Source organism: Streptomyces sp. ME02-8801-2C (genome assembly GCF_033793965.1).
GTDB lineage: Bacteria > Actinomycetota > Actinomycetes > Streptomycetales > Streptomycetaceae > Streptomyces.
The window spans coordinates 173,015-288,357 of record NZ_JARAXP010000004.1 but is presented as its reverse complement, the minus strand read 5'-3'; the positions used below and the strand labels follow the sequence as shown (position 1 = coordinate 288,357).

Here is a 115,343-nt window from a genome sequence, read left to right as displayed (position 1 = left end):
GGGCGGACGTCAGAAGTGACGTGCCGAGCGCCGCCAGCAGGAACAGGGGAAGCGCGAGAAGGACGTACGGCTTACGGCGCATCGGGAGCAACATGGGTGCGGACCCCCACGGACGAGGTAGGTGGCGGGCGGGTGCGCGCCCGGCCACCGGATGACGAACAGCCGTTCAGATAAGGCTTGTTGGGTGTACGTCGGTCAGGAGAGGGTGAGGGTGAGTACGCCGGAGTACGAGCCCGGCGGGGTGAACGCCGGTACGTCCAGCGAGAGTCCGGCGTCGACGGTGAACTCGCCGCCGGTGAACGTTCCGTCGGGTGCGGAGGCCAGGGTGGCTCCCGTACTGCCCACGGGACCGGGCGAACCGGGCCGGCAGGTGCTGGGACTTCCGGGCTTGGTGGCGCAGGCCGGGGTCCAACTGAGCTTGTCGGCACCGATCTTGGCGCCGGGTCCGGTGAAGTCGGTGACCTTGCCGGTCAGGGACCAGCCCGCGGGACCGCCGCGGAAGTCCTTGACGGTCACCGTCTGCAGCGGGGCCGTGGAGGGGCCGCCCTTGCCGAAGTCGACGGTCGAAAGCTGGACGGAGTCCCCGGCCTGGGTCATGGACAGGTCACCGGCCTTGACGGTGGTGGTGAGCTTCTGGCTGTTGTCGGGAATGGGCGTGTCGTCGATGACGACGTAGGCGGCCGGACCCGCGCCCTTGGTGTCGCTCCAGGCGCTGCCCTCGTACGCCACGACCCCGGTCGTCGTCTTGTCGTTGACGGCGAGGGTGCCGCTGAAGGCGCCCTGGGAGTCGGCGGTCGCGGTCGCGGTGTCGGCGGTCTGGGCGGACCCGGACCGGCCGGCGAGCGTGACCGTGGCGCCCGGCGTGAAGTGGGCGCCGTTCACGGTGACCCCGGCCCCGGGTGCGCCGGAGGCCGAACCCAGGGTGATGGCACGGGTGTTGGTCTGGGTCCCGTCCGTGGCCGTGACCGTCTCGGAGACGGGTGCGGGCGGGGTGATGACCGTGCAGGGCGTGTCCAGCTCAAGGATGTAACTGGTGTGGATGTTGTAGTCGCTGGGCGACAGCGTGATCGCGCCGGGCGCGGTGACCGTGAAGGTGCCGGTCATCGAGAAGCCCGGGAAGGCGCCCTTGCCGGGCACGGGGTCGTTCTTCTTGGGCCCCGCGACGGTGATGTCGCCGGTCTGCGCCCCGCCGAGGGTGACCTTTCCGGTGGGAGTCATGATGTCGGCGGGCAGTGCGAGATCGGTGGGGTTGCTGGCGGCCGGCTTCTGCACCGCGTACGTCACGGTGACGGTGTCGCCGACCTTGGGTGAGGTGTTGTCCACCGTGATCTGTGCGGTGGTGGTGCCTTCGATCGGCGGGAGGCCCGCGATCGGTGGCGGTACGCAGCGCGTGGCGAAGTCCACGGGAACGGACGCCGTGGCGGCTGCTCCGGCCGGGACGGCCAGCGCACCGCCCGCGGTGACCGCGAGTGCGGTCGCCCCGAGCAGTGCGGCAAGGCGTCGTCGTCTTCGGCCGGTCGAACCCATGGATGCCGTGTTGGCCATGGTTGCCCCCTCTGAGGGATGCGGGCGCAGCGGCTCGTCTGCGCCGACAGGGGGCCATTGATGTGCAGGTTGTGTGAGAAGTCAATGCCATCTCGCCGATTAACCGGCAAGCCGGGAAAGTGAACTGACGGAGCATCAGTTCCAGTCGCAGTTCTTGTCGGTTCCCGGCTTCCCAGTCGGAAACGGCCGGTGTCGCCGCGAAGCGAGCGACACCGGCCGCTGTCGAGCAGGTGCGGGCAGGTGCGCCCTCGCTAGAAGACGAACGGCCCCGGTGACTGGTTTCCGGTCGGCGTACACGTCACGGTGATGCCGAAGAGCACCATCTTGAGAGTGCCGCCGCCCGCCTCCAGGCTGTCACCCGGGGCGACGGTGCCGTTCAGTGGGCCGACGGTGACCAGGCCACCGGTGGGCGTGGCCGGGTTCTTGTTGCCGGTGAAGGTGACGAGGCCACCGCCGGCCTTCGCCAGGGTCAGCGTGGTGGCGATCGAGTCGGCGGCGAGCGGGAGCGGGGCCGCGATGTTGGAGCTGACGGTGATCGTGGCCGAGGTGCCGTTCTGCGTGACGGTGAGGACCGTCGAACCGCCGCCGAACACACCGCAGTTGTAGGAGATCGTCGCGGAGGGTGGGGTGACCGCCGCGGCGGCCGGCGCGAAGGCCAGACCGGTGAGGGCGAGCGAGCCCGCCGCGAGTACCGCACCGATACCGGTCCGCCTGCGCGCGGGCGGACGTACTGTCTTGCTGGTCATCGATCGGATTCCCTTCCCTGGTACGGGAATTGCCATGTGGGGAATTGCGATGTGGGGGGTACGACGGCCGGGTGCGGTCAGCCGCGGGGCGGGTGCGGGGCGCCGCGCGGGGGAATCTGACGGTCCGTCGGAAGAGCGTGCTCCATTGACGCGTGGGTTGCTCGCGATTGCAAGACAAGCTCTGCGGGTTCTTTCGGACGCCGCGAAAGTGGCCGGAAGTCCTACCCTCGGCCGGTCCCCGCGCCCCGCCTCACCCGGCGGACACCGTCGCCCGCACGACACCGTCCGGGCCGGCCCGGTGCACCGGGGTCGCGGGCCCGCCCAGATCCCGTACGGCCGCCAGGTCCTCCGCCGGCACCTCCTCGGCACCCGTCACGACGGCCGCCGCCTCCAGCGAACGCGCCCCCGACGCCACGGCCATGGCGACCGCTGTCCGCAGCGCGCTCAGTTTCAGCGAGTCCAGGTCGACCGTGCCGGCGACATACGTACGGCCGGTCTCGTCCCGTACGGCCGCCCCCTCGGGGACGCCGTTGCGAGCGCGGGCGGAGCGGGCGAGGGTGACGATCTTGCGGTCCTCGGAGTCGAGGTCGAGCGCGTTGCTGTCGGTCATGCCATGAGCATACTTACGCGGTTTGTCCCCTGCTGAGGCCGACTGGGGCTTCATGACACAAGGAAGTCACACAAGAACAGGTATCAGGTACGGGCGATCAGGGCATGACCCAGGAACCGCGAGCCATGAGGAGGCGTTATGAACCGCCAGACCCGCATCCGCGTCATCCGCCGGCCCAGCGCCCCCTCCCCCCGCGACCTCCCCATCGACCGCAGGACACCCTCGGGCCGCATCCTGCCGTACTAGGACCGATGCCGCGCCTCGCCCCGGACACGACCGCGCCCCCGGGCTTCCGTACAGGACGGAGGCCCCGGGGGCGCGGGGGTTCGGGCGGCGTGAGCCGGTCAGCAGCGGGGGATGCCGGGGGCCGGGTCCGCACCGACATTGACGTTGCCGCCCCACACCCACACGTTGATGAGCTCCCAGCCGCCATGGACGACGCCGCGATACCAGACGTCGGTGGTGTATCCGCCCACGGTGACTCGTTCGCCGGGGGACCAGCAATCGATGTAGGCCTTGCTCACCTTCGTGGTGGTGCCGACGAGTATCTCCTGGGTGGAGGGACCACTGCGCAGGTTGCTGCGCGCCTGCACGGTCGTCGCGGTGGGGGAGGCGGAGGGCGCGGCCTCCGCGGTCCCGGCGGCGCCGAGCAGGGAGAAAGCCGCGCCGAGCGCGAGGCCGACGGCGGACGCGCGTCGCTTGGACATGGATGTACTCCTCGGGTCGCGGCGGTTCGGTTCGCTTCGGAATCAGCAGGGGTTGATGCCGGGCGCCGGGTCGGCACCGACGTTGACGTTGCCGCCCCACATCCACACGTTGGAGAAGATCTGGCCGAGGTCGTAGTCGATGACGGTGCCGCGGTACCAGACGTCGGTCCCGTAGTTGCCGACCTTCACGTACTGGCCGTACTTGAAGCACTCGACGCCGGCCTCCAACTCCTGCGGCGTGGTGTACCAGATCCGGCTGCTCGTGTTGGGGGCGTCGCGCAGGTTGCTGCGCGCCTGCACGGTCGTCGCGGTGGGGGAAGCGGAGGGCGCGGCCTCCGCGACCCCGGCGGCGCCGAGCAGGGAGGCGGCCACGCCGAAGACGAGCCCGGCCACCGCGGTCGACACACTTCGCCTGGTCATAGGTGTACTCCCCGGTTCGGATCGGTTCGGAATCAGCACGGGGGGATGCCGGGGGCCGGGTCGGCGCCGACGTTCACGTTGCCGCCCCACACCCACGGGTCGTAGTACCAGGTCGGCGGGTTCGTGCCCCGGTCGTCGACGTGGCCGTAGTACCAGACGTCGGTGCCGTAGTTGCCGACCTGCACGTACTGGGCGTGCTTGAAGCACTTGATGTGCATCTCGGCCTGGCTCGTGGTGGTGCCCCGGATACGGCTGTTGGTGCTGGGTTCCGTCCGGAGGTTGCTGTTGGGCTGCACGGTGGCGGAAGTCTGTGCGGCGGCGTGCGCGGTGCCCGCCGTGCCGAGGAGGGTGAGGGCCGCGCCGAGCGCCAGCCCCGTCGCCGCCAGTCTGGTGGAGGTCTTCGCCATTGTTTCCCCTTGGCCGTGGATGATTCCTGTTCGGCTCTGTGACGGAAGGGGATGCGTGCTCGTATGACGGTGTCGCGGACCGGTCCGCGTTTTTTCCCGGCGCGCGTCCTACAACTCCGGGAGTTCCCGCGCCTCGCGGCTGCCGAGTCGGCGGAAGACGCCGTAGGCCTCCTCTTCGAGTTCGCGCCCCGCCGCGCTCTCGCCCCTGGCCAGCGCGGCGCGGGACAGGTCCCGCAGGGTGCGGGCGCGCCACAGGGGCAGCTCCAGCTTGTCCCACAGGCCGAGCGCCTGACGCAGGGTCTCGGTCGCCGTCTCCCAGTCGGACGCGGCGAGGTACCACTCGCCGATGGTGCGCAGGACGAGGGCCTCGCCGAACATGTCCTGGCGTTCACGGGTGATTTCCAGACACCGGTCGAGCCGCTGCCGGGCCTCGGCCATCCGGCCCTGCCGGAACTCGACCTTGGCCAGGGACTGGCTCGCGTACATCACGCCGAAGGCGTCGTCCGTCTCCTCGAAGAGGTCGAGGGACTGCCGCAGCAGCGGCTCCGCGCTCGACAGGTCGCCCCGGGCCCGGTGGCACAGGCCCAGTGAGCGCAGGGCGAGCGCCTCGCCGTGCCGGTCCCAGACGGTCACGTACAGGCGGTGCGCGCGGGACAGGGCCTCCCACGCCTCGTCGTCGCGGCCCTGTTCCCGGTGGACCGATCCGATGCCGTACAGCACATGGGCCATGGACGCGATGTCCTCCGGCTCCCGGTACAGGTCGAGGGCCGAGGTCAGCAGGGTCAGTGCCTCGTCGAAGCGGGCCTGTTCGCGGCGGGCCGCGCCCATGCCGGCCAACGCGTCGGCACGGCCGCTGCGTACGGACAGCTCCTCGAACAGGCCCAGCGCCGCCGCGAAGAACGCGTGCGCCTCGTCGAAGCGGTCCTGCTCCAGGCGGAGTTGGCCTAGACCGTGCAGCAGCCGGGCCTCGCCCTCGACGTCCCCGCCACGGCGTACGGCCTCCAGGGCCACGTCGTGGGAGCGGGACCAGGCGTCGAACTGGTTGTAGAGGGCCGCGGAGGCGGCCATGAGGGTGGCGGCGAGTTCGCGGGCCGCGTCGAACATGCCGTACTCGGCGCAGTGGGCGACCGCGGCCAGCAGGCACCGCTGCTCGGCGGCGAACCACGCGGCCGGCTCACCTGTCAGGCCCGCTGACGAATCCGTCAGCGGGTCCGTGAGCGAGGTCGACAGGGAGGTTGTCAGGGAGTTCGCCGGCGAGGTCGTCGGCGATGTGGGCCCGCCCGCGACAGCCGCCGGCTCGCCCGTCGTGGTGACCGGGAGGAGGCGCGACGCGCCGCCCGGTCCGTGGGCCGCCGCGCTGCGTGCCATGCCCAGCCAGCGGTCGACCAGCCGTCGGACCGCCGTCTCCCGTTCCTGCCGGGCATCGTCGGCCAGACAGCGTTCCCGGGCGTACTCGCGCGCCAGGTCGTGGATGCGGTAGCGCGTCCTGCCCGTCTCGTCGGTGCGGACGACCTCCACGAAGTGGCAGTCCACGAGTTGTTCGACCGCGTCGTCCGCGTCGTCCTCGTCGACGTCGAGGAGCGGCCCGGCGACCCAGGCGGCGAAGTCGGGCAGATCCATCAGGGCCAGTCGGCGCAGGGCGCGCTGCTCCTGCGGGTCCAGGTCCGCGTAGCCGAGTCCGAGGCTCGCGCGCACCTCCAGGTCGCCCGCCTGCAGTTCGTCCAGGCGGCGGCGCTCGTCCCGCAGGCGTGACGCGAGCCGTGCCGGCGTCCAGTGGGGGCGGGCGGCGAGCCGGACGCCCGCGATACGGACGGCGAGCGGGAGCCGGCCGCACAGCGCGACGATCTCGGCGGCCCGGTCGGGTTCCAGAGCGGGCCGGGTCGGGCCGGCCACCCGGGCCAGCAGATCCAGTGCCTCCGGCTCGGAGGGCACACCCAGGTCGAGGTGGGCGGCGCCCTCCAGCGCGACGAGCCGACGGCGGCCGGTGATCAGCACGGCCGAGCCGCCGCCGGGCGGGAGCAGCGGGCGCAGCAGGGCTTCGCTGACGGCGTTGTCGAGGATGAGCAGGACCCGGCGGCGCGCGATGTGCGTGCGATACAGGCCGAGGAGGTCCTCCTCGTCGCGCGCCGGGGTCTCGGGGTCCACCCCGAGGGCGCGCAGCAGCCGGGCCAGGGCGTCCACGGTCCGTACCGGTTCGGAGTCCGAGGCGCGCAGGTCGACGAAGAGCTGCCCGTCGGGGAAGAGCGCGGCGGTGCGGTGGCCCACATGGACGGCCAGGGCAGTCTTGCCGGTGCCCGAGCGGCCGGAGATCACCCCGATGGGCGGCGCGGTGCGCAGGGGGTTGCGCACCTCCTCCAGGAGAGCGGTCGCCCAGGCGATCTGTTCGGTCCGGCCTATGAAGTCGGCCACGTCGGGCGGGAGTTGGGAGGGCGCCGGACGACCTGATCCATCGCGGGGCTGCGAGAAGTGGGGTTGCTCGAGGTGGGGTTGTTCGAAACGGCCGCGGGGCGCCGGTGCGTCGTCGCCGGGGTGCGGCGGAGCCGCCGCCTCCGCCTGTGCGGGCACCTTCGCCGGGGGCGTGGCCCTTGGGCGGGCCGGCGCTCCCAGCATCGTCGTGTCCCCCCGGAGCAGGGCCTGGTGGAGCGCGCGCAGTTCGGGGCCGGGGTCCACGCCGAGCTCCGTACCGAGCAGCCGGCGGCCCTCGTCGTAGCAGCGCAGCGCGTCGGGCATCCGGCCGGCGCGGAACAGGGCGGTCATCAGCTGGCCGCGCGGACGCTCCCTGAGGGGGTGGGCGGCGACGTGTGCGACGAGTTCGGCGACGAGATCCGTACGACGGTCCAGGTCCAGCTCGGCGGAGAAGCGGAACTCCTTCGCCTCGAGCCGGAGCTCCGTCAGGCGCATGGCCTCGACGCGGGCGAAGGACTGCCCGAGCCCTTCCAGGGCGTCCTGGCCACGCCACAGGCGGGACGCGGCCTGCAGGGTCTCGACGGCTTCCTCGGCCCGCCCGTCGAGTGCCGCGTTCCGACCGGCGGCGAACGCCTCCTCGAAGCGCCGGGCGTCCACGGCGGTGTGGGGGAACTCGGCGACATAGCCGGGCGAGCGGGTGCGGATGGCGTCGCCGCCCTCCGTACCGGCCAGGGCCCGGCGCAGTCCGGACACATGCGAGGCGACGAGCGCCCGCGCGGTGGCGGGGGGCTCTTCCTCCCAGGTCAGATCGACCAACCGCTCGGCGGACAGCACCTCACCGAGATGGACGACGAGAGCCGCGAGTATCGCCGTCGGTTTGGCGCCGTTCAGCGGAACGCGATGTCCCCCGCTCGAGACTTCGACCGGCCCAAGAAGGCGAACGTCCAACGTGTCCCCCGATTTAACGTGCAGTCGGGGACAACATACCGGCACCCACCGACAGGCATGCCTCACACCGGACTGCCCTTTTTTCGCGGCAGACCGGTAAGGAGTGCGGGTGGCCTGAAATCACTGGGTTTCCGGTGAGAATTCCTCCCATTCCGAAGAAAAGACTGTCCGGCTTTCGACTGAGGGACGGAAGGGGACGCCCTTCCGTATGAGCGGCCCCGCCATTGGCCCCGCCCTACAGCTCTGCACCAGGCGTTGCAGGCGTCCTGCAGAGGATCTGCATCGTTCCTGAATGACGCTCCTCCACGCTGTGAAGCGTGACGGACATCATCCTGCTCTCGGATCCCCGGGTCGCCACCACGCGTGTCACCGAGAACGGTGAACTCCTCGCAGACGCAAGGGAGTTCACCGCACTGCGGGTCGACACGCGGAAGGCCGACCACGACGGCTCGTACGCCCACCTCAGGGCCGACGTACTGCGCCGGCTGCTGCTCGCGCAGGCCGCGTTGCCCTCGGGCATCCGCCTGCTGATGGTGGAGGGCTTCCGGCCCCCCGCGCTGCAGCGCCACTACTTCGACACGTACGCGGCGACGCTGCGCACGGCCCACCCCGACGCCGGGCCCGACCGGATCCGCGAGCTGGCCAGCGCGTACATCTCGCCCCCGGAGGTCGCCCCGCACGTCAGCGGGGGCGCGGTGGACCTGACGCTGTGCACCGAGGACGGCAGGGAGCTGTCCCTCGGTACGGAGGTCAACGCCACGCCCGAGGAGAGCGAGGGCGGCTGCCGCACCGCCGCGGCCAACATCGACGCCGAGGCCCGGGCCAACCGGGCGGTACTGGGCCGGGCGATGACGGCGGCAGGGTTCGTCAACTACCCGACCGAGTGGTGGCACTGGTCGTACGGCGACCGGTACTGGGCGCTGCTGACCGGGGCGCCGACCGCCAAGTACGGCCCCGCCTCCCTGAAGCAGCCACTACCCCGCAGCACGGCAGCACCGCAGACCTAGAAGACACCGAAGGCACCGAAGACACCGAAAACGCCGGCCCGACCTCAGTCTGAGACCGACAGACCCCGGGGGAAACACCGTGGAGAACACCTGCATAGCGACGACGCCGACCACGTCGTCCATGACCGCCCACCTCACGACGAAGAGCGCGACGACAAGCGCCGCGACGACGGACCCGACGACCATCACCGACCACATGACGGCCGCCGAGTTCGACGAGGCGTTCACCGCCGCGATGCCGAAACTGCGGCGCCGGCTGCTGGCCATGACCGGCAATCCGCACGACGCCGACGACCTGCTGCAGGAGACGTACCTGAGACTCTCCCGCCGGGCGCGGGCCCGCACACTGGCTCGTCAACAGCAGCCGTACGCCTACACCTGCGCGGCGGCGCTGAACCTGCTGCGGGACCTGTACCGGCACCCCTCGCGCCAGGAGCGTTGCACGGACCTCCTGCCGGAGGGGAGCTGGGACGGCGGTTTCGCGAGGAGGGAGGCCGAGACGGTGACGACCGCGCTGCTGCGCGGGCTGTCCCCCAAGGAGGCGGCTGCCGTGATCCTCGTCGACATCGAGGGCCTGACCCACGACATGGCGGGGGAACGGCTCGGCGCACACCGAGGCACGGTGCAGCGCAACCGAATGCGCGGCCTCGCCAAGATCCGCTCCGCACTCGACGCGTAGGAACCGGCGTCAGCCGCGACGCACGCGCGACCACGACCACGACGTTGGGCAGCCCGACCACCTGCCTGACACCAGCACGGACCCGCGCTCATCCGTACAACAACTTGCGCAGCACATCAGGGGGAACCACATGCGCCGCACCGACCTCAACCGCACACTCGCGACAGCAGGCGGACTGCTGCTCGCCACCACCTTGGCCTGTACCGGTACGGCGATGGCCGCCGCGTCGCCGCTCCCCGCGAAGGCCGTGGCCGCCGCCGACTGCCGGCCCCTGGCGAACGCGTCCGCCCAGGCACAGGCGATCGTCAACGCCGCGTGCTCGCAGCTCGGGGTGCCCTACTCGTGGGGCGGCGGCTCCATCCACGGCCCGACGTACGGCCAGGACTACCCCGGCGGCGGTCCCGGCGCCCACGACAGCCAGGTCAAGGGCTTCGACTGCTCGCACCTCGTGCAGTACGCGGCCTGGCAGGGAGCCGGCATCGCCCTGCCCGAGGGGTCCTGGAACCAGGCCAAGTGGAACGGCGCCACCGCCCGGTTCACCCGCGACCAGGGGCTCGGTCCGCTGCAGCCGGGCGACCTGCTGCTGTGGGGATCCAACCCGGCCGACCTCGGCAGCGTCCACCACATCGCGATCTACCTCGGCGGCGGCAAGATGGTCGAGGCCCGGGAGTCCGGGACGGTCGTGATGGTCAGCGACGTACGGCTGAACTCCGAGTACGCGGGCGCCCTGCGCATCGCCGGCGCCGAGCAGCCGCCCGCCGGCACCAAGCGGTTCATGACCTGGGGCACCGGTGTGGGCCTGCGTCCGGATCCCGGCACCCAGAGGCCGCCCGTGACCCGGCTGCCCGGCCCCACGGCGGTGGACGTGCAGTGCCAGGTGCACGCGGAGATGGTCACCGCCGAGGGCTACGCCAACGACGCCTGGTCGTACCTGCCGAAGTACAAGGCGTGGATCTCGAACATCTACATCCAGGACCCGGCCGCCTGGCTGCCCGGCGTCCCCAACTGCTGACCAGCCGGCAAGCCCTACCGAACCCATAACCAGTAACCAATAACCCGTAACCAGCTATTCACGGAGGAGAGTTCGCCATGCGCGTGCTCAATCGCACCAAGTCCATCGGCATGCTCGTCGCCACCGTCGTCGCGACCGGCCTGATCCCGCTCGCGGCCGGCCAGGCCGACGCCGCCCCCACCGCGGTCGCCGCCGCCGGTTCCTGCCCGGCCGCCGGCACAGTGACCCAGGGGTGGCACTCCGGTCACGACGGCGTCGACATCGGCAACAGCCGCGGTACGGCGATCTACGCCACCGGGGCGGGCACCGTCATCGCCTCCGGCCCCGCCCAGGGCTACGGCCAGTGGATCCGCATCAAGCACGACGACGGCTCCATCACCGAGTACGGCCACATGTACGAGCGTCTGGTCTTCGTGAACGATCGGGTGAACGCTGGTCAGCACATCGCGCGCATGGGCTCCGAGGGCGACTCCGACGGCGTCCACCTGCACCTCAGGACGTACGCATCGTCGTCCGCCAGCCGCGGCATGAACCCTGTCGACTACCTGGCGGCGCGCGGTGTGAGCCTGCCGTGCACCCCGGGCGGCGGCGGTGGAACGCCCACGCCCGGGACCAACTTCACCACCTGGGGCACCTCGGTCCGGGTGCGCGCCGACGCGCGGCTGAACGCGGCGGTCGTGCGCACGCTGACCGGGCCGACGGCGGTCCACGTGGAGTGCCAGAAGCACGGCGACACGGTCAACGCCGAGGGTTACACCAACGACGCCTGGTCCAAGATCCCGGCACTGGGCGGCTTCGTCAGCAACATCTACATCGACCACCCCGCCGCCTGGCTGCCGGGTGTGCCCGAATGCTGACCGTCGCCCGCGCCGGTACGACGGGTCTCGCAGCGGTCGCTCTGGCCGCCGCGATGCTCCTCTCCCCCGGCCTCACCTCGTCCGCGCGGGCCGCCGACTCGGCGCCCTGCACCCCCGACCGGAACTACCCGGGAACCTTCCTGTGCCCGATCTGGGGATCGAACGTCAACCTGCGCTCGGCCCCCGAACCGCAGGCCCCGGTCATCGCGACGGCACCCGACGGCGGCTTCCTGAGGGTGCTGTGCCAGGTCAAGGGCGGCCGTGCGACGTACAACGGCTACTGGCACACCTGGTGGGTCAAGACCCAGGCGATGGGCATGGCCCCGTCCGCGTACATGAGCGAGATCTTCCTCGCCGGAGGCGGCAACGACGAGCCGGACTCGGGACTGCCGAACTGCTGAACAACCGCTGAACCACGACCCCGCGCCAACCGGATGCCCCCGGGATCACCACAGATCCCGGGGGCATCCGGCGTCCGGGGCCGGCCCGGCCTTCCGGACCGGGTTCTCATACGGCACGGCACCTGACGCCGTCCTTCGTGTGGTGCGAGTGACCCACCTCCGCCACCACCACCCGCACCACAACCTGCACCTGTCCTGTCCCCTACCGATCCGAGGATGACCATGATGACCTTGAGCAGCGCACGGGGCGGGGCCGTCGTCCGGTCCGCCCGGCGTGGCGCGGTGCGGGCGGGCCTGCTGGCCGCCGCCCTCGCCGCGCTCGTATCCACCACCGCGACCGCCGCCCCCGCGGCACTCGCCGAGGCCCCCGACCCGCGCCCGGCGGCGGTCCAGGCCGACGTGCCGGCCGGGGTGACGGCGGGCGTCGCCGTGTTCGACCGCCAGACCGGGACGTTCACCGAACAGCTCAACACCGCCGGGCAGTTCCGTTCGGCGTCCGTGGTGAAACTGCTGATCGCCCTGGACGTGCTCTGGAACCGCAGCCCCGACGCCCTGCCGGCCCCCGACCGGGCCCGGATCGACACCATGCTGCGCGGCAGCGACGACACGGCCGCGAGCACGTTCTGGTCGAACAACGGCTCGGGGGCGATCGTCGACCGGATGGTCACGCGCCTCGGCCTCACGGACACCCTCCGCCCGCCGTCGACCCAGCCCGGCTACTGGGGCTACACGGCTCTCTCGGCCCGTGACACCGTGAAGATCTACCGCCATCTGCTGGACTCCGCCCCGGCGGCGACACGCGACTACCTCCTCGGCAACCTGCGTCAGTCCACCCGCTGCGCCACCGACGGCTACGACCAGCACTTCGGCATCGCCGGCTCCTTCAACCGCCCCTGGGCCGTCAAGCAGGGCTGGTCGGGCTTCAGTTCCGGAGGCTGCACGGCCACGACCCCGACCGCGACCGCGGCGGCGGCAGCGAAAGAACCGACAGCGACGGCCGCTCGGACAGCGGCCGGCGCCGACGCCGTGGACCTCGCCCGTCCGGCCCTGCACACGACGGGTGTGGTGGGCGCGGGCGACCGTTCCATCGTGGCGGTCTTCACCCTGCACCCCAGCGGTACGTCCTACGGCAAGGCCTACACGGACATCGGCCGGCTGACCCGCTCGCTGAACGTCCCCGGCGCCACCCGCCCGGCCGGCACCTGGATCGGCACCTGGGGCAGCGGCGTCCGGGTCCGCGCCCAGGCGACGACCGCCTCCGGCACGCTCACCACACTGCCCGCCGGCGTCGAGGTCCTGGTCGACTGCCAGAAGCGCGGCCAGCAGGTCAGCGAGCCGCCCTACGTCAACGACTGGTGGGCCCATCTGCCGCAGTACGGCGGCCACATGACCAACATCTATCTCAGCGTCCCGGAGAACCAGGTACCAGGGGTACCGGTCTGCTGACCGGTCCGCGGGCCGCTCCGCTGACCGCTCAGGGCCGGTCGAGCCGCAACCGCTCCGCACGCGGCAGACCGGCCACCACCAGGTCGTACGAGTCCTCGATCAGCTCCCGTACGAGCTGATCGGGCAACTCCCCGTCCACCGTCACCGTGTTCCAGTGCCGTTTGTTCATGTGGTACCCGGGGCTGATCAGCCCCGGGTGGTCGGCGCGCAGCCGGATCGCGTCCTCCGGGGCGCACTTCAGGTTGACCTTCAGTGGCAGGTTGTCCGTCCAGGACAGGGCGAACATCTTGCCCAGCACCTTGAAGACCGAGATCTCCGGGCTGAACGGGAAGTCCTCGACAGCGGCGTTGAAGGAGAGACAGAAGGCGCGCAGCTCCTGCGGGGTCACGCCTCGCTCCCCTCCTTCTCCTCCGCCGAGGCCCCGGCGGGGTCGGTCGGCTCCACCAGCACCGTCACGATCTTGTTCCGGCGCCCGGCCGCGGCCTCCGCCGTGAGCCGCAGTTCGCGTCCGTCGGGCAGCTCGACGGTCGCCGAGGCCCCGGCGATCGGTACGCGGCCCAGGGCCTTCGCGAGCAGCCCGCCCACCGTCTCCACGTCCTCGTCGTCGTACTCCTCGAGGCCGTACAGCTCGCCGAGGTCGGTGATGTCCAGGCGGGCGGTGACGCGGTGCCGCTCGTCGCCGAGCTCCTCCACGGGCGGGAGTTCACGGTCGTACTCGTCGGTGATCTCGCCGACGATCTCCTCGAGGATGTCCTCGATGGTCACGATGCCGGCCGTGCCGCCGTACTCGTCGATGACGACGGCGACGTGGTTGCGGTCGCGCTGCATCTCGCGGAGCAGGTCACCGGCGTTCTTCGTGTCGGGTACGAAGGCGGCGGCCCGCATCGCGGTCGACACCAGCTCGCTCTCCGCGTCCCGGCTGATGTGCGTCTTGCGGACGAGGTCCTTCAGATACACGATCCCGACGATGTCGTCCTCGCTCTCCCCGGTGACCGGGATGCGCGAGAACCCGGAGCGCAGCGCGAGGGTCAGCGCCTGCCGGATCGTCTTGTACCGCTCGATGACCACCAGGTCCGTACGCGGGACCATGACCTCCCGTACGAGGGTGTCGCCCAGCTCGAAGACGGAGTGCACCATACGGCGCTCGTCGTCCTCGATCAGGGACTCCTTCTCGGCCAGGTCGACCAGCGCGCGCAGCTCCGCCTCGGAGGCGAACGGGCCGCGCCGGAAGCCCTTTCCGGGCGTGAGGGCGTTGCCGATGAGGATGAGGAGGGAGGGAATCGGCCCCATGATCCGGGCCAGCGGCAGCAGGACGTACGCGGCTGCCGTGGCCGTGTTCAGGGGGTGCTGACGCCCGATGGTCCGCGGCGAGACCCCCACCGCGACGTACGAGACGAGCACCATCACGCCGATGGCGACGGCGAGAGCCTGCCAGGTCCTGTCGAACTCCTGGAGGCAGGCGTATGTGACGAGCGCGGCGGCGGCCATCTCGCAGGCCACGCGCACCAGCAGCGCCACGTTGAGATAGCGGGTCGGGTCGGCGGCGACCTGCGCGAGTTTGGCGCTGCCGCGCCGGCCACCGCGTACCGCTTCCTCGGCACGGAAGCTGGAGACTCGCGCGATGCCCGCCTCCGCGCAGGCGGCGAGCCAGGCGACGACGACCAGCGCTATGGCACCGGTGACGAGTTGGGGATTCATGACACCGTCGGGGCGGGCGACGGACCTGTCATCCCCTGCTCGCCGCGCCAGCCGTCGACGATGGCGGCCTGGAGGCCGAACATCTCGGCCTTCTCGTCCGGCTCCTCGTGGTCGTAGCCGAGGAGGTGCAGCACGCCGTGGACGGTGAGGAGTTGGAGCTCCTCGTCCATGGAGTGCTGCGTCTCGGCCTCCTTGCCCTGCTTCTCGGCGACCTCGGGGCAGAGCACGATGTCACCGAGAAGCCCCTGCGGCGGCTCGGCGTCGTCCTTCGACGGCGGACGCAGCTCGTCCATCGGGAAGGACATGACGTCGGTCGGACCGGGCAGGTCCATCCACTGGATGTGCAGTTGTTCCATGGCGTCGGCGTCCACGACGATCACCGAGAGTTCGGAGAGCGGGTGGATGCGCATCCGCGCGAGCGCGTAGCGGGCGATGTCGAGGATCGCCTGCTCGTCGACCTCGGTTCCGGACTCGTTGTTGACGTCGATCGACATGGTGCTGGTCTGTCTACTTCCGTTTGTTGCGGCTGTCCCGGACGCCCTTGTGGGTGCCGTTCTCCGTACCGTTCTCGCTGTCGTACTTCTCGTACGCGTCGACGATACGGCCGACCAGCTTGTGCCGGACGACATCCTGGGACGTGAGCCGCGAGAAGTGGACGTCGTCGAGGCCCTCGAGGATGTCCTGCACCTGCCGCAGGCCCGACTTGGTCCCGGACGGGAGGTCGACCTGCGTCACGTCACCCGTGATCACGATCTTCGAGTCGAAGCCGAGCCGGGTGAGGAACATCTTCATCTGCTCGGGCGAGGTGTTCTGTGCCTCGTCGAGAATGATGAAGGCGTCGTTGAGAGTCCGGCCCCTCATGTACGCCAGCGGCGCGACCTCGATCGTCCCGGAAGCCATGAGCTTCGGGATCGAGTCCGGGTCCAGCATGTCGTGCAGCGCGTCGTACAGCGGGCGCAGATACGGGTCGATCTTCTCGTAGAGCGTGCCGGGCAGGAAGCCCAGCCGCTCTCCCGCCTCCACCGCGGGGCGGGTCAGGATGATCCGGTTGACCTGCTTGGACTGCAGCGCCTGCACGGCCTTCGCCATGGCGAGGTACGTCTTGCCCGTGCCCGCCGGGCCGATGCCGAAGACGATGGTGTGCTTGTCGATGGCGTCGACGTAGCGCTTCTGGTTGAGGGTCTTGGGACGGATCGTGCGGCCCCGCGAGGACAGGATGTTCTGGGTGAGGACCTCGGCCGGGGTCTCCAGGCCGTCACCCTCCCCGTTCCCGCTCGCTCTGAGCATGGCGATCGAGCGTTCCACTGCGTCCTCCGTCATCGGCTGTCCGGTGCGGAGCACCAGCATCATCTCGTCGAACAGCCGCTGGACGAGGGCGACGTCGCCCGCTTCGCCAACGGCGTTGACTTCATTGCCCCGGACATGGATGTCGACCGCCGGGAAGGCCCTTTCGATCACGCGCAGGAGGGCGTCTCCCGAACCCAGCAGGGTCACCATGGGGTGGGCGGCCGGGACGGTGAACTGCGCTCGCGCCTGCCCCCGCGCGGGGGTCTGAGCTGTGGGTGTCTGAGTCATGGGCCGGCTCTGTAGGCCTGCACGACCTCCTCGATGAGGCTCGCTTACCACGTGGGTAGCCTTCCGCTCCCAGAGTACGTCGGTGCACTGACAACGCCGTAGGGCTTTTCGCTCACGGTCCGGTGTACGTAGGCCGTTGCCCGCGTGTCCGCGCTCAGGCCGATCTGCCGAAACCGATCGTCGGGACGGCCCGTCGCAGCGGCCAGGGGCGCGGTCGGGCGCTCTGGGGCACCAGGTCGGTGAGGAACGCGTACCGCCGCAGGGCCGCCGGGTCCTGCCGCTCGTACGACTGGATCTCGCGCCACCAGGCGCCGACCTCGGACCAGCCGGGGGCGGAGAGGGAACCGCCGAAGTCCTGCACGGAGAGCGCGGCGGTGAGCCCGGCGAAGGCGAGGCGGTCGGCGAGCGGCCAGTCGGCGAGGGTGCCGGTGACGAAGCCCGCGACGAAGACATCGCCGGCGCCCGTCGGGTCGAGGGCCTCGACGGCGATGGCGGGCACCTCGGCCGTCTCCCCGGTCCGCCCGTCCACCGCGTAAGCGCCCTCGGCACCGAGGGTGACGACGGCGAGCGGAACGTGCTCGGTGAGGGCGCGGGCGGCCTTGCGGGGGCAGTCGGTGCGGGTGTAGCGCATGGCCTCCTCCGCGTTGGGCAGGAAGGCCTCGCAGTGCTCCAGGTCGGCGAGGCCCGCGAGATCCCAGCGCCCGGTGTCGTCCCAGCCGACGTCGCCGAAGATCCTGGTGCCCTTGCGGGCGGCCTGGGCGATCCAGGGGGCGCGGACCCCCGGGGTGAGGGAGGCGACGGCGGCCCGGGCGTGCGGCGGGCACTCCGGGGCGGGCTCCTCGGGGGGCGGCTCGTGACCGTGCGAAACCATCGTGCGCTCGCCCTCGTACGCCATGGAGACGGTGACCGGGGAGTGCCAGCCGGGGACCGTGCGTGACGTGGACAGGTCGATGTGCTCGCCCTGCTCGAGGGCGTCCCAGCAGTACTCCCCGTAGTGGTCGTCGCCGAAGGCGGCGGCGAGGGAGGTCCTGAGGCCGAGCCGGGCGAGGGCGGTGGCCATGTTGGCGACCCCACCGGGGCTGGACCCCATCCCGCGCGCCCAGGACTCGGTGCCGCGCACGGGGGCGGAGTCGAGCCCGGTGAAGATGATGTCGAGGAAGACGGTCCCCGTCAGATAGACGTCCCACGGGGGTTCGCCGGGCGTGCGCAGCGCGGCCAGGGGATCGACCTGGGCCTGACGGTAGGACGATCCCTCTCCGGTGGACGCGGTGGACGCGATCACGGTGCGCTCCCTGACGACGGACCCGATGACGGACCCTGATGACGGACAGTGCGGATCAGGCCAGTCTGCACCACGCCACTGACACCGGCCCGCCCCTACGGCCCCGGGAGCCGCACGTGGCGCCCGGCGAGGCCGGTCAGCCCCCGAACTCGTACGCCTCCACCTCGGCGAGATACCGCGCCCGCCGTTCCTCGTCATCCTCCAGGAACGACGCCAGGAACGAGTTCCGCGCAAGCTCCCGCAACCGCTCCTCACCGAGCCCCAGGGCCTCCCGCACGGCCCCGAAGTTGTCACCGACGTATCCGCCGAAGTAGGCGGGGTCGTCGGAGTTGACGGTGCAGAGGAGACCGGCGTCGAGCATCGCGGGCAGCGGATGCTCGGCCAGGACATCAACGGCCCGCAGCCGCACATTGGACAGCGGACACAGCGTCAACGGCACCCGCTCCCGCACAAGCCGCGACACCAGCTCCGGGTCCTCCATGCAACGCAGCCCGTGGTCGATCCGCTCGACACCAAGCACGTCGAGGGCCTCGGAGATGTACTCGGGCGGCCCCTCCTCCCCCGCGTGCGCCACCCGGCGCAGCCCCAGCGCGGCGGCGGCCTCGTAGACCTCGCGGAACTTCACCGGCGGATGCCCGACCTCGGCGGAGTCGAGCCCGATGCCGATGATCCGATGCAGATAGGGCTTGGCAGCCTCCAGCGTCTCCATCGCGGACGCGGCGGACTGGTCACGCAGGAAGCACATGATCAGCCGAGTGGAGATGCCATGGGCCGCCTCACTCTCCCCCAGCGCCCGCCACAGCCCCTCGACGACCGTCCCCATCTCCACACCGCGCGCGATGTGCGCCTGCGGATCGAAGAAGATCTCCGCGTGCCGCACCCCCTGCGCGGCGGCCCGCGCGAGATAGGCGTTGGCGAGATCCTCGAAGTCCTGCTCGGTACGCAGAACGGCCATGAGCTCGTAGTACAGGTTCAGAAAGGACTGGAGGTCGTCGAAGTCGTACGCCTTGCGCAGTTCTTCGCTGTCGCCGTAGGGCAGCACGACGCCGTTGCGCGCGGCGAGTGCGAAGGCCAGCTCGGGTTCGAGGGTGCCTTCGATGTGGAGGTGCAGTTCAGCTGTGGGGAGGGACATCAAAGAATCGTACGACCGGTTTACCGCCGTTTCGGAACCGGAACCCGCAGCAGGTCATAGGCGACGGTCAGCTCACCCTCGTACCCGGCGGCCCGCGCCTGCCGCTCGAACTCGTCGGGGTCGGAGTAGCGCTGGCTGAAGTGGGTGAGGACGAGATGCCGAACACCGGCGTCCCGGGCGACTGCGCCCGCCTGACCGGCGGTCAGGTGCCCGTGATCGGCGGCGAGTTCCTGATCCTCATCGAGGAAGGTCGACTCGATGACGAGCATGTCCACACCCTCGGCCAACTCGTACACCCCGTCGCACAACCGGGTGTCCATGACGAACGCGAACCGCTGTCCGCGCCGCAACTCACTGACGTCGTCGAGGGTGACGGACCCGAGGGAACCCTCCCGCTGAAGGCGCCCCACGTCGGGCCCCTTGATCCCGTGCTCGGCGAGCAGCTCGGGCAGCATACGGCGCCCGTCGGGCTCGACGAGGAGATAGCCGTACGACTCGACGGGGTGGGAGAGCCTGCGGGCTTCGAGCCGATAACCGCCGGCGTCGGCCAGCACCCCGCCCTCCCCCGCCACCGGCACTTGACTGATCTGGACGGTCTCGCGATAGGCGGTGGCGTACCGCAGCCGGTCGAAGAACTTCTGCCCGGAGCGCGGGTAGTGCGCGGTGATCTCGTGCGGGACCCGGTCGAGATTGATGCGCTGGATGACTCCGGCGAGCCCGAGCGAGTGGTCACCGTGGAAGTGTGTGACGCAGAGCCGGTTGAGGTCATGTGCGGCGACCCCGGCGCGCAGCATCTGGCGCTGTGTGCCCTCGCCGGGATCGAAGAGGATGCCCTCGCCGTCCCAGCGGAGCAGGTAGCCGTTGTGGTTGCGGTGCCGGGTGGGTACCTGGCTGGCGGTGCCGAGGACCACCAGTTCACGTGCGGACATGGCGTGTTATCCGGGCGGCCAGTGCAGTCCGCGCCCGCCGAGGAGGTGCGCGTGGGCGTGGAAGACGGTCTGGCCGGCGCCGCTGCCCGTGTTGAAGACGATGCGGTAGCTGTCCAGCTTCTCCTCGGCGGCGATCTCACCGGCGTCGCGCAGCACATCGGCGGTGACACCGGGTTCGGCGGCGGCGAGGGAGGCGGCGTCGGGGTGGTGGACCTTGGGGATGACGAGGATGTGCGTCGGTGCCTGGGGGTTGATGTCCCGGAAGGCGAGGGTGGTGTCGGTCTCCCGGACGATGGTCGCCGGAATGTGCTTCCCGACGATCTTGCAGAACAGACAGTCGTCCTGCGGTGCCCCTGCCATGTGGTGTCTCCTCACCGATGACCGACGGTTGATCGCGTACGTGGGCATCGTATCGAGCTGTTTTCGCCCCCGCCGCCCCTACCCATTCCCATCCCTGGGGGCTGCCGCCCCCAGACCCCCGCTTTCGCGCTGAACGCGCTCGTCCTCAAACGCCGGACGGGCTGAAAGATCAAGCCCCGGCCGTCATCATTCAGCCCCTCCGGCGTTTGAGGAGTGGGGGTTCGGGGGCAGCGCCCCCGAGAAGGATGGGACGGGTAGGGGCGGCGGGGGCGAGGAAACTACACCTCCGGCAGCTCGGGCGCCGTCCTCGCCGGCCGCTCCTCCAGCGACGCCAGCGCCAACCGGATCGCCTCGTCCAGCTGGACGTCACGCCCCGCCGCATAGTCCTGCGGAGTCTGTACGACCTCCACATCCGGATCGACCCCGTGGTTCTCGACGCCCCACCCGTAACCCTCCAGCCAGAACGCGTACTTGGGCTGAGTGACCCGCGTCCCGTCGACCAGCCCGTAGCGGTTGTCAATGCCGATGACCCCGCCCCACGTCCGCGTACCGACCACCGGCCCGATCCCCAGCGCCTTGATCGCCGCGTTCACGATGTCCCCGTCCGACCCCGAGAACTCGTTGGCGACGGCGACGACGGGCCCGCGCGGCGCGTCCTCCGGGTAGCTGTACGGGCGCAGCCCGCGCGGCAGGTTCCAGCCGACGATCCGCCGCGCCAGCTTCTCGACGATCAGCTGCGACGTGTGCCCGCCCCGGTTCTCGCGGACGTCGACGACGAGCCCCTCCTTCGCGACCTCGACCCGCAGATCGCGGTGGATCTGGGCCCAGCCGGGCGCCTGCATGTCGGGCACATGGAGATAGCCGAGCCGGCCGCCGGACTTCTCGGTGACGTACGCGCGCCGGTCGTTGACCCATGCGTGGTAGCGCAGCGGTTCCTCGTCCGCGAGGGGTACGACGACCACGTGGCGCGGGTCGCCGCCGCCGGACGGCGAGATGGTCAGCTCGATGGGCTTGCCCGCCGTACCGACGAGCAGCGGCCCGGGCCCGGTCACCGGGTCGACGGGCCGGCCGGCGACGGCGACGATCGCGTCCCCGGGGCGCACCGCGACGCCGGGTGCGGCGAGCGGGGAGACACCGTCGGGGTCGGAGGTCTCGGCGGGCAGGATGCGGTCGATGCGCCAGAGCGGGGTGTCCTGGGGGCCGTCCTCGTGTCGGGAGATGTCGGCGCCGAGCAGGCCCTGCCGCTCGCCGCCGCCGTATCCGCCGCGCGGGGTGACGTACGCGTGCGAGGTGCCCAGCTCGCCATGGACCTCCCAGAGAAGGTCGACGAGGTCGTCATGGGTGGCGACGCGGTCGAGGAGGGGCCGGTAGCGGTCCAGGACGCCGTCCCAGTCGGTGCCGCCCATGTCCGCGCGCCAGAAGTTGTCGCGCATGATGCGACCGTTCTCGTCGTACATCTGCCGCCATTCGGCGGCCGGGTCGACGCTCTGCCGGACGCGGGAGAGGTCGACGGTGATGTTCGAGTCGCTCTCGTCGTCGTTCGAGGCACGCCGGTCGCTGGGTACGACCTTCAGCTTGCCGTCGGTCCACAGCAGGACACGTTTGCCGTCGCCGCTGACGGCGAAGTGGTCGGCGTCCCCGGCGAGGTGTTCGATGCGCTTCTGGGCTAGGTCGTACCGCTCCAGCTCGGTCTTGGGGTCGGGGTCGTCGGGGGTGGCCCGGGAGGAGCCGAGGACTCCGCGTACGGGGTGGCGCAGCCACAGCAGGCCGTCCTTGGCGGCGCGCAGGTTGGAGTAGCGGGCGGCCTCGACGGGGAACGGCACGATGCGGTCGGCGAGCCCGTCGAGGTCGATACGGGTGGTGGGGGCGCCCTCGCTGTCCGGGGTCTCGTCCTTGTCCGGCGCCTCGAAGGGCCGCCCGTGCCGCTGCGGCCCGAAGGGCGAGGGCGTGGTCGCGGCGAGAGGGATGAGGTGCGGACGGGAGCCGCCGACGAACGCGAGATCGAACACGTGCTCGTCGTAGACGGGGTCGAAGGACCGTGCCGACAGGAAGACGAGATGCTTGCCGTCGACGGTGAAGGCGGGCGAGTAGTCCCGGAAGCGGAGCGGGGTCGCCTCGGTCACCGACAGGTCGGTGGTGTTGGCGAGCTTGAGCTGACGCAGCGGGTCAGGACCCGGGTGGGACCAGGCGAGCCACGCGGAGTCGGGTGAGAAGACGAGCCCGGACACATTGCCGTCGCCACTGCGGTCGACCTCGCGCACCTCGCCCGACTCCCGCTCGACGAGCAGCACACGCCCGTCGTGGGAGGCGACGGCGACCCGGCTGCCGTCGGGCGCCACGGCGAGGCCGAGGACACGGCCGAGCTGTCCGGCGGCGAGCCGGCGCGGCGGGGCCCCCGGTGCGGTGCCGGTCGCGGGGGCGAACTCCAGTGCGTCGTCGCCCTCCGCGTCCGTCACCCACACGGCCCACTCCTCGCCGTCCGCGCGGAAGGCGCGGGGCAGCCGGGCCCGTACGCCGTGCCCGGAGGCGAGGACGCGGGCGGGGCCGGAGCGGTGGGTGACCCAGTGCACCGAGCCGCGCACCCCGATGGCGCTGCCGCGTCCGGTGTGGTCGGGCGCTCCGGAGCTGAACCACCGGGAGGCGCTCACGGGATGGGGCTGGAGGTCGACGCGCTGGCCGCCGAGCCGGATGTCGAGGAGTCGCGGCTCGGCCCCGTCCAGGTCGTCGAGGAGCCACAGCCGGCCGGCGGAGGAGTACACGACACGGCTGCCGTCGCTCGCGGCATGCCGGGCGTAGAAACCGTCGAGCGGGGTGTGCCGTCGCAGGTCGGAGCCATCGGCGAGGGAGGAGTACAGCGCCCCGACACCTTCGTGGTCGGAGAGGAAGGCGATGCGCTCCCCCACCCACACCGGGTACTCGAGGTTCCCGTCCAGCTCGGCGTGCAGCCGTACGAACTCGCCGGCGCCCTCCCGGTCGATCCACAACTTGCCCGCCGTACCGCCCCGGTAGCGCTTCCACCAGGCGGCCTCACGACCCATGGGAGCGGAGAGGAGAACGGTCGCCGGGCCGCCCTGGACGACATCGCCGACGGGCCCGTACGGCAGGACGGTCCCCGGGCCGCCGTCGAGCGGGACGGCGCGGGCCCAGGAGCGGCGCAGACTGGCCTGGCCCTGCGTGCTGATGGCGAGGACCCGCCCGTCGGGGGTCCAGCCGCGCACCTGGGTCTTCCAACTGCCCCAGTGGGTGAGCCGCTTGGCGGGTCCGCCGTCGATCGGGGCGACATGGACCTCGGGGGCGCCGTCGCGCGTGGACGTCCAGGCGAGGCGGGTGCCGTCCGGGGAGAAACGGGGATGGTTCACCGGTACGTTGTCGGCGCTGACGCGCCAGGCCCGGCCGCCGTCGAGCGGGGCGACCCAGACGTCGTCCTCGGCGGTGAAGGCGACCGAGTCGCCGTGCAGATGCGGAAACCGGAGATACGCAGGCGAAGAGGGCTGAGTCACCCGATCACCCTAAGCAGCGAGCACGTCCCCGGACAGAGGTTTGGATCACTTCATGCCCGCTCATTTACCCTCGACGGGCCAGCAGTTCGGGTTCTTCTGACAGTAGATGGTCTTCGTCGCGGTGACGGTCACGGTCGGTTCGGGCCGCCCGTTGTCCGGCGGACGCCAGGTGGCGCGCGGGGTTGCCGGCGCGTCGCAGTTGCCGAGTCCGGTGACGCGGAACCACTGCTTGCCGGCGACCTTGGCGGTGAGGTCCCCGCGTACGCATCTGCCGTCGACCGCCCGTGTCACCTTGCCGTCGACGGTGATGTCCTTGCCGCTCTTCGTCTCGCCCCGGCACTCGACGCTCGCGACGGTGCTCGCGCTCGGCGAGGGCGAACTCCCGGACCCGGACGCCTTGTTGCCGCCGTCGACCGAGGCCGTGCAGGTGAGCCACTGGACGTCCACGTCCCGCCGCTCGAGTTCCTTCGTCGCGGTCTGGTCGGTGGTGAACGCCACGGTGGCCGAACTGAGTCCCCCGGGATCGCAGGCGACGATCCCACTCACGCCGGCCGCCACGAGTCCGGCCGCCGCGACCACCCGGCGGCCCCTGCGCGGCCGGTGCCAAATCCGTCTCATAGCCCCCATGAAGGGCAGCCTGCCACCGCCGGGCCCGACCCGGAAAGGCGTGTACCGGACAGGGTCTAGGACCAGCGCCCGGTGCGGCCGAGCAGCAGTGCCGTAGCGGCGGTACCGGCGGTTGAGGTACGCAGCACACTGGCCCCGAGCCGGTACGCCTTCGCCCCCGCCTCCTCGAAGAGGGCCAACTCCTCGGGGGAGACACCGCCTTCGGGCCCGACGACCAGCACGATCTCACCGGCGGAGGGGAGTTCGGCGGTCGCGAGCGCGGCGCTGGGGTACTCGCGGTCCTCGTGCAGTACGGCGGCGAAGTCGGCGTTGGCGAGAAGTGCGGCAACCTGCTTGCTCGACGCGGCGTCCGCGACCTCCGGGAAGCGCACCCGGCGGGACTGCTTGCCGGCCTCCCGGGCGGTGGCCCGCCACTTGGCGAGCGCCTTCAGTCCACGGTCGCCCCGCCACTGGGTGATGCACCGGGAGGCGGCCCAGGGAACGATGGCGTCGACACCGGTCTCGGTCATCGTCTCGACGGCCAACTCGCCCCGATCGCCCTTGGGAAGAGCCTGGACGACGGTGATACGAGGAGACTCCACCGCCTCCTCGACGACCGCGCCGAGCCGCAGAACCAGCTGGTCCTTGCCCTCGACACCGACGACCTCGCCGTCCGCCCAATGTCCGGCGCCGTCGGTGAGGACGACGGCCTCACCGACCCGCAGCCGCTTCACGGAGACGGCGTGACGGCCTTCGGGCCCGTCGAGGACGTACTGCCGGACGTCGGGGAGGTCCTCGACGACGAACACGGACGCGGTCATGAGCTCGCACCCCCGCCCAGCAGCGCGTCCCGCGCGACCTCGATCTCGTCGGCCAGCACCCTCACCAGCTCGCCCGCCGGAAGGTCCCGGGCCATCCGGTGCCCCTGTCCCGCCCACAGCGCCATCCCCTGCGCGTCGCCGGACGCGGCGGCCTTCTTGCGCAGGGGCGAGGTGAGGTGGTGGACCTCGGGGTAGGCGGCGGGCGCGTACGGGCCGTGCTCACGCACGAAACGGTTCACCAGCCCCCGGGCCGGCCGGCCGGAGAACGCGCGCGTCAGCTCCGTACGGACGAAGAGGGGGTTCGTCAGCGCCTGCTTGTGCAGGGCGTGGGCGCCGGATTCGGGGGTGGCGAGGAACGCGGTGCCGAGCTGGGCGGCGCTCGCGCCCGCGGCGAGGACGGCGGCGATCTGGCTGCCGCGCATGAGCCCGCCGGCGGCGACGAGGGGCAGGTTCACGGTCTCGCGGACCTGCGCGAGAAGGGAGAGCAGCCCGATCGCGGCACAGTCGGCCTCGGGGTTGTCACGATGGGTGCCCTGATGGCCACCGGCCTCGGCGCCCTGCACGATCACCGCGTCGGCCCCGGCCCGCTCCACGGCGAGGGCCTCCTCGGCGGTGGTCGCGGTGACCAGGGTGAAGGTCCCGGCGCGGCGGAGGGAGTCCAGTACGTCGGGGCTCGGCACCCCGAAGTGGAAGGAGACGACCGCCACCGGGTTGTCGAGGAGTACGGCGAGCTTCGCGTCGTATCCGTCGTCGCGTCCGCTGTCCGGGTCGCCCAGCTCGGTGTCGTACCAGGTGGACTCGCCCGCGAGCTGGTGGGCGTACACCTCGACCGCGGCGCGATAAGGGGGCGCGGCGTCAGCCGCTCCGGTGGAGCCGGTGCTTGCACCGGGATACTCGGGCTGCGGCATGAAGAGGTTCACGCCGAAGGGACGGCCGGTGAGCCCGCGCAGGGTCTTGATCTCCTGGTACATCCCGTCGGCGGTCTTGTACCCGCCGGCGAGGAACCCGAGCCCGCCCGCATCGGCGACGGCCCCGGCCAGCTGCGGGACGGAGACGCCGCCCGCCATGGGGGCCTGCACGATCGGGTGAGGAAAGAGATCGGTCAGTGCGGAGGACATGACGGCATGTTGTCACGTCCCCCGCACAAGTCCGAATCAGGCCTTACCCCCAGCTCCTGCAGGGGCGCGGCCCAGTCCTCAGCGCCCGTTGAAGGCGTCCTTCAGCCGCGAGAACAGCCCCTGCTGCCCAGGCTGGAACTGCCCGGTGGGCCGCTCCTCACCCCGCAGCTTCGCCAGTTCCCGCAGCAACCGCTCCTGCTCGGGGTCGAGCTTCGTGGGCGTCATGACCTCGACATGGACGATGAGGTCACCGCGCCCGCCGCCGCGAAGGTGCGTGACCCCGCGCCCGTGCAGCGGGATCGACTGCCCGGACTGGGTGCCGGGACGGATGTCGACCTCCTCGAGCCCGTCGAGCGTCTCCAGCGGCACCTTCGTGCCCAGGGACGCCGCCGTCATCGGAAGGGTCACCGTGCAGTGCAGATCGTCTCCGCGCCGCTGGAACTGCGAGTGCGGCAGCTCGTGGATCTCGACGTACAGGTCACCGGCGGGACCGCCGCCGGGGCCCACCTCGCCCTCACCGGCGAGCTGGATCCTCGTACCGTTGTCGACACCCGCGGGGATCTTCACGGTCAGCGTCCGCCGCGACCGCACCCGCCCGTCGCCCGCGCACTCGGGGCACGGCGTCGGAACGACCGTCCCGAACCCCTGGCACTGCGGGCAGGGCCGGGACGTCATGACCTGGCCCAGGAAGGACCGCGTCACCTGGGACACCTCACCCCGGCCGCGACACATGTCGCAGGTCTGGGCGGAGGTCCCCGGCGCGGCACCCTCACCGCTACAGGTGCCGCACACGATGGCCGTGTCGACCTGGATGTCCTTGGTGGTCCCGAAGGCGGCCTCGTCGAGCTCGATGTCGAGCCTGATCATCGCGTCCTGGCCGCGCCGCGTACGCGACCTCGGCCCGCGCTGGGACGCCGTTCCGAAGAACGCGTCCATGATGTCCGAGAAGTTCCCGAAGCCACCGGCGCCGAAGCCGCCCGCGCCTCCGCCGCCCGCCTGCGAGAGGGGGTCGCCGCCGAGGTCGTAGACCTGCTTCTTCTGCGGGTCCGACAACACCTCGTACGCGGCGTTGATCTCCTTGAACCGCTCCTGCGTCTTCGGATCGGGGTTGACGTCCGGGTGCAGCTCGCGGGCGAGCCTCCTGAACGCCTTCTTGATCTCGTCCTGGGACGCGTCGCGGCGCACGCCGAGTACGGCGTAGTAGTCCGTGGCCACTTACGACTCCGCCAGGATCTGTCCGACGTACCGTGCCACTGCGCGTACCGCTCCCATCGTTCCCGGGTAGTCCATGCGGGTCGGTCCGACCACGCCGAGCTTGGCCACTGCCTCGCCGCCCGAACCGTAGCCGACCGACACGACGGACGTGGAGTTGAGTCCCTCGTATTTGTTCTCGTGACCGATTCGCACGGTCATGCTCGAATCCCCGGCCTCACCAAGGAGTTTGAGAAGTACGACCTGTTCCTCCAGGGCTTCCAGAACGGGTCGGATAGTGAGGGGAAAGTCATGGCCGAAGCGGGTCAGATTGGCCGTTCCGCCGATCATCAGCCGCTCCTCGGTCTCCTCGACGAGCGTCTCCAGAAGGGTGGAGAGCACCGTCGCGACCGTCCCCCGGTCCTCCGCCTCGAAGGCGTCCGGGAGATCCTGCACCAGCTGCGGCACGTCCGCGAACCGGCGGCCCGCGACCCGGCTGTTGAGCCGCGCGCGGAGATCCGCCAGCGACGTCTCCCCGAAGGGCGCCGGGCAGTCGATCATCCGCTGCTCCACGCGGCCCGTGTCCGTGATCAGCACGAGCATCACGCGCGCGGGAGCGAGCGAGAGCAGTTCCACATGCCGCACCGTCGAACGGGTGAGCGACGGATATTGCACGACGGCGACCTGCCGCGTCAGCTGCGCGAGCAGCCGCACCGTCCGCCCCACGACGTCGTCGAGATCGACGGCACCGTCCAGGAAGTTCTGGATGGCACGCCGCTCGGGCGCGGTCATCGGCTTGACACCGGCGAGCTTGTCGACGAAGAGCCGGTAGCCCTTGTCGGTCGGGATGCGCCCGGCACTGGTGTGCGGCTGGGCGATGAACCCCTCGTCCTCCAGCGCCGCCATGTCGTTGCGGACCGTCGCCGGGGAGACCCCGAGGTTGTGCCGCTCGGTGAGCGCCTTGGACCCGACCGGCTCCTCGGTGCCGACATAGTCCTGGACGATGGCGCGCAGCACTTCGAGCCTGCGTTCACTGAGCATCCGCGCGCACCTCCAGCTGCTGTCGTCGTCCCTGAGCGCTGCTCTTCACTGACCAGCCCTGGCACTCTTCGCGTGCGAGTGCCAGAGTTCCCCGGCCCAGTGTACGGCTGTCGGGTACGCCCCCGGCAAGGGCGGCCTGCGCCGACCTGCCGACGTGTACCGACCTGTCCGGCGATGTCGCGTCCGGCTAGCGTCGCCGCATGAAAGCGACTTGGGAAGAGCCGCGGTGGGAAGACCTGGGCTGGGAACGCCTGGCGGCCGGGGTCGGACGGTGCCGGCTGCCGGTCTGGGACTGCACGGTGGGGCTGGTGACCTGGCAGGGCGGCGCGCTCCTGATCGACGCGGGATCGAGCCTCGCGGAGGGAGCGAAGGTGCGTCTGGAGGCGCAGACGCTCGCCGGGCGCCGTGTGGACTTTCTCGCACTCACCCACCCCCATTTCGATCACATTTTCGGAGCGGCGGCGTTCGCGGGCGCGCACATCTTCGCGGCAGCGGCAGAAGCCGCCGCCCCCACTCCCGACGTCTACGGAAAAGCGGGGCGCGAGGCATCGCGCGCGGACGCGGTTCGCAACGGCCTGGACGCCCGCTCGGCGGAGGAGGCGGCGGACACCCTCGTGACCCCGCACCAGTACGTACGCGGAAACCTCACGATCACGCCCCCCGGCGCCCCGGAAGTCCTCCTGACAACCACCCCCGGCCCCGCCCACACCCGCAACGACCTGGTAGCGGTCGTACGCCCCCGCAACGCCCCGCCGGTCATCTTCTGCGGCGACCTGGTCGAGGAGTCGGGCGACCCCCAGGCGGGCCCCGACGCCGTGCCGTCCCACTGGCCGACGGCCCTCGACCGCCTGCTCGCCCTGGGCGGCGAGGACGCGCTGTACGTCCCCGGCCACGGCGCGGTGGTGGACGCCGCGTTCGTACGGGCCCAACGGGACGCCCTGGCAACGCGTTTCGGCGTGTCGCGGGAGCCGACGGACTGACAACCCGGCCGCTTCTCCTATCGTCATCCGAATGCGCCAGTACTCTCCGGACCTGACCCCACCGTGGAAGAAGCCCAAGCCCGTACCGCAGGTCCCGGCCGAACCGGGCCTGGTGGTCGAGGAGCCCGGTACGGGTTTCTGCGGCGCGGTGATCCGCTGCGAGGCGGGCACGGTCACCTTGGAGGACCGCTTCGGCAAACACCGCGTGTTCCCGCTGGAACCTGCCGCCTTCCTCCTGGAGGGCAAACCGGTGACCCTCGTACGCCCCGCCACCCCGTCATCCGCTCTCCGCCCGTCCCGTACGGCTTCCGGTTCGCTGGCGGTCCCCGGGGCGCGGGCGCGGGTGGCCAGGGCGGGTCGGATCTATGTCGAGGGCCGTCACGACGCGGAACTGGTCGAGAAGGTGTGGGGGGACGACCTGCGGGTGGAGGGCGTGGTTGTCGAGTACCTGGAGGGCATCGACGACCTCCCCGCGATCGTGACCGAGTTCGCCCCGGGCCCGGACGCCCGCCTGGGCATCCTGGTGGACCACCTGATCCCGGGCACGAAGGAGTTCCGGATCGCACAGTCGGTAACAAGCGAACACGCACTGGTGGTAGGCCACCCGTACATCGACGTATGGGAGGCGGTGAAGCCGGCGTCGCTGGGAATCAAGGCCTGGCCCCGAATCCCACACGGCCAGGACTGGAAAACGGGGATCTGCCGCGAACTGGGCTGGCCGGCCAACACGGGCGCGGTATGGCAGGCAATCCTGGCAAGGGTGAACTCGTACAGGGACCTGGAACCGGAACTGCTGGGCTCTGTGGAGCGGCTGATCGACTTCGTAACTGACGCCAGCATTTCCAGCCCGTCCGGCGTTTGAGGACAAGGCCCGTTCAGGGCCGTGGGGGGGGTCTGGGGGCGCAGCCCCCAGGAAGGGATGGGACGGGTAGGGGCGGCGGGGGCGAGAAAACCCCCGTAACCACACCCCCTCAGTCCACCAGATCCCGAACCACCGCATCAGCCAACAACCGCCCCCGCAACGTCAACACACCCCGCCCCTCCCCAAAAGCCCCCGCCTCCAACAACCCTTCCCGCAACGCCCTCCCCGCAGCCACCAGCCCCGCCTGCCGCAACACCCCCAACGGCACCCCCTCCCGCAACCGCAACTCCAGCAACACCCGCTCGACCCGCCGATCCTCCTCCGACAGCACCTCGCGCCCCGCCCCCGGCGACCGCCCCGCCGCCAACGCCCCCGCGTACGCCCCCGGATGCTTGACGTTCCACCACCGCACGCCCCCCACATGACTGTGCGCCCCCGGCCCCGCACCCCACCAGTCGGCGCCGCGCCAGTACAGCTCGTTGTGGAGACACCGGGCCGCCTCCGACGTAGCCCAGTTCGACACCTCGTACCACTCGAATCCCGCCGCCCCCAGCACCTCGTCGGCGATCAGATACCGATCCGCATGGACGTCGTCGTCGGTCATCGGAACCTCGCCCCGGCGGATACGCCGAGCCAGCTGCGTACCCTCCTCCACGATCAGCGCATACGCACTCACGTGATCCGGCCCGGCCCCCAGCACCGCGTCCAGCGAGGCCCGCCAGTCGTCGTCGGACTCCCCGGGCGTGCCGTAGATCAGGTCGAGGTTCACATGTTCGAATCCCACCGCTCGCGCCTCCGCGACACACGCCTCGGGACGCCCAGGCGTGTGCGTACGGTCCAGCACCTTCAGCACGTGCTGCTTCGCGCTCTGCATGCCGAAGGAGATCCGGTTGAAACCCCCCTCGCGCAGAGTGGCCAGATATCGCTCGTCCACGGACTCCGGATTCGCCTCCGTCGTCACCTCGGCGTCCGCCGCGAGGCCGAACTCGTCACGGATCGCCCCCAGCATCCGTACGAGATCGTCGGCGGCCAGCAGCGTGGGCGTGCCGCCTCCCACGAACACCGTGCGGACCTCGCGCGGGTCGTCGCCGAGGACCTTCCGGGCGAGCCGGACCTCGTCGATCAGGGTGTCCGCGTAGTTGTCGCGGGAGGCGAGGACACCGCCCGTGCCGCGCAGCTCGGTCGCGGTGTAGGTGTTGAAGTCGCAGTAGCCGCAGCGGGTCGCGCAGTACGGGACGTGGAGGTAGAACCCGAGGGGGCGATCCGCCGCCCCGGCGAGCGCGGGGGCGGGGAGGGCACCGTCGTCGGGGACGGCCTCGCCGTCGGGAAGTGCGGAGGGCATGTCTCCCATTGTCCAGCACCGCCGCGGGTGTCCCGAGCGTCGTCACCCGGTCTGCAGCACCAGCAGTGCCAGATCGTCCTCCGGCGGCTGCTCCCCGAACTCGTGCACGAGCCGGCGGATACGTTCCGCGATCAGCTGGGCGTTCAGCCCGGCGCAGCCCGCGAGGGCGCTCGCCAGACCGTCGCCGTCGTCGAACTGGCGGGGCCCGCAGCGCCGCTCGGTGACCCCGTCGGTGACGCACAGCAGGCTGTCGCCGGGCCACAGCTCGAAGCTTCCGCTGGTGTACGTCTCGTCCTCGACGACGCCGAGCAGGGTCTGCGGTTCGGCGGCCGTGAGGACCTCCCCGCCCGCCCGGAGCACCAGCGGCAGCGGATGCCCGGCCGAGGCGAGGGTGCAGCGCACTCCTCCGTCGAAGGGCACGAGTTCGCCGTAGAGGAGGGAGAGGAAGCGGGTCTGCGGCCCCTCACCCGGCCGTACCGCGCCGAGGCCGCCCGGGACAGCCGAGGCGACCGAACCCCCCGTACCAGCCGCACCCCCCACGCCTACCGCCCCCGCCACCCCCGCTGCCACAGCACCCGGTGGCCCGTGGCGCCCCTCCGCCGCGACCAGCGCGCGGGCCGCCGCGTCCGCCGTCTCCGTGGCGTCGTCGAGGAGCAGCTGGTTGAGGCGGTCGAGGACATCGGCGACGCGGTAGCCCTCGCGGGCGAGCAGCCGCAGCCAGGGCCGGGCGAGGCCGATCACCACGGCGGCCTCGGGCCCCTTGCCCTGGACGTCGCCGACGGCGAAACACCAGCGGCCGGCGCCGGCCGGAAACAGATCGTAGAAGTCGCCGCTCGGCCCGCCCTTGTCGCAGGGCTCGTAGACGAGGGCGCTGCTGACGCCGGGGATCTCGGCGACGGCGCCGGGCAGCAGCCCGCGCTGGAGGATACGGCTGATGGTGGCCTGGCGTGCGTACTGGCGGGCGGCGCCGACGGCGAGCGCGACACGGCGGCTGAGATCCTCGACCAGACCGGTGACCTCGTCGGGGAAGCAGATCGCGCCGGCGCGCCCGATGACGAGCGTGCCGAGCGGCCGACCGCCGGCGACCAGCCGGTAGGCGAGCGCGGCACCGGTGTCCTCGCGCCCCGGCCCGCCGCCACGCGCGTCTTCGCGTACGTCTTCGTCTGCGTCTACGTCTCCGAGCGCGTCGCCGGGCCACGGCACGGAAACCGGCCCGGTCCTGGAGGTGTCGGGCGGGCGCGGCGGGTCCTTCTCCAGGGCGCCGCGCAGCTCCTCGATCCGTTCCTCGCTGCGATGCCACACCCCCGTGAGCCGCGGCCCGGGCCCGACGTACCCACCGCTCCCCCAGCGTCCCCCGTTCCCGCCTCCGCCGCCGTCGCTCCAGCTCCCGCGTCCCATGGACTCGTCCTCCAGCCACACCGCGCACCAGTCGGCGAGGCGCGGGACGAGGAGCTGTGCGGTGAGCGCGGCGACATGGTCCTCGTCGAGGTGCCCGGCGAGGAGGTCGGAGGCCTCGGCGAGGAAGGAGAGGGCGCCGTGATCGAGCCACTCCTGGTCGTGCGGGCCGCGCTGCGGCTCGGGGGCGAGGACCTCGCCGGCCCGTAACCCGCGACCGAGGGCCTGCGTGTCACCGAGGGCCTGCGTGTCGTCGTACGCCTCGAAGTCGTCGTCGGCCGTCGTCCCCTCGGCGGGAAGCCGCGCCCAGACGGTCTTGACGCCGGTGCGGTAGGTGACTCCCCAGGCCTCGGAGAGCACGGAGACGAGGCGAAGGCCACGCCCGTACTCCGGTATGTCGTACGGGAGTTCGACGTCACCGTCCCGAGGTGCGCGGGAGGGATGATGATCGGACACCTCGACGAGGAGCACGGCACCCTTTCCCCCTGCCCCTGCCTCACCGCCCTCGGCCTCCGGTTCACCCGAGGTCTCCAGTCGGCAAGCCAGTTCGACATCCGTCCCCGCGTGGACGACGGCGTTGGTGACGAGTTCGCTGACGACCAGCATGGCGTCGTCGATGAGCCGCTCCGGCAGCGATTCGGCGCCGGGCAGGCCGAGTTGGGCCCATTCGGCGAGGGCCGCGCGTACGAGGCCACGGGCCGCACCCGCTGCGAGAGGGCCGCCGCCGAGCGTGGCGTGCACGACCGCGCGCCGGTCCGCACTCCGATGCGTGAGCATTCCGGGCGCTGGGGACGGCGCACGGGACACGGTCTCCCGTTGCGTCGGAATGACCCCCATGGGCAGCTCCCCGGGCAGCTCGTACGAATACACCTCAATGGACGCGGACAGAGTGACAGACCGACCACGCCCATAAGCGCCGAGTTACCGAAGTGGGCCACCATGAGTGAGAACAGTGCTACGCAAGTGCTCAAGGACGGACAGATTCAGGCGAAGTGGGGCCGCCGGCAGGCAGGCCCCAGGGGCGCGGGGAACTGCGCGACAAGCCACAACACACCCGCAGCCGCCGCGAGCCCCCCGCACCCCACACCCTCTTACGCCTCCCGAGACCCCGCGTACATCTCGTCGATCAAGTACTTGTACTCACGCTCGACCACGGGCCGCTTCAACTTCAGACTTGGCGTGATCTCTCCGTGCTCAACATCAAGATCCCGGGGCAACAACCGGAACTTCTTGATCGTCTGCCACCGCTGAAGCCCTTCGTTGAGCTCCTTGACGTACCCCTCGACCAGCGCGACCGTCCCCGGCGCGGCCACCACCTCCGCGTACGACTTCCCCTCGAGCCCGTTGTCCTTGGCCCAGCCGAGAATGGCCGGCTCGTCGAGCGCGATGAGCGCCGTGCAGAAGTTCCGGTCGGCACCGTGCACCAGGATGTTGGAGACGTACGGGCAGACCGCCTTGAACTGCCCCTCGACCTCCGCCGGCGCGATGTACTTGCCGCCCGACGTCTTGATGAGGTCCTTCTTGCGGTCGGTGATCCGCAGATAGCCGTCGGGCGACAGCTCGCCGATGTCTCCGGTGTGGAACCAGCCGTCGGACTCCAGCACCTCGGCGGTCTTCTCGGGCAGACCGTGGTACCCCTCCATGATCCCGGGCCCGCGCAGCAGGATCTCGCCGTCGTCCGCGATCCGCACCTCCGTACCGGGCAACGGCTTGCCGACCGTGCCGGTGCGGTAGGCCTCGCCGGGGTTGACGAAGGACGCGGCGGAGGACTCGGTGAGACCGTAGCCCTCCAGGATGTGGATGCCGGCGCCGGAGAAGAAGAAGCCGATCTCGGGGGCGAGGGCGGCCGATCCGGAGACACAGGCGCGCAGGTTGCCGCCGAAGGCCTCGCGGATCTTGGCGAAGACGAGCGCGTCGGCGACCTTGTGCTTGGCGGAGAGACCGAAGGGCGCGGAGGCGGTGCCGGTACGCCGGAAGTTGTCCTGGCTGACCTTGGCGTACTCGCGGGCGATACCGGAGGCCCACTGGAAGATCTTGTACTTGGCGCCGCCACCGGCGCGCGCCTTGGCCGCGACCCCGTTGTAGACCTTCTCGAAGATGCGCGGCACGGCGGCCATGTACGTCGGCTGCACGACCGGAAGGTTCTCGATGATCTTGTCGACGCGGCCGTCCACGGCGGTGACGTGACCGACCTCGATCTGGCCGGAGGTGAGCACCTTGCCGAACACGTGCGCGAGCGGCAGCCACAGGTACTGGACGTCCTCCGGGCCGACCAGTCCGGTCGCGGCGATCGCCTTCGCCATGTACGACCAGTTGTCGTGCGGCAGCCGGACCCCCTTGGGGCGGCCGGTGGTGCCGGAGGTGTAGATCAGGGTCGCGAGCTGGTCCTTCGTGATGGCCCCGACCCGCTCCTTGATCAGGTCCGGGTGCTTCTCCAGATACGCGGCGCCGCGCTGCTCCAGCTCGGCGAGGGTGAGCACACCGTCGCCGGTCTCGACGCCGGCCGGGTCGATGACCACGACATGGGTGAGTTCGGGGAGTTCGGCGCGCTTCTCCTGCGCCTTGGCGAGCTGGCTCGCGTCCTCCGCGATCAGCACCTTGCTGGAGGAGTCGGCCAGGATGAAGGCCGACTCCTCGGTGTTGGTCTGCGGATACACCGTGGTGGTGGCCGCGCCGGCGCACATGATGCCCAGGTCGCCGAGGATCCACTCGACTCGGGTGGCGGCGGCGAGCGCGACGCGCTGCTCCGGTTGTACGCCCAGTTCGATGAGGCCGGCGGCGATGGCGTAGACCCGCTCCGCGGTCTGCGCCCAGGTCAGCGACTTCCAGTCGTCCGGGCCTTCGCCGGTGGCCGGGGGCACCGGGTAGCGGTAGGCCTCGGCGTCCGGCGTGGCGGCCACTCGGTCCAGGAAAAGACCGGCTACGGACGGCGGACGGTTCTCGATCAAGGTCTGTGTGTCGCTCACGACATCCTCCGGGGCCCGCGGCAATGCGGCGGCTGGCTCATTTGCGGCTGTTGTTTAACTCGCGAGTAACTACCGAGCAGAGATCAGAGTAAGGCGCGACCGCCCGGTGCGTAAGGGGCGACGGGCGGTCACTTCCTACAGATGACGACTGTTCGCTTCCTACAGGCCCGACGGTAAGTACACGAACGGGGGCTCGCCGCGTTCCTACGCGGCGAGCCCCCATTCTCCCGATCGCACACCACCGATGTCGGCTACTTCTTACCCTTGCCCGACCCGGCGTTGTCGTCGCTCGACAAGACGGCGATGAAGGCGTCCTGAGGAACCTCCACAGAGCCCACCATCTTCATCCGCTTCTTGCCCTCCTTCTGCTTCTCCAGCAGCTTCCGCTTACGCGAGATGTCACCGCCGTAGCACTTGGCGAGAACGTCCTTGCGGATCGCGCGGATCGTCTCGCGGGCGATGACCCGCGATCCGATGGCGGCCTGGATGGGCACCTCGAAGGCCTGCCGCGGGATCAGCTCGCGCAGCTTGGCGACGAGCCGCACCCCGTACGCGTACGCCGCGTCCTTGTGCGTGACCGCGGAGAACGCGTCGACCTTGTCGCCGTGCAGCAGGATGTCGACCTTGACGAGGCTGGAGGTCTGCTCACCGGTGGGCTCGTAGTCCAGCGACGCGTAGCCCCGGGTCTTGGACTTCAACTGGTCGAAGAAGTCGAAGACGATCTCGGCGAGCGGCAGCGTGTACCGGATCTCGACCCGGTCCTCCGACAGGTAGTCCATGCCGATCAGCACACCGCGCCGGGTCTGGCACAGCTCCATGATCGACCCGATGAACTCGGACGGCGCGAGGATCGTGGCCCGTACGACGGGCTCGTAGACCTCGCTGATCTTCCCCTCGGGGAACTCGCTCGGGTTGGTGACGATGTGCTCGGAGGTGTCCTCCATCAGCACCCGGTAGACCACGTTGGGCGCGGTGGCGATGAGGTCGAGGCCGAACTCCCGCTCGAGCCGCTCGCGGATGACGTCGAGGTGCAGCAGGCCCAGGAAGCCGACCCGGAAGCCGAACCCGAGGGCGGCGGAGGTCTCGGGCTCGTAGACCAGCGCGGCGTCGTTGAGCTGGAGCTTGTCGAGGGCGTCGCGCAGCTCGGGGTAGTCGGAGCCGTCCAGCGGATAAAGGCCGGAGAAGACCATGGGCTTGGGGTCCTTGTACCCGCCGAGCGCCTCGGTCGCTCCCTGGTGCAGGGTCGTGATGGTGTCACCGACCTTGGACTGCCGCACGTCCTTCACGCCGGTGATGAGATACCCCACCTCACCGACCCCGAGCCCGTCGGCGGGCAGCATCTCGGGCGAGTTGGTCCCGATCTCCAGCAGCTCGTGCGTGGCCCCGGTGGACATCATCCGGATCCGCTCACGCTTGGTGAGCTTCCCGTCGATGACTCGTACGTACGTCACGACCCCCCGGTACGAGTCGTACACCGAGTCGAAGATCATGGCGCGGGCGGGCGCGTCCGCGACCCCGACGGGAGCCGGCACCTCGGTGACGACCCTGTTGAGCAGGGCGTCGACCCCGACACCGGTCTTGGCGGAGACCCTGAGTACGTCGTCCGGGTCGCAGCCGATGAGGTTGGCGAGCTCCTCGGAGAACTTCTCCGGCTGGGCGGCCGGCAGGTCGATCTTGTTCAGAACGGGGATGATCTTGAGGTCGTTCTCCATCGCCAGGTACAGGTTGGCGAGGGTCTGGGCCTCGATGCCCTGGGCGGCGTCGACGAGGAGGACGGTCCCCTCGCAGGCCGCGAGCGACCGCGAGACCTCGTAGGTGAAGTCGACGTGTCCCGGGGTGTCGATCATGTTCAGGATGTGGGTCCTGGCCTGATCACCCCCGCCTCCGTCGGTCGGGGCCCACGGCAGACGCACCGCCTGGGACTTGATCGTGATGCCGCGCTCGCGCTCGATGTCCATGCGGTCGAGGTACTGGGCGCGCATCTGCCGCTGGTCGACCACTCCGGTCAGCTGGAGCATCCGGTCGGCGAGCGTGGACTTGCCGTGGTCGATGTGCGCGATGATGCAGAAGTTGCGGATCAGAGCCGGGTCGGTACGGCTCGGCTCGGGCACATGGCTAGGGATCGCGGGCACGCAGGGTCCTGATTCTTGAGGCGTCCGCAGTGTCTGCGGTCTCGGGTCGAATCGATACGTAGGGTCCATGGTCCCACGGGCGGGGAGCGGGGACCGGTTTGTGCGGTTTCGCAGAGAGTGGGCGGGAGAGCGGGCGACCGGATTGGGCCGCCGGAAGAGCGGCTGGTAGCCTGAGTGGCTGTGTCTCATGCCCTCTCAGCAGGAGACACGGTGCAGTAAAACCAAGAAGCAATCAAACGGCGCATGAGGCGTGCCCTCGTGCACCTGAAGCTGAAAAGGCTCATTCGTGGCGAACATCAAGTCCCAGATCAAGCGGAACAAGACCAACGAGAAGGCTCGGCTGCGCAACAAGGCCGTCAAGTCCTCCCTGAAGACCGCGATCCGCAAGGCCCGCGAGGCCGCTGCCGCGGGTGACATCGAGAAGGCCACCGAGACCCAGCGCGCTGCCGCGCGTCAGCTCGACAAGGCCGTCTCGAAGGGCGTCATCCACAAGAACCAGGCCGCCAACAAGAAGTCGGCGCTTGCTTCCAAGGTCACCGCTCTCAAGGGCTGAACCTCGCTTCCCTTGATCTGATCCAACCGCCGGACGGACCAGAGCGGGCCCTCTCTCCCGCCCCCACCCGGCACCCCGGCTCCACGCACGACTGCGTTCGCCACGCGGGCGTGAAGCCACCCAGCAGAAACAGAACCCCAAAGGCCCCGGCCCAGCTCCTACCCCAGGACAGCGACCGGGGCCTTCGGCGTACGCAAGCCGCTTTCCAGCCCGTCCGTCACCATTGCAACACCGACCCGCATTTCCAGCCCGTCCGGCGTTTGAGGACAAGGCCCGTTCAGGGCCGTAGGGGGGGCTGGGGGCACAGCCCCCAGGGACAGGATGGGACGGGTAGGGGCGGCGGGGGCGAGCAAAACGGGCCCGCTCCCTACCCCCGAGACCGAGCCGCCCGAGCAATCACCACAACCGCCTTCTCCAACGCGTACTCGGGATCATCCCCACCCCCCTTCACCCCCGCATCAGCCTCAGCCACCGCCCGCAACGCCACAGCAACCCCCTCCGGCGTCCACCCCCGCATCTGCTGCCGAACCCGATCAATCTTCCACGGCGGCATCCCCAACTCCCGAGCAAGATCCGCCGGCCGCCCACCCCGCGCGGACGACAACTTCCCGATCGCCCGCACCCCCTGAGCCAACGCACTGGTGATCAACACCGGCGCCACCCCGGTCGACAACGACCACCGCAACGCCTCCAGCGCCTCCGCCGCCCGCCCCTCCACGGCCCGGTCGGCGACTTCAAAGCTCGAGGCCTCTGCCCGCCCCGTGTAGTACCGCCCGACCACCGCCCCGTCGATCGTCCCCTCGACATCCGCGACCAGCTGAGTCACCGCGGACGCCAGCTCCCGCAGATCACTCCCGATCGAGTCGACGAGCGCCTGACACGCCTCGGGCGTGGCGGATCTCCCCGTCGCCCGGAACTCCGACCGCACGAACGCCAGCCGATCCGCCGGCTTCGTCATCTTGGGACACGCCACCTCCCGCGCCCCCGCCTTGCGCGCCGCGTCGAGCAACGCCTTGCCCTTGGCCCCGCCCGCGTGCAGCAGCACGAGGGTGATCTCCTCCGCAGGCCCCCCGAAGTAGGCCTTCAAATCCTTGACCGTGTCGGCCGACAGATCCTGCGCGTTGCGTACGATCACGACCTTCCGCTCGGAGAAGAGCGAGGGACTGGTCAGCTCGGCCAGCGTCCCCGGCTGCAACTGGTCCGAGGTCAGGTCCCGTACGTCCGTGTCGGCGTCGGCGGCCCGAGCGGCGGCCACCACCTCCTGCACGGCACGGTCGAGCAGGAGGTCCTCCTGGCCCACGGCAAGCGTGACGGGGGCGAGAGGGTCGTCATGTGCGGTCTTCTTGGCCATCCCCGAAAGCATCCCACGAGCCACTGACAACGCCGGCGCCCGCACAACACCGTCGCCCTCAGTCCCCGGGGGGCTTGGGGGCTACGGCTCCTCTCGCCACCCCTCCCACTCCCCCACGAACTCGTCCAGCTCCGCCGCGTCCAGCCGCCCCGCCTCGTCCGTCAGCACCACGAGCCACTGGGCGTCCTCGGCATCGTCCTCACCGGCCAGCGCATCCCGTACGAGCTGCGGCTCCTCACCGATACCGAACCGGTCACGCAACGCCTCCACCACGTCCTCGGCGGCATCACGGTCGGGCAGCACCAGCACATGTCTCACATCGCTCACGAAGACATCTTCCGCCACCCCGGAGCCTGGTCCAGCCGCCGGCCGCCAGCCGCCTCATACATCCCCACCGGCATTCCGAACGCTCGGCACACGCGACAGCTCGACCCCGAACCGCTCCCGGTACACGGAGAGCACCTCACTGTCCGCCCCCAGCTCCCGCACCTCCCTCTCCCCACCCGGCGCCGTCACCGTGAGACTCCGTCCGCTGAGCGTGATCCTCCCGCCGTCCTCAGTCACCCGCGAGCAGACCAGCGACCGTGTGAAGTGCGACTCGGGGGAGGTGCTGTGCCACCACGCCCCGGCCACGAAGTCACCCAGCACCCGAGGCCGCAGCTCCAGCCGATACCGACGGCTCCCGTCCCGCACCACGTCCAGGTCACCCGCGCCCGAACCCGCGCCCCAGCCCGCACCCGCGCCCGAATCCGTCCCCGAGTCCGAGTCCCCGTCCACCCCACCGCCCCGCACCCCCGCCGAGTCGGGCCCCGCCTCGACGATCAGGAACGTACCGCCCGGATCCTCCTGCTCACCCCGCTGCCCGATGGCCAGCGGACGGTGACTGTGCGCCCCGAAGCCCACATCGACCAACCAGTCACCGCCCTCCGCGTCCACCGTCCCCACCCGCAGCGCGAGATGGTCGTACGGGATCCCGAGCCGCCCCTCGTCGCCGTACACCCGCGCCGCAAGCAGCGTGACGTCGAAGCCCAGCGCCGTCAGCAACGCTCCGAAAAGACCGTTGAGTTCGTAGCAGAACCCGCCCCGGCGGGCCCCCACCACCTTGTCGAACAGCCGGTCCTCCGCCAGCACGATCTCCTCACCGAGATGGATCGAGAGGTTCTCGAATGGCACCGACACCAGGTGCCGCAGTTGCAGCTCGCGCAGTGTGCCGAGGGTGGGCGACACCGAGCGTTCGACACCCAGCCGACGGAGGTAGGCGGCAGCCTGTGCGGTGTTCATGGCCTCAGTCTCTCGCCACCCGCAGCTCACTGCCCGCACCGACGACCGCCAACGCGCCGTCCTCGTCCGTCCTCAGCACCACGGCACCCCCGTTTCTGAGCGCCGCCACCGTGCTGGGAGCGGGGTGCCCGTACGTGTTGTCCGCGCCGCACGAGATGAGCGCCAGCCTCGGTGCCGCGGCCCGTATGAGGTCCGGGTCCTGATAGGCGGATCCGTGGTGGGCGACCTTCAGGACGTCCACGGCACGCACCGCCCCGGCGGCCGGCGAACCCAACAGCGCCCGCTGGGCCGGGGGTTCCAGGTCCCCGAGGAGCAGCAGGCGCAGCCCCGCCGACCGGACGAGCAACGTGACACTGGCGTCGTTGGCGCCCTCCGGCTCGGGTGCGGGAGCCGGCCGCGGCCACAGCACCTCCCAGTCGAGGTCACCCGTCCGCCGCCGCTCCCCGGCGACCGCACGCGTCACGGGGATACGCCGGGCCGCCGCCTCCCTCAGCACGAACTCGGCCTGGTCCTCGGGCTCCTCGAACCCCGTCGTCTCGATCGCGCCCACCGAACGCCCACGCAGTACACCGGGCAGCCCGGCGACATGGTCGGCGTGGAAGTGGGTGAGGATCACCAGGGGCACCTTGGTGATGCCGAGGTCGCGCAGACAGTGGTCGACCAGCGCCGGGTCGGGTCCGGCGTCCACGACCACTCCGGTGCCCTCTCCCGCCGCCAGCACACTCGCGTCGCCCTGTCCCACGTCGCACATCGCGAACCGCCACCCCGGCGGCGGCCACCCGGTGATCACCCTGGTCAGCGGCGCGGGCCGCACGACCACCAGGAGCAGCAGCACCCCGCAGGCCGCGCACCACCACGGGTGCCGCAACAGCCGCGCGCCCACGAACACGACGAGCATCATGCTCAGCCCCAGCAGCAGCGCGCCCGTCCAGCTGCCCGGCCAGTCCACTCCCCCGCCGGGCAGCGCCGCACCCGTACGGGCGATGTCGACGATCCACCCCGCGGGCCAACTCGCGCCCCAGGCCAGCGCTCCGGCCACCGGCATGGCCACCGGCGCGGTGGCCAGCGCCCCGAAGCCCAGCACGGTGGCCGGGGCGACGGCGAACTCGGCGAGCAGGTTGCACGGCACCGCCACCAGGCTCACCCGTGCCGACAGTACGGCCACGACCGGCGCGCACACGGCCTGGGCGGCACCGGCGGCGGCCAGCGCCTCGGCCAGTCGCGGCGGTACCCCGCGCCTGCGCAATGCCGGGCTCCAGCGGGGCGCGAGGGTGAGGAGGGCGCCGGTGGCGAGGACAGAGAGCAGGAAGCCGTAACTCCGCGCCAGCCAGGGGTCGTACAGCACCAGCAGCAGAACCGCTGTCGCCAGCGCCGGGATCAGTGACCGGCGGCGCCCGGTCGCGAGGGCGAGCAGCGCGACCGATCCGCAGGCCGCGGCCCGCAGCACACTCGGGTCGGGTCTGCACACGATGACGAATCCCAGGGTGAGCGCGCCCCCGAACAGCGCGGTCGTCCGGAGGGAGATGCCCAGGCGGGGGGCGAGGCCACGCCGTTCGACCTGCTGGGCGAGGGCGGGCGGGCCGATGAGGAGGGCGAGGAGGATCGTGAAGTTCGCCCCGCTGACAGCCATGAGGTGCGTGAGGTCGGTTTCCTTGAACGCCTCGTCCAGCTCGGGTGTGACACGCGAGGTGTCCCCGACGACCAGCCCTGGCAGCAGCGCCCGCGCGTCCGCCGGCAGATCCTCGGTGGCGTCCCGCAGCCCCGCCCGCAGCCGCCCCGCGAACCGCTGTGCCGCCGACGGTGGCCCCACCACCTCCGGCGCCGCCCGACCCCGTACCCGCAGCACGGCCGCGATCCGTTCACCGCCGGTCAGCGCGGGCACGAGCCGTCCGGTCACCTTCAGTCGCGTGGACGGCAACAACCCCAGCCAGGGCGAACGCTCAGGCCCAGCCGCCGCCTTGGCGCCCGACCGGCGGAAGGGCCCCGTCCTCGTCGGCTTCGCGCTCATGTCGACGGTCACGAGTACGGGCGTCCGCGTCGCCGTCGTGCTCCCGTCGGGCGACTCGATCCGCCGGATCTCGGCGTCGAGCAGTACGGCGCTCGGCGCGGCATGAGCGCCCTGGATCCGGGGCCGGGAGAGCCGTGGATCGGAGGTGAGCTCCACCTCGGCCGTCACACCGGCGTACTGCCGCGCCAGCCCCGGCACGGGCCCCCTACGCAGATCGGCCCCGTGCAGTCCGGCGGAGGCGGCGGCCGCGCCGACACAGAGCAGCACGCAGGCCACGGAAACCCGCGACCAGTTGCCCCGCCAGGGCTGTCGCACCGACGGCAGCCCCGGTCCCGCCGAGGTACGACGGAGCAGCAGGAGCACTCCGGCCACGACCGAACAGACGACGGCGACACCGGTGACCCAGCCGGGCGGGGCATCCAGTGCCAGTGCCGCCGTCGCCCATGCCGCCAACGCGGGCGGTACCAACCGCAGGTCTGTCGGTCCTTCCTGCCGGGGGTTCGCCTCTCCCAGTCGCTTGCCCGAGGCGGCGTGCACGGACCGACGGGCGCGAGAGGTCCGACCGTCGGGGACGTTCTGCTCGTCGAGCGGGCGAGAGTCGTCGTGCGCGTCCCCCGCCACCGCGCTCCGAGCCCGATGCTCCGATTCCGGGGCGCCCGGTGTCCGGCTCATGGCTGCACGAGATTTCGCAGGTCGGCGAAGCGTCGGTCACCGATGCCGTTCACCTCGCGCAGTTCGTCCACGGACCGGTATCCGCCGTGCTGGGTGCGGTAGTCGACGATGTGCTGCGCCAGCACCGGCCCGACCCCCGGCAAGGTGTCGAGCTGTTCCACGGTGCCCGTGTTCAACGAAACCGGCGCCACCGGTCCAGCCCCCGCCCCGCCCACGGATCCGCCCGCTCCCACGCCACCCGAGCCGGCCGCCCCGCTCACGACCGTGCCGCCCACGACCGCGCCCGGTGGGGCCACTCCCCCTCCGACCACCACCTGTTCGCCGTCCACCAGGAACCGGGCACGGTTGAGCCCTTCGGTCTTCGTACCGGGACGCACCCCACCGGCGGCCCGCAGAGCATCGGCGACCCTCGACCCGGCCGGCAGCCGATGAACCCCCGGCTCACGCACCTTGCCGCTGACGTCCACCACGATCTGCGCCCCGGCCGGCCCCGTGACACCCCGGGGCACGGTCACGCCACCCGCGGCCCGCGCCGACCCGAGCGGCGCCGCCGCCCGCACCACCTCCGGAGCCCGCACAGGCTGGACACGCCCCGCCCAGCAGTGCTGCCCGGCGAGCACCGCGGCAGCGACCAGCACCACCGTGAGCGCCACCACACTCCGCCGCTCCAGACCGCACCGCGCCTGCAACCACACGGGCATGCGCTCCCGCACAGCAAGCCCAACCCGTTCCCGCCAGCCCTCAACAGCGGCCCCGGAACCACCATCCGAACCGCCACCGCCACGCTCAGGGCCGCCGACACGGCCACCGCCACGCTCAAGGCCGCCGACACGGCCACTGCCACCAGCACCACCAGCCCAAGCACCAGCACCAGCACCAGCACCAGCACCCCGGTCCCCAACAACAGCCGCACCAACGGCATCCCTGCCGCCCAAGCCCCCAGCAGACCCTCCACGCCCTACCGCCGCCGGCCTACCGAGCCCCGCCAACTCCCCGTCGTCCACCACCCCCGCATCCCGGTCCCCACCCGGCGGCCCGTTCCCCAACTCCCTTCGCTCCAGCACCCTTTCACCGAAGAGCACCTCAGCCCGCCGCCGCAGCTCATCGGCCGACGCCTGCTGCTGCCGAGCCCGGCCACCGGGACGGCGGTGCCGATGGCGATGGCCATGGCGGACGCGGCCGTCGGACATCGAGCCGCGGCCCGGCCCGCTGGTCGCAGTGGTTGCGCGTGAACCTGATCGAAATGTCATGCGCCGAGGATGGAGCAATCCCCCACACTCGCGACGATCTTGCTCAATTCCGGTGGATTACTCACCGGTTGTGGAAAACTCCGTCACCCACACGAGTGCCCCACACAAACCTCTGGGCGCAGGAGAGCCTCAACGAGGCGAAACAACCACTCCCAGCAACCCGGGCCCCGTATGCGCCCCGATCACCGCGCCCACCTCGCTCACATGCAGGTCGGCCAGCCCCGGCACCCGGACCCGCAACCGGTCCGCGAGAGCCGCTGCCCGTTCAGGGGCGGCCAGATGATGCACCGCGATGTCGACCTGTGCGCCACCCGCCCGGTCGGCGGCGATCTCCTCCAGGCGGGCGATGGCCCTGGACGCCGTTCGCACCTTCTCGAGCAGTTCGATGCGTCCGCCGTCCAGCTGCAGCAGCGGCTTCACCGCGAGGGCGGAACCGAAAAGGGCCTGCGCCGCGCCGATCCGACCGCCGCGGCGCAGATAGTCGAGGGTGTCGACGTAGAAATACGCGGACGTGCCCGCGGCGCGCTTCTCCGCGGCCGTGACGGCCTCGTCCACCGTGCCGCCCGCCTCTGCGGCCTCGGCGGCGGCCAGTGCGCAGAACCCGAGGGCCATCGCGACCATGCCGGTGTCCACCACCCGCACGGGCACCGGTGCCTCACGGGCCGCCAGGACCGCGGCATCGTACGTGCCCGAGAACTCGGCGGAGAGGTGCAGCGAGACGATGCCGGTGGCGCCGGACTCGGCGACCTTGCGGTAGGTCTCCGCGAAGAGTTGGGGGCTGGGGCGCGAAGTGGTGACGGACCGACGCTTCTGGAGAGCCTGGGCCAGGGAACGGGCCGAGATCTCGGTGCCCTCTTCGAGAGCACGGTCGCCGAGGACCACGGTCAGCGGCACCGCGATGATGCCGTGGCGCTCCATCGTCCGTGGCGGCAGGTAGGCCGTTGAATCGGTGACGATCGCGACATGGCGGGACATGAGCTGGAGGTTACCTGCCGTAGCTTGTGGGCGGCAGCCCGCCCCTTTCACCTGCGTCGGGACCGGAGTCGGCCCGCCGGATCACGTCGTGCTCTCCGGACGGGGTTTCTTCTGCCAGGGATAGGTGGGCTGTTGGACCGGCGGGGTGATGGCGGGCCGGGCCGGTTCGGCGGGCCGACGCCCGTCGGCGTTGTCCTCCCAGGTCTGTTGTGCCGCTCCCCCGTCGGCGGCCGGAGCCTCGGGCCAGGGCGGCGGAGCGGGGGCGGGAGTGGAGGCCGGCGTGGGGGCGGAGGTCGGTGTGGCTGTCGGTGAAGGTGTCGCGGTGGGCGTCGGCTCCACGGCCGTCCAGTGCCGCAGGGCGCCCGCCTCGACGTCGATCTGGGTCCGCAGGGAGTCCAGGTCGTCGCCGGCGAAACGGGTCGCCCGGTCCCGGGCCGCCCAGCGCAGCGAGTCGGCGGCCTGAGTGATCTGGTCGGTGCGCTCGCGCAGTGCGGGGAGTCGCGCGGAGAGCGTGGCCCGGTCGGGCTCGGACTCCAGTCGCTTGAGGTCGGCGTCCAGTTCGTGGCCATGCCTGCTGAGCCGCTCGAAGAGGCCGAGGGACTCCTTGAGCGACTCGTCCTCGGTCACGCCCGCGTGCAGCGCGTCCTGGGTGGCGCGCATCGACGTACGCAGCTTGAGCCTGAGCTGTGCCAGCTCGCCGACCGGGCCGGGCTGGGCGTACGTCTTCGCGCGCAGGGTGGTGTCCTCGACCGTGCGGCGGGCCTGCGAGATCGTCCGGTCGACGCCTCTCTTGGCGGCGCCGACCACTTTCACGGTCGCGTACACGCCCAGCACGACGAACAGCAGGAAGAGCAGGGCGACAACTGCGACAGCGGCTTCCACGACGCTCCTCCTCGTACCGGTCGCGGCCTTCGAGCCGCTCTTCAACCGTAAACGCAAAGGGCAGGCCCGGAGTTCCAAAAGAACCCCGAACCTGCCCGTAGGGGACTACCCCGAGCGATCCGCCGGACCGCCCACGCCCAGCCCCGCGTCACTGAGGGCACACATGCCCGCAGTGATGTTCGGAACCTACGCGGTGACGATGTTGACCAGCTTCGGCGCCCGCACGATCACCTTGCGGATCCCCGCGCCGGCCAGCGCCTCCACGACCTTGTCGTCACCCAGCGCCACCTCCTCCAGCTCGTCGTCGGAGATCGACGGCGAGACCTCCAGGCGGGCCTTGACCTTGCCCTTGATCTGCACGACGCAGGTCACGCTCTCGTCGACGACGTACGCGGGGTCGGCGACCGGGAAGTCCTGGTGGACGACCGAGTCGGGGTGGCCCAGCCGACGCCACAGCTCTTCGGCGATGTGCGGGGCCAGCGGCGCGACCAGCAGCACCAGGGCCTCGGCGACCGTGCGCGTGACCGGCCCGCCCGTCTTGGTCAGGTGGTTGTTCAGCTCGGTGACCTTGGCGATGGCCGTGTTGAACCGCAGGCCCTCCAGGTCCTGACGGACACCGTCGATCGCCTTGTGCAGGGCACGCAGGGTCGCCTCGTCGGTCTCGGAGTCGACGACGGTGACCTCGCCGGTGTTCTCGTCGACGACGTTGCGCCACAGCCGCTGCAGCAGCCGGTACTGGCCCACCACCGCGCGCGTGTCCCACGGCCGCGACACGTCCAGCGGACCCATGGCCATCTCGTAAAGGCGCAGCGTGTCCGCCCCGTACTCGGCGCTGACCTCGTCCGGAGTGACCGCGTTCTTCAGGGACTTGCCCATCTTGCCCAGCAGCCGGGAGACCTTCTCGCCGTTGTGGAAGAACTCGCCGTCACGCTCCTCCACCTCGGCGGCCGGTACGGCGATGCCGCGGCTGTCGCGGTACACGAAGGCCTGGATCATGCCCTGGTTGAACAGCTTGTGGAACGGCTCGACCGACGAGACGTGCCCCAGGTCGAACAGGACCTTGGACCAGAAGCGGGCGTACAGCAGGTGCAGCACGGCGTGCTCGGCGCCGCCGACGTACAGGTCGACGCCGCCGTGCGGCTGGCCCTCGCGGGGGCCCATCCAGTACTGCTCGACGGCAGGGTCGACCAGCTTCTGGTCGTTGTTCGGGTCCAGGTAGCGCAGCTCGTACCAGCAGGAACCGGCCCAGTTGGGCATGGTGTTGGTCTCGCGGCGGTACTTCTGCGGGCCCCGGCCGTCGCCCAGGTCCAGGGTGACGTTGACCCAGTCCTCGTTGCGGGACAGCGGCGTCTCGGGCTCGGTGTTCGCGTCGTCCGGGTCGAAGGTGCGCGGCGAGTAGTCCTCGACCTCGGGCAGCTCCAGCGGCAGCATCGACTCGGGCAGCGAGTGGGCGACGCCGTCCTCGTCGTAGACGATCGGGAAGGGCTCGCCCCAGTAGCGCTGGCGGCTGAACAGCCAGTCGCGCAGCCGGAAGTTGACGGTGCCGCGCCCGATGCCCTTGCGCTCCAGCCACTCGGTGATGCGGGCCTTGGCCTCGGCGACGGGCAGGCCGTCCAGCGAGATGTCGCCGTTGGCCGAGTTGATGATCTTCGCGTCGTAGGCCCCGAAGGCGTTGTCCCACGTCGAGGTGTCGGTGCCGCGCCCGTCGGTCGGCTCCACGATGCAGTGGATGGGCAGCTCGAAGGCGCGCGCGAACTCGAAGTCGCGCTGGTCGCCCGCCGGTACGGCCATGATCGCGCCGGTGCCGTAGCCCATCAGGACGTAGTCGGCGATGAAGACGGGGATCTGCTCGCCGTTGACCGGGTTGGTCGCGTACGAGCCGATGAAGACGCCGGTCTTGTCCTTGGCCTCGGCCTGCCGCTCGACGTCCGACTTCGAGGCGGCCTGGGCACGGTAGGCGGCGACGGCCTCGCCGGGTGTGGCGTGACCGCCCGTCCAGATGTCGTGGGTGCCCTCGGGCCAGGCGGCCGGGATCAGCTTCTCGACCAGCGGGTGCTCGGGCGCCAGGACCATGTAGCTCGCGCCGAACAGAGTGTCGGGGCGGGTGGTGAAGACCGTGATGGCCTCGCCGTCCACGGGGAAGTCGACCCGGGCGCCCTCGGAGCGGCCGATCCAGTTGCGCTGCTGCAGCTTGATGGCCTCGGGCCAGTCCAGCGCGTCCAGGTCGTTCAGCAGCCGGTCGGCGTAGGCGGTGATGCGCATGTTCCACTGGCGCAGCTTGGCCTTGAAGACGGGGAAGTTGCCGCGCTCGGAACGGCCGTCGGCGGTGACCTCCTCGTTGGCCAGCACGGTGCCCAGTCCCGGACACCAGTTGACGGGCGCCTCGGAGGCGTACGCCAGGCGGTACTCGCCCAGCACGTCGGCGCGCTCGGCGGCGGTCAGCTCGTTCCACGCGCGCGCGTGGTCACCCGGTACGGCGCGCTCGCCGCTCTCGAACTGGGCGACCAGGGCGGCGATCGGGCGGGCCTTGTCCGCCTCCTCGTCGTACCAGGAGTTGAAGATCTGCAGGAAGATCCACTGGGTCCACTTGTAGTAGTCCGGGTCGATCGTGGCGAAGGACCGGCGCCTGTCGTGGCCCAGGCCCAGCCGGCGCAGCTGGACCTTCATGTTCTCGATGTTGGCCTCGGTGGACACACGCGGGTGCGTGCCGGTCTGCACGGCGTACTGCTCGGCGGGCAGGCCGAAGGCGTCGAAGCCCAGGGTGTGCAGCACGTTGTGGCCGGTCATGCGCTGGAAGCGGGCGTACACGTCGGTCGCGATGTATCCCAGCGGGTGGCCGACGTGCAGTCCCGCCCCGGAGGGGTACGGGAACATGTCCATGATGAACTTCTTGGGCTTGGCGGCCAGCTCCGGGTCGTCGGCCAGATCGCCGCTCGGGTTCGGCGCGGCGTAGGTGCCCTCGGCGTCCCAGAAGTCCTGCCAGCGTGCCTCGATGTCGGCCGCCATGGCAGCCGTGTAGCGGTGCGGCGCCGCGACCTCGGCGGCAGCGGGGTTCGTCTCGCTCATGGTCCTCAAAGCTCCATCGATCGTCTCTGCCAGTGGCCTGGAAATGAAAAATCCCCTCGCACAGGAGGGGACGCCGCGCCGATGCCGACCACGATTCGTCAGCGGTCGGGACTGATCAGCGCGGCTCACTAAGCAGAAGGCGTACGGCACGCATGGCGTCAGGGTACCGCAGCAGTCGCGCGTGCAGCGACGGAGTACCCCTCGGGGAACGACACCGGGTGCCGTGCCCCCGAGCAGTCGCCGGAGTGCCCACAGAGCCCCCACACATCGCCCTCATGACTCCCTCACGCCTCGGGGGGAAACGTGAATCGCCACACAGCAAAACCTGAACCAGGTTCAAAAATTACTTCGCGTAACAACCTCTTTGGGACATCACAACGGCCTCACGGCGCTTTGGTAACAGCGCAATAACTCAAACCTCGTACTCATCGGTATGTCTCGACTTAGAGTTCGACGCGGGACCGCCTTCCCGAACCGCTCGGAGTTGCCCCCATGAACCCTCGTAGTAACAGTTCGCTTCCCAGGACGGGCCGTTCGGCCTACGGGATGGCGACGGCTGCCGTGCTGCTCCTTATACCGGTGATCGTGCTGGTCGGAGGTGACTCGGTCCAGGACTTCCTGAACTTCGGCGCCGGCGTGCTCTCGCTGGTCGCCCTCTCCTGCTCGGTGATCTGGGGCCTGGTCGCGACCGACCGGGTCTTCCTGAACACCCGCCAGCGGTTGATCGCGCAGGCCGTGCACCGGACGACCGCCGTCTCCTCGGTCGCCTTCCTGCTGCTGCACGTCTCGGTCAAGCTGGCGCTCGACCACGTCTCGCTGATCGCCGCGCTGATCCCGTTCAGCCTCGGCGTCACCGGCACCTCAGGTCTCATCGGCATGGGCTCCGCGGCCGGCCTGCTCATGATCTTCACGGCCGTCACCGGCGCGCTGCGCAGCCGCTTCGCCTCCCCGGCACCGGTCGCGGCGCGCTGGCGCGCGATGCACATGCTGGCCTACCCGGCCTGGTGCTTCGCCCTGGTCCACGGCCTGTACGCGGGACGCCAGGCGAAGCCGGTGTTCACGATCCTTTACGGCCTGTGTCTACTCGCGGTGATAGCGGCCCTGGCACTGCGCTCGGCGCCCCGCCCGTTCAAGCGCAGGGTGGCCGCCCAGATCATGGCGTTCCTGGGTTCCCAGGAACGGCCGAGCCGCGAGGGCCTGGACGCGAGCCGGGCACGCCTCGGTGAATCCGCCCTGCCGGGCTACGAGAACCAGTCCGCGGGCAGGCCCGCGCGCGGAGACGGGGGGGTCCCCCCGCAGCGCAGCGCGCCGGCCGCGTCGCCGCTCTACGACGTTCCGGCCAGCCGCACCATGACCCCCGAGCCCGCGCAGGACGGCTTCGCGGCGGCCTACCGAGCGGTGACGCCCCCGCGCGGGCAGGACACGTACATGGACCAGACCGCGCGCATGGACCTGTCGATGGACATGCAGGGGACCGGGGCGATCCCGCGGGTGGACGGCAGCACGTCGGGCAGCTGGCCGATTCCGTCCCCGCCTCCCGTGGGCGAGGCGCCCGTGTCGGCGTACGACCCCATGGCTGACACCGGATACAACATCCCGGCCTATGGCAATCCGGGCGCGGCCGCGTACGGCACGAGTGATGTGTACAACACCGGTGAGTCGAATGCGGCCTACGGCACGTACAACGCGAACGACACGAACAACAGCGGTCCCGCCACTGAGACAAACCCCGGTGCTTCCTATGGATTCGACGCACCGGGTTCGGGCGAACCTTGGAACGCGCCTTCCGGAGGCTTTAAGTGAACGAGGCTCTGCCCGACGTCCCCGAAGTCCGCGTGGTCGGGCTTCCTCAGCTCACGTCGGGTTTCGACCTTGTCGAGAGACTTGACCTGCCCATGCACCTGAAGGTGCACGGGCCGCTCGAACCGATGGGCGGCGAGCAGCTCGCGCAGCTCGCCGAACGCATTTCCCTCAAGGGCCGCGGCGGCGCGGGCTTCCCCTTTCACAAGAAGCTGCGGTCGGTCGCCGAGTCGGCGATCCGGCGCGGCGTGCGCCCGGTCGTCGTCGTCAACGCCAGCGAGGACGAGCCCGCCTGCCGCAAGGACACCGTGCTGGTCAACCGTGCCCCGCACCTGATCCTGGACGGCGCCCTGCTGTGCGCGGAGGCGATGGGCGCCCGCACCCTCGTCATCGGGGTGACACGTGAATCCACGCAGCGCTCCATGGAGGCGGCGCTCGCCGAACGCGGCCTCAACAACGGCCGCCGGTCGGCGCTACGCGCGCGCGTGCAGCGCAACCCGATCCGTATGGTCACCGGCGCCGCCGCCTCGCTGATCCGCTCCATCGACGGCGGCCCGGCGATCCCGCCCGGCCGCAAGATCAGCGCCTCCCAGAGCGGTGTGGGCGGCGCGCCCACCCTGCTGTCCAACGCCGAGACCTACGCCCAGCTGGCGATCGCCGCCCGCATCGGCGCCGAGCGCTACTGCAACACCGGCCTGTACGACGAGCCGGGCACCGTCATGCTCACGGTCTCCGGTGCGGTCGCCCGCCCCATGGTGATCGAGGTGCCTACGGGTGTTCCGCTGCGCTACGTCCTGCAGCTCGCCGGCGCCCCGCCGGTCCCGCAGGGTGTGCTGACCGGCGGCTACCACGGCAAGTGGATCGACGCGGCGACGGTCAACGAGGCGATCGTCTCGCGCAACTCCCTGGACCAGGTGGGCGGTGCCCTCGGCGCGGGCGCGATCCTGCCGATCAGCCAGGACACCTGCCCGCTCGGCGAGTCGCTGCGTGTCGCCCAGTGGCTGGCGGAGGAGAGCGCCGGCCAGTGCGGCCCCTGCTACCTCGGTCTGCCGGCCGCGGCGCGCGGTATGCAGGACATCCTCAACGGCGGCGGCCCGGCCGCCCTGGAGGCCGTCAAGCAGGTCGCCAAGTCCGTGAAACGGCGCGGCGCGTGCTCGCATCCGGACGGCTCGGCGATGTTCCTGGAATCGACCATCAAGGCGTTCACGGACGACCTCGCCGCCCATGTCCTCGGAAACGGCTGCGGAAGGCCCGTAGAGGGCGTTCTGCCGCTCTTCGAGGGCGGCCAGACCCCTACGGGCATCCCGGGTGGCCAGGCGGAGGAGGAGAGCGGCCCCAGCCGCCAGAAGATCTTCGTCGACTGGACCCTGTGCCGGGGTCACGGTCTGTGCGCCGACATCCTTCCCGAGGTCTTCGAACTGGGCGCCGACGGCTTCCCGACCGTCGCGCAGGCGAAGGTGCCCCGGTACGCGGAGGCGAAGGCCCTGCGCGCGGTGCGCCGCTGCCCGGCACTGGCGCTGCGCATCGAGGAGGACACCAGGGCCTCTGCCCCCGACCGTCTGCCGGTCCTGTCCCAGCGGGGCGGCCGGGGCCGCCGCGCCCTCGGCAGCGGTCGCTGAAGCCACGGAGGGGGAGCAGCAACCCGGTTGCTGCTCCCCCTCCCCCCATCCCCCTGAGTACCGCACAACGCCGAAGGCGGGTCACCCTGATCGGGTGACCCGCCTTCAACTTTCTGTGGAGCTAAGGAGAATTGAACTCCTGACCTCCTGCATGCCATGCAGGCGCTCTACCAACTGAGCTATAGCCCCTTGCGGTGTTGCGGCCGGGTTTCCCCGGCGGCGACGCCAACATTACCGGTCCCCCCGGTGCAGCACCAAATCGTTTCCCGGGGTCAGGCCGTGACGAACGAGTAGAACCGTTTGAGGGTGCAGTGCTCTTCGAGGAGCCGGCCGTAGATCGGCTCACCCTCGAGCTCACGGTAGGTCTCGATCGGGTCGCCTTTTATGATCAGCGCCCGTGCGCATTCCTCGCACCAGTACTGGTAGTCGTGGTTCACCGGCTCCATGTCACGGACGATCGGCGTACCACTGCCGCACCAGTCGCATTTCCTCCTGTGTGCACCCATCGATCAGCTCCAGCTGTGGCCGCAGGCCGTGCACACGTAGGAAACGCCACCGTTGTCACCGAGCACCTGGGCGACATGGCCGGAACCGCAGGAAGGGCAGCTGAGACGGGTTCTCCTGCCCCGTATGACTGCCGCTTCAGGGAGGTGACCGACCTCCCTGAGGATGCTCGCAGGCATCGCAACTCCCTCCCGTCGGGCCGCGCCCCCTTCCGGCCGTTTGATTCTGCCACGGCCGGACCAATACGGTCAGCGACGCCTTCGTACCAGTCCGGACACGGCGACCTGCCGCGGCCGTCACAGCCAGCGCGAACATGCGCATAAGAAGAGCTTCCGCAGAGGTATACGCCTCCGGCCCCCCAAGTGACTCAAGCCGGTTCAGGAAGAGTCAACCCGGCCGGGATCAGGGCAGGTTGCCGACAGGCGGCCCGGGTCCTCATTCCAGGCCCACCAGGGCCGGAGACGACCGCCGCCGAGGCGAGGACCGTCCGGCGCGTGGGCGGCCGCGGCCGAGGCCGGCCCCGGCACACGCGGCATGAACGCGGACACGGAAGCGGAGTTGAGGTCCCGTCGCCACCGCGATGCGGACAGGAGTCGACCCGGCGCCGGAGTGACACACCACACACGGACGAGGCACGCAAAAAAATCCCGCTCCCTGACGGGAACGGGACTTTTGTCACCGATATCTGTGGAGCTAAGGAGAATTGAACTCCTGACCTCCTGCATGCCATGCAGGCGCTCTACCAACTGAGCTATAGCCCCTCGCGTTCTTCCCGCCCTGGCGGGTGAACAAGATGAACTTTAGCCTGCGACCAGCCGGAAAGTGAAATCCGGGTCAGTCGTCGTCACCGAGGACCGGCTCGGGCAGTGTGCCGGCGTTGTGCTCCAGGAGACGCCAGCCGCGGGCGCCCTCGCCGAGGACGGACCAGCAGCAGTTGGAGAGACCGCCGAGGCTCTCCCAGTGGTGGGACTCCAGGCCGAGCAGGCGCCCGATGGTGGTCCGGATGGTGCCTCCGTGGCTGACCACCACGAGGGTGCCCTCGTCGGGCAGCTTGTCGGCGTGCCGCAGCACCACGGGAGCCGCGCGGTCGGCGACCTCGGTCTCCAGTTCGCCGCCACCGCGACGGACCGGCTCACCGCGCTTCCAGGCGGCGTACTCGTCCCCGTGCCGGGCGATGATCTCCTCGTGCGTCAGCCCCTGCCAGACGCCCGCGTAGGTCTCGCGCAGGCCCTCGTCGTGGCTCACCGTGAGACCGGTGAGCTCGGCGAGTTCGCCGGCGGTGTCCGCCGCGCGCCGGAGGTCCGAGGCGACGATCGCGTCGGGCTTCAGGGAGGCGAGCAGCCGGGCGGAGCGGCGGGCCTGGCTGATGCCCGTCTCGGTGAGCTCGACGTCCGTGGTGCCCTGGAAGCGCCGCTCCACGTTCCACGACGTCTGGCCGTGGCGCCAAAGGATCAGACGCCGACCGGGGCGGGGCTTACGGCGGGACCCGTCGGGCAAGGACGCGGTCACCGCAGACCTCCGAAGTCGGCGGTGTCCTCCTCGGCCTGCAGCTTGGCGTGTTCGGCGGCCTTGCCGCGGGTGGCCTTCGCGTCGGCGGGCAGTTCCAGCTCGGGGCAGTCCTTCCAGAGCCGCTCCAGGGCGTAGAAGACGCGCTCCTCGCTGTGCTGGACGTGGACGACGATGTCGACGTAGTCCAGGAGCACCCAGCGGGCCTCGCGGTCGCCCTCGCGGCGGACCGGCTTGGTGCCGAGTTCCTTGTTGAGCCGCTCCTCGATCTCGTCGACGATCGACTTGACCTGGCGGTCGTTGGGTGCGGAGGCCAGCAGGAAGGCGTCCGTGATCGACAGCACGTCGCTGACGTCGTAGGCGATGATGTCGTGCGCGAGCTTGTCGGCAGCCGCCTGCGCGGCGGCGGAGATGAGCTCGATGGAACGGTCAGTGGCGGTCACTACAAGGCTTTCGGTCGGCGGTCGGGAACCCGTACGGGTTACCCCAAGGGTCTCACGGACCGCCCACACCACCCCACGTCATTACCGGATCACTCCCCGGGAGCCGCTTCGGGCCCCCGGGAGGGTGAATCGCTTCCGGAGTCACCGCGTCACGCGGGCGCCTTGAAGTCCTGGCCGAGGATCACGGAGACGTCCGCGTTCGAGGTGGCCGTGCCCTTCTTCACCGAGGTCGTGGGCAGACCCAGCGTCTTGGCGGCCTCGGTGGCGTTCTCCTTGTCGGCGGCGTCGGTGTAGGTGACCTGGGACGTGGCGCGGGCGGTGCCGGTACCGGCCTCCAGGAAGGTGAAGCCGCCGTTGAGGAGGGCGACGCGGGCCTTCTCGGTGTTGTCCTTGTCGCCGGTCGCGTTCTGGACGGAGACACGGACCGCCGCGTCCTTGTCGGGGCTCTTGGCGGTGCCGCCCAGGACGGTTTTGACGACCGCGGAGCTGGCCTGGGCGCTCAGGGTGCCGTCGCCCTGGACGGGCAGCAGCGTGGTCTTGTAGTCGCCGCCCTTGGCGAGGTCGGCGAGTCTGGCGAGGAAGCTGCCGAGGTCCTTGTCGGTCAGCGAGGGGTCGAGGATCTGCGCCAGGGTCTGCACGGTCACCGTCGCCGCCTGGGTGTCGGAGGACAGCTTGCGCAGCACGCCCTGCATGACCTGCCCGAACCGCTCGAGCTGGGCGTCCTGGGTCTCGCCGCGGGCGACGTAGGTGGCGTAGGCGACGGCCATCTTGCCGCTGAGGGTCTGGTCCTCGCCCTTCTTCACCAGGGGCGCCGTGCCCTTCTTGGCCCCGGGGTCGGGTACGTCGGCGTTCGTGTCGATGTCGATGTTGCCGACCAGTTCGACGAGGTTCTGCAGGTAGGGCGTGTCGAGCCGCCAGGTGCCCTCGATGTCGGTGCCGAGGACGGTGTCGAGCGCGTCGCGCGTCCCGGAGGAGCCGTCGTCGTCGACGGACTTGGCGAGCGTGGTCGTGGTGCCGTCGTCGTCGGTCAGGGCGAGGGAGTTGGGCAGCAGGACGGTGGCACCCTGCTTGGTGGTGGTGTTGTCGACGAGCAGCACCGTCGAGGTGCCGCCCTTGGCGGTGTTGTGCAGATGGACGACGACCACGTCCCGTTTCTGGGCCGCCCCGCCGGTCGTGCCGCCCGCCTTCGTGTCCGAGGAGGACGTGCCGGGCAGCTTCCCGGCGAACCAGAGGTAGCCGACCCCGCCCACCGCCACCAGGGCGAGGACGACGACCAGGGCGATGACGCGGCTCCGCGCGCGGCGCTTGGCCTCCTCGCGGCGTTCGGTGCGGTTCTCGGTGAAGTTCAGCCAGTCGATGACGTCCTCGGAGTCGCCGCTGGGCTCCTCGACGAAGGCGAACTGCTGGGTGCTGTAGTCGCGTTCGCCCTGCTCCTGCGTACTCCCCTGGGCCTGCGGGCCGTCGTTCCCGGCCGGGCCGCCCTGCTGCGGGACCTGGGCGGTCTGTTCGGCCCGCGGGGTCCGCGGCGTCGGCACGGAGGGCGCGGTCTGCTCGGCGACCCGGGGCTGCGGGCCGCTGCTCGCCGCCTGCCCGTAGGGGTCGTACCCGGTGGCCGGGTTCTGGGCGCCGTACTGGTCGTAGGCGGGGGCGGGCTGCTGCTGCCCGGTGGTGTACGGGTCGTAGCCGTACCCCTCGTAGCCCTGGTTCTGAGGTGTCTGCTGCGCGTACGGGTCGTACGGCTGCTGCCCCTGATGAGTCTGTTGCTGTTGCTGGTACGCCTGCTGCGGCGGCACCTGCTGGTATATGGGCCGGCCGTAGTCGTCGTAGCCGACGATCTCGTACTGCTGGTCGCCGTCGTACCCCGAGTCGTATCGGTCGTTCACCGGTGCTCCTCTCGGCTCACTCGCCGCGGTACAGCTCACGCTTGTCGATGTAGCGCACCACACCGTCCGGCACCAGGTACCAGACCGGGTCACCCTTGGCGACCCTCGCACGGCAGTCCGTGGACGAGATGGCCAGGGCGGGGACCTCGACGAGCGAGACTCCGCCCTCCGGAAGTCCCGGGTCGGTCAGGGTGTGGCCGGGCCGGGTGACCCCGATGAAGTGCGCGAGGGAGAACAGTTCGTCGGCATCGCGCCAGGTGAGGATCTGGCCGAGCGCGTCGGCGCCCGTGATGAAGAACAGGTCCGTTTCGGGGTTGAGGGCGCGCAGGTCGCGCAGGGTGTCCGTCGTGTAGGTCGGGCCACCGCGGTCGAGGTCGATGCGGCTGACCGAGAACTGCGGGTTCTCGGCGGTCGCGATGACCGTCATCAGGTAGCGGTCCTCAGCCGGCGACACACTGCGGTCGGACTTCTGCCACGGCTGCCCGGTCGGTACGAACACCACCTCGTCGAGGTGGAACTGCGCGGCGACCTCACTGGCCGCCACGAGGTGACCGTGGTGGATCGGATCGAATGTGCCGCCCATGACGCCGAGGCGGCGCTTGCCCGCGCTCGACGGGCCGTTGCCGGTCGCGCGCCGGGACACCGGGCGGTTCTCCGTGTCGCGCGCCGGACGGCCGCCGGCGTTGTTCGCCGGGCCGGTAGGCATGTCCTGCTCTCCCATGCGTGCAGACCCTACCGGCCCGGCCTGAGAGCCCCGGCCGCAGCCTGACGGACCCTCCTGACCGGACTCAGCGGTCGCGGTTGAAACGGGTGGTGATCCACAGCAGGAGCAGCAGGATGAAGAGGGCGCCGCCACCTGTGACGTAGGGGCTGAGGCTCTCGTGGTTGCCGCCGTGCTCCTCGCCCTCGGCGGCAAGCGTGACCAACTGGGCTGCGGCGCTGTGGAAGCTCATCTTCGGCAGTACCTATTCGGTGAGGGCGGGATAAAGACGTCGGCTCATCGTAAGCGTGCCCGCCGACGGGGATCACGCCGACTCCGCGCAACGGCCGGAGGGGAACTTCCGGTCCGTGTCAGTCGTCCTTGTGTTTGTACCCCCGCAGCACGAACCACGCGGTCAGGATGCAGCCGAAGAACATCACGATCAGCACGACCCGGAGCAGGTCGCCGGATCCCTGCTTCTCGGCGGCGCTCGCGGCCTCGGTGATCCAGTCGGTTACGGGGGTGTGGTCCATCGGATCGCTCCTTACGGTGTGCTGCCCCGCCACGGTATCTCCGCCTAGGCTGGGCCCCGCTTCGGGGGGCACATAGGGCAATCAGACGCATGGGGGAACACATGTCCGACGACAGCCACGAGAGCAACGGGCACGGGCCGGAGGAGCCCGCAGCGCACGAGCACGTACCCAGCAGGCAGCGCAGGCGCTTCCCGGGGATCTCCTCGCGGGCGTACGAGCATCCGGCGGACCGCTCCGCCCTCGTCGCCCTGCGCAAGCTCAGCGGGTTCGACACCGTCTTCAAGGCGCTCAGCGGTCTGCTTCCCGAGCGCAGTCTGCGGCTGCTGTTCCTGTCCGACTCCGTGCGCGTCTCGGACCAGCAGTTCGTCCATCTCCACGCCATGCTGCTGGACGCCTGTCAGATCCTGGACCTGGAGAAGGTCCCGCCGATGTACGTCAACCAGGATCCGCAGCCCAACGCGATGTGCATCGGCCTGGACGAGCCGATCATCGTCGTCACCACCGGTCTCGTCGAACTGCTCGACGAGGAGGAGATGCGGGCGGTCATCGGGCACGAGGTGGGACATGCCCTCTCCGGCCACTCGGTCTACCGGACCATCCTGCTCTTCCTGACCAACCTGGCCCTCCGCGTCGCCTGGATCCCGCTCGGCAACATCGCGATCATGGCGATCGTGACCGCTCTGCGCGAGTGGTTCCGCAAGTCGGAGCTGTCCGCCGACCGCGCGGGCCTGCTCGTCGGCCAGGACCTCAAGGCCTCGATGCGCGGCCTGATGAAGATCGCCGGCGGCAACCACCTGCACGAGATGAACGTGGACGCGTTCCTCGCCCAGGCCGATGAGTACGAGGCGGGGGGCGACCTGCGCGACTCCGTACTGAAGATCCTCAACGTCCTCCCGCGCACCCACCCCTTCACCACCGTGCGCGCCGCCGAGCTGAAGAAGTGGGCCGAGTCCCGCGACTTCCAGCGGCTCATGGACGGCCACTACCCGCGCCGCACCGAGGACAAGGACACCTCGGTCTCCGGCTCCTTCCGCGAGTCGGCGTCGAGCTACGCGACCAACGTCAAGAACTCCAAGGACCCCCTGATGAAGCTGGTCACGGACATCGCCGGCGGAGCAGGCGACCTGGGCGGCAGGGTAAGAAGGGGCTTCGGCGGCTCCCCGCAGAACAACACAACTCCGGACGACTAGCCGCACCCAGGGGCGCGGGGAACTGCGCGACAAGGCCCCACCGGGCCGCACCCGACGACGCACCCCCGCGCACCCCACGCACCCAGGCGCCCTCACACCTTCGGCTCCGCCCCCACCGCCAAGGACCCGCACAGCGCCGTCGCACCCCCCGTGGCGTAAGGATCCGTCCCGGCCGGCCCACCCGCCTTGGCGGTCTGGCCGGCCAGCAGCGGACGGAAGTGGTCCGCGGAGTCCTCCGCGCAGGAGAGCGGCCCGGCCTGGACATAGGAGACGACCAGGCGGGCCTGGTGCATCCGCAGATCGTCACGGTCGAAGCTGAAGTGCAGCTCGCGCCGGACGGTGAACAGCGACGCCTTCGCCCGCGCGTCGGCGCCGGTCGGCTTCAGCGCGTACACGAAGGTGTGGTCCGCGGTGACCTCGAGGGTCTGCGAGTCGGTCTCGCTGACCCTCAGGGTGCCCCGCACCCGGATCCGGTCGTCGGCCAGCTGGGCGTGGGAGGGATCGAAGCGGACCAGCCATCCGGTGGGCTCGTGCCTGCCGTCGGCGGCGGGGTGCTCGAAGCTCTGGTCGAACTGGTCGAGCTGGTCCGGATCGAGCATCACCCGCACGGCGCGGACCTCGCTGCCGGCGAGCACCTCGGGATAGAGCGAGGACTCGACCAGGTAGTCCTTCGCGGCGGCCAGGGCGCTGACGACCTGGCTGTCCGAGAAGTGAGCGGTGCGCCGGGTGGCGGGCAGCGGGATTCCCTCGGCCCCGATGCCGAACTGCGCCGCCGGACTCCTGGCGAACAACTGTTCGGGATCACTCGCCCCGGGTACGGCTCCCTGCGGGGCGAGCGGGATGACGGTCATCCGCAGCGGCTCGGGCGACAACTCGGCCACGGGGCTCTCGTACGGATTCCGTACGCCCATGTAGATCGCGGTGCCGAAGGCGACGGCGATCAGCACGACGAGGATCAGCACCTGCCGGGACAGCCCCCGGTGCAGGGGCTGGCGACGGCGTACGGCGGGTGCGTGGTCGTCGAGGCGCTCCTGTGCGGAGAACTCCTGGAGGCGGGCAGCACGGACGAACGACTCGTCGAAGACGACGGATCGGTACTCGTCCTCGCCGCCACCGGGGGCAGCCTCGGGTGTCCCCTCAGGTGGGTCTCCTGGTCCGCCCATACATTCAGAGTAGGTCTCCTGAAGCCCCGGTAAACGCCCCGCTGCTCCACAAGTTCTGACAGGTTCTCACCAGGAAGGAACAGGGCGCGGGGAGGTTCCGGTCAGGGCGTGCGCGGGATTGCCGAGACGGCCGGCTGGGAGTAGTCGGCCGAGGCCGAGGGACTCGCGCCGATGCCCGTGCCGATGGTCGCTCCGATGCCTGTTCCGTTGCCCGTTCCCGTGCCCGCCCCGCTGCCCTGCTCGAGGCCGGTCGAGGCGGGCGGCGGGACCTGTTCCTGACGGCTGGAGGAGGCCCCCCGGTAGACCGCCGTGAACGCCAGCGCGACCATGCCGATCCCCATCACGAGGGCGAGCATCCAGGCGACCGGGCGGTGCCAGCGGGAGACCTGTTTGCCGTGCGGGCCCGGAGCGCCGTAGCGGCCCTCGAGGATCTCGGCGTCGTCCAGGTCGTCGAGATCCGGGTCGTGGCCGAAATAGGCGGGGCCGTCGGGCCCGAAGCCCTCCTCGTAGCGCTCGTCGTCCCCTCTGAGGCCTCTGGCGTGCGCTCGGCGCGCCTCGGCCTCGGAGGCCTCCGCTCTCGCCTGTGCGGCGGCCAGCAGGCGTTCGACGGCGGTCGGCTCGTGCACCACGGCCGCCCGTACGAAGGCCTCGTCGAAGACCACGGAGGCGAACTCTTCGTCCGACACCCCGCGGTCGTGGTCGTCGTCGGGCTCCCAGCCGTCAGGGAAGAACGGCGTGCCCCCCACGTCCTCCGGCACGGATCCAGAGTAGACCGGGGGTGTCAATTTGGGCAGGCGGTAGGGAAATTCAGCTCCTGGGTGAGAGGCGTTTCATGCCCCGCCGACCGCCGTCGCGCGCCCCGGCGGCCGGACCCGAGAGCGCACCCCGTCAGCGGCGAATGTGCCCGTCACCGGTGACGATGTACTTGGTGCTGGTCAGCTCCGGCAGCCCCATCGGCCCGCGCGCGTGCAGCTTCTGCGTCGAGATACCGATCTCCGCGCCGAAACCGAACTGACCGCCATCAGTGAATCGCGTCGACGCGTTGACGGCGACCGTCGTCGAGTCGACCAGCTGGGTGAAACGGCGTGCGGCCTGCTGCGAGGTCGTCACGATCGCCTCCGTGTGCCCGGAGGTCCACAGGCGGATGTGGTCGACGGCCCGGTCCAGCGAGTCGACGACCGCGGCGGCGATGTCGTACGACAGGTACTCGGTCTCCCAGTCCTCCAGGGTCGCCTCGACGACCGTGGCCTTCGAGTCCTTCGCGTACGCCAGCACGCGCTCGTCGGCGTGCACGGTGACGCCGGCCTCGGCCAGCGCGTCCAGGGCGCGCGGCAGGAACTCGGGGGCGATGTCCTGGTGGACGAGGAGGGTCTCGGCGGAGTTGCAGACGCTGGGGCGCTGCGCCTTGGAGTTGAGCAGGATCTCGATCGCCATGTCGAGATCGGCCTGCGCGTCCACGTACACATGGCAGTTGCCCGTGCCCGTCTCGATGACCGGGACGGTCGACTCCTGGACGACGGTCCGGATCAGGGAGGCGCCGCCGCGCGGGATGAGCACGTCGACCAGACCGCGGGCGCGCATCAGCTCCGTCACGGAATCGCGGCCCTCGCCGGGTACGAGCTGCACGGCGTCGGCGGGCAGGCCGGCCCCGCCGACGGCGTCGCGCAGCACCCGTACCAGGGCGGTGTTCGACGCGATCGCGGAGGACGAGCCGCGCAGCAGGACCGCGTTGCCGGACTTCAGGCAGAGGGCGGCGGCGTCGACCGTCACGTTGGGGCGGGCCTCGTAGATGATGCCGACGACGCCGAGCGGGACGCGGACCTGGCGCAGGTCGATGCCGTTGGGCAGGGTCGAGCCGCGAACGACCTCGCCGACCGGGTCGGGCAGCGCCACCACGTCCCGCACGTCAGAGGCGATCGCGCGCACCCGCTCCGGGGTGAGGGTCAGCCGGTCGATGACCGTCTCGCTGGTGCCTGCCTCGCGCGCGCGGGCGATGTCCTTGGCGTTGGCCTCGACGATTTCGCTCGTACGGACCTCCAGCGCGTCCGCGATGGCGAGGAGCGCGTCGTCCTTCTCGGCCCTCGGGAGGGGGGCGAGGTCGGCGGCGGCGGCCTTGGCGCGGTAGGCGGCCTGGGTGACCGGGGACATCGAGTCGTACGGCGAAAGCGTGGTCATGGGGGAAGCGTAGTGCGCCGGGCGCACCCGTCCATCGGCTATCCCAAACCCCGAGACAAGGCTCTGAGACCCCGCGAAAGGGTGGCCTCGGTGAGGTCAGAAGGGGTGGACGCCCACCGGGGTCGCCGGCAGTGGGCCGAAGCCCTCCGCGATGCGGTAGTGGTAGGTCTCACGGTCGATGACCTCCAGGCCGACGATCTCCCAGGGCGGCAGCTTCGCGGTCTGGCGGTGCTCGCCCCACAGACGCAGGGCGACGGCCGCGGCATCGTGCAGGTCGCGGGCCTCCTCCCAGTAGCGGATCTCCGCGTGGTCGTTGGCGTATCTGCTGGTCAGCAGGAAGGGGTGGTCGTTGGCGAGCTGTTCCAGGCCGCGCCGGACCTCCTTCAGCGGGGCCTCGGGGCCGGAGACGCTGAGGGTGACGTGCCACAGACGCGGCACGTCCTTCGGCTCCTCGTACGTCTCCTCGTAGCGGGCACCGGCCGCGACGCTGGTCAGGGCGCGCTCCTCGCCCACCTTGCGGGCGGCGGCTCCACCGCGGGACGCCGCCGCCCCAGAGCGCACTCGTCTCACGACGGCCTCCTTTACCCGATGGTCGTACGGAATCTCCCTGAAACAGAGAGAAGCAGGTACGCACGCTTCGTGGGGCACTTTTGCGGAACGTCCACCTCACGGCGGGCGGATTTGCGGGGCGTTCCCCCTGTTTTCGGCCTTTGCGGGACTGCGGTCAAGAAGACGGGCAACGAGGGCCGGAGGTTGCCTCAGGGGTTCAGGATGACGAGGTCGTCCCGGTGCACGACCTCGCGCTCGTACGCGGGACCCAGTTCGCGGGCCAGTTCACGGGTCGAGCGGCCGATCAGCTGGGGGATCTCCTTGGCGTCGAAGCTGACGAGCCCGCGGGCGATCGCGTGGCCCGCGCTGTCGCGCAGCTCGACGGGGTCACCGGCGACGAACTCGCCCTCGACGCCGGCGATCCCGGCCGGCAACAGCGACTTGCGGCCCTGGACGACCGCGCGCACGGCGCCGTCGTCGAGGGTGAGCGAGCCCTGCGGGGTGGAGGCGTGCTGGAGCCAGAGGAGGCGGTCGGCGGAGCGTCTGCCGGTGGCGTGGAAGTAGGTGCCCGTGTCCCGGCCCGCGAGGGCGTCGGCGGCGTGCACCGCACTTGTCAGGACCACCGGGATACCGGCGGCGGCGGCGATCCGGGCGGCCTCGACCTTGGTGACCATGCCGCCGGTGCCGACGCCGGCCTTGCCCGCGCTGCCGATGTCGACATGGGCGAGGTCCGCCGGTTCGCGCACCTCGGCGATCCGTGCCGTACCGGGCCTGCTGGGGTCGCCGTCGTACACGCCGTCGACGTCGGACAGCAGGACGAGGAGGTCGGCGCGGACGAGGTGGGCGACGAGGGCGGCGAGGCGGTCGTTGTCGCCGAAGCGGATCTCGTCCGTGGCGACGGTGTCGTTCTCGTTGACGACCGGGAGCGCGCCCATCGCGAGGAGCTTGTCGAGGGTCCGCGAGGCGTTGCGGTGGTGGGCGCGGCGGCTGGTGTCGTCGGAGGTCAGCAGCACCTGGCCGACGCGGATGCCGTAGCGGGCGCAGGAGGCGGTGTAGCGGGCGACGAGGAGTCCCTGCCCGACGCTCGCGGCGGCCTGCTGGCGGGCCAGGTCCTTGGGGCGCCGGCGCAGACCGAGGGGGGCGAGACCCGCGGCGATGGCACCGGAGGAGACCAGGACGATCTCCTTCTCGCCGCCGCTGCGGCTCTTGGCGAGTACGTCGACGAGCGCGTCCACCCGGTCGGCGTCGAGACCGCCGGTCGCGGTCGTCAACGACGAGGAACCCACCTTGACGACGATCCTGTGGGCCTCTGCGACGGCCTGCCTTGCCCCTGCCACCTGCGTGCTGTCCCCTCGGGTCGGCCGGCCCGGACTGCCCGGCTGCGCTGAGCCGCAAATTTACGCGAAGGGGGCGGGGTACCGCTCGTCGGTCCAGCACGCGGACTCGGGGATCTCACGTGATCGTTTGCGATTCCGGCGATGGCCCGGTCGGCCGGCCCGAGGCCAGTGATCATCTGTCGCTCTTTTCTGGCCGTACAGTCGATTTCTCTGGCAACATCCCCCCGACAAGCGCCAGTTCGATCACCGACAGCGGTGTCCGGCGCACATGTGCCAGGGGGAACCATGAACTTCGCGCGCCGCCGACCAGCTCGCGGAGCCGACCGTTTCGCCGCGATCCTCGCCGCGCTCTCGCTCGCCGCGGGGCTCCAACTGGGCCTGGCCGGGGACGCGTCCGCCGCCGTCACCGCCGGCCCGGTCTTCAACAACCCGACCGGAACCGTCGCCGAACAGCAGGCCATCCGCACCCGGCTCCTCGAGTACATCGGCCAGTCGCCGTCCGGCTCGTCCATCAAGGCCTCGGTCTACCACCTCTGGGACAAGGGCCTGGCCCAGGCCCTGGCCGACGCCCGCACCCGGGGCGTCAAGGTGCAGGTGATGCTGGACGAGAGCTCCGTCAGCGACATCGACGGCGAGCCCTCGTACCCCGTCCTGGCCTCGGCCCTCGGCACCGACCTCACCCAGGACTCGTTCGTCGGCCTGTGCCCGGTCGACAAGTCCTGCCTGGGCCGGCCCGCCCAGGGCGCCTCCATCAACCACAACAAGTTCTGGCTGTTCTCGCAGCTCGACGGCGCGAACAACGTCGTCGTGCAGTCCTCGGCGAACATGACGCCGTCCAGCTACAGCCGCTTCTGGAACGACGCGTACGTCCTGCCGAACAACACGGCGATCTACACCGCGTACAGCGACTACTTCGGCAAGCTGGTCGGCAAGGACTGGGCGAACTGGCGGTACACCTCCACCACCAGCAGCCCGTACAAGGCGTACTTCTTCCCGCGCGCCGCGAACGACCCCTCCCCCGGTGACACCATCACCGCCGTTCTCGACAACGTCACCTGCGCCTACACCGAGGGCGGTACGGCCAAGCAGACCAAGGTCCGGGTCGGGATGTTCAAGCTGACCCGGCTGGCCGTGGCGCAGAAGCTGGTCGCGCTCCAGAAGACCGGCTGCCAGGTCGACATCGTCTACTCGGAGACGGACAGCGGCAGTTCGAGCGGCACCTGGGAGACCCTGCACGCCTCAGGCGGCCCTGCCCTGCGCTGCTACAACTGGGACGACGACAACAACGCGAACACCGCCGCACGCATCATCCACTCCAAGTACCTGCTGATCGAGGGCAAGTACGACGGCACGGCGAGCCAGAAGGTCCTGTGGACCGGCAGCCACAACTACAGCGGCCCGGCTCTCACCAAGAACGACGAGGCGCTGCTGAAGGTCGACAGCAACGCCGACCACGACGCCTATGTCACCGCCTTCAACGCGGCCAAGGAGGCGGCGATCCCGGGCACGGCGGACAACACGAACGCCTGCAAGGGGCTGACCACCACGCCCGAGGCCTGACCGGACAGACAGGAGAGGGCCCGTCCCGAGGAGCGATCCTCGGGACGGGCGGATTCTCAGCTCCGCGCTGCCGCCGCCTGCCGCTTCTGACCGGCGTTGCGTGCCTCGGCCTTCACCGTGAGGTCCGCCGTCGCGGTGTTGAACTGCTCGATGGACGGCGGCTCGTCCGGCCCGAGCAGATACCGCTTGAGCTCCGCACGCTCACCGGCCAGCGGATCGGCCGCCGGGTCGCGCACCGCGTCCAGCAACAGGCCCAGCTCCTGCGCGCTGTTGCCGAGGATCACGGCGGCGCGTACTGCGGTGTTCTGCCGCTTGAACTCCTCCGCGCCCAGTTCCGCCGAGTCCGTCACGGCGTACGGCTTGCCGCTCGCGATGAAGTCGGAGACGACGCTGGAGATGTCGGAGACCATCGCGTCGGACACGTTGAAGCAGTCGTAGAGCCGTGGTTCGGCGCCCGTGACGACCCGGTGTTCGCCGGCGCTGAACGAACGCCAGTACGCGTCGTTCCACTCGGTGCGCAGCTTCGCGATCTCCTCGTGCCGCTCCACGTCGACGACCCCGTCCCGGGACGCCTCCGCCTCGTCGCCCTTCTCCCCGGCGGGCCCGGCCAGTTCGGCGAGCCGCGCCTCGATCCGTACGAGGTCGGCCTTGGCGCGTGTCTGCTCGTCGACGTCGCCCAGGAAACGCGGGTCGGCGGCCCGTACGACGGCGGCCTTCTCCACCAGCGCGGTGATCCGCTCGTGGGCGGCCCCGGCCTCTTCGCTGCGGGTGCCGGTGAAGGGGTGCGGCTTGTACAGCACCCGCACGGGCGGGTCGGCCGCCACCAGCTCGCGCACGATGTTCTCGCCGGCGAGGAGGAGGGAGGTGTTGCCGGGGTCGTCGTCCCAGCCCTCCCATGTGGGCGCGTAGAGGACGGTCGGGATACGCCCGTCCGTCGGCGCCCCCAACGGCCCGCGAATCGGCGCCAGTTGGGGTCGCCCGACCTCGACGATGTCCTCGTCCCGGACGCCCACGTCGGCGATCGCGTACCGGTCGCGTCCGGCCCGCCCGGCGACCCACACCTCGTCGTAGGCCTTGCTGAACGGGTTCACGCTGGCGATCTTGTCGCTGTCGCCGTGCCCGATGAAGACGTGCTTCATGGTCGGTACGCGCAGCAGGTGGATGTTCTTGCCGACGTTGGCCGCGTAGAGCGCGACCCGGACCGTGCGCAGGTCCAGGTTCATCAGATGGATGCCGCCGGGCACACAGATCACGGGGACGGTCGTGGGCGCGAGGTTCTGCAGGATGACGCGTTCCCGCAGGACGATCAGGGGCCGGGTGTCCAGCTGCTCCATCGTCTCCAGCCACATGTTGACCTGGTACGCCGAGTCCTTGGAGCCGGAGAAGTACAGCACCGTCTGCGGCCGGTACTCCCGCAGCCACGCGTCGGTCGCCGCGAGCACCGTCTCCGCGTCCGGCGGGATGCGGCGCCCCCGGACGTAGGGCGCGAGGGCGACCACGTACAGGAACGCCAGTCCGAGGGTGACACCGACGCCGACCATGCCGTACGCCGTCGAACCCGACTCGGCGGTGACCAGGATGCCGGTCAGCGCGGCCAGGTCGAGGTGGAGCATCTTCTCGGTGGGGCGTTCCAGAAGGAAGCGCGGCGGGGCGTCCGGGATGGCGATGCGCGAGGCCAGATCGACGTTGCGGGTGGCCACCGGCATCCGGCGGCGGTTGCGGATCAGCGTGACCAGGGCGCCCTGGGGGGCCTGGAAACCGTAGAACGCGATGAAGCAGGCGATCGCCGCGTAGAAGATCAGGCTCCGGGAGAGGTCCAGGCGGGCCAGCAGCAACAGCACCAGCAGCTCTCGGACCAGAAACCGGATGGAGACGCCCGCGCGCACCTTGCTGAGGCGGTTGACCAGATAACTGCCCCGGTGGTGCAGATAGTTGTCCGCCAGGTACGTCACTGCGGCGGCGACGGCGAAGGCGGGCACGCTCGGGAGGAGCGCGGCCAGCATGAGACAGGGGAAGCCCAGCATCATGAGGACCGCCGCGGCCAGTTCGGCCGGGCTGCCCACCCGGGCGACGCGAATAGCAGTGGAAATCAAGGAGAACCTGTATCTGGGAAAGTACCTGGGAACGATCTGGAATTACTCGGGAATTGTCTGGATGTCTGTCCGGCAGCGTTCCTGTGAATGTGGTGTGGACTTTATTCCAGGTCCTCGTTCTGCCGGTCGAGAACGCTTGCGAGCGCCTGTTCGAAGCCGGAGGCCCGGCCGGCCGCGGCCGTCGGGTCCTGCTGGCGGACGTCGATGACATGCCCGGTCAGCTCGGAGAGCAGCACGTCCAGCGAGGTACGGGCCACCGCCTCGGAGGACAGCAGCGAACCGGCGGGCTCCTCGCCGAAGGCCTTGGTACGCATCGGCGTGGCCGTGCGCTCCGGGTTGACGCAGTTGACGCGGACGCCGTCGGCGGCCCATTCGTCCGACAGGGCCTGGGTGAGGTTCACCATCGCGGCCTTGGTGGAGGAGTAGAGGCTGTACTCGGCGCGTCCGCGCGTGTAGCTGCTGGAGGTGTAGAGGAGCAGTTGGCCCTTGGTCTCGGCGAGGTACTTGTAGGCCGACCGGGCGATCTGCACGGGGGCGAGGTAGTTGACCTTCAGCGCTTCCTCGATGGTCGCGTTGTCGGTCTCGGCGAGTTTGCCGATCCGCAGTACGCCGGCCGTGTTGACGACGTAGTCGATGCGCCCGGTCTCGGAGTACGCCCTGGACAGCGCGTCGTCGACCTCCTCCGGGTTCTCGACGTGCGTGCCGGTGGTCGACCGCCCGAGGGCGTACACCTTCGCGCCGTACCCCTCGGCCAGCTCGGCGATGTCCTTGCCGATGCCGTAGGACCCGCCGAAGACGACGAGGGTTTTGCCGGTGAGCAACTCCCGGTACGCCTCCTCGCTCATCTGTTCGGGAGTGGCGGCGGACGCGAGCTGGAAGAGCTTGTCGGCGATGAACACGTCGACGGGCTGGGTGACCTTCATGTTGTACTCGTCGCCCGCGACGACATGGATCGGCACGTCCGGCAGGTACCGCAGCACCACCGAACAGTCGTCCGTGGCCTGGAAGTTGGGGTCACCCGCCGCCACCTCGTAGGCCCGCCGGATGGTCGACAGCTTGAACGCCTGGGGCGTCTGTCCGCGCCGCAGCCGCGAGCGGTCGGGGATGTCGGTGATGAACTCCCCGTCGTCGCCATGCGTACGCGTGACGATGATCGTATCGGCGGAGGGGATAGCGACATCGACGGCCTGATACCGCTCGAGGGCGATGACACAGTCGTCGATGACCCGCTGGGACAGCAGCGGCCGTACGGCGTCATGGAACAGGACGTTGCGGTCCTCGCCCTCGGCCAGCCCCTCCCCGAGGGCCTCGATGGCCCGCTCGGTGGTGTCGTTGCGCGTGGCACCGCCCTCGATGATCCGGGTGACCTTCTTGAAACCGGCCTTGGCGACGATCTTCTCGACGTCCGCGACATAGCCCGGCGCCATCAGCACGATGACGTCGTCGATCGACTCCGCCTGCTCGAACGTGCTCAGGGTGTGCTCGATGACCGCCTTGCCCGCGATCTTCAGCAACTGCTTCGGAATCGACAGACCCACCCGCTGACCGGTGCCGCCCGCGAGGACGACGGCGGTGGTGCGGGGCTTGGCTTTGCGCTGGGACACGGGCGACCTACCTCGGGGCAACGGAGAACCCTGAAATCGTCCCATCTGCGGTTACCGCAGTGCAAGGTGAGCGCCCTCCGTGGCATATCTGCGCGCAACCTGTTATTCACCGGAAATTGTTCCGGTGATTTTGCTTACGGTCTACTTGCTCGACCTTCATCAGACCTTCCGCACTCCCGGTTTCCCGGACTCCACATGGAGTTTCGCGAGCGTCCGGGACGCGGAGGTGGGCCTGGTCACGGTGTCGGCGATCCGGACCTGGGCGTCGATACCCGTGCGCCGTATGTCGAACAGGTGGTAGCCGCGGTGGTTGTCGATGACCTTCCAGTGCGGATTGTCACCCATCCGCGCGTCCCACTCGTTGTGGAAGGCGACGGCGTCCTGGTCCCCGCCGCTGGATATGGACGTACCGACGAACTCGGAACCGACCACCGCCGAGCCGGGATCGGCGAAGTCCCGCTTGAGGTCGCTGATCATGGTGAGATGCCGGTCGCCGGAGAGGACGACGGGGTTGCGGACATTCGCGAACTCGGCGAGCAGGGCGTTGCGTTCGACCTGGTAGCCGTCCCAGGAGTCGTAGTACCAGAGCTTGCCGTCGCCGATCTTGAGGTCGGTCTCGGCCATCATGATCTGCGAGGCGATGAGGTTCCACCGGGCCTGCGACCCGCGGAGACTGCTGAGCAGCCACTGCTTCTGCGCGGCACCGAGCATGGTCATCGCCGGGTCCTGGGCACCGGCCTGGGTGGTGGCCTGGTCGCTGCGGAACTGGCGGGTGTCGAGGACGTTGAGCCGCACGAGCAGCCCGAAGTCGAGCCGCCGGTGCATCCGTATGTGGGGGCCGTCGGGTATCGCCGCCGCCCGTACGGGCATGTGCTCGTAGTAGGCCTGGTAGCCGGCGGCGAGCCGGGCGGCGAACGCCTCCGGCGTCTGCTTGTCGGGGTCCTGCGGGATGTCCCCGGCGAAGTCGTTGTCGATCTCGTGGTCGTCGAAGGTGACGACGAAGGGCGCGGCGGCGTGCATCGCCTTGAGGTGCGGATCGCTGCGGTACTGGGCGTACCGGTTGCGGTACTGAACGAGGCTGTACGGCTCGCCGCTGCCCTCGTGTCTGCGTACGCCGGTGCTCGCGGGCGTCGACTCGTATATGTAGTCGCCGACGAAGACGACGAGGTCCGGGTCCTGGGCGCGCATGTCGGCGTACGGAGTGAAGTAGCCGTGCTGCCAGTTCTGGCAGGACGCGAGCGCGACCCGCAGATGGTTGCCGTAGGCGAACTGCCGGGGCGCGGTACGGGTACGCCCCACTGGCGAGATCTGCCCGCTGGTCCGGAACCGGTACCAGTAGTGCCGCTCGGGGAGCAGCCCCCGTACATCGGCGTGAACGCTGTGCCCGAACTCGGGCCGGGCCCAGGCGTACCCGCTTCGGACCTTCCGCCGGAACCGGGGGTCGTCGGATATCTGCCACTCGACGACAACTGCCCGGTCGGGCATCCCGCCCCCATGGAGCGGATCGGGAGCGAGCCGGGTCCACAGCACGACCCCGTCGGGCAGCGGGTCCCCGGAGGCGACCCCGAGACTGAACACCCCGGCGGGCAACGGCGTCTGCGCGGCCCGCGCGGTCCCCGCCATCAGCAGCTGCCCGGAAGCGGCAGCCCCGACAGCGGCGGCACCAGCGGTCAAAAACCGACGCCTGCCGGCCGAAACGACACCACTCACCGTCGAACTCCGTGCCTGGGAGGCCTCTTGGACCTTCGGAAGATCAGACGGAGATCATAGAAAACGGAGTTCGCAGCGAGTCAGGCGGGGCCCTGCCTTTCAGCCCGGCATCCCCAGCCCGTCCGGCGTTTGAGGACGAGGCCCCTTCAGGGCCGAAAGGGGGGTCTGGGGGCACAGCCCCCAGGTTCAGGATGGGACGGGTAGGGGCGGCGGGGGCGAAAACACCACCCCCACCCACCCGCACCCCCTAGAACGGCTCGAAGTCGTCGAACTCCTGCTGCGCCTCGTCCCGCTCCGCCTGCCGATCCCGCCGCCGCTGCGCCGCAGGCCTCGCCTCGTCGAGCCGATGATCCTCCCCACGCCGCCCCAGCATCTCCGCCCCCGCCATCACCGTCGGCTCCCAGTCGAACACCACAGCGTTGTCCTCGGGCCCGATGGCCACGCCGTCGCCCGCCCGGGCCCCCGCCTTCATCAACTTGTCCTCGACACCCAGCCGGTTGAGCCGGTCCGCGAGATACCCGACCGCCTCGTCGTTGTTGAAGTCGGTCTGCCGCACCCAGCGTTCGGGCTTCTCGCCCCGCACCCGGAACAGCCCGTCCTCCTCCTGGACGACGGTGAAGCCCGCGTCGTCGACGGCCTTCGGCCGGATGACGATGCGGGTCGCCTCCTCCTTGGGCTTGGCGGCCCGCGCCTGCCCGACCATCTCGGCGAGCCCGAACGACAGCTCCTTCAGCCCGATATGGGCGACGGCGGACACCTCGTACACCTGGTACCCCCGCGCCTCCAGCTCGGGCCGCACCATCTCGGCGAGGTCCAGACCGTCCGGCACGTCGACCTTGTTCAGGACCACGATCCGCGGGCGGTCCCCCAGCCCCCCGTACTGCTTCAGCTCCTCCTCGATGATGTCGAGGTCGGAGACGGGATCACGCTCGGACTCCAGCGTCGCCGTGTCCAGCACATGCACGAGCACACTGCACCGCTCGACGTGCCGCAGGAACTCAAGACCGAGCCCCTTGCCCTGGCTGGCACCCGGGATGAGACCGGGCACATCGGCGATGGTGTAAACAGTGGCCCCAGCCGTCACGACACCCAGGTTGGGCACAAGCGTCGTGAACGGATAGTCGGCGATCTTCGGCTTGGCGGCGCTCAGCACCGAGATCAGCGAGGACTTACCGGCGCTCGGATACCCCACGAGCGCCACGTCGGCGACCGTCTTCAGCTCGAGGACGATGTCCTGAATCCCGCCGGGCACCCCGAGCAGCGCGAACCCGGGCGCCTTGCGCCGGGCGGAGGACAGCGCGGCGTTGCCGAGCCCACCGCGCCCGCCCTCGGCGGCGACGTAGGAGGTCCCGTGACCGACAAGGTCGGCCAGAACATTGCCCGCCTTGTCGAGGACGACCGTCCCGTCCGGCACCGGCAGCACCAGGTCCTGCCCGTCCTTGCCGGAGCGGTTGCCGCCCTCGCCGGGCTTGCCGCTGGTGGCCTTGCGGTGCGGGGAGTGGTGGTAGTCGAGCAGCGTGGTGACGGACTGGTCGACGGTGAGGATCACGTCACCGCCGTGCCCGCCGTTGCCGCCGTCGGGCCCGCCCAGCGGCTTGAACTTCTCACGGTGGACGGAGGCACAGCCGTGACCTCCGCTACCCGCGGCGACATGCAGCTCGACGCGGTCCACGAAGGTGGTCATGGGATGTGCCTCCAGTTACGTACGGAAATCTCTGCGCAGGATTCCCTGCTCAGTTGGAACACGCGAAAGGCGGACCCGCTTCCCGTCCGGGAAGTGAGGTCCGCCTCGCGAAAGAACCGATCAGGCGACCGGAACGATGTTCACGACCTTGCGCCCACGGTGGGTACCGAACTCCACCGCACCGGCGGCCAGCGCGAACAGCGTGTCGTCCTTGCCACGGCCGACGCTCGCGCCGGGGTGGAAGTGGGTGCCACGCTGGCGGACCAGGATCTCACCGGCGTTGACGACCTGACCGCCGAAGCGCTTCACGCCGAGCCGCTGGGCATTGGAGTCGCGACCGTTCCGGGTGGACGATGCGCCCTTCTTGTGTGCCATGTCTCCTCAGTCCCTTACTTCGCAGCCGCGGGGATCTCAGTGACCTTGATCGCCGTGTACTGCTGGCGGTGGCCCTGACGACGGCGGTAGCCGGTCTTGTTCTTGTAGCGAAGGATGTCGATCTTGACGCCCTTGTGGTGGTCCACGACCTCGGCCTGGACCTTGATGCCGGCCAGGACCCACGGGTCGCTGGTCACGGCGTCGCCGTCGACAACGAGCAGGGTCGAGAGCTCGACCGTGTCGCCAACCTTGGCAGTGGAAATCTTGTCAACCTCAACGATGTCGCCGACAGCAACCTTGTGCTGGCGACCACCGCTGCGCACGATGGCGTACACGCGGATCTCACTCTCTCGCTCGGGAACGGCACCCCCGCAGTCCAGCCGCCCGGCAGAAGCGAACGGCCTCTCCCACCGCACCGGATACCCGATGTTGAGGAGGATGAAGGTTTACGGGGATGTGACGTGTCGTGGATGAAGCTTGGACACGCCGACGCTCAAGATTACGGGCCCGACCTGAACGGGTCAAACTGAGCGGACTTCCCCCCACGCGAGGCACCCAAACACGGCGGCCCGCCCGGGAACGAACCCGGACGGACCTCCGTACCTCTATACCGCCGTATCGCTGTATCGCTGTATCGCCTCAGCGGTGATCAGCTCTCCGTGCCCGCCGAGACCGACTCCTGCGCCGGGGCCTCCGCCGCGGCGGCCGTCTTCTTCGACGCCGCCTTCTTCGCCGTCGTCTTCTTGGCGGCCGTCGTCGTCTTCTTGGCAGCCGTCTTCTTGACCGCCGCCGTCTTCTTCACGGCGGCCTTCTTGGCCGTGGTCGCCTTCTTGGCGGCGGTCTTGCGCGCCGTCTTCTTGGCGGGAACCGCTTCCTCGGCCTCGGCGGCCTCGACAGGCGCCGAAGCCTCGGTGGCCGCCGGGACGACCACGACGGCCGCTTCCGCGGACGAGGTGGGCGCGGTGGCCTTGCGCACGGCGCGTCGCCGCGGCCTGGCCGGAGCGGCACTGTCGGTCGCCACGGCCTCCGCCGGCGCCTCGACCGGAGCCGGAGCCGCCTCGGGCTCCGCGACCGGCTCGGCGACGACCGCCACCACGGTCTCGGCCACAGCCTCGTCCGCCGCCTTCGGCGAACCGGCCGGCGCCGACACCTTGCGGGTGGCCCGCCGACGCGTACGCCCCTTGGGAGCCGCGTCGTCCTGCACCGCGACCGGCGCCTCGGCAACCGGCGCCTCGACGACCGGATCCTCGACAGCGACGGGCTCGGCGTGAGCGACAGCCTCCGGTACCACCGGAACCTCAGGAGCGACCGGCGCCACCGAAGCCTCGGCGACAGCGGGCTCGACCGTACGAGCGTCAGCGGCACGCCCATCGGCGCCACGCCCCTGCGCCCCACGGCTCTCGGCCCGGGGTGCTCCCGCCGGAGCCGAAGCGCGCCTGCTCGCACGCCGCCTCGAACGGCCACCGCGGCCGGCCGCGGCCTCCGCCTCGGCGGCGCTGTTGTACAGCTCCTCGTCGGGCTCGAAGACGGGCGCCGACAGCGCGACGGGAGCCGCGACCTCGGCGGCGACCTCGGCCTCGGTCTCCTCGACGGCGTCGGTCTCCTCCTCGGCCCCGTCCAGGATCACGTCGTGCTCGTGCGTGTGCTCGAGCTCGGCACCGCCACGGCCGCGCTTCTTGCGCTTGCCGCCACCACCACTGGCCGTCGGCTGCTCCATGTGCACGATGACACCGCGGCCGTTGCAGTGGACGCAGGTCTCGGAGAACGACTCCAGGAGGCCCTGCCCGACCCGCTTACGGGTCATCTGGACCAGGCCGAGCGAGGTGACCTCGGCCACCTGGTGCTTCGTACGGTCCCGGCCCAGGCACTCCAGCAGGCGCCGCAGCACCAGATCCCGGTTGGACTCCAGGACCATGTCGATGAAGTCGATGACGACGATGCCGCCGAGGTCGCGCAGCCGCAGCTGGCGCACGATCTCCTCGGCCGCCTCCAGGTTGTTCCTGGTGACCGTCTCCTCCAGGTTGCCGCCCTGGCCGGTGAACTTGCCGGTGTTGACGTCGACGACGATCATCGCCTCGGTCTTGTCGATCACCAGCGAGCCGCCGCTGGGCAGCCACACCTTGCGGTCGAGCGCCTTGGCGAGCTGCTCGTCGATGCGGTACGTCGCGAAGACGTCGACCTCGGAGGTCCACTTCGACAGCCGGTCGACCAGGTCCGGGGCGACGTGGGACACGTACCCGTGGATGGTCTGCCAGGCCTCGTCACCGCTGACGATGACCTTGGTGAAGTCCTCGTTGAAGATGTCGCGCACGACCCGGACGGTCATGTCCGGCTCGCCGTACAGCAGGGTCGGCGCGTTCGAGCTGCCGCCGCTCTTCGACTTCTTCTCGATGTCCTCCCACTGCGCCTGGAGCCGCTCGACGTCACGGCGCAGCTCGTCCTCGCTCGCGCCCTCGGCGGCGGTACGCACGATGACGCCCGCGTCCTCGGGGACGATCTTCTTGAGGATGGTCTTCAGACGCGCGCGCTCGGTGTCGGGCAGCTTGCGGCTGATGCCGGTCATCGACCCCTCGGGGACGTAGACCAGGTAGCGGCCCGGGAGCGACACCTGACTGGTCAGTCGTGCGCCCTTGTGGCCGATCGGGTCCTTCGTGACCTGCACGAGCACCGACTGGCCGGACTTCAGCGCGCTCTCGATGCGCCGCGGCCCGTGGGCCATGCCCAGCGCCTCGAAGTTGACCTCACCGGCGTACAGGACGGCGTTGCGCCCCTTGCCGATGTCGATGAACGCGGCCTCCATGGACGGCAGCACGTTCTGGACCTTGCCCAGGTAGACGTTGCCGACGTACGAGGTCGCCTGCTCCTTGTTGACGTAGTGCTCGACGAGCACGTTGTCCTCGAGGACGCCGATCTGGGTGCGGTCGCCGTACTGGCGTACGACCATCACGCGCTCGACGGCCTCGCGGCGGGCCAGGAACTCGGCCTCGGTGATGATCGGGACGCGGCGGCGGCCCTGCTCGCGGCCTTCCCGGCGGCGCTGCTTCTTTGCCTCGAGCCGGGTCGAACCCTTGATCGACTGCACTTCGTCGCTCGGGTGCTCGTCCCGCTTGGCGCGCGGCTCACGGACCTTGACGACCGTGCGCTCGGGGTCGCTGTCGCCCAGGACCGCCTCGCTCTCGCCGGAGGCGTCACCGGCACGACGCCGACGACGGCGCCGACGACGGCTGCTGGCGGAACCGGAACCGCCCGGCTCGTCGCGCTCGTCCTCCTCGGCGTCCTCGTCCGCCTGGTCGGCGGTGTCCACGGCGTCTGCGGTGTCCTCGTCGGACCGCGCGGCCTGCTCACCGGCGTAGTCGTCGTCACCGGACTCGAGGTCGGAGTCGGCGGACTCGCCCCGGCGCCTGCGACGGCCACCGCGGCGGCGGCGCCGGCGCGAACCGGGGCCCTCCTCGCCGTCGTCGTCCGTGTCGACACTGTCCTCGGCGGACTCGTAGGTGTCGGCGTCGTCGACCGACTCCGTCTCCGGCTCATCGGCCACGACGGGCGCGGCGGCCACGGGCTCCTCGTCGCCACCCCGGCGGCGGCGGCGACGGCGCGGCGTCTGCTCCTCGACGACGGTCTCGACGACCGGGGCCTCCACGGCCTCTTCCTCGGTCTCCGCGAGATCCTCCGCCGCCTCGGCGGCAGCCGCGGCGGCGGCCCGCTCGGGCGTCTGGAACATCGGCTCGGCGAACACGGGCGCCTGGAACACGGCGACGGCGGGACGCGTGGGACGCCGCCCGCTCTCGTTCTCGCCGTTCGAGACGGCGGGCGTGGGCGCGGAGAACCCGACGGCGGCCTTACGGGCGACCCGACGACGCCCGCGACGCGGCGACGCGTCCTCGGCGACGGCCTCGGTCTCGGGCTTGGTCTCGGGCTTGGTCTCCACCAAGGGCTCGGCCTCGGCGGCCTTCGCGGGCGGCTCCTCCACGGGGGCGGGAGCCTCCGGGGCGGCTGCCTCGGTCACGGCCTCGGCGGCGGGCGTGGAAACCCGGCGGGTGGCCCGGCGACGCGCACGCGGAGCGGGCGCGGCCTCCTCGACCACGGCGGGCGCCTCCACGGCAGCGTTCTCCTCGCCCTTCTCGCCGCTCTCCTCGGCAGTCGGGGCGGATACGGCGGTGGCGGCCGGTTCCTCGACGACCGCCTCGGCGGCCTTCGCGGGCGCACCGGCGGGTGCGGAAGCGCGCCGGGTGGCCCGACGCCGCGTACGAGGAGCGGGCGCCTCGGCGGCGGCAGCTTCCGCTGCTGCCGTTTCCTCGACCTGCTGGTCGATCTCCGCGGCCGGTACGGCCGGCGCCGTGGTCTCGGCCGCGGCGGCGGCCTCGGTCCCGGCGACAGGCGGTCCCGCGGGGCGGGACGCGGCGCGGCGCCGACGGCGCGGCGGCAGGGTGTCGCTGGGGGTGTCGTGTGCGGAACCCTCGGTGGGGTCCGAAACAGGTTCGGTCGGTTCGAGCATGCGGGCGGTTCTCCCGTCAGGCTCCCGGGCGCCGCACCTGGTCCGGCTTGGATGCCGGTGACGTCCGCGGCTCGCGCAGTGCGCGGTGCCGCCGTCCGGGGCGCGGGCGCCGCACGGGAGCTCTCTGTGTCCTGTCTCGCCGGTTCCGCACGCCATGTTGCGTACGGCCTGGCGAAAGTCTTGTGGTCGGTGCGCTGCCCGACCCAGGTGGCTCCCGAGTACGAGGGCGGCGCTACGACGTGCGTCCCTTCGCGGGACCTTCCTTACGCCGGCGCCTGCGACGCGGCGGCAGTCGGAGCGGCCATGGAGAGGGCCACCGCTGCCTCGCGGTCGGGCGCGAGCGGGTCGGTCACCGTGCCGGTCTCTTCATCGAACAGCCCCTGCGCCAGCCTGGTCACCCCTGCGGGGACCGGCGGCGCCAGGTCGGCCACGGCGCGAAGACCGGACAGGACGTCGTCGGGTCGAACGGCAGGCGTCACGTGCCGAACAACCAGCCGCAGTATCGCACAGGGCTGGTCGGTAGGCCTATCGGCCTGTGGACCGTCCGTCTCGATACGTGCGTCACACGCCTCGAGGCCCTCCACGGCGCTTCGGGCGTCGAAGGTCCTCATGCCGTTCTTGGCGAGGCGCTGGACCTCGACGGTCTCGGCGGCGTTGAAGGTGTCCACGGCGCGGCGCGCTTCGTCGGGCGCCACACCTTCCAGACGCAGCTCCCATACGGAAGCCGTGAGCCGGTCGGCGAGCCCGGAGGTCCGGGCCTCGACCGCGTCGACGATGTCGAGCCCGGTGGGCAGCGACTCGTCGAGCAGCTCGCGCAGTCTTTCAGGATCGCGCGCTTCGGTGAGCGCGATCTCCAGATACTCCGCCTCACTGCCCGTGCCGGTGGGTGCGGCATTGGCGTACGACACCTTCGGATGCGGCGTGAACCCCGCCGAGTAAGCCATCGGCACCTCGGCGCGGCGCAGCGCACGCTCGAAGGCGCGCTGGAAATCACGGTGGCTGGTGAACCGGAGGCGGCCACGCTTGGTGTAGCGCAGTCGGATGCGCTGCACCGCAGGTGCGGGCGGCGGGCCTTCGGGCTGTCGCTTGCCCAGTGGTACCTCTCCTTGGATCGAGCAGCGGTCCGTGGCACATCCCCGTGTCCACGGGGAGCATTGCGGCTGACGCTTGCCCAGCGTCGTCCAGTCCGAATCATCCCCGCGTGGGCGGGGACACTTCTTGCCCGGACCTCTTCTCAAGGGTACGCGTTCCGGCTGCTGCCGGTTCCCGCCGGGCCACTGCTTCTGGTTGCCGCGACTCACCGAACAGCATCCGCCGGAAGTCGGCGCGCGCCTGCCGGGCCGAGTCCCGCGCGGCGGTCAGCGTCTGCCGGGTGACCCGGCCCACACTGCGCGCGGCCTCGGCGGCGGGCCGGAGAACGGCGTCCCGTACGACGTGCCCGAGGGGCGTCAGCACGGTCCGGTACGCCCAGCGCACGGGCTCCACGAAGATCCACCGAAGGAGGGTTCCCAGGAACCGTCCGACGGCGAGCGAGATGTGCCCGGCGATGCGCCACGCATGCCCGAGGGCGTCACCGACCTCGCGTCCGATGACGACGAGGACGCGTCCGATGGGCGCGAGGATCCAGCGCCAGAGCGCGAGCGCGGGCAGCACGAGAAGGATGCGCAGCACCCAGTACAGAACGAACCCGATGCCGGTGACCACCATGCCGACCAGCCACGCGACCCCGGCGACCGCCGTACTGACCAGCCACGCGACCCCCCGGGCACACCAGGCGACCGCCCGCCCCACCGGCGTGAGGATCCACTCGTACAGCCACTGCGCGGGGACGACGACCAGGTACCGCGCGAGCCACGCGACGACGGCGTACACCCCGAGCCCGAGCGCGGCGATCCCCGTCCCGAGCACCCTGAGCACCCACAGCACCGCGTGCCCCACAGGCGTGAGCACGCGCGCGTAGATCCACCCGAGCCCGGCGCCGATCCCCACGAACACCCAGGCGATGCCCTGGCCGAGAGGCGTCAGCACATACCGGAAGAGCCACACCAGCGGTACGACGACGAGCACGTTGCCGAGCCACCCCAAGGCCTTGCCGAGGGGGACGACGACATACCGCCACAGCCCGACGAACGGCCAGACGAAGACGGCCCGCGCGATCCACGCCAGCGCCCGACCGAGGGGCCGCAGCACCGCGTCCGTCAGAAGCCGCCAGCCGACGACCAGGCCGTCCCACACCATCCGCACCGGCACGACCAGCACGAGCACGACGATCCGCACAGGAATGCGAATCGCAACGACCAGGCACCCTTCGGGCTGCCGCTGGGGCTGCCGTGCCCCGGCGGCCGGTTTCTCCAGATCCATATCGACAAGGACGCGCCAACCCCCCGTCCGGATGCGGTGTATCCGAAAATTGACATCCTCCCTTCCCTGATGGGAGGGGATTCCTGGCTCAGGCTGCCTCCGGGGAGCAGCCCTCCCAGGGGTCTTACGCGCTCAGCACCAGCCGGGTTGAGACCAGCCCGGACGAGCATCACGCCGGCGGAGTTCTTATCCCTAGGGGAGACCACTGCGCACGCGGTGCAGGTGTAGGTACGTTCCGAAGGAGGAAGTGCGTGCTTGGTTCTCGCTCCGCACTGAGGCCCCACTGAACCCACTCGATGCCAAGTGAGCAACGGTTCGACCGACACCCTGACACCCTGGCACCCATGTCGAAGACTCTCGGTGTATCCAGGCCCGACCAGGCCTCCTACATGCTGCGCGCCGCCTCCGAGGACGCCGGGCGGGCGTACAAGCAGCGGCTGCTCGACCTGCTGGACCTCCGCGCGGGCCACACCGTCCTGGACGTGGGCTGCGGACCCGGCACCGACCTTCCGGCCCTCGCCGAACGCGTGGGCGTGAGCGGCCGGGTGATCGGAGTGGACCAGGACCCCGCGATGCTGGCGACCGCCCGTCGGCGCACCGCCGCCATGAGCACGGTGGACATCCGGGAGGCGGACGCGCACGCCCTGCCCGTGGAGCCCCGAACAGTGGACCGCGCCAAGATCGACCGGGTTCTGATGCATGTACGGTCCCCCGCGGACGTGCTGGCCCAACTGCACACCGCCACCCGCCCCGGCGCCCTCATCGGCCTGGTGGAACCCGACTGGGACACCCTGGCGGTGGACGCGCAGGACCTGGAGACGAGCCGCGCCTTCACCCGGTACACCACCGAGAAGGTGGTCCGCCACGCCACCGTCGGGCGCCGGCTCGCCCACCTCGCGGTCAAGGCGGGCTTCCGCGTCGAGACGGCGATCGCCACCACCCCGGTCTTCACCGACTTCGAGCACGGCGACCACACCCTCGGCCTCGGCCGCAACATGCAACAGGCCATCGCCGAGGGGCACATCGACCGGACGCGGGGCGAGGCCTGGTTCGCCGGCCTCGCCCACGGGCCCTTTTACGCCTCGTTCACCCTGGTCACGGTGGTCTGCTCCCGCCCGTGACGGCCGCCGGACGGCCCGGGCACCGTGGCGACGGCCTGAGCGACCGCGAACTCGCGGTTGAGTACCGTCTGCCGACGGATCGCCTCGGGCAGGTCCGGCATGCCCCGCAGCGTGTCGCACGCCTCGATCGAGGCCGTGCAGTCACCCACCCATTGACGCCCTCACCTGCCCGAGGATCGGTCTTACGTGGCCTCCGCAGGCCTGACTTCCCCTCCGTTGTCCGACAAGGCAATTCCAGCCATGCCGCTGCGACCCTCCGGGCCGCCATGGGCAGGATGCCCGCGACAGAACAAGCTATCCGAACGGCGGCCTGCCGGGCTTCGCCTGGGGTGTCTCGATCAACGAACACAGCTCCGGCAATCAGGACCTGACGGGCATCAAGATCGACATCCTGACGACCACGGGTCAGGTCTTCGAGATCATCTGCACGGAGAACCACACCAACGCCACTCCGGCCACCCTGACCTACCCCAACCCCACACTCCCGACCCTGGCCTGGCCTGGCAGCCGCTGAACTCCCCCGAAGCGGGCAACGACGACAACCGCCGCTTCATGCGCTGACCGCGACACCGTCACGCGCACAGCACCGAGCCCCCTTCCACTCGCTCTCGGGAAGGGGGCTCAGCTGTCGGACTCAGTGCGCGTGCCCGGTGGCCGCCGGCTGCTTCACGGTCAGGGGCAGCAGCTTCTTGCCCGTGGGTCCGATCTGGATGGACGTGTCCATCTGCGGCCATATGGACACACGCCTAAAACCAGCTCTACCTTCCTTACATGGGGACACACACGCGGAAGCGCACAGCAGCCGACCAGAGGCAGTACTCGGTCGAGGCGGAGTGGACAGACGCAGATCGCGCACTCTTGGAGGAGTTGAGGAAGGCAGAGGCTCAACTTCCTGAGGACGCACCTCGGGCCCTCTTATCCATCCGCCTTTCCGTACTGACGGACGAAACAACGTCACCGGTGCGGCAGGAACTTGACCTCCGCATCCTGGCCAGAGAGCGACGCTGCCGAGTCGTCGGCGTCGCCTCCGATCTGAACGTGTCGGCCACGAAGGTTCCGCCATGGAAGAGGAAGGAACTCGGGGACTGGCTGAACAACCGCTCCCCCGAGTTCGACGAGCTCTTGTTCTGGAAGCTGGACCGCTTCGTCCGTCGCCTCTCCGATCTCTCGACGATGATCGAGTGGAGCTTGAAGCGCGGGAAGAATCTGGTCTCGAAGAACGACAGCCTTGATCTCACGACGACCGCCGGAAAGATCATGGTCACGATCATTGGCGGCATCGCCGAGATCGAAGCGGCCAACACCTCCACCCGCGTCACGAGCCTGTGGGACTACGCGAAGACGCAGGAAGAATGGATCATCGGCAAGCCGACGTACGGATACGTCACAGGCGAGGACGCGTCAGGGAAAGTCGGTCTCGTCATCGAGCCCGAGGCGCACAAGGCACTGCACTGGGCTCGGCGCATGGCGCTTCGAGGACGCTCCGCCCGGTTCATGGTGCGCTGCCTGAAGCGGTCCGGTCTCATGAGCCAGGGACTCACCGTGGCAACGCTGCACCGCCGTCTCCGTAACCCTGCGCTCCTCGGACACCGAGTAGAAGAGGAAAAGCAGGGAGGACAACGGCGCTCGAAGACGATCCTCGGCAAGGACGGCAAGCCGATCAGGGTCGCTCCCCCCATCTTCACCGAGGAGGAGTTCGAGACCCTCGGTGCCGCTCTCGACAAGCGCAAGAAGAACCAACCTCCGCGTCGTGTCGGCGGAGCAACTCAGTTCCTCGGCGTCCTCCTGTGCGCCGAGTGCAAGACGAACATGACTGTGCAGATCACGAACAACACATGGGGGACCTACCACTACCTACGGTGCCGCAACTGCAAGAGCGGAGGGCTCGGCGCACCCAACCCCGAGCGGGTCTACGAGCGCCTAGTGGAAGACGTACTGCAGGTCCTCGGGGACTTCCCCGTGCAGGTTCGCCAGTACGCCGAGGGCGCCGAAGTCCGGCGGGAGGTCAAGCGTCTCCAGGAGTCCATCGCCCTCTATATGAAGGAGCTCGAACCCGAGGGCCGGTACACGAAGAACCGGTTCACGAAGGAGCAGGCAGAGGCGACGCTCGACAAGCTCATTGGAGAGCTCGAAGCCGTCGACCCCGAGACGGCGAAGGACCGATGGGTCCACGTCCATGGCGGGAAAACCTTCCGAGAGCACTGGCAGGAAGGCGGCATGGAAGCCATGGCCGCCGACCTGTACCGAGTCGGCATCCGGTGCGAGGTCACCCGCACGAAGGTGCCGAAGGTGCGGGCCCCGAAGGTCCACCTCCGACTGTTGATCCCCAAGGACGTACGCGAGCGTCTGGTGATCCGAGAGGACGACTTCGCGGAAGCCTTCTGACGGCGTCCAGCCGACGCACACAAGGAAGCCGCCTCCCCGAGATGTATGGGGAGGCGGCTTCTCGTCTCACTCGAACCCTAACTCCGGGTCGAACGGTGTCTCGTTGCCGTATTCGTCCACGATCACGATCTCGCTTTCGATCAAGCTCGTGTGCTTCTCGTCCGAACCGTGAGGTACGGCCGGGCGCAACGGGTTCCGAGACTCAGGGGCGGGGAGCGCGGCTATCGGCCCCACCCCCTTCCTGTCTCGCTTCTGAGCCGAGTCGTCGAGACTCTGCGATGTCTTCGGCGATTCCGGCGGCGATGAGTGCGGCACCTGGGGTGTGGCCGGAGCCGACGTAGCGCCAGTTCCGTTCGGTGACCGTGTCGGGGATGTCGGCGTGGCCGACGTGGTGGGCGCGTTCGGCGCGGAGTGCTGCGTAGGTGGTCGAGTAGGCGCGGGATTTGGTGAGGATGTGGCCGCGGTAGCCGAGGGTGTGGGTCCAGGCGCGGAGGCGGAGCGGCTCGTACTCGGGGAGGCCGCCGAGGCGCCAACAGGTGTGCATGAGGGTGCGCACGTGTTCGCTGACGGGTGCGGCGTCGATGTCGTCCCTGGTGGTGAGGGGGTGGTCGGTGCCGGCGCCTGTCTCGCTCGCGCCTTTGGTGACGTACTTGGCGACGTACGCGGCCACGGCGTCGTCGTCGGGGCCGTCGCCGTCGGTGTGCAGTTGACGGGCGTCGACCTGGACGCCCCAGCGCAGGGCCAGCTCGCCCACGGCCGGGCTGTAGGGGGTGTGGACCAGGACCCGTCCGGCGGAGGCTCGTACGGCGTCGGTGAGCAGTTGCGCAGTGCCCCAGGCCGGGGGTTCGTCATCGGGTCCGTTTGGGCCGTCGAGGCGGACGACGGCGTGTACGTGGACGGCCGCGCGTTTCTGGTATTCGGCGACGCGGGCGAAGGACAGTCGGGCGTGGTCGGCGAAGCGGGACTGTACGAGGCCGACTGAGGAGGCGAGGCGGCGGCGGACGTCGATGACGAACCGGTCCCACAGCTTCGATGCGTGCGCGTGCCACAGCACATGGGCGCTGTAGTCGTAGCAGTCGGGGCACAGGGGTTGGCCGACGGCCGGAGCATCCGGGGCGTGGACGGCGCCGCAGCCGAGGGGACGTCCGTGGTCGCAGGTTCCGCCGTCGCGGCGCGGTCGGCAACGTTCGTTCCCGGCACGGTGGACCGGCCCGAACGAAGGCGCGGTCAGAGTGATGAAGAGGCGGGGGCGGTTGCGGATGGTGGCGGGGATGTTCTTGCCGCCGATCAGGCCCGCGCGGACGAGGTGGAAGGTATCGCCCGCGTGGAGTCGGGAGCAGGGGGCGCAGACACTCGCGCGTCGGTTGCGGCAGCGGACGGAGAGGCGTTCGCCGGGTTCGGTGCGGGTGTCGTAGTGGCGGAGGATCTCGCCCGTTGCCGTATCCAGCGTCGTGGTCGACCCGGAGAGGTGGATCGGGTGGGCGCAGCCGCCGGTAGCGGTGATCTGCTCCAGCCAGCGTGTGAATTGGGGGTGTTGGGCGATGCGGAGTGCGTCTCGGTCTGTTTCGGGGAGGTGGCGCAGGCGCGCCGCGCGGTCGAGGACGGCGCGCCTGTCGGCCGGGGTGGGGTGGTCCGGGGTGATGGTGGTGACCTTCCGGGGTGGGCCGCCGCAGCGGCACGGATGTGGGTGGGTGGCGGGGTGTGGGTCATGGGGATCACTCCTTGTGCGGTCGGGCGGTTGGCAGGTTGGTGGGTTCAGCGGATGGTTCCGGTGCCCCGGCAGACGCGGCAGCGGCGCAACCGTCCGGTCCAGGTCTTGCGTGCTCCGTCGCCCTTGCAGACGGTGCATCTCACGCGGCGCATAGGCATGGCCGTATGTCCCTTCCTGCGTGGTCTAGAAGTGGGAGAAGCCGCTGAGGACCCAGGTGACGAAGCCGTTGATGGTGAGGCTGACGGGGGTCTGGCCGAGGTAGAGGCCGAACAGGGCGATGCAGACGGCTTCCCAGGCGCGGACGTCGCGGGCGCGGACGAGGAGGAAGGTGATGATCCCGAAGACCACGACGAGGGACACGGCGGCACCTGTGCTGATCATTGGGAGTCTCCTTCGAGGGCGGCGAGTGCGCGGGTGACGGTGGGCAGTTCGGGCACCAGGCCCGCGTGCTTACGGGTGACCGCTATGGCTTCTTGGGTGGGGGTGAGGTGGGAGCGGGCGCGGTTCCAGTCGCCGTCCGGTCCGGTGCACACGGCGACGCCCTGTTCCTGAGCGGTGATCGTCTGGGCGATGGCCACGGCGTCTTTGTTGAGGTCGCCGAGGATCATTTCGGCGGTGCCGGGGTCGTTGACCCGGTGGCAGATGCGTCCGCCGAGTTGCGCGCGCAGTGCGGTGACGCCGGGGCCGAGGTCGGAGCCGACGCGTTGGCCGGCGACGACCAGGTGGATGCCGAGGGCGGCGCCGAGTTGGGCCAGGCGTAGCAGGAGGGTGGAGCACTGTTCGGCTTCTGCTTTGCTCTCGCGTCGGCCGTCGGACAGGTAGAGTTCCGCGATCTCGTCGACGATCACGACGACCGGTACGGGCCGGAACCTGACGGGCAGTTCCCAGATGGAGCGGGCGCCGGCCATCCGGCAGACGCTCATCCGGTCCTGCATGTCGACCACGAGCGCGGTGAGCACGGCGACCGCCTCACGGCGACTCGTGGCCAGTGCGCTGAGCCGTTGGGTGAACAGGCCGAGTTCCATGCCGCCTTTGCAGTCGATGCCGACCAGGGCGACGGGTTGCGGGGCGAGTTGGGTGATCAGCCGGGCCAGCAGGGTCGATTTGCCCGACCGGGTGGCGCCGGCGATCAGCCAGTGCGGCACCACTAGGAGATCCATCACCCAGGCGCCGCCGCTCTCCAGGACGCCGATGAGGGCGGAGAGCAGGGCGGGCGGGGCGGTGGCCAGGCCGGGGCGTTGCAGTGGATCGGTGGCCGTCGCTGTCAGCAGCGCCAGTCCCCGTTCTGGTGAGGTGACCCGCACCGCGTGAACTTTCCACGCGTGTACGAGGGCATCGGCCGCCTTCAGGTACATGGCGGGGGTCTGGCCCGCGTGCAGCCGCACCACCACGCTCAGCCCGGCACGCGTCGGACGAGGGAATGAGATCTTCGGTGCCACCGGCCGCAGCGGATCGCCCTTGACGACCAGGTCACCGAGGAGCCCGCGCGGCGGACGGCGGGACACGGCCAGGTCGGTGAGCATCGCGATCTTGCGCCAGGTGAACACCACCCGCCAGGCAGCGGCCGGGTATCCGGCGAGGTACCAGTGCCAGACCGGGCGATGCCTTCGCAGCAGATCACCGCCGCCCAGCACCCAGACGAGGACGACTAGCGCGAGGGTGAGAGAGAGGATGGCGGTCATCACGCACCACCGGCCTTTAAGGCGCCGGAGATGGGGGTGACGGCGTCGGCGCGGAAGCTGACGCCGTGCCGGTCACCCATCGCCCACATGAAGGCGGTCAGCCCGGTGACCTTGAGGATCATGCCTTCCTCGATGCCTTTGGGTTCGCCGGTGACGGCGATCTCGATGACGGAGATGCGCCGCCGGTCCTGGCGCACGGTGACGGCGACGGTGTAGACGGGGTTGCCGTCCCGGTCCTTCTTGATCTCCTGTGTCTCCTGGTTGCTGATCTTCACTTCGGGGGCGATGGCGCAGCGCAGTACGCCGAGCCGCCCGGTGTCCACGGGAATGGACTGCATGTCGTTGGCCTCCTTGGCCAGTCGGAACGCCTGACATATTCAGACGTCACTTGTCCTTACGAGTGATGACTATGAAGTGCTGTACGGCGAGGACGCAACTACTTATGCTGACGAGTGATGTCGCGCGTGCGACGTGACTACGACCTGAACCCGGAGATGCCGCCATGTCGGAGATCCAGCGCCCCGGAGCCCTCTACCAGCAGGTGGCCGCCGCCATCAGGGAAGCCATCCTGGCGGGCGAGTTCCCGCCTGATTCCCTGGTGCCGTCCGAGGCCCAGCTCATGGCCCGCTACGGCGTATCCCGCCCCACCGTCCGCAACGCGATTGCCGCCCTGCGCTCGGAAGGATTGATCGACGTCCGCCACGGCAAAGGCAGCTTCGTTCGCTCCAGCGGACAGCCCGCCCTCACCCTCGAACGCCGCATCACCCGTACCACCGAGGGCACGTTCGTGATGCCGGGCGGCGATGTCTGGGACGAGGCCGAGGAGCCGGCCGCCTACCGCACACGCACCACGAAGGACACCGGCCGACTCCTCCAACTCGGCGCGGAAGAAGCCCTGTTCGGATGCGACCGCCTCCTGATCGACCCAGGTTCCGGGACGCGCGCCATGCACCGCACGCTGATCCCCTTCACGACCGCTGAGGCCATCCCGACGCTCGCCGAGGAGCCCTCCACGCACCTGGCAGCTATCTACGGACTGCTCACCCAGGACGGACAGAAGCTGACGTGGTCCGAGACGGTCCGGGCCCGTATGCCGCTTCCCGACGAGCGGACCACGCTCCGCCTGCCGGACGCGATCCCGGTCCTGCACCTGGCCCGCGTCACGCACGGCACCGACGGCCGCCCCCTGATCCTCGAAGAACTGCGCACCGGGGCGGACCGTGCCGAACTCGCCTACCGGATCACCGCCGACAAACAGCCCGCACGACGCGCCCGCGCCTGAGCCCCAACGGTCATCGGTCGAAACAGCCTTCACTTCCTCAAGGGCGCGCCTGCGGCGCGCCGGGGCGCCCGGCCGCCCCGGCCGGGCGTGCGGCGTGGCCGCCGATCCCGTCCGGACGCCAGCCGCCCCACACCGCAGCACGCCGGAGGAATCAGAGCGTCGACCGGCCGTTCCCAGCCGGGGTGTGGTGGGCCGGGGGTCGACGGCCTCCGAGACTTTAGGCAGCCACCATGGGGCGAGCCTCGAAGAACAGGGGGCCGATCGGGCTATTGCGGGCAGCTCCAAGGACTGCCCGATCCGCTGGCGAGCGTAAGGCCCCCTGTTCACTCGCCCCATGGCAGCTCCCGCCCAAAGTCTCTGCGGCCGGCGACGCGGCCACCCGCGCCACTCATCAGCGAAAGGGCGTTTCATGCCACCGACTCCAGGAGCGCGGCGAGCCTGTTGACGGCATCCGGCCAGCCCGCAAGCCGAACGACTCCACACCCGCTCTCGTCCACCGAGGCGACCGCGCGCACGGCCGACAGTTCGAACCCGGTACCGAGCAGCGCACGGTTCAGCCGGTCGGCAGCCTCACGCGCCTCACGCCAGCCCGCGATGTAGTCGACGCCGGACACCCACAGTCCCGAATCCGTGCCCGCCACATCGTCCAAGCCGTCATGGATCCAGTCCTCACCCGAGTCATTCACGCCTGTTCACCTCAGCCCTGTTGCAGGTAATGGATCATCAACTCCGTTGATTCCAGGGCCAGAAGCGACGCAACGCGACGGCCCCGGTACCATCAGGCACCGGGGACCGTCGCGTCCCCTCCCGGACCACCCCGATAGCTGCCAGGCGAGGGGGTGGTCCGGTCTCGGTATGAGGTTGTGAAGCGCGGCCCCCCGGTATGGGAGGGGAGCTCCCGGAACTCCGAGGAGCCGCGCCCCTTGGCCGGATTGGTCAGACTCCGGCCGTTGACCGGATCGCCGTCCACTCCCGATCGCGAGGGAGCAGAACGGGGCGGCGACCCGGGGTCGGTCAGGCCGAGTTCTCAGCCCATAGACGGTCGAGGTCCAGACGGCACCACACCGTCTTGCCGGCCCTGACCCCCGGCGACCACCACACCGCGTCCGCCAGCCGCTGAACGATCAGCAGCCCACGTCCCCGGTCCGGCAGCAACGCTTCGGAGAAACTGCCCGCAAGATCGGGCGAGAAGAACTCACCAGCCGGGAGGTCCGGCTGCGTCGAGTCCTCATCCGAGACCCCGATGACCAGCACTTCCGGATAGGTCATCAGCGACACGTCGATGCGCCGCCCGGATCCAGGCAGGGCCAGCCGGTTGTCCGGCACCGCGTGATGAACGACGTTGCCGACCAGTTCCGATACGACGAGCCGTGCGTCGTCCACCGCGTGCTCCAGGTGCCAGGTCGTGAGGTACGAGCCGACCATGTCCCGCGCAGCCTTGACGCAGTCCGGCGACTCAGCAAAGAGCGTCAGAGCCCGGAAGTGTCCGTTTGCCGGATCATGAATCGAACGACGCGGAGCACCCACCGCCGCCGTATTCGCTGCGTGTCTGCTCTGCTGTGCTTCCACCGCGTCCCCTCCCGAGCACTGACAGGCCCTGTGGCCCGTCGATCTGTGCCGACCAGTGAACGACGCACGAAGCGCAGGCGGGAGCGTTCACCAGGGGGTTCACGTGAACACCGGCCAGCGCAAGGGGGGTTCACCAATGAACCCCCCAAGACGAGACTGCTGTGACACGATGGACACTCGCTGTCATTCTCGGGTTGGCAGGGGAGCATGAGCCGAGAGCCGAACACACAGCTGATCGCCGTCATGGGCGAGGCGCAAGTTTCGAACAAGGGTCTCGCGAAGCGGATGCAGGACACCGCTGCCCAGCGAGGAGTGAGTCTCGGGACGACCCACGTCGCCGTGCAGCGATGGCGGGACGGCTCCGGTATCCAGCCGCAGACAGCGGCGATCATGGCGGACGCACTCTCCGCCAAGCTGGGCCGCCGCATCACACCGGGCGATCTCGGTTTCTTCGATCACTCGCGTCCAAGCACCCCGCAGCAGGTTGGCTACCCCGGCACGGTCCCCGATGTGCTGTCGATGCTGGCAGAACTGGCCGACCAGCGCGCCGAAGCCCCCGCATCCGACCAACTGACGGTTGCGGAAGCCGACCTCAACTCCGCTGTCCTGTCATGGATGATCGCGCGCCCCGACGGCATCCAGGCCGACAAGCCCGCCGGCCAACGCATCGGCATGCGGGACGTACGCGCGATCAGAGACGCCGCCAGCATGTTCATGCAACTCGACTTCAAGTACGGCGGAGGCCACGGCCACAAAGCACTGCGCCACTACTTCCGCCACGAAGTCCTGCCCCTGCTGGACGCCAGCTACAGCGAAAAGGTGGGTACAGCGTTATTCGGCGCCGCCGCCGAAGTCTCCCAGCTGCTTGCGTGGACCGCGTACGACACCGGAAACCACCGACTCGCCCACCGCTACCTCACCTCCACACTCCGCCTCTCCCAGGTCATCGACGACCGCATGTTCGGCGCCCGCATCCTCGGCAACCTCAGCCACCAGGCCAACTACCTCGGCAACCACGCCCAAGCCATCCGGCTCTCGCGTGCTGCAGTCGAGGGCGCCAAAGGCCGAGCCACACCACGAGCGATGGCACTGAACTCCGCGATGGAGGCCCGCGCACTGTCCAACGCAGGCGACCCGATCGGCGCCGGACGCGCGATGAACGAAGCGGAACGCTACTTCGAACGCGCAGACACCGCCGAAGACCCCACGTGGCTCGGCTACTTCGACTCCGCGGAACTCATGGGAGAAATCTGCCACTGCTTCCGCGACCTCAAAATGCGCCGGGAGTCCGTGACAGCAGCCCAACGCGCAGTCGACGACACCGACCCGAAGTACGCCCGCACCCTCGGCTTCTGCCGCATGGTGCTCGCCCAAAGCCACCTCCTGAACGGTGACCTGGAAGCCGCCGTCACAACAGCCAGCCTGGCCGTGGACGGCGGCGACACCCTCCAGTCCACCCGCTTCCAGCGCTACGTGACCGACTTCCAGGCCGAGGTGAGCACCCACACGACGAACCCAGTTGTGGCCGCCTTCAACAACCAGGTCCGCGATGCACTTGCCCGCCTGGAGGACGACGAGTAACCCCTACCAGGGCCGCCAGTCCCGAGGCGCATCGTCATTACGCAGGCCAGCGATGCGCCGGCCATACTCAGCAGCCGTCCTCTTATCCTCCTGCACGTTCTGCATCAGCCACGTCGTCATGCCGAACTCTTGCAGCCCCCGCAACGTCTCGTACCCGTGCCAGTCGTACAGATCCCGCCCATACGCGGCCACGAAGTCGGCGTACTGCTCATCGGTCTGCCACCCAAGACTGTGATGCTCCACCGCCGTGACCATCAGATCCCACTCAGGATGATCGAAACAGAAAGCCTCGAAGTCGATCAGGATCACCTTCCCCTGATCGTCCACCATGAGGTTCTGCACGTGGGCATCACCATGCACCGGACCCTTGGGAGTCTCGAACGTCAACTCAGCGTACTTGTCGCGCAGTTCATACCAGCGCTTACGCAGGAAGGATTTGTCGTCCTGCGAGACCACGGCCCGGTCCAGCCGCAGCTCCTGCTTGTCGAACGGATCAAACGAAGGCAGCTCAAGCCCCTCCGGCACCGTCAGCGAGTGCAGGTCCCGCAGGATGCCCCCCAACTCCCCGTAGGTCGCCTTCCGATCACCCTCAACGATCAGATGCCAGAACGTCACCGGGTGCCCCTCGATCACGAGCGGCTGCTCAAGATCCTCAACGATGCGCGCGGCAGGGAACCCTTCCTCCGCCAGCCACCGCGAAACCGCCACCTCTACACGCGCCCTGGGCAGCCACTCCTGCCCGCGAGCCACACGCACGATCACCGGGGCCGTGGCCAACCGGAACAACGCGTTCTCACCGAGCCGGATCAACTCCGCGCCCCCGTCATCGAGCCCCGCCGCCCGGCACGCGGCCACCATCACCCGCGTAGCCCTCCCCGACGTGAACCCCTCATCCGATCGAGCAGCGTCAACCGCCATGCCCGTACCAGCTCCCCTAGTCACGCGCGATCAACCAGCGCACGCCCGCGGGTGACCAACCCGACGTGCACCGGACACGACCACGACCGTACCCAGACAGCACCACGGCACACGAGAACGGGCAGCGTGAATGTCGCTGCCAGCCAGGGCTTGCGAGGCCGCGGCGGGAGCAGAATCGATACCATCGCGCTCTATGGATGCGGCTACGAAGGGGTTGTAATGCACAACGAGATCAAAGACGGAGTGTTCTTCGGTGCTGTAATTCAAGGGCAGCACACGACCATTCAGTTGCCGCCAACGGTGAGCCCCGCTCTAGGCGGTCTGCCCCGCCGCTCTTCTACATTCGAAGGGCGCAGTCATGAAGTTGGAGAGATTATTGCGAGCTTGCACCCATCGACGCTTCAAAATGAGGCCGTGATTGCCGTGACAGGAATGGCTGGAGTTGGCAAGACCGAACTTGCGCTGCAAGTCGCCCATAGCGTTTTAGGCGAGAAAGATTGGTTTCCTGGCGGCGCATTATTCATTGATCTATCTGGATACGATGCCGAGCGCAGGGTAGAGCCACGGGAGGCTCTTGGTAGTCTTCTGAATTCACTCGGACTACCACCGGAGATCGTTCCCGACGAGACGCAAGATCGCGCGAGAATGTACCGATCCGTACTGCGGTCTTACGCCGAACACGGCAGACGCATCCTCGTCATTGTCGACAATGCAGACTCTGTCGACCAGGCCTCTCATCTCATCCCTAGCGATGGCAAAAACGCCGCTTTGATTACCTCGCGGCACACACTATCCATTGATGCAGAACTCTATGACCTGGGCGTGCTGCAACCTGAATCTGCGGTCGAGGTCATCCGAGCGGTAATTCGACGACACAGAGGCACCAAGGACATCAGAGTGCAGCGAGAGTCAGCGGAAACGCTTCGAGTGGCAGAGCTGTGCGGATTTCTTCCCTTGGCGCTACAGATCGCTGCGGCCTTACTTGCGGATTCATCCAATCGTCCGATTAAGTCACTAGTCGATGAGTTGACCGACGCCCATTCGAGGTTAGACGCTCTCACAAGAGAAGAGCGGGCACTTCGCGCGGCCTTTGATTTGTCCTACCGACGCCTCCCTAAGGATCAAGCTCACCTCTTCCGCCTACTTCCAATTAATGCCGGACCAGACGTGTCGGGTGAAGCTGTCTCGCGTCTTAGCAATCTTGAATTGCGCACTACTGGCCGGATACTAGAATCTCTCAACCGGGCGCATCTGATTGAAGTTGGGCAAGAGTGGGGACGCTGGCGCCTTCACGATTTGCTGCGAATCTACGCAAACGAAAAGGGTGCTGCGGAGGAGAAGGAGGATGGGAGAGATCAGGCCATACGCCGCTTGCTCGACTATTATTCGACCACATCCGAGTCGGCCGATTGGATCCTTAGAGATAGGGCGTCGAAAGCGGAAGGTCAGCGTTTTCGCGATAGGCGCGGCGAGCCGCTCGAATGGTTCCGGGTCGAGGAAGATAACCTCCTAGCTGCGATTCGTCTAGCAGAGAGGAAAGAATCCTTTGAAAGCGTCTACTACATCTCCATGCATCTTGGCTTGTATCTAGATGTCCGCAGGAGAGTAGCGGATGTGATCGAAGTCGCCAGCACTGCCCTACGCGCTGCGCGACAAATCGAAAACGTTGACTGGCAGGCGAGGTCTCTGAACCATTTAGGACTTGCGCTCTCAACTGTGAGGCGATTCGGTGACGCAATCACCCCGCTCACAGAAGGAGCCAAGCTTGCCCGGATGGCAGGGAACCGCGAAGTGGAGTGCGACATCTTGATCGCCCTGGGCGCAGCACTAAGGCAGACGGACGGACCAGCGGCGGGTATCGCTCCACTAAAACGCGCCCTCACTCTGGGGCGAGCCATGGGAAATCCTCTTCATGTCGGAACAGCTCTGACAAATCTCGGCAACACTTACCGAGAGTCTGGAAGACTCGCTGAAGCCGCCAAAGCATATGGTGAGTCAATTCGCTACCATCAACTTAGCGGGGACCGTCGAAAGGAGGCCTCAGGCCACTCAGGGCTCGCTGCAACCTTCTCACAATTGGGAAATATCGAGGAATCACTCCGACACTTCAAAAAAGCAGTCGCCATGTATAAGAGCGTCGGGGACCAACACGGGCTGGCTGTCACCCTGATGAATCTTGGGAGTGCTCACACCGCAATGGGTGATTTCCAGAATGCGCGCGATATTTTGCAGCAATCCAGAGTCTGCTACCGAGAGAGCCACGACCCTCATGGCGAGGGGGTGACTCTCCTTAATCTGTCGTTCCTTGAGCGTGACGCAGGTAATCAGGAGAAATCTCGTGCCTACTTCGAAATGGCGCAGGAGCTGTTCCATCCCAAATAGTGGAGTGGGTCTGCAGTAACCGTGTCATCGGCTCTGTTTTTTCTTCGGCAAGACCCGAAACCGGTAGCATGGCGGCGGCATCCTTCTGCGGGGATGCGAACGAGTGAGGAGGGCAGTGCGGATGGATCCAGTTTCAGTGGCGATACTGATCGCTCTAGCGGGTGGTGCTGGGGGCGAGGTTGGGCGTCAGGCTTGGGTTACCTTGACCGGCCTGGTACGTCGTCCCTTCCGGCGAGAAGAAGCCCCATCAGATTCGTCAGACGTGAGTTCTGGGGAGCTAGAGCTGCGGAGGCTGGAGCAGGCACCAACCGATCCAGCATGTGCACAAGCTCTGAGCGTTGCCTTGGCTGCGCGGGCGGCAAGTGACTCTCATTTCCGTATCGAACTCGACCGATGGTATGAGCAGGCTAAATCCGTCGGGGTGAGCAACGGGGAGGTAACTAACACAATCAGCGGGGGCACCTTTAATGGGCCAGTGATACAGGGACGAGACTTCTCAGGAGTCACTTTCTCTGACAGCCCGGGATCGTCTTCTAACGCGCCACAAACCTAAGGCGCAGCAAGGAGTTACTCAACCGTCGGACAGCTTTCATGACCGTAACCCACAGTCAGGCGGCCTGTGGACCTTCTGACGCGTTATGAGGCCGAGGGAGGGATGGGGTGCTTCTGCGTCGTCAACTTACTTTCGCATTGAGCTTGCAATCTGGTCTGTCTGAGCGAGCAGTCTCAGAGTGGGCGTCCACTGGGCGAGCAAACTCATCACGTCGGGAAGGGCCGCTGCGTAGGCGGTAAGCACAGCCCCCTCTGCGTTTCCTGTCAGCAGGAGAGCGAATCGGGGCACGCGATCGTGGCGCTCGTAGACGACCAAGTTCAGAGGCAGGTACAGGTCATGGGCACGGTTACTGTGGACTTCGTCCGCAAAACCATTCGCAGCGAACCAGGAATTAAACCCGGCCGCACGAAGGTCTTCTGCGTAGTCACCAGTTCCAGCATCGGGTACGGGGTCGTACGCAAGATCAACCCACTCTCCGTGAGAAAACATCTGATCATGCGCCCCCAGCCGAGTTCCGCTCCGCACTTTCTGATGAGGCAACTCGAACTGAACCTGACCACCCATGATCACTGGACCATGGAAAGTACCACCGCTAGCCTCATTGTTGGTCTGAGGCGTTGCGAGGCTATGGATGTTGTTCTCTCTGCGGCTCTCTTCCACTGCACCCCCACTTGTGTAGCTCAGAGCTTCCATCCTGCCTCAGAGAGAGGAGCAACGGTCCCGCGACAGCGTCTGAGCGTCCCTCTGCGTCTCAAAGCCGCTCCTACATCAGAGCAGATACCCAAGAAGTCCCCAGGCAACGGCAGAGGCGTTCTCAGGGCCTCTCGGGCGACCGGCCCCCTGTCGAACTGCGGACACACCAGTTCTCGCACCGGGCCCGAGACAGTGCCCCCGACCGCCCGGCATAAGGTCAGCCGATGACCGAGCACGCCATCTACGGCACGAACGCCCACACGACGAGCGAGTTGGTCCGGCTCGTCAGCGATCTCCTCGAAGTCACCTTCACCGGTCGCGAGAGCGACTACCGGGGTGCCTACGACGTTGCCGACGGTCCCTGCGGCCCCATCGAGATCCAGCCCAACGCCATCCCCGGTGATGACGACCAGGACGACCTCTACGCCCCTGAGCACCCATCCGTCCAGGTGCTCCTACTGACCAGCACTCCCGGCCCAGATTCCGACCTCCATAGACGCCTCAGCTCGATCGAGGGCCTTGCTCACCTCGGCCACGAAGCATCGTGACGGCCACTGATCCACACACGGAGACACCGGAAGCGGTCAGCGGCACGCTCACCCATGGAGATGGACGGTTCGGCGTACCAGCCCAGCGGCGCGCAGCACGAGCCTCCCCTGAACCGCTCACGCACAACGACAGCGTGCTCTGAAGGCTTCTCCGCCCCTCAGACCCACTCCACCTCACAGCGGATGCTCGAAGAGCCCCCAGGCGGCGGCAGCGGCGTCCTGGGGGCATCCCGCACACGCTTCTGCCGCCCCGGAACGCCGAGTGCGCCCAGCACGACTACAGCCTCTTCCTCACTGGCCTCCGCCAGGGCATCGGCGATACGACGCAGCGGCTCACTCACGTCAGCGCCCGTTTCAGCTGGTCGGAGCCGATTTCTTCACCGTCAGCGGCAGCAGCTTCTTCCCGCTGTCGCTCAGTTGTGGCCATGTGTCGAACTGCGGTCGCAGCCCGCACCAGAACAGCCTCAACCCCGTCGGCAGGACAGGGTCAGCCTTCGCCTCTCCACGTCGATTGCCTTGACCACGACCGAGACTTGGTCGTCCACCTGTACGACCTGCTCCGGACTCTCCACCGGCGTCAGTGCGAGCTCGCTCAGGTGGACCAGCCCCACGACATCGTCGGCAACCTGAACAAAGACGCCGAACGGGACCAGCTTGACGACCCGCCCCCGCAGGCTCTGCCCCACCTCGGTCCGGTCAGCGAACGTCGCAAAAGGATCCGGTTGCAAGGCCCGCAGAGACAGCCGCGCCTCTCCGTTCCATGTGTCGAACTGCAGGAACTGGCATGAAACGCGTTGTCCGACTTCAACCACATCCGAAGGATCATCGAACCACCGCCAGGACAACTCGGGAAAGGTGATGAAGCCGACCCCAGGGAAAACCGGGTGTCGCGGCCCGTCGTCCAGGGCGACGAACACGCCGAAGCTTTCGATTGCCGCGACCGTACCGGACAGGATCTCGCCGAGTTGAAGGCCTTTGAGGAACTTCCAGAGTTCCGGATCCTCGGTGGCCGCCGTCGACAGCAAGACCTGGCCCTCGTCCGGATCAACCGCGATCACCTCAGCGGTGATCCGCTGCCCGACCTCCATACTCACAGCTGAACGCCGGCCCCAAGGACCGTCCAACGGCCCCACGACCCCCACAGGATGCGCGGCAAAACCGTCCAGAGCCACCGACACTCCAGACCGGGTGACCTCCACAACCGTCCCGCTGCACGAGTCACCGACCTGGATCGTCGGCAGAAACCTCCGGACGGCCTGATCGGTCGACTTTTCCCCCATGCCGCCCAGGCTCTCACGGCAGCCTCACGCTAGACCCACTCCACCTCGCAACGCACGGTCGTCGAGCCTCCAGGAGGCGGCAAGGGCGTCCTCGGCGCCTCCCGCACGCGCTCCTGTCGCCCACCCCGAGCCCCAAGCGCCCTCAGGACAGCAGCAGCCTCTTCCTCGCTGCCGCCGTCCTCCAGGGCCTCCACGATGCGACGCAACGCCTCACTCACGTCAGTGCACGTGTCCGCTGGTCGGAGCGTCCTTCTTGACCGTCAGCGGCAGCAGCTTCTTCCCGCTGTTACTTACTTGTGGCCAAGTGTCCATCTGCGGACACACCCCACAGTCAAAGCAAGGCGTCCACCGGCAGTCCTCGACCTCTGTCTCGTCGAGGGAGTCCTGCCAGTCCTCCCACAGCCAGTCCTTGTCGAGGCCCGAGTCCAGGTGGTCCCACGGCAGGACCTCCTCGTACGTACGTTCGCGCGTCGTGTACCAGTCGACGTCGACCCCGAAGTCGGGCAGCGTCTTCTCCGCGCAGGCCATCCAGCGGTCGTACGAGAAGTGCTCGCGCCAGCCGTCGAAGCGGCCGCCGTCCTCGTACACCGCGCGGATCACCGCGCCGATACGACGGTCACCGCGTGACAGCAGGCCCTCGACAATGCCGGGCTTGCCGTCGTGGTAGCGGAAGCCGATCGAGCGGCCGTACTTCTTGTCGCCGCGGATCTTGTCCCTGAGCTTCGTCAGTCGCGCGTCCGTCTCCTCGGCGGAGAGCTGCGGGGCCCACTGGAACGGGGTGTGCGGCTTGGGCACGAAGCCGCCGATCGAGACCGTACAGCGGATGTCGTTCTGGCCGGAGACCCTGCGGCCCTCGGCGATCACGTTCATCGCCATGTCGGCGATCTGGAGGACGTCGTCGTCGGTCTCCGTCGGCAGACCGCACATGAAGTACAGCTTCACCTGGCGCCAGCCGTTGCCGTACGCCGTGGAGACGGTCCGGATGAGGTCCTCCTCGGACACCATCTTGTTGATGACCTTGCGCATGCGCTCGCTGCCGCCCTCGGGGGCGAACGTCAGACCGGACCTGCGGCCGTTCCTGGTCAGCTCGTTGGCGAGGTCCACGTTGAAGGCGTCCACACGGGTGGAGGGGAGCGACAGGCCGATCTTGTCCTCGGTGTAGCGGTCCGCCAGGCCCTTCGCGATGTCACCGATCTCCGAGTGGTCGGCCGAGGACAGGGAGAGGAGGCCCACCTCCTCGAAGCCGGTCGCCTTCAGGCCCCGGTCCACCATCTCGCCGATGCCCGTGATGGAGCGTTCTCGGACCGGGCGGGTGATCATGCCCGCCTGACAGAAGCGGCAGCCGCGCGTGCAGCCACGGAAGATCTCGACCGACATGCGCTCGTGGACGGTCTCCGCGAGCGGGACCAGGGGCTGCTTGGGGTAGGGCCACTCGTCGAGGTCCATGACCGTGTGCTTGGACACGCGCCACGGCACACCGGACTTGTTGGGTACGACGCGGGCGATCCGGCCGTCGGCCAGGTACTCCACGTCGTAGAACGCCGGGATGTAGACGCTGCCGGTCTTCGCGAGGCGGAAGAGGACCTCCTCGCGGCCGCCCGGCCGGCCCTCCGCCTTCCAGGCGCGGATGATGTCCGTCATGTCGAGCACGGCCTGCTCGCCGTCGCCGATGATCGCCGCGTCGATGAAGTCCGCGATCGGCTCGGGGTTGAAGGCGGCGTGGCCGCCGGCCAGCACGATCGGGTCGTCGAGGCCCCGGTCCTTGGACTCCAGCGGGATGCCCGCGAGGTCCAGGGCCGTCAGCATGTTGGTGTAGCCCAGCTCGGTGGAGAAGGACAGCCCGAACACGTCGAAGGCCCCGACCGGGCGGTGGCTGTCCACGGTGAACTGCGGGACGCGGTGCTCCCGCATCAGCGCCTCGAGGTCCGGCCACACGCTGTACGTGCGCTCGGCGAGGACGCCCTCGCGCTCGTTCAGCACCTCGTAGAGGATCATGACGCCCTGGTTGGGCAGCCCCACCTCGTACGCGTCCGGGTACATGAGCGCCCAGCGGACGTCGCAGGCGTCCCAGGGCTTGACCGTGGAGTTGAGCTCGCCGCCCACGTACTGGATCGGCTTCTGCACATGCGGCAGCAGGGCTTCGAGCTGCGGGAAAACCGACTCGGCAGACATCGCGGCGTTACCTTCGTGAGCTGACGGGGGATGACCACCAAGCGTAACCCGCCCGGAGGACTCCCCCGCCCGCGTGAAGATCGGCCCGGGCCGGGTGCGAAAGCGGGTGCTACACGTCAATAGAGTCCCTGATCGCCTCCCACTCCTCCGGGAGCGCCGCTTCCACCTGCTCGGCCCGCTGCTCCTCGCGCCCGTACAGCAGGCCGTACGTGAAGGTGTTCTCGCCCGCCGCGTGGGCCACCGCGGACAGCTCGCCCAGGGTGACGCGGACCATGACGCTGTCCTGGTGGTCGCCGAGGAGGCTCTGGAGGGACTTCATCGCCTTGGTGAGGGACTTGGCGGGGCTGCCGAGAGCGGGGTTCGCCGCCTCGGCCGCGTAGCGGGTGCGCTTGGCCTTCTTGCGCGCCTCGTGCAGTCCGAGGTCGCGGTCGGTGCCGGGCGGCTGCTCCATGGCCTCCTCGATCAGCGCGGCCACCTTCGCGAAGTCCTTGCGTACGGCCTTGGCGAGCACCTTCTCCGCCTTCTTCAGCTTCTTCGGCTTCTTCGCCGCCGCCTTGCGCACCGGCGGGTCGGCGACCACGGCGTCCAGGGTGTCAAGGAGCGTCAGATAGCGCGGCGAGTCCAGCACACCTAGCAGTCGGCGGCGCGCCCCTCCGTATTCGGTCTTGGACCAGGTGCCCAGCCGGTCCTGGATCGGGCCGTGGACGAGGGTGGAGGGCAGGTCGTCGAGGACCGTGTCCAGCCGCTCGGCCAGTACCTCCTGGTCGCGTCCCACACCCAGCTCGCCGGCGAGCCATTTCAGCTCGTCGCCGATCGGGTCGGTGACCTTCCGGTCGATGATCTTGGGGAAGGACTTGAAGGTGCTGCGCAGCCTGCGGGTGGCGACCCGCATGTCGTGCACGGACTCCTCGGCGTCCTGGCGCACGGCGGGGTCGAGGTCGACGATCGCGTCCCGCTGGGCGCGGACGTAGGCGAGGACGTGGTCGCCGGCGGTGACGGGCTCCGCAGGTTCGTCCTTGGGGCGTGGGTGTGCGCCCTTGGTCTCCGCCAGCGCCCGGGCCAGCTTCGACGCGGATTTCGAGGGCCGTACGTTCGCCTTGCGGAGGCGCTTTTCCACCTTGTCCAGGATGCGCTGGTCCTCGCCGTCGGCGAGCTCCACCTCGATCTCGGTCCACTGGGCGGTGCCCTCGCCGCCGAACAGCCGCTCCGCCCGTACGGTGTCCACGCCGACCTCGGCGAGTTGCCTGCCGTCGGCGTCGACGAGGTCGCACAGGTCCCGGTCGGAGCGCAGCCGGACGACGGGGACGAGCTGCCCCTCGCGGACCCGGGCGCGCACCAGGGCCGCCAGTTCGCCGGGGACGGTGTCGGAGAGCGGTGCCTGGATCTCGTCCCGGACGCCGGGGCCGACGGGGAGTTTCAGATGCCAGCCGGCGTCGTGGCCGCCCGTGCGGCGGCGCAGGGTGATCGAGGCCGCGGCCAGCCGTAGGTCCGAGGTGTCGTAGTAGGTCGCGTCGAGTTCGGCCGTGCCCTTGTCGACGATGCCGGCGACCCCGGCGACGCCGGTCAGGTCGGGCAGCCCGCTGTCGTCGGATTCATATTTCCGCTCGATTTCCCGCTTTGTGTCCGCCATGAATCGAATCTAGTCACGATCAGCCTCCGACGGCAGCCCCACGCCCCCATAGGGGCGTGGGGCTGCCGTTAGGGGCGCGGGGAACTGCGCGACAAGCCCCCACGGCGCCGCACCAAACCCACAACCTCACCGCCCCTTCAGCGGAGCGCTACGCCGACAACGGCCGCTCCACCCTGATCGACTGCAACAGCCCCACCGCCACCCACACAGCGAACATCGACGATCCTCCGTACGACACGAAGGGCAGTGGCAGACCGGCGACCGGCATGATCCCCAGGGTCATCCCGATGTTCTCGAACGACTGGAAGGCGAACCACGCGATGATCCCGGCGGCGACGATCGTGCCGTACAGCTCGGTCGTCTCGCGGGCGATGCGGCAGGCGCGCCACAGCACCACGCCCAGGAGCACGATGATCAGGCCCGCGCCGACGAAGCCGAGCTCCTCCCCCGCGACCGTGAAGACGAAGTCGGTCTGCTGCTCGGGGACGAACTGACCGGTGGTCTGCGAGCCGTGGAACAGGCCGGTGCCGGTGAGGCCGCCGGAGCCGATCGCGATGCGCGCCTGGTTGGTGTTGTAGCCGACGCCTGCGGGGTCCAGTTCGGGGTTGGCGAAGGCGGCGAAGCGGTTGATCTGGTACTCGTCGAGGACGCCGAGCTGCCAGATCAGGACCGCGCCCAGGACGCCCGTGCCGAGCAGGCCGAAGACCCAGCGGTTGGAGGCGCCGGAGGCGAGCAGCACGCCGAGCACGATGATGACCATGACCATGACCGACCCGAGGTCGGGCATCAGCATGACGATCATCATCGGCACGGTGGCCAGGCCCAGTGCCTGGAGGACCGTGCGGTGGTCGGGGTAGGGCTTGTCGCCCGCGTCGACCCGGGCTGCCAGGAGCATGGCCATGCCCAGGATGATCGTGATCTTCACGAACTCCGAGGGCTGGAGCGAGAAGCCGCCGCCGAGCACGATCCACGCGTGGGCGCCGTTGACGGTCGCGCCGAGCGGGGTCAGCACCATGAGGATCAGGAGGACCGAGAGGCCGTACAGGATCGGTACCGCGTTGCGCAGGTTGCGGTGGCCGAGCCAGACCGTGCCGATCATCAGACAGAACCCGATGCCGGTGTTCATGAGGTGGCGGATCAGGAAGTAGTACTGGTCGCCCTGGTTGATCTCGGTGCGGTTGCGGGTCGCCGAGTAGACCAGGATCGCGCCCATGAAGGACAGCGCGAGCGCGGACAGCAGTATCGGCCAGTCCAGCCTGCGGGCCAGCGAGTCGCGGGCCAGCAGCCGGGACAGGGACGAGCGTTCGGGGCCGTAGCCGGAGACGGAGAAGGTGTTCGCGCCGGTCATGTCGTTGTCCTTTGCGTACTCCGCGTACCGCGTCCGCTCCGCCCGCGCCTGCGGTGTGCCCTGTTGGTGCCCGTGCGTTCCGTCGCGACCGTGGCCGGCGGGAGCTGGCCGGCCGCGAGGGCGAGCGTCTGGTCGGTGGCCTCGACCGGCGGCACGTACGGCTTGATCTTCGGCGCGTCGATGGAGCCGTCCGCCTCGATCTTCGGCAGGCCCTTCTGCGGGGTGGGCAGCAGCGCCTTCCGGCTGTCGATCTTGCCGTCCGGGGAGACGCCGTACAGAGCCTCGTATATTTTGCGGACCGCCGGGCCGGAGGCTCCGGAGCCCGTACCACCCTGGGAGATCGTCATGACGATCGTGTAGTCCTTGGTGTACGTCGCGAACCACGAGGTGGTCTGCTTGCCGTAGACCTCGGCCGTACCCGTCTTGGCGTGCATCGGGATCTCGTTCTGCGGCCAGCCGATGAACCGCCAGGCCGCCGACCCGCGGGTGACGACTCCCTCGAAGGCATCGTTCATGTCCTTCAGGGTCGCCGGGGTGACCGGTAGCTTGCCGTGCGACTTGGGCGCGATGGCCTGCACGGACTTGCCGTCGGGGCTGACGATGGCCTTGCCGACGGTCGGGTCGTACAGGGTGCCGCCGTTGGAGATCGCCGAGTAGATCGTCGCCATCTGTATCGGCGTGACGAGGATGTCGCCCTGTCCGATCGAGTAGTTGACGGAGTCACCGGCGCGCATCAGGTTGCCTTCGAGGCAGTTCTCGTACGCGATCTGCTCGGCGTACGTGCCGCCCTTCTTGCCGTACTTGCACCAGGAGGCCTTGTTGGCCTTCCAGTAGTCCTGCTTCCACTTGCGGTCGGGGACGCGGCCGGAGACCTCGTTGGGCAGGTCGATGCCGGTCACGGCGCCGAGGCCGAACTTGTGGGCGGTGGTGTAGAACCAGTTCTTCGCGTTCTTCTTCGGCTTCAGGCCGCCGTCCTTGGCCCATTCCTGGTGGGCGAGCCGGTAGAAGACGGTGTCGCAGGAGACCTCGATGGCGCGTCCGAGACTGATCGGGCCGTACCCCTTGGACTCGTAGTTCTTGAAGACCTGGCCGCCGATCGAGTACGAGCTGGAGCAGTCGTAGTTCCCGTCGAAGGGGTAGCCGGCGTCGACGGCGGCCGCGGTGGAGATGGCCTTGAAGATGGAGCCCGGGGCCGCCTGGCCCTGGATCGCCCGGTTGAGCAGCGGGTAGTTGGAGTTCTTGCCGGTCAGCTTGGCGTAGTCCTTGGCGGAGATGCCGCCGACCCAGGCGTTCGGGTCGTACGTCGGGTTGGACGCCATGGCGACGACCCGGCCCGTCTTGGCCTCCATGACGACGACCGCGCCGGCGTCGGCCTTGTAGTTCTCGCCGGTGTTGTCGTCGAACCCCTTGCGGGCTTCCTTCATCGCGTCGTTCAGCTCGTACTCGGCGACCCGCTGAACGCGGGCGTCGATGCTGGTGACGAGGTTGGAGCCGGACTGGGCGGGGTCCGCCTCGGCGGTGCCGATGACGCGGCCGAGGTTGTCGACCTCGTAGCGGGTGACGCCGGCCTTGCCGCGCAACTCCTTGTCGTACTCACGCTCGAGACCCGAGCGGCCGACCTGGTCGGAGCGGAGGTAGGGCGAGTCGGTGTCCTGCGCCTTGGTGATCTCCTCGTCGGTGACCGGGGAGAGGTAGCCGAGGACCTGGGCGGTGTTGGAGCCGCCGGGGCCCGCATAGCGGCGCACGGCCTCGGGCTCGGCGGTGATACCGGGGAAGTCCTCGGAGCGCTCGCGGATCTGGAGGGCCTGACGGGGGGTGGCCTCGTCGGTGATGGGGATCGGCTGGTACGGCGACCCGTTCCAGCAGGGCTGTGGCGTCTTGGCGTCGCACAGCCGGACCTTGTCCTTGACGTCCTTGGGTTTCATGCCGAGGACTCCGGCGAGCTTGGTGAGGACGGCGGAGCCGTCGTCCTTCATCTTCAGCAGCTCGGTCCGGGAGGCGGAGACGACAAGGCGGGTCTCGTTGTCCGCGATCGGCACCCCGCGCGCGTCGAGGATCGACCCGCGTACGGCGGGCTGCACGACCTGCTGCACATGGTTGCCGGACGCCTCCTTGGCGTAGGCGTCCCCCTCACGGATCTGGAGGTACCACAGGCGGCCGCCGAGGGTGCCGAGGAGGGAGAGGACGAGGATCTGGATGACGACGAGACGGATCTGGACGCGTGGCGTCCGGCCGGTCTCGGGAATGTTGGTCACTGGTGCTGCCTCCGCCTCTCAGTGCGCGTGCGGAACACGGACGTACGAGGCATACGAGTACACGAGCAAGCTGTGGGCGTGGGTGTCGGGGTTCGACTGACGGACGGTCACAGGCGCTTGACCCCCTTGATACGGCCGGCGCGGGCGGCCTTGGAGCGGGCCGCCTTCACCTTCAGGCCGCCGCGCTGGCTGCCGATGCGCAGGCCGGTGCCGGAGGAGAGCCAGCCCGAGGAGATGTCGGTCTTCTTGGCCGCGGAGTTGGCCTCCGCCAGCGGGTCGTTCTCCGCTCTGCGGGCCAGGAACATGATGCCGGGGACGACGAAGGGCGCGAGCAGCAGGTCGTACAGCGCGGCTGTGAACAGCAGGCTGCTGAGGCCGACATGGCGGGCGGCGGTGTCGCCGACGAGGGCGCCGACACCGGCGTACAGCAGGGTCGTGCCGACCGCGGCGGCGACCACGACGGCCATCGGGCCCGTGGCCGACTTGAGCCGGCCGTTCTCGGGTTTCACCAGGCCCGCCAGATAGCCGACGACACACAGCACGAGGGCGTAGCGGCCGGCCGCGTGGTCGGCGGGCGGGGCGAGGTCGGCGAGGAGTCCGGCGCCGAAGCCGACGAGGGCGCCGCCGACATGGCCGTACACCAGGGCCAGGCCGAGGACGGTCAGCAGCAGCAGGTCGGGGACGGCGCCCGGGAGGTGGAGGCGGGCGAGGACGCTCACCTGGATCACCATGGCGACGACGACCAGGGTGGTGGACAGGAGCATCCGGTTGAAACGCATGGGGAGTTCAGCTCCTACTGCTCTTGCTGGTACTGGCCGTCGGCCGCCGACGGGGACGGTGTCACCGTCACGGTGACCGTGGGCGTGGGCGTCGGCCTCGGCTTGGCCGGCAGGACGGTGTCGCGGGGGTCGGCGCGCGGGGCCTCGACGACGACACCGACGATGTCGAGCTTGGTGAAGCCGACGAACGGCGTGACATAGATCGTGCGTGTCAGATCGCCGCCCGAGGGATCGACCCGGGACACGAACCCGACGGGTACGCCGGGCACGAACGGCTTGTCGGCCTGCGAGCCGAAGGTGACGAGCCGGTCGCCCTTCTGGACCTTAACCTTGCCGTTGAGGAGCTGGACACGCAGCGGCCGGTCGCCCTGCCCGGAGGCGAAGCCGAGTTCGTCGCTGCCCTCCATCCGGGTGCCGACGGTGAAGTCCGGGTCGTTGGCGAGCAGTACGGTCGAGGTGCCGGGGCCGACGGTGGTGACGCGGCCGACGAGTCCGTCCCCGTTCAGGACGGTCATGTCGCGCTTGACGCCGTCGTTGGCGCCGATGTCGATGGTGACCGTCCAGGAGAAGCCCTGGGCCGCTCCTATGGCGATGACCTCGGCGCCCTTGATGCCGTACTGTCCGGCGCCCGCCGTCTTCAGCATCTTGTCGAGCTGGCCGAGGCGGCTGCGGTTGCGGTCGTCGCTGCCGAGACGGGCCTTGAGCGCCGCGTTCTCCTTCTCCAGCGTGGCGAGCCGGTCGTGCCGGTCACCGGAGTCGCGTACGGCGGAGACGGCGTCGCCGACCGGGTCGACCACGGTGGCCACCCCGTCCTCGACCGGTCCGAAGACGGCGGCCGCGGCCTGCCGGGCACCGTCGACCGGTGAGTCCTCCCCGCCTCGGATGTCCACGGTGATCAGCGCGAACGCGATCGCGATCAGCAGCACCAGGAGCAGCCGGCTCTCTCGTGTGTCCCTCACGTGCGGCGGCGTGCCTTCCTCAATAGAGTTTTTTCGGGGCGAATTCGGGGCGAAAGGTTAATGAAAAAGGGGTCTTTGGGGGAGCTTATGCCTCTATATCAACGATCCGCCGTACGAGAGGAGATCATCTCGTACGGCGGAATCGAAGAGTTACGTCATCTGCGCGGCTGGGCGTCCAGCACCTGCTGGAGCGCCTCGAACTCCTCCACACACTTGCCGGAGCCGAGCGCCACGCTGTCCAGCGGATCCTCGGCGATGTGGATGGGCATGCCGGTCTCACGGCGCAGGCGTTCGTCGAGCCCGCGGAGCAGGGCTCCGCCGCCGGTCAGAACGATTCCGCGGTCCATGATGTCGCCGGACAGCTCGGGCGGGCACTTGTCGAGGGTGGTCTTCACGGCGTCGACGATCGCGTTGACGGGTTCCTCGATCGCCTTGCGTACTTCGGCCGCGGAGATCACGACGGTCTTGGGCAGGCCGGAGACCAGGTCCCGGCCGCGGATTTCGGTGTGTTCGTCGTTGTCGAGGTCGTACGCCGAACCGATCGTGATCTTGATCTGTTCGGCAGTCCGCTCACCCAGCAGAAGCGAGTACTCCTTCTTGATGTGCTGGATGATCGAGCTGTCCAGTTCGTCACCCGCGACGCGGATGGACTGGGCGGTGACGATGCCGCCGAGGGAGATGACCGCGACCTCCGTGGTGCCGCCGCCGATGTCCACCACCATGTTGCCCGTGGCCTCGTGGACCGGCAGGCCGGAGCCGATGGCCGCGGCCATCGGCTCCTCGATGATGTGCACCTGGCGCGCGCCGGCCTGGGACGAGGCCTCGATGACGGCGCGGCGCTCGACGCCCGTGATGCCCGAGGGCACACAGACGACGACACGGGGACGGGCGAGATACCGCCGCTTGTGGATCTTCAGAATGAAGTAGCGGAGCATCCGCTCGGTGATCTCGAAGTCGGCGATGACGCCGTCCTTGAGCGGGCGCACGGCAACGATGTTGCCGGGCGTCCGACCGATCATCTTCTTCGCTTCCGATCCGACCGCGAGAATGCCACCGGTATTGGTGTTGATCGCGACGACGGACGGCTCGTTGAGTACGATCCCGCGACCCCTGACGTACACCAGCGTGTTGGCGGTCCCGAGGTCGACAGCCATGTCACGGCCGATGAACGACATTGAGTTCCCCATCAGGATTCGTCTGGCCTTCCCAAGTGAAGCGTGTGATGGCTCTGTTTTGGGGCGGCGAAGTGGGTGCGATGGCGTACAGGCTTGCCAGGCTTACATCGTAGTCGCGCCTGCACGGACACCACGCGAGGGTCTTCGCCATTGTCAGCATGCGATGCGTCGTCCCGCTTCTGGAGACGAGCGTTCGGGGGTAGGCGTTCCCCCGATCGGCGCGCATATGCCACAGGACGGCCGGTTTTCGGCGGCCGTCCCAGGTCAGCATCAAAGCGAGGTGACGATCCCTCAGAAACGATCTAGCCGCGTCCGGGGAAGAAGATCTTCAGCTCGCGCTCGGCTGACTCCTCGGAGTCCGAGGCGTGGATGAGGTTCTCGCGGACGATCACGCCGTAGTCCCCGCGGATGGAACCGGGCGCGGCGGCGATCGGGTCGGTGGGACCGGCGAGCGCGCGCACACCCTCGATGACCCGCTCCCCCTCGACGACGAGCGCGACGACGGGGCCGGAGGCCATGAACTCGACGAGGGGCTCGTAGAACGGGCGGCCCACGTGCTCCTGGTAGTGCTGCTCAAGGATGGGGCGGTCCAGGGTCCGCAGCTCCAGCGCCGTAATCCGCCAATCGGCCTTGCGCTCGATACGGCCGATGATCTCGCCGACCAGTGAGCGGCGGACAGCGTCCGGCTTCAGGAGGACGAGGGTGCGCTGGGTCATGGTGTGCGGCTCCTTGCAGGCCAAAGTTTTGCGATGTGGCTGAGGCTACCGGGTGTGACTGAGTGGGCGGCACCCGGACCGCTCCGGACGAAACCCCGCGCAGGCGGGGACCACGATCAGCAATACGCTGAGCACAAGGGAAAGCCGGGACCACCCCCGCGTCGGCGGGGAAGGGCCGGGCACCGCGTCATCAGTAAAGCACCCGGCACTGACCATGCCTCTACCGTGCCGCAGCCTCCGCCTGCTCAGCGAACCTCGCCTTCGCCTCGTCGATCTTCCGCCCGTAGTGCACGGACGCCCACCACAGGGCGGCGAACATCGCGCCCATGAAGAACATGGTCGGGACGATGAAGCCGGAGGCGATCAGCGCGATCTGCAGGGCCCAGCCGAGCTGCACCCCGCCGGGCCGGGTGATCACGCCGCAGAGCAGCACGCACAGGGCCATGGCGATACCGGTGACCGTCCAGACCGTACTCACGGTCAGGTCCGGGTCCTTCATGGCGACCAAGCCCGCGAAACCCACGACGAACACCTCGCCGATCAGGGTCGATGCACAGAGCGTACGCACGGAAGTCAGCCCCTCCCCAGGAGCAGTCGGGCCTCGCCGACGGTGATGACGGAGCCGGTGACGAGGACCCCGCCGCCCGAGTACTCCCCGTCCTCCTCGGCGAGGGTGATGGCGGCCTCCAGCGCGTCGTCGAGGCGCGGTTCGACCTGGACGCGGTCGTCGCCGAAGATCTCGACGGCGATGGCGGCGAGTTCGTCGGCGTTCATCGCGCGGTGGCTGGAGTTCTGGGTGATCACGACCTCGGCGAAGATCGGTTCGAAGGCCTCGAGGAGCCCGCGTACGTTCTTGTCGCCGCTCGCCCCGACCACACCGATGAGCCGGCTGAAGTCGAACGCCTCCCCCACCGCCTCGGCCGTGGCCCGTGCGCCCGCCGGGTTGTGCGCGGCGTCCAGCACGACGGTCGGAGAGCGGCGTACGACCTCCAGCCGCCCCGGGGACGTCACCGAGGCGAACGCCTTGCGGACGGTGTCGACGTCGAGGGGCTCGGGCCGCTGGGTGCCGACGCCGAAGAACGCCTCGACGGCGGCGAGGGCGACGGCGGCGTTGTGGGCCTGGTAGCCGCCGTGCAGGGGCAGGAAGACCTCCTCGTACTCCCCGCCGAGCCCGCGCAGCGTCAGCACCTGCCCGCCGACGGCGACCTGCCTGCTCACGACGCCGAACTCGAGGCCCTCCCGGGCCACCGTGGCGTCCACCTCGACGGCCTTCTTCAGCAGCACCTGGGCCGCGTCGACGGGCTGCTGGGCGAGGATGACGGTCGCGTCCTGCTTGATGATCCCGCCCTTCTCGACGGCGATCTCACCGGGCGTCTCGCCGAGCCGGTCGGTGTGGTCGAGGTCGATGGGCGTCACGACGGCCACATCGGCGTCGATCACGTTGGTGGCGTCCCAGGTGCCGCCCATCCCGACCTCGACGACGGCCACATCGACCGGGGCGTCCGCGAAGGCCGCGTACGCCATGGCGGTGAGCACCTCGAAGAAGGAGAGCCGGTACTCCTGCTGGGCGTCGACCATCTCGACGTACGCCTTGATGTCGTCGTATGTCTCGACGAACCGCTCGGCGGGGATGGGCGCCCCGTCGAGGCTGATCCGCTCGGTGATCGACTGGACGTGCGGCGAGGTGTACCGGCCGGTGCGCAGGTCGAAGGCGCCGAGGAGCGCCTCGATCATGCGGGCGGTGGAGGTCTTGCCGTTGGTGCCGGTGATGTGGATCGAGGGGTACGCGCGCTGCGGTTCCCCCAGCACGTCCATCAGCGCGGCGATACGGCTGACGGACGGGTCGAGCTTGGTCTCGCCCCAGCGGGTGGCGAGATCGGCCTCGACCGCGCGCAGCGCCTTGGCGACCTCGGGGTCGGCCGGGCGCCCGGGGACGTCTGTCTGCGGCGCGCCGCCGGCCTGCGTCCGCAGGGTGCGGCTGCCGGCCTCGATGACCGCGAGGTCGGGGTCTCGGTCGGTCTCGGCGTCGATGATCTCGTCGAAGGGGTCGGTGTCGCTCACGGGGGTCAGTCTACGGACGGGCACTGACAGAGTGCCTACGGAGTGGGGTGGAGAGGTTTGTTCGGCGGGTGCGGGTGGGTGGGGGCTGGTCGCGCAGTTCCCCGCGCCCCTATAGGGCGCGACAGGCCCCCGGGGATCGAAGTCCCCGGGGGCCTGTCGCGCTCATACGACCGGTTACGCCTGCGGTAGGCCGTTCAGTTGGGACTGGATTCGGGTGATGTCCTCTTCCGCCTTGGTGAGGCGGGTCTTGATCTTGTCCACGACGTTGTCCGGGGCCTTGGCCAGGAACGCCTCGTTGGCGAGTTTGGCCTCTGCCTGGGCCTTTTCCTTCTCGGCGGCGGCGAGGTCCTTCGCGAGGCGCTTGCGCTCCGCCGCGACGTCGATCGTGCCGGAGAGGTCGAGGGCGACCGTGGCGCCGGCGACCGGGAGGGTCGCGGTGGCGCTGAAGCCGTCCTCCTCCGGCTGGAGGCGGAGCAGCTGGCGGATGGCCGCCTCGTGGGCGGCGAGCGCGGTGCCGTCGAGGGTGAGGCGGGCGGGGACCTTCTGGCCGTCCTTGAGGCCCTGGTCCTTGCGGAACCGGCGGACCTCGGTGACGACCTGCTGGACCAGCTCGATCTCCTTCTCGGCGGCGTCGTCGCGGAAGCCGCTGTCCTTGGGCCAGTCGGCGGTGACGAGGGTCTCGCCGCCCGTCAGCGTCGTCCAGAGGGTCTCGGTGACGAACGGGACGACCGGGTGCAGGACGCGCAGCATCACGTCGAGGACCTCGCCGAGGACGCGGCCGGAGACCTTCGCCTGCTCGCCGCCCGCGAAGAACGTGGTCTTCGACAGTTCGACGTACCAGTCGAAGACCTCGTCCCACGCGAAGTGGTAGAGGGACTCGCTGAGCTTGGCGAACTGGTAGTCGTCGTAGAACGCGTCGATCTCGGCGACGGTCTTGTTGAGGCGCGAGAGGATCCAGCGGTCCGTCGCCGACAGGCGTTCCACGGGCGGGAGTTCGCCCTCGACGGTGGCGCCGTTCATCAGGGCGAAGCGGGTGGCGTTCCAGATCTTGTTGGTGAAGTTGCGGGACGCCTGGACCCAGTCCTCGCCGATCGGGACGTCCGCGCCCGGGTTGGCGCCCTTGGCCAGGGTGAAGCGGACGGCGTCCGAGCCGTACCGGTCCATCCAGTCGAGGGGGTCGACCGCGTTGGGGTTGGACTTCGACATCTTCTTGCCGAACTCGTCGCGGACGAGGCCGGTCAACGCGATGGTGTGGAAGGGGACTTCGCCGTCCATCGCGTACAGGCCGAACATCATCATCCGGGCGACCCAGAAGAAGATGATGTCGTGGCCGGTGAGCAGGACGTCGGTCTTGTAGAACTTCTCGAGGTCCGGGGTCTGTTCGGGCCAGCCGAGCGTGGAGAACGGCCACAGGCCGGAGGAGAACCAGGTGTCGAGGACGTCCTCGTCCTGCGTCCAGCCCTCGCCGGTCGGTGTCTCGTCGTCCGGTCCGACGCAGACGACCTGGCCCTCGGGGCCGTACCAGACCGGGATGCGGTGGCCCCACCACAGCTGGCGCGAGATGCACCAGTCGTGCATGTTGTCGACCCAGTCGAAGTAGCGCTTCGACATGTCCTGCGGGTGGATCTTGACGCGACCGTCGCGGACCGCGTCACCGGCGGCCTGGGCGAGCGGCTCGACCTTGACCCACCACTGCATGGACAGCCGGGGCTCGACGGTCGTCTTGCAGCGCGAGCAGTGGCCGACGGAGTGGACGTACGGGCGCTTCTCGGCGACGATCCGGCCCTGCTCGCGCAGTGCGTTGACGATCGTGGAGCGGGCCTCGAAGCGGTCCAGGCCCTGGAAGGGGCCGTGGACGGTGATGACGCCACGCTCGTCCATGACGGTCATCGACTCCAGGCCGTGGCGCTGGCCGATGGCGAAGTCGTTGGGGTCGTGGGCCGGGGTGACCTTGACCGCGCCGGTGCCGAACTCGGGGTCGACGTGGGTGTCCGCGACGACCGGGATGGTGCGGTTGGTCAGGGGCAGCTTGATCTGCTTGCCGACGAGATGCGCGTACCGCTCGTCGTCCGGGTGGACCGCGACGGCGGTGTCACCGAGCATCGTCTCGGCGCGGGTCGTCGCGACGACGAGGGTGTCCTCGCCCTCGCCGTACTTGATGGAGACGAGCTCACCGTCGTCGTCCTGGTAGTCGACCTCGATGTCCGAGATGGCCGTCAGACAGCGGGGACACCAGTTGATGATGCGCTCGGCGCGGTAGATCAGCTCGTCGTCGTAGAGGCGCTTGAAGATCGTCTGGACGGCCTTGGACAGCCCCTCGTCCATGGTGAACCGCTCGCGGCTCCAGTCGACGCCGTCGCCGAGGCGACGCATCTGGCCCAGGATCCGGCCGCCGTACTCCTCCTTCCACTGCCAGACACGCTCGACGAACTCCTCGCGGCCCAGGTCGTGGCGGGACTTGCCCTCCTCGGCGAGCTGCTGCTCGACCTTGTTCTGGGTGGCGATGCCGGCGTGGTCCATGCCGGGGAGCCAGAGCGACTCGTAGCCCTGCATGCGCTTGCGGCGGGTGAGGGCGTCCATGAGCGTGTGCTGGAAGGCGTGGCCCAGGTGGAGCGAGCCCGTGACGTTCGGCGGCGGGATGACGATCGTGTACGCCGGCTTCTCGCTCTTCGCGTCGGCGGCGAAGTAACCCCGTTCTACCCAGCGCTCGTACAGCTTCCCCTCTACCTCGGCCGGCGCGTACTGGGTCGGCAGTTCGGTGATGGGCGCTGTGGGCTGCTGCTGAGCGTTCTCGGTCACCCGGTCAGTTTAGAGGCGTCACCACCATGTCCCGAAACACGATTCTTTCGTAACGGTGGGGCACCCGGGGCAACTCGGGCCCCTGGCCTGCGCAAAGATGTCAAGAACACATAAGCATCTGGAGGGGAACCCAGAGATGAGCCACAACCAGCCGGGCCCGTACGGCCAACCGCCGCAGCAGCCCGGACCGTACGGCCAGCCCGCCCAGCCCGGCCCGTACGGCCAGCCGGGTCCGTACGGCCAGCCGCCCCAGCCACCGCAGGCGGCTCCCCAGCCCGGCTACGGCTACCCCCAGCAGGCT

Annotated in this window: 95 protein-coding genes, 2 tRNA genes and 1 pseudogene (2 of these 98 running past the window's edge); 20 read left to right on the top strand and 78 right to left on the bottom strand. The window is 69.5% G+C overall.

Annotated features, from left to right (window positions below; genetic code table 11):
* The 8 genes from PV396_RS14580 to PV396_RS14545 form a co-directional block, all read right to left on the bottom strand.
* Nucleotides 1-82, bottom strand: partial view of a WxL protein peptidoglycan domain-containing protein gene (locus PV396_RS14580; RefSeq protein WP_319204555.1) — the 5' portion only. Its footprint begins 914 nt before the window's first position; 82 of the gene's 996 nt are visible here — the first part of the coding sequence; the start codon lies at nucleotides 80-82; its stop codon lies off the left edge, out of view.
* A 113-nt stretch (nucleotides 83-195) separates the two neighbouring features.
* Nucleotides 196-1,527: a beta-xylosidase gene (locus PV396_RS14575; RefSeq protein ID WP_319205513.1), complete on the bottom strand. Its 1,332-nt coding sequence runs from the start codon at nucleotides 1,525-1,527 to the stop codon at nucleotides 196-198.
* Nucleotides 1,528-1,796: 269 nt separating this feature from the next.
* On the bottom strand, nucleotides 1,797-2,291 hold the full coding sequence (locus tag PV396_RS14570) for a hypothetical protein (RefSeq protein WP_319204553.1): 495 nt from the start codon (nucleotides 2,289-2,291) through the stop codon (nucleotides 1,797-1,799).
* Nucleotides 2,292-2,541: 250 nt separating this feature from the next.
* Entirely contained in the window at nucleotides 2,542-2,901 is a 360-nt protein-coding gene (locus PV396_RS14565; protein ID WP_319204551.1) for a cytidine deaminase, read from the bottom strand.
* Nucleotides 2,902-3,245: 344 nt separating this feature from the next.
* Nucleotides 3,246-3,608, bottom strand: a complete 363-nt coding sequence (locus PV396_RS14560; protein WP_319204549.1) for a hypothetical protein — start codon at nucleotides 3,606-3,608, stop codon at nucleotides 3,246-3,248.
* Between the two features lie 42 nt (nucleotides 3,609-3,650).
* Nucleotides 3,651-4,028 carry a hypothetical protein gene (locus tag PV396_RS14555; protein WP_319204547.1) on the bottom strand — a complete coding sequence of 126 codons (378 nt, stop codon included), beginning with the start codon at nucleotides 4,026-4,028 and terminating at the stop codon, nucleotides 3,651-3,653.
* A gap of 32 nt (nucleotides 4,029-4,060) precedes the next feature.
* Entirely contained in the window at nucleotides 4,061-4,435 is a 375-nt protein-coding gene (locus tag PV396_RS14550) for a hypothetical protein (RefSeq protein WP_319204544.1), read from the bottom strand.
* A gap of 108 nt (nucleotides 4,436-4,543) precedes the next feature.
* Nucleotides 4,544-7,789, bottom strand: coding sequence for an AfsR/SARP family transcriptional regulator (locus PV396_RS14545; protein WP_319204542.1), 3,246 nt, complete (start codon nucleotides 7,787-7,789; stop codon nucleotides 4,544-4,546).
* 317 nt (nucleotides 7,790-8,106) lie between these two features.
* On the opposite strand from PV396_RS14545, the gene PV396_RS14540 reads away from it, so the two are divergent.
* The 6 genes from PV396_RS14540 (at nucleotide 8,107) to PV396_RS14515 (ending at nucleotide 13,191) form a co-directional block, all read left to right on the top strand.
* Nucleotides 8,107-8,796, top strand: a complete 690-nt coding sequence (locus tag PV396_RS14540; RefSeq protein WP_319204540.1) for a M15 family metallopeptidase — start codon at nucleotides 8,107-8,109, stop codon at nucleotides 8,794-8,796.
* 196 nt (nucleotides 8,797-8,992) lie between these two features.
* Nucleotides 8,993-9,475: an RNA polymerase sigma factor gene (locus PV396_RS14535; RefSeq protein WP_319205511.1), complete on the top strand. Its 483-nt coding sequence runs from the start codon at nucleotides 8,993-8,995 to the stop codon at nucleotides 9,473-9,475.
* 130 nt (nucleotides 9,476-9,605) lie between these two features.
* Nucleotides 9,606-10,487: a C40 family peptidase gene (locus tag PV396_RS14530; RefSeq protein ID WP_319204537.1), complete on the top strand. Its 882-nt coding sequence runs from the start codon at nucleotides 9,606-9,608 to the stop codon at nucleotides 10,485-10,487.
* 77 nt (nucleotides 10,488-10,564) lie between these two features.
* Nucleotides 10,565-11,344 (top strand): M23 family metallopeptidase, encoded by a 780-nt coding sequence (locus PV396_RS14525; protein ID WP_319204534.1) that lies wholly within the window; start codon nucleotides 10,565-10,567, stop codon nucleotides 11,342-11,344.
* Nucleotides 11,338-11,745, top strand: a complete 408-nt coding sequence (locus tag PV396_RS14520) for an SH3 domain-containing protein (protein ID WP_319204531.1) — start codon at nucleotides 11,338-11,340, stop codon at nucleotides 11,743-11,745. The genes PV396_RS14525 and PV396_RS14520 overlap by 7 nt, the downstream gene beginning before the upstream one ends.
* A gap of 282 nt (nucleotides 11,746-12,027) precedes the next feature.
* The gene (locus PV396_RS14515; protein ID WP_416071415.1) at nucleotides 12,028-13,191 is read left to right on the top strand and encodes a hypothetical protein; all 1,164 of its coding nucleotides are present in this window, start codon (nucleotides 12,028-12,030) and stop codon (nucleotides 13,189-13,191) included.
* Between the two features lie 28 nt (nucleotides 13,192-13,219).
* On the opposite strand, the gene PV396_RS14510 is transcribed toward PV396_RS14515, so the two are convergent.
* The 14 genes from PV396_RS14510 to hrcA form a co-directional block, all read right to left on the bottom strand.
* Complete coding sequence (locus PV396_RS14510) at nucleotides 13,220-13,579, bottom strand: MmcQ/YjbR family DNA-binding protein (RefSeq protein ID WP_319204527.1); 360 nt, start codon at nucleotides 13,577-13,579, stop codon at nucleotides 13,220-13,222.
* Complete coding sequence (locus PV396_RS14505; RefSeq protein ID WP_319204525.1) at nucleotides 13,576-14,889, bottom strand: hemolysin family protein; 1,314 nt, start codon at nucleotides 14,887-14,889, stop codon at nucleotides 13,576-13,578. The genes PV396_RS14510 and PV396_RS14505 overlap by 4 nt, the downstream gene beginning before the upstream one ends.
* Entirely contained in the window at nucleotides 14,886-15,383 is a 498-nt protein-coding gene (ybeY, locus tag PV396_RS14500; protein ID WP_319204522.1) for an rRNA maturation RNase YbeY, read from the bottom strand. Before ybeY ends, PV396_RS14505 begins: the two co-directional genes overlap by 4 nt.
* Nucleotides 15,384-15,396: 13 nt before the next feature.
* On the bottom strand, nucleotides 15,397-16,464 hold the full coding sequence (locus PV396_RS14495) for a PhoH family protein (protein ID WP_319204520.1): 1,068 nt from the start codon (nucleotides 16,462-16,464) through the stop codon (nucleotides 15,397-15,399).
* A gap of 154 nt (nucleotides 16,465-16,618) precedes the next feature.
* On the bottom strand, nucleotides 16,619-17,746 hold the full coding sequence (locus PV396_RS14490; protein ID WP_319204518.1) for a carbohydrate kinase family protein: 1,128 nt from the start codon (nucleotides 17,744-17,746) through the stop codon (nucleotides 16,619-16,621).
* Between the two features lie 136 nt (nucleotides 17,747-17,882).
* A complete protein-coding gene (locus PV396_RS14485) occupies nucleotides 17,883-18,878 on the bottom strand; it encodes an adenosine deaminase (protein ID WP_319204516.1) in 996 nt (331 codons plus the stop codon).
* A 20-nt stretch (nucleotides 18,879-18,898) separates the two neighbouring features.
* On the bottom strand, nucleotides 18,899-19,807 hold the full coding sequence (locus PV396_RS14480; RefSeq protein WP_319204514.1) for a ribonuclease Z: 909 nt from the start codon (nucleotides 19,805-19,807) through the stop codon (nucleotides 18,899-18,901).
* 6 nt (nucleotides 19,808-19,813) lie between these two features.
* Nucleotides 19,814-20,167 (bottom strand): histidine triad nucleotide-binding protein, encoded by a 354-nt coding sequence (locus PV396_RS14475; RefSeq protein WP_319204512.1) that lies wholly within the window; start codon nucleotides 20,165-20,167, stop codon nucleotides 19,814-19,816.
* 278 nt (nucleotides 20,168-20,445) lie between these two features.
* Nucleotides 20,446-23,667, bottom strand: a complete 3,222-nt coding sequence (locus tag PV396_RS14470; RefSeq protein WP_319204510.1) for a S41 family peptidase — start codon at nucleotides 23,665-23,667, stop codon at nucleotides 20,446-20,448.
* 60 nt (nucleotides 23,668-23,727) lie between these two features.
* Nucleotides 23,728-24,294 (bottom strand): hypothetical protein, encoded by a 567-nt coding sequence (locus tag PV396_RS14465; protein ID WP_319204508.1) that lies wholly within the window; start codon nucleotides 24,292-24,294, stop codon nucleotides 23,728-23,730.
* 56 nt (nucleotides 24,295-24,350) lie between these two features.
* Complete coding sequence (locus tag PV396_RS14460; protein WP_319204506.1) at nucleotides 24,351-25,094, bottom strand: 16S rRNA (uracil(1498)-N(3))-methyltransferase; 744 nt, start codon at nucleotides 25,092-25,094, stop codon at nucleotides 24,351-24,353.
* Nucleotides 25,091-26,212 (bottom strand): nitronate monooxygenase, encoded by a 1,122-nt coding sequence (locus tag PV396_RS14455; protein ID WP_319204504.1) that lies wholly within the window; start codon nucleotides 26,210-26,212, stop codon nucleotides 25,091-25,093. Before PV396_RS14455 ends, PV396_RS14460 begins: the two co-directional genes overlap by 4 nt.
* A gap of 78 nt (nucleotides 26,213-26,290) precedes the next feature.
* Complete coding sequence (dnaJ, locus tag PV396_RS14450; protein WP_319204502.1) at nucleotides 26,291-27,427, bottom strand: molecular chaperone DnaJ; 1,137 nt, start codon at nucleotides 27,425-27,427, stop codon at nucleotides 26,291-26,293.
* Nucleotides 27,428-28,444: a heat-inducible transcriptional repressor HrcA gene (gene hrcA, locus PV396_RS14445; protein WP_319204500.1), complete on the bottom strand. Its 1,017-nt coding sequence runs from the start codon at nucleotides 28,442-28,444 to the stop codon at nucleotides 27,428-27,430.
* Between the two features lie 200 nt (nucleotides 28,445-28,644).
* Here hrcA and PV396_RS14440 point away from each other — a divergent pair, with 200 nt between their 5' ends.
* Both PV396_RS14440 and PV396_RS14435 read left to right on the top strand, forming a co-directional pair.
* Entirely contained in the window at nucleotides 28,645-29,424 is a 780-nt protein-coding gene (locus PV396_RS14440; protein WP_319204498.1) for an MBL fold metallo-hydrolase, read from the top strand.
* Between the two features lie 31 nt (nucleotides 29,425-29,455).
* On the top strand, nucleotides 29,456-30,286 hold the full coding sequence (locus tag PV396_RS14435; RefSeq protein ID WP_319204496.1) for a DUF3097 domain-containing protein: 831 nt from the start codon (nucleotides 29,456-29,458) through the stop codon (nucleotides 30,284-30,286).
* Between the two features lie 109 nt (nucleotides 30,287-30,395).
* Here the strand turns inward: PV396_RS14435 and hemW are convergent, their stop codons facing one another.
* The 4 genes from hemW to lepA all read right to left on the bottom strand — a co-directional run bounded on the left by hemW (nucleotide 30,396) and on the right by lepA (nucleotide 38,121).
* Nucleotides 30,396-31,628, bottom strand: a complete 1,233-nt coding sequence (gene hemW / locus PV396_RS14430) for a radical SAM family heme chaperone HemW (protein ID WP_319204494.1) — start codon at nucleotides 31,626-31,628, stop codon at nucleotides 30,396-30,398.
* 42 nt (nucleotides 31,629-31,670) lie between these two features.
* Nucleotides 31,671-33,860: an ATP-binding SpoIIE family protein phosphatase gene (locus tag PV396_RS14425; protein WP_319204492.1), complete on the bottom strand. Its 2,190-nt coding sequence runs from the start codon at nucleotides 33,858-33,860 to the stop codon at nucleotides 31,671-31,673.
* Nucleotides 33,861-34,114: 254 nt separating this feature from the next.
* Nucleotides 34,115-35,989, bottom strand: coding sequence for an AMP-dependent synthetase/ligase (locus PV396_RS14420; protein ID WP_319204490.1), 1,875 nt, complete (start codon nucleotides 35,987-35,989; stop codon nucleotides 34,115-34,117).
* A 251-nt stretch (nucleotides 35,990-36,240) separates the two neighbouring features.
* The gene (gene lepA, locus PV396_RS14415; protein WP_319204488.1) at nucleotides 36,241-38,121 is read right to left on the bottom strand and encodes a translation elongation factor 4; all 1,881 of its coding nucleotides are present in this window, start codon (nucleotides 38,119-38,121) and stop codon (nucleotides 36,241-36,243) included.
* A gap of 286 nt (nucleotides 38,122-38,407) precedes the next feature.
* Between lepA and rpsT the strand changes: the two genes are divergently transcribed.
* Nucleotides 38,408-38,674: a 30S ribosomal protein S20 gene (rpsT, locus tag PV396_RS14410; RefSeq protein WP_319204486.1), complete on the top strand. Its 267-nt coding sequence runs from the start codon at nucleotides 38,408-38,410 to the stop codon at nucleotides 38,672-38,674.
* Nucleotides 38,675-39,041: 367 nt separating this feature from the next.
* Here rpsT and holA read toward each other — a convergent pair whose 3' ends face one another.
* From holA to leuS, 8 genes are all read right to left on the bottom strand, one after another.
* A complete protein-coding gene (gene holA, locus PV396_RS14405; protein ID WP_319204484.1) occupies nucleotides 39,042-40,025 on the bottom strand; it encodes a DNA polymerase III subunit delta in 984 nt (327 codons plus the stop codon).
* 81 nt (nucleotides 40,026-40,106) lie between these two features.
* On the bottom strand, nucleotides 40,107-40,352 hold the full coding sequence (locus tag PV396_RS14400; protein WP_319204482.1) for a hypothetical protein: 246 nt from the start codon (nucleotides 40,350-40,352) through the stop codon (nucleotides 40,107-40,109).
* Between the two features lie 54 nt (nucleotides 40,353-40,406).
* Nucleotides 40,407-41,306, bottom strand: a complete 900-nt coding sequence (locus tag PV396_RS14395) for an arylamine N-acetyltransferase (RefSeq protein WP_319204480.1) — start codon at nucleotides 41,304-41,306, stop codon at nucleotides 40,407-40,409.
* Between the two features lie 4 nt (nucleotides 41,307-41,310).
* Complete coding sequence (locus tag PV396_RS14390; protein WP_319205509.1) at nucleotides 41,311-43,851, bottom strand: ComEC/Rec2 family competence protein; 2,541 nt, start codon at nucleotides 43,849-43,851, stop codon at nucleotides 41,311-41,313.
* A gap of 131 nt (nucleotides 43,852-43,982) precedes the next feature.
* Entirely contained in the window at nucleotides 43,983-44,975 is a 993-nt protein-coding gene (locus PV396_RS14385) for a helix-hairpin-helix domain-containing protein (protein WP_416071414.1), read from the bottom strand.
* Between the two features lie 390 nt (nucleotides 44,976-45,365).
* On the bottom strand, nucleotides 45,366-46,211 hold the full coding sequence (locus PV396_RS14380; protein WP_319204476.1) for a DegV family protein: 846 nt from the start codon (nucleotides 46,209-46,211) through the stop codon (nucleotides 45,366-45,368).
* Nucleotides 46,212-46,292: 81 nt separating this feature from the next.
* Nucleotides 46,293-47,093, bottom strand: a complete 801-nt coding sequence (locus PV396_RS14375) for a hypothetical protein (protein ID WP_319204474.1) — start codon at nucleotides 47,091-47,093, stop codon at nucleotides 46,293-46,295.
* A 186-nt stretch (nucleotides 47,094-47,279) separates the two neighbouring features.
* Nucleotides 47,280-50,159 (bottom strand): leucine--tRNA ligase, encoded by a 2,880-nt coding sequence (gene leuS / locus PV396_RS14370; protein WP_319204472.1) that lies wholly within the window; start codon nucleotides 50,157-50,159, stop codon nucleotides 47,280-47,282.
* Nucleotides 50,160-50,651: 492 nt separating this feature from the next.
* Here leuS and PV396_RS14365 point away from each other — a divergent pair, with 492 nt between their 5' ends.
* Both PV396_RS14365 and PV396_RS14360 read left to right on the top strand, forming a co-directional pair.
* Nucleotides 50,652-51,962 (top strand): cytochrome b/b6 domain-containing protein, encoded by a 1,311-nt coding sequence (locus PV396_RS14365; protein WP_319204470.1) that lies wholly within the window; start codon nucleotides 50,652-50,654, stop codon nucleotides 51,960-51,962.
* On the top strand, nucleotides 51,959-53,578 hold the full coding sequence (locus PV396_RS14360) for an NADH-ubiquinone oxidoreductase-F iron-sulfur binding region domain-containing protein (protein ID WP_319204468.1): 1,620 nt from the start codon (nucleotides 51,959-51,961) through the stop codon (nucleotides 53,576-53,578). The genes PV396_RS14365 and PV396_RS14360 overlap by 4 nt, the downstream gene beginning before the upstream one ends.
* Nucleotides 53,579-53,694: 116 nt before the next feature.
* On the opposite strand, the gene PV396_RS14355 is transcribed toward PV396_RS14360, so the two are convergent.
* From PV396_RS14355 to PV396_RS14310, 9 genes are all read right to left on the bottom strand, one after another.
* Nucleotides 53,695-53,767: transfer RNA gene (locus PV396_RS14355), tRNA-Ala, on the bottom strand.
* Nucleotides 53,768-53,850: 83 nt separating this feature from the next.
* Nucleotides 53,851-54,084, bottom strand: a complete 234-nt coding sequence (locus tag PV396_RS14350; protein WP_044472114.1) for a hypothetical protein — start codon at nucleotides 54,082-54,084, stop codon at nucleotides 53,851-53,853.
* 686 nt (nucleotides 54,085-54,770) lie between these two features.
* Nucleotides 54,771-54,843: transfer RNA gene (locus PV396_RS14340), tRNA-Ala, on the bottom strand.
* A gap of 73 nt (nucleotides 54,844-54,916) precedes the next feature.
* Nucleotides 54,917-55,591, bottom strand: a complete 675-nt coding sequence (locus PV396_RS14335; RefSeq protein ID WP_319204466.1) for a histidine phosphatase family protein — start codon at nucleotides 55,589-55,591, stop codon at nucleotides 54,917-54,919.
* Nucleotides 55,588-56,031 (bottom strand): ribosome silencing factor, encoded by a 444-nt coding sequence (rsfS, locus tag PV396_RS14330; RefSeq protein WP_319204464.1) that lies wholly within the window; start codon nucleotides 56,029-56,031, stop codon nucleotides 55,588-55,590. Before rsfS ends, PV396_RS14335 begins: the two co-directional genes overlap by 4 nt.
* 149 nt (nucleotides 56,032-56,180) lie before the next feature.
* Nucleotides 56,181-57,914 carry a LytR C-terminal domain-containing protein gene (locus PV396_RS14325; RefSeq protein ID WP_319204462.1) on the bottom strand — a complete coding sequence of 578 codons (1,734 nt, stop codon included), beginning with the start codon at nucleotides 57,912-57,914 and terminating at the stop codon, nucleotides 56,181-56,183.
* 16 nt (nucleotides 57,915-57,930) lie between these two features.
* A complete protein-coding gene (nadD, locus tag PV396_RS14320; protein WP_319204459.1) occupies nucleotides 57,931-58,635 on the bottom strand; it encodes a nicotinate-nucleotide adenylyltransferase in 705 nt (234 codons plus the stop codon).
* Nucleotides 58,636-58,702: 67 nt separating this feature from the next.
* Nucleotides 58,703-58,867, bottom strand: a complete 165-nt coding sequence (locus PV396_RS14315; RefSeq protein WP_006376185.1) for a hypothetical protein — start codon at nucleotides 58,865-58,867, stop codon at nucleotides 58,703-58,705.
* A 118-nt stretch (nucleotides 58,868-58,985) separates the two neighbouring features.
* Nucleotides 58,986-59,147 carry a hypothetical protein gene (locus tag PV396_RS14310; protein ID WP_319204457.1) on the bottom strand — a complete coding sequence of 54 codons (162 nt, stop codon included), beginning with the start codon at nucleotides 59,145-59,147 and terminating at the stop codon, nucleotides 58,986-58,988.
* A 101-nt stretch (nucleotides 59,148-59,248) separates the two neighbouring features.
* Between PV396_RS14310 and PV396_RS14305 the strand changes: the two genes are divergently transcribed.
* Entirely contained in the window at nucleotides 59,249-60,337 is a 1,089-nt protein-coding gene (locus tag PV396_RS14305) for a M48 family metallopeptidase (RefSeq protein WP_319204455.1), read from the top strand.
* Between the two features lie 92 nt (nucleotides 60,338-60,429).
* Here PV396_RS14305 and PV396_RS14300 read toward each other — a convergent pair whose 3' ends face one another.
* The 5 genes from PV396_RS14300 to proB all read right to left on the bottom strand — a co-directional run bounded on the left by PV396_RS14300 (nucleotide 60,430) and on the right by proB (nucleotide 65,561).
* Nucleotides 60,430-61,500: a hypothetical protein gene (locus tag PV396_RS14300; RefSeq protein ID WP_319204453.1), complete on the bottom strand. Its 1,071-nt coding sequence runs from the start codon at nucleotides 61,498-61,500 to the stop codon at nucleotides 60,430-60,432.
* 101 nt (nucleotides 61,501-61,601) lie between these two features.
* Nucleotides 61,602-62,258 carry a hypothetical protein gene (locus PV396_RS14295; protein WP_319204451.1) on the bottom strand — a complete coding sequence of 219 codons (657 nt, stop codon included), beginning with the start codon at nucleotides 62,256-62,258 and terminating at the stop codon, nucleotides 61,602-61,604.
* 130 nt (nucleotides 62,259-62,388) lie between these two features.
* Nucleotides 62,389-63,675 carry a glutamate-5-semialdehyde dehydrogenase gene (locus PV396_RS14290; protein ID WP_319204449.1) on the bottom strand — a complete coding sequence of 429 codons (1,287 nt, stop codon included), beginning with the start codon at nucleotides 63,673-63,675 and terminating at the stop codon, nucleotides 62,389-62,391.
* A gap of 96 nt (nucleotides 63,676-63,771) precedes the next feature.
* Nucleotides 63,772-64,236, bottom strand: a complete 465-nt coding sequence (locus PV396_RS14285) for a hypothetical protein (protein ID WP_319205507.1) — start codon at nucleotides 64,234-64,236, stop codon at nucleotides 63,772-63,774.
* Nucleotides 64,237-64,433: 197 nt separating this feature from the next.
* On the bottom strand, nucleotides 64,434-65,561 hold the full coding sequence (proB, locus tag PV396_RS14280; RefSeq protein ID WP_319204447.1) for a glutamate 5-kinase: 1,128 nt from the start codon (nucleotides 65,559-65,561) through the stop codon (nucleotides 64,434-64,436).
* A 285-nt stretch (nucleotides 65,562-65,846) separates the two neighbouring features.
* Between proB and PV396_RS14275 the strand changes: the two genes are divergently transcribed.
* Nucleotides 65,847-67,121 (top strand): phospholipase D-like domain-containing protein, encoded by a 1,275-nt coding sequence (locus tag PV396_RS14275; protein ID WP_319204444.1) that lies wholly within the window; start codon nucleotides 65,847-65,849, stop codon nucleotides 67,119-67,121.
* A gap of 56 nt (nucleotides 67,122-67,177) precedes the next feature.
* Here the strand turns inward: PV396_RS14275 and PV396_RS14270 are convergent, their stop codons facing one another.
* The 10 genes and pseudogenes from PV396_RS14270 to PV396_RS14225 all read right to left on the bottom strand — a co-directional run.
* A complete protein-coding gene (locus PV396_RS14270; protein ID WP_319204442.1) occupies nucleotides 67,178-69,214 on the bottom strand; it encodes a hypothetical protein in 2,037 nt (678 codons plus the stop codon).
* 101 nt (nucleotides 69,215-69,315) lie between these two features.
* Nucleotides 69,316-70,818 (bottom strand): bifunctional cytidylyltransferase/SDR family oxidoreductase, encoded by a 1,503-nt coding sequence (locus PV396_RS14265; RefSeq protein WP_319204440.1) that lies wholly within the window; start codon nucleotides 70,816-70,818, stop codon nucleotides 69,316-69,318.
* Between the two features lie 159 nt (nucleotides 70,819-70,977).
* Nucleotides 70,978-72,528 (bottom strand): alkaline phosphatase D family protein, encoded by a 1,551-nt coding sequence (locus tag PV396_RS14260; protein ID WP_319204438.1) that lies wholly within the window; start codon nucleotides 72,526-72,528, stop codon nucleotides 70,978-70,980.
* Nucleotides 72,529-72,775: 247 nt separating this feature from the next.
* Nucleotides 72,776-74,212 carry a GTPase ObgE gene (gene obgE, locus PV396_RS14255; protein WP_319204436.1) on the bottom strand — a complete coding sequence of 479 codons (1,437 nt, stop codon included), beginning with the start codon at nucleotides 74,210-74,212 and terminating at the stop codon, nucleotides 72,776-72,778.
* A 120-nt stretch (nucleotides 74,213-74,332) separates the two neighbouring features.
* The gene (gene rpmA, locus PV396_RS14250) at nucleotides 74,333-74,587 is read right to left on the bottom strand and encodes a 50S ribosomal protein L27 (RefSeq protein WP_006374707.1); all 255 of its coding nucleotides are present in this window, start codon (nucleotides 74,585-74,587) and stop codon (nucleotides 74,333-74,335) included.
* 14 nt (nucleotides 74,588-74,601) lie between these two features.
* Nucleotides 74,602-74,922, bottom strand: a complete 321-nt coding sequence (rplU, locus tag PV396_RS14245; RefSeq protein ID WP_007381993.1) for a 50S ribosomal protein L21 — start codon at nucleotides 74,920-74,922, stop codon at nucleotides 74,602-74,604.
* Nucleotides 74,923-75,236: 314 nt separating this feature from the next.
* A complete protein-coding gene (locus tag PV396_RS14240; protein ID WP_319204434.1) occupies nucleotides 75,237-79,082 on the bottom strand; it encodes an Rne/Rng family ribonuclease in 3,846 nt (1,281 codons plus the stop codon).
* A 263-nt stretch (nucleotides 79,083-79,345) separates the two neighbouring features.
* Entirely contained in the window at nucleotides 79,346-80,134 is a 789-nt protein-coding gene (locus PV396_RS14235; protein WP_319204432.1) for a TIGR03936 family radical SAM-associated protein, read from the bottom strand.
* Between the two features lie 139 nt (nucleotides 80,135-80,273).
* Nucleotides 80,274-81,443 (bottom strand): hypothetical protein, encoded by a 1,170-nt coding sequence (locus PV396_RS14230; protein ID WP_319204430.1) that lies wholly within the window; start codon nucleotides 81,441-81,443, stop codon nucleotides 80,274-80,276.
* Between the two features lie 101 nt (nucleotides 81,444-81,544).
* Nucleotides 81,545-81,718, bottom strand: a pseudogene (locus PV396_RS14225) (RNA-guided endonuclease TnpB family protein); the annotation flags it as partial.
* Between the two features lie 69 nt (nucleotides 81,719-81,787).
* On the opposite strand from PV396_RS14225, the gene PV396_RS14220 reads away from it, so the two are divergent.
* Nucleotides 81,788-82,564: a methyltransferase domain-containing protein gene (locus tag PV396_RS14220; protein WP_319204429.1), complete on the top strand. Its 777-nt coding sequence runs from the start codon at nucleotides 81,788-81,790 to the stop codon at nucleotides 82,562-82,564.
* On the opposite strand, the gene PV396_RS14215 is transcribed toward PV396_RS14220, so the two are convergent.
* The gene (locus PV396_RS14215) at nucleotides 82,519-82,713 is read right to left on the bottom strand and encodes a hypothetical protein (RefSeq protein WP_319204427.1); all 195 of its coding nucleotides are present in this window, start codon (nucleotides 82,711-82,713) and stop codon (nucleotides 82,519-82,521) included. The genes PV396_RS14220 and PV396_RS14215 overlap by 46 nt on opposite strands.
* 622 nt (nucleotides 82,714-83,335) lie before the next feature.
* Here PV396_RS14215 and PV396_RS14210 point away from each other — a divergent pair.
* Nucleotides 83,336-84,949, top strand: a complete 1,614-nt coding sequence (locus PV396_RS14210) for a recombinase family protein (RefSeq protein ID WP_319204424.1) — start codon at nucleotides 83,336-83,338, stop codon at nucleotides 84,947-84,949.
* A gap of 202 nt (nucleotides 84,950-85,151) precedes the next feature.
* Here the strand turns inward: PV396_RS14210 and PV396_RS14205 are convergent, their stop codons facing one another.
* The 4 genes from PV396_RS14205 to PV396_RS14190 are packed head-to-tail and all read right to left on the bottom strand — an operon-like array spanning nucleotide 85,152 to nucleotide 88,680.
* Complete coding sequence (locus PV396_RS14205) at nucleotides 85,152-86,798, bottom strand: replication initiator (protein WP_319204422.1); 1,647 nt, start codon at nucleotides 86,796-86,798, stop codon at nucleotides 85,152-85,154.
* 45 nt (nucleotides 86,799-86,843) lie between these two features.
* Nucleotides 86,844-87,041, bottom strand: a complete 198-nt coding sequence (locus PV396_RS14200; RefSeq protein ID WP_006376424.1) for a hypothetical protein — start codon at nucleotides 87,039-87,041, stop codon at nucleotides 86,844-86,846.
* The gene (locus PV396_RS14195; protein ID WP_319204419.1) at nucleotides 87,038-88,342 is read right to left on the bottom strand and encodes an FtsK/SpoIIIE domain-containing protein; all 1,305 of its coding nucleotides are present in this window, start codon (nucleotides 88,340-88,342) and stop codon (nucleotides 87,038-87,040) included. The genes PV396_RS14200 and PV396_RS14195 overlap by 4 nt, the downstream gene beginning before the upstream one ends.
* Nucleotides 88,342-88,680, bottom strand: a complete 339-nt coding sequence (locus PV396_RS14190) for a hypothetical protein (RefSeq protein WP_319204417.1) — start codon at nucleotides 88,678-88,680, stop codon at nucleotides 88,342-88,344. The genes PV396_RS14195 and PV396_RS14190 overlap by 1 nt, the downstream gene beginning before the upstream one ends.
* 164 nt (nucleotides 88,681-88,844) lie before the next feature.
* On the opposite strand from PV396_RS14190, the gene PV396_RS14185 reads away from it, so the two are divergent.
* Nucleotides 88,845-89,624: a GntR family transcriptional regulator gene (locus PV396_RS14185; protein WP_319204415.1), complete on the top strand. Its 780-nt coding sequence runs from the start codon at nucleotides 88,845-88,847 to the stop codon at nucleotides 89,622-89,624.
* A 407-nt stretch (nucleotides 89,625-90,031) separates the two neighbouring features.
* On the opposite strand, the gene PV396_RS14180 is transcribed toward PV396_RS14185, so the two are convergent.
* Together PV396_RS14180 and PV396_RS14175 are read right to left on the bottom strand one after the other, a co-directional pair.
* Entirely contained in the window at nucleotides 90,032-90,310 is a 279-nt protein-coding gene (locus tag PV396_RS14180; protein WP_319204412.1) for a hypothetical protein, read from the bottom strand.
* Nucleotides 90,311-90,638: 328 nt separating this feature from the next.
* Nucleotides 90,639-91,193: an ATP-binding protein gene (locus PV396_RS14175; RefSeq protein WP_319204410.1), complete on the bottom strand. Its 555-nt coding sequence runs from the start codon at nucleotides 91,191-91,193 to the stop codon at nucleotides 90,639-90,641.
* A 207-nt stretch (nucleotides 91,194-91,400) separates the two neighbouring features.
* On the opposite strand from PV396_RS14175, the gene PV396_RS14170 reads away from it, so the two are divergent.
* On the top strand, nucleotides 91,401-92,774 hold the full coding sequence (locus PV396_RS14170) for a sporulation protein (RefSeq protein WP_319204408.1): 1,374 nt from the start codon (nucleotides 91,401-91,403) through the stop codon (nucleotides 92,772-92,774).
* Nucleotides 92,775-92,777: 3 nt separating this feature from the next.
* Here PV396_RS14170 and PV396_RS14165 read toward each other — a convergent pair whose 3' ends face one another.
* Nucleotides 92,778-93,692 carry an aminoglycoside phosphotransferase family protein gene (locus PV396_RS14165; RefSeq protein WP_319204406.1) on the bottom strand — a complete coding sequence of 305 codons (915 nt, stop codon included), beginning with the start codon at nucleotides 93,690-93,692 and terminating at the stop codon, nucleotides 92,778-92,780.
* Between the two features lie 219 nt (nucleotides 93,693-93,911).
* On the opposite strand from PV396_RS14165, the gene PV396_RS14160 reads away from it, so the two are divergent.
* Both PV396_RS14160 and PV396_RS14155 read left to right on the top strand, forming a co-directional pair.
* Nucleotides 93,912-96,074, top strand: coding sequence for a tetratricopeptide repeat protein (locus PV396_RS14160; RefSeq protein ID WP_319204404.1), 2,163 nt, complete (start codon nucleotides 93,912-93,914; stop codon nucleotides 96,072-96,074).
* Between the two features lie 1,470 nt (nucleotides 96,075-97,544).
* A complete protein-coding gene (locus tag PV396_RS14155) occupies nucleotides 97,545-97,868 on the top strand; it encodes a hypothetical protein (protein WP_319204402.1) in 324 nt (107 codons plus the stop codon).
* Nucleotides 97,869-98,332: 464 nt separating this feature from the next.
* Here PV396_RS14155 and PV396_RS14150 read toward each other — a convergent pair whose 3' ends face one another.
* The 12 genes from PV396_RS14150 to PV396_RS14095 form a co-directional block, all read right to left on the bottom strand.
* The gene (locus PV396_RS14150) at nucleotides 98,333-98,956 is read right to left on the bottom strand and encodes a S1 RNA-binding domain-containing protein (protein ID WP_319204400.1); all 624 of its coding nucleotides are present in this window, start codon (nucleotides 98,954-98,956) and stop codon (nucleotides 98,333-98,335) included.
* A 411-nt stretch (nucleotides 98,957-99,367) separates the two neighbouring features.
* Complete coding sequence (locus PV396_RS14145) at nucleotides 99,368-101,320, bottom strand: TIGR03960 family B12-binding radical SAM protein (protein WP_319204398.1); 1,953 nt, start codon at nucleotides 101,318-101,320, stop codon at nucleotides 99,368-99,370.
* Nucleotides 101,321-101,429: 109 nt separating this feature from the next.
* Entirely contained in the window at nucleotides 101,430-102,950 is a 1,521-nt protein-coding gene (locus PV396_RS14140) for a CYTH and CHAD domain-containing protein (RefSeq protein WP_319204396.1), read from the bottom strand.
* Between the two features lie 148 nt (nucleotides 102,951-103,098).
* The gene (gene rodA, locus PV396_RS14135; RefSeq protein WP_319204393.1) at nucleotides 103,099-104,298 is read right to left on the bottom strand and encodes a rod shape-determining protein RodA; all 1,200 of its coding nucleotides are present in this window, start codon (nucleotides 104,296-104,298) and stop codon (nucleotides 103,099-103,101) included.
* On the bottom strand, nucleotides 104,295-106,553 hold the full coding sequence (mrdA, locus tag PV396_RS14130; RefSeq protein ID WP_319204391.1) for a penicillin-binding protein 2: 2,259 nt from the start codon (nucleotides 106,551-106,553) through the stop codon (nucleotides 104,295-104,297). The genes rodA and mrdA overlap by 4 nt, the downstream gene beginning before the upstream one ends.
* A 107-nt stretch (nucleotides 106,554-106,660) precedes the next feature.
* Entirely contained in the window at nucleotides 106,661-107,332 is a 672-nt protein-coding gene (gene mreD / locus PV396_RS14125) for a rod shape-determining protein MreD (RefSeq protein ID WP_319204389.1), read from the bottom strand.
* A gap of 14 nt (nucleotides 107,333-107,346) precedes the next feature.
* Nucleotides 107,347-108,291: a rod shape-determining protein MreC gene (gene mreC, locus PV396_RS14120; protein WP_319204387.1), complete on the bottom strand. Its 945-nt coding sequence runs from the start codon at nucleotides 108,289-108,291 to the stop codon at nucleotides 107,347-107,349.
* A gap of 155 nt (nucleotides 108,292-108,446) precedes the next feature.
* Nucleotides 108,447-109,466, bottom strand: a complete 1,020-nt coding sequence (locus PV396_RS14115; protein WP_053741250.1) for a rod shape-determining protein — start codon at nucleotides 109,464-109,466, stop codon at nucleotides 108,447-108,449.
* A 302-nt stretch (nucleotides 109,467-109,768) separates the two neighbouring features.
* Nucleotides 109,769-110,182, bottom strand: a complete 414-nt coding sequence (gene ndk / locus PV396_RS14110; protein ID WP_319204384.1) for a nucleoside-diphosphate kinase — start codon at nucleotides 110,180-110,182, stop codon at nucleotides 109,769-109,771.
* Nucleotides 110,183-110,402: 220 nt separating this feature from the next.
* Nucleotides 110,403-110,750 carry a DUF4233 domain-containing protein gene (locus PV396_RS14105; RefSeq protein WP_319204382.1) on the bottom strand — a complete coding sequence of 116 codons (348 nt, stop codon included), beginning with the start codon at nucleotides 110,748-110,750 and terminating at the stop codon, nucleotides 110,403-110,405.
* 5 nt (nucleotides 110,751-110,755) lie between these two features.
* Nucleotides 110,756-112,243, bottom strand: a complete 1,488-nt coding sequence (folC, locus tag PV396_RS14100; RefSeq protein ID WP_319204380.1) for a bifunctional tetrahydrofolate synthase/dihydrofolate synthase — start codon at nucleotides 112,241-112,243, stop codon at nucleotides 110,756-110,758.
* Nucleotides 112,244-112,417: 174 nt separating this feature from the next.
* On the bottom strand, nucleotides 112,418-115,042 hold the full coding sequence (locus tag PV396_RS14095) for a valine--tRNA ligase (RefSeq protein WP_319204378.1): 2,625 nt from the start codon (nucleotides 115,040-115,042) through the stop codon (nucleotides 112,418-112,420).
* Between the two features lie 136 nt (nucleotides 115,043-115,178).
* Here PV396_RS14095 and PV396_RS14090 point away from each other — a divergent pair, with 136 nt between their 5' ends.
* Nucleotides 115,179-115,343, top strand: partial view of a hypothetical protein gene (locus tag PV396_RS14090; RefSeq protein WP_319204376.1) — the start only. 798 nt of this gene lie beyond the right edge of the window; the window shows 165 of its 963 coding nt (coding positions 1-165); its start codon is at nucleotides 115,179-115,181; its stop codon lies beyond the right edge, outside the window.

Bases quoted from the DNA above. Each gene is read 5' to 3' on its own strand.
- PV396_RS14575 (WP_319205513.1), bottom strand. From the start codon at position 1,527: ATGGGTTCGACCGGCCGAAGACGACGACGCCTTGCCGCACTGCTCGGG.
- PV396_RS14570 (WP_319204553.1), bottom strand. From the start codon at position 2,291: ATGACCAGCAAGACAGTACGTCCGCCCGCGCGCAGGCGGACCGGTATC.
- PV396_RS14565 (WP_319204551.1), bottom strand. From the start codon at position 2,901: ATGACCGACAGCAACGCGCTCGACCTCGACTCCGAGGACCGCAAGATC.
- PV396_RS14560 (WP_319204549.1), bottom strand. From the start codon at position 3,608: ATGTCCAAGCGACGCGCGTCCGCCGTCGGCCTCGCGCTCGGCGCGGCT.
- PV396_RS14555 (WP_319204547.1), bottom strand. From the start codon at position 4,028: ATGACCAGGCGAAGTGTGTCGACCGCGGTGGCCGGGCTCGTCTTCGGC.
- PV396_RS14550 (WP_319204544.1), bottom strand. From the start codon at position 4,435: ATGGCGAAGACCTCCACCAGACTGGCGGCGACGGGGCTGGCGCTCGGC.
- PV396_RS14535 (WP_319205511.1), top strand. From the start codon at position 8,993: ATGACGGCCGCCGAGTTCGACGAGGCGTTCACCGCCGCGATGCCGAAA.
- PV396_RS14530 (WP_319204537.1), top strand. From the start codon at position 9,606: ATGCGCCGCACCGACCTCAACCGCACACTCGCGACAGCAGGCGGACTG.
- PV396_RS14525 (WP_319204534.1), top strand. From the start codon at position 10,565: ATGCGCGTGCTCAATCGCACCAAGTCCATCGGCATGCTCGTCGCCACC.
- PV396_RS14520 (WP_319204531.1), top strand. From the start codon at position 11,338: ATGCTGACCGTCGCCCGCGCCGGTACGACGGGTCTCGCAGCGGTCGCT.
- PV396_RS14505 (WP_319204525.1), bottom strand. From the start codon at position 14,889: ATGAATCCCCAACTCGTCACCGGTGCCATAGCGCTGGTCGTCGTCGCC.
- ybeY (WP_319204522.1), bottom strand. From the start codon at position 15,383: ATGTCGATCGACGTCAACAACGAGTCCGGAACCGAGGTCGACGAGCAG.
- PV396_RS14495 (WP_319204520.1), bottom strand. From the start codon at position 16,464: ATGACTCAGACACCCACAGCTCAGACCCCCGCGCGGGGGCAGGCGCGA.
- PV396_RS14485 (WP_319204516.1), bottom strand. From the start codon at position 18,878: ATGTCCCTCCCCACAGCTGAACTGCACCTCCACATCGAAGGCACCCTC.
- PV396_RS14480 (WP_319204514.1), bottom strand. From the start codon at position 19,807: ATGTCCGCACGTGAACTGGTGGTCCTCGGCACCGCCAGCCAGGTACCC.
- PV396_RS14475 (WP_319204512.1), bottom strand. From the start codon at position 20,167: ATGGCAGGGGCACCGCAGGACGACTGTCTGTTCTGCAAGATCGTCGGG.
- PV396_RS14465 (WP_319204508.1), bottom strand. From the start codon at position 24,294: ATGGGGGCTATGAGACGGATTTGGCACCGGCCGCGCAGGGGCCGCCGG.
- PV396_RS14460 (WP_319204506.1), bottom strand. From the start codon at position 25,094: ATGACCGCGTCCGTGTTCGTCGTCGAGGACCTCCCCGACGTCCGGCAG.
- PV396_RS14455 (WP_319204504.1), bottom strand. From the start codon at position 26,212: ATGTCCTCCGCACTGACCGATCTCTTTCCTCACCCGATCGTGCAGGCC.
- hrcA (WP_319204500.1), bottom strand. From the start codon at position 28,444: ATGCTCAGTGAACGCAGGCTCGAAGTGCTGCGCGCCATCGTCCAGGAC.
- PV396_RS14440 (WP_319204498.1), top strand. From the start codon at position 28,645: ATGAAAGCGACTTGGGAAGAGCCGCGGTGGGAAGACCTGGGCTGGGAA.
- PV396_RS14435 (WP_319204496.1), top strand. From the start codon at position 29,456: ATGCGCCAGTACTCTCCGGACCTGACCCCACCGTGGAAGAAGCCCAAG.
- hemW (WP_319204494.1), bottom strand. From the start codon at position 31,628: ATGCCCTCCGCACTTCCCGACGGCGAGGCCGTCCCCGACGACGGTGCC.
- PV396_RS14425 (WP_319204492.1), bottom strand. From the start codon at position 33,860: ATGGGGGTCATTCCGACGCAACGGGAGACCGTGTCCCGTGCGCCGTCC.
- holA (WP_319204484.1), bottom strand. From the start codon at position 40,025: ATGGCCAAGAAGACCGCACATGACGACCCTCTCGCCCCCGTCACGCTT.
- PV396_RS14395 (WP_319204480.1), bottom strand. From the start codon at position 41,306: ATGAACACCGCACAGGCTGCCGCCTACCTCCGTCGGCTGGGTGTCGAA.
- PV396_RS14380 (WP_319204476.1), bottom strand. From the start codon at position 46,211: ATGTCCCGCCATGTCGCGATCGTCACCGATTCAACGGCCTACCTGCCG.
- leuS (WP_319204472.1), bottom strand. From the start codon at position 50,159: ATGAGCGAGACGAACCCCGCTGCCGCCGAGGTCGCGGCGCCGCACCGC.
- PV396_RS14365 (WP_319204470.1), top strand. From the start codon at position 50,652: ATGAACCCTCGTAGTAACAGTTCGCTTCCCAGGACGGGCCGTTCGGCC.
- PV396_RS14350 (WP_044472114.1), bottom strand. From the start codon at position 54,084: ATGGGTGCACACAGGAGGAAATGCGACTGGTGCGGCAGTGGTACGCCG.
- nadD (WP_319204459.1), bottom strand. From the start codon at position 58,635: ATGGGAGAGCAGGACATGCCTACCGGCCCGGCGAACAACGCCGGCGGC.
- PV396_RS14315 (WP_006376185.1), bottom strand. From the start codon at position 58,867: ATGAGCTTCCACAGCGCCGCAGCCCAGTTGGTCACGCTTGCCGCCGAG.
- PV396_RS14310 (WP_319204457.1), bottom strand. From the start codon at position 59,147: ATGGACCACACCCCCGTAACCGACTGGATCACCGAGGCCGCGAGCGCC.
- PV396_RS14305 (WP_319204455.1), top strand. From the start codon at position 59,249: ATGTCCGACGACAGCCACGAGAGCAACGGGCACGGGCCGGAGGAGCCC.
- PV396_RS14300 (WP_319204453.1), bottom strand. From the start codon at position 61,500: ATGGGCGGACCAGGAGACCCACCTGAGGGGACACCCGAGGCTGCCCCC.
- PV396_RS14290 (WP_319204449.1), bottom strand. From the start codon at position 63,675: ATGACCACGCTTTCGCCGTACGACTCGATGTCCCCGGTCACCCAGGCC.
- PV396_RS14275 (WP_319204444.1), top strand. From the start codon at position 65,847: ATGAACTTCGCGCGCCGCCGACCAGCTCGCGGAGCCGACCGTTTCGCC.
- obgE (WP_319204436.1), bottom strand. From the start codon at position 74,212: ATGACCACCTTCGTGGACCGCGTCGAGCTGCATGTCGCCGCGGGTAGC.
- rpmA (WP_006374707.1), bottom strand. From the start codon at position 74,587: ATGGCACACAAGAAGGGCGCATCGTCCACCCGGAACGGTCGCGACTCC.
- PV396_RS14240 (WP_319204434.1), bottom strand. From the start codon at position 79,082: ATGCTCGAACCGACCGAACCTGTTTCGGACCCCACCGAGGGTTCCGCA.
- PV396_RS14230 (WP_319204430.1), bottom strand. From the start codon at position 81,443: ATGGATCTGGAGAAACCGGCCGCCGGGGCACGGCAGCCCCAGCGGCAG.
- PV396_RS14220 (WP_319204429.1), top strand. From the start codon at position 81,788: ATGTCGAAGACTCTCGGTGTATCCAGGCCCGACCAGGCCTCCTACATG.
- PV396_RS14210 (WP_319204424.1), top strand. From the start codon at position 83,336: ATGGGGACACACACGCGGAAGCGCACAGCAGCCGACCAGAGGCAGTAC.
- PV396_RS14205 (WP_319204422.1), bottom strand. From the start codon at position 86,798: ATGCACCGTCTGCAAGGGCGACGGAGCACGCAAGACCTGGACCGGACG.
- PV396_RS14200 (WP_006376424.1), bottom strand. From the start codon at position 87,041: ATGATCAGCACAGGTGCCGCCGTGTCCCTCGTCGTGGTCTTCGGGATC.
- PV396_RS14195 (WP_319204419.1), bottom strand. From the start codon at position 88,342: ATGACCGCCATCCTCTCTCTCACCCTCGCGCTAGTCGTCCTCGTCTGG.
- PV396_RS14190 (WP_319204417.1), bottom strand. From the start codon at position 88,680: ATGCAGTCCATTCCCGTGGACACCGGGCGGCTCGGCGTACTGCGCTGC.
- PV396_RS14185 (WP_319204415.1), top strand. From the start codon at position 88,845: ATGTCGGAGATCCAGCGCCCCGGAGCCCTCTACCAGCAGGTGGCCGCC.
- PV396_RS14170 (WP_319204408.1), top strand. From the start codon at position 91,401: ATGAGCCGAGAGCCGAACACACAGCTGATCGCCGTCATGGGCGAGGCG.
- PV396_RS14165 (WP_319204406.1), bottom strand. From the start codon at position 93,692: ATGGCGGTTGACGCTGCTCGATCGGATGAGGGGTTCACGTCGGGGAGG.
- PV396_RS14160 (WP_319204404.1), top strand. From the start codon at position 93,912: ATGCACAACGAGATCAAAGACGGAGTGTTCTTCGGTGCTGTAATTCAA.
- PV396_RS14155 (WP_319204402.1), top strand. From the start codon at position 97,545: ATGACCGAGCACGCCATCTACGGCACGAACGCCCACACGACGAGCGAG.
- PV396_RS14150 (WP_319204400.1), bottom strand. From the start codon at position 98,956: ATGGAGGTCGGGCAGCGGATCACCGCTGAGGTGATCGCGGTTGATCCG.
- PV396_RS14145 (WP_319204398.1), bottom strand. From the start codon at position 101,320: ATGTCTGCCGAGTCGGTTTTCCCGCAGCTCGAAGCCCTGCTGCCGCAT.
- PV396_RS14140 (WP_319204396.1), bottom strand. From the start codon at position 102,950: ATGGCGGACACAAAGCGGGAAATCGAGCGGAAATATGAATCCGACGAC.
- rodA (WP_319204393.1), bottom strand. From the start codon at position 104,298: ATGACCGGCGCGAACACCTTCTCCGTCTCCGGCTACGGCCCCGAACGC.
- mreD (WP_319204389.1), bottom strand. From the start codon at position 107,332: ATGCGTTTCAACCGGATGCTCCTGTCCACCACCCTGGTCGTCGTCGCC.
- PV396_RS14115 (WP_053741250.1), bottom strand. From the start codon at position 109,466: ATGTCGTTCATCGGCCGTGACATGGCTGTCGACCTCGGGACCGCCAAC.
- ndk (WP_319204384.1), bottom strand. From the start codon at position 110,182: ATGACCCAGCGCACCCTCGTCCTCCTGAAGCCGGACGCTGTCCGCCGC.